Consider the following 101,276-nt stretch of genomic DNA (forward strand, 5'->3'; position numbering starts at 1 on the left):
CGTCGTCGAGGTGGGTAAGCAGATAGCGCATCGGTCACTCCCCCCGCCGGGCTTCGACCGCGGCCAGTACGTCGCCGGCCAGCACCCCGCCGATCACCTTGCCGCCGTCGTCGACGGCGACGCCCACGCCCGACGGCGACGACAGCGCCGCGTCGAGCGCCTGGCTGAGGTTGCCACCGGGACGGAACAACGAGCCGACGCCGCTCATGCTGTCCGACAAGGACGCCCCCGCGCGATGCCGGCGCAGTCCCCCGGCGTCGATCCACCCCATCGGCGCGCCGGCGCCGTCCACCACCACAGCCCAGCCGTCGGCCGGGCCGGCCGCGGACAGGTCGTCCGCAGGGATGCGCTCGACGTCGTGCAGCGGCAGGCCGGCCGCGTCGATGAGTTGCAGCCACCGATACCCGCGGCCGAGGCCGATGAACCTCGCCACGAAGTCGTTGGCCGGCCGCGAGAGCAGCCGGGCGGGCTCGTCGTACTGCTGCAACGCGCCGGCCCGGAACACCGCCACCTGGTCCGCGAGCTTGAGCGCCTCGTCGATGTCGTGGGTGACGAAGACGATCGTCTTACGCAATTCGCTTTGCAGACGCAGGATTTCGTTCTGCAGGTCGAGACGAACCACCGGGTCGACGGCGGAGAACGGCTCGTCCATCAGCAGGATGGGCGGGTCGGCGGCCAGCGCGCGCGCCACGCCGACGCGTTGTTGCTCGCCACCGGACAACTGCGCGGGGTAGCGGGTGGCGAGCCTGGTGTCCAGCCCGACCCGCTCGAGCACCCCGTAGGCGGCGGCGCGGGCCGCCCTGCGCGACTGCCCCTTGAGCACCGGAACCGTTGCGACGTTGTCGATCACCCGCAGGTGCGGCATCAGGCCGGCATGCTGGATGACGTAGCCGATCCCGAGGCGCAGCCGCACCGGGTCGAGGGTGCCTACGTCCACCCCGTCGACGGCGATCGTGCCGGAGGTCGGCTCGATCATTCGATTGATCATCCGCAGCGCCGTGGTCTTGCCGCTGCCCGACGAGCCGACGAAGACGGTCAACTTCCCGGCGGGGACCGACAGGCTCAGCCGGTCCACCGCGTTGGTCCCGTCGGCGAAAGCCTTGCTGACGTCGTCGAAGACGATCATTGTCCCGCCGGATGGTTGAACCCGTTGTCGCGCAGCCAGTTCCGCGCGGCCTGGTCGGGATCGATGCCGGAGTTCCCGGCCACCGCGGCGTTGAGCCCCGCGACCCCTGAGGTGGTCAGCTTCGCCGACACGGCGTCCAGCACCTCCTTGAGCCGGTCCGACTTCTTCTGCGAATTGACCAGCGGCACAATGTTGCCGGCCAGAAAGTTGTGCTGCGGGTCTTCGAGCGCCACCAGGTGGTTCTGCGGGATGGCGGGTGACGTGGTGAAGACGTTGGCGGCGTTGACCCGTCCCTCCAGCAGCGCGCGGACCGTCACGGCGCCGCCACCGTCGTTGATGGCGACGAAGTTGCCCGGCCTGATGTCGAGCCCGTACTTCTGCCGCAGTCCCGGCAGGCCGGCCGGCCGGTTCGCGAACGCCGATGGCGCGCCGAACCGCACGTCCGCCGAATGAGCGGCCAAGTCGGCGATTGTCCTCAGCTTCCAGGAATTAGCGGTCCCGCCCGTCACGGTCACGGTATCGGTGTCACTGGCCGGCGAGGGAGTAAGGATTGCCAGGTCGCCGGGGAGCCTGCGGTCGAGCTCCAGCTCGACCGCGTCGAGCAGGGTCGCCGTCGACTCGGGCGCGAAATAGAGCAGCAGGTTGCCGATGTACTCGGGCACCAGGTCGATGGAATGGTCCTTCAACGCGGGAATGTACGTTTCCCGGCTGCCGATCCCCATTCGACGTCCCACCTCGAAGCCGTTGGCCTGCAAAGCTTGTGCGTAGATCTCGGCGATGATCTGTGACTCCGGGAAATCGCCGGACCCCACGACGATGTTTCTGGGATTGCGGACCTCGGCGCCCAGCGGGTCGGTACTGCTGCACGCCGGCAGCGCGGATATCGCCGTGAGACACACCGCCGCTCGGATGACCGCGCGGCGCGCGCGCGACGGCATCCCCATACCGCCGACACTAACGCCAGAATCACCCGCGCGCGGGGACCGAGCGGGCCGGTTGCGCGGTTTGGTTTCATTCTGTCCCGGATGGGACAAAGATGACCCTATGAGCAGCCACACCCCTGCCTCGCCCAGCCAGCCGCCCCACAAGCCCGACGCGGCCCCCAAGCCGGGCCCTGCGCCCAAGGAACCGGCGATCGGGTTCACCCGCGCCGGGGCGCTGTGGTCGTCCCTGATCGCCGGCTTCCTGATTCTGATTCTGCTGCTGATCTTCATCACCCAGAACACGGCAACGGCGCCGTTTACGTTCTTGGGCTGGCACTGGAGCCTGCCGCTGGGGGTGGCGATCCTGCTGGCGGCGGTGGTCGGCGGCCTGATCACGGTGGCGGTCGGCACCGCGCGGATCCTGCAGCTGCGCCGCGCCGCGAAGAAGCATCACGCGGCCTCGTCGCGCTAGCTGATCGAGTGTGCGTACCGGGCGTCGGCAGTGCGCCCTGGGCGGGATTACGCCCGCATGAGCGCCGTCAGCTCACACGCGAATCCGGGGCCGCACACTCAGCCGGGCAGCTTGGCCAGCTCCGCGAGCCCGCGCGAGATCAGCGGCGCCACGACCTCGGGCATGTGGTCGGAGTCCATCCCGCGGGCCTGGTCCGACATCCGCCTGCGGAAGTCGATGCCCGCGGCGATGATGGCGAGCTTGAAGTAGGCCAGCGCCATGTAGAACTCCCAATGCGCCAGCGGTAAGCCGGCGACCAGCGAATACCGGTCGGCCAGCTCGTCGGCGGTCGGCAGCAGCGGTGAGGTCCAGGCGGCCTGGGCGTTGACGATCAAGTCCAGGGCCGGGTCGCGGTACACGCACATCAGGGCGGCGTCGGACAGCGGGTCGCCGAGGGTGGACAACTCCCAGTCGACGACGGCGCGCACCTTCGTCGGGTCTTCGGCGTCCAGGATGGTGTTGTCGATCCGGTAGTCGCCGTGCACGATCGACGTGCGGCTCTGCTCGGGGATGGCCTCCCGCAGACCGGAATGCAGGCGCTCGACGTCGGCGTCGCGGCGGTCGTCGGGCAGGCGTACCAGCGCCCACTGCGAGCCCCACCGCCGCACCTGCCGCTCCAGGTAACCGCTGGGCCTGCCGAAATCCCCCAGGCCGACGGCCTCGGGGTCGACGGTGTGCAGGTCGACGAGGACGCGGATCAGCGAGTCGACGCAGCCCTCGATGACCGTGTGGCTGAAGGCTTCCAGCTGGGCGCGCCGGCGCACGACCTGGCCGGCGACGAACTCGACGATCTGGAACGGCGCGCCCAGCACCGAGTCGTCCTCGCACAGCGCGATCGCGCGCGCCACCGGAACCGGGGTGTCCCGCAGCGCGGCGACCACCCGGTACTCACGGGCCATGTCGTGCGCCGACGGCGTCAGCCCGTGCAGCGGCGGCCGCCGCACCAGCCAGCTGGTCGCGTCGTCGTAAACCCGGAACGTCAGATTGGACCGACCACCGGAAATGAAGTCCGCGCGCAACTCGCCGTCGCGTCCGATGCCCAGCGAACGCAGGTAGGAGTCCAGCGAGGCCAGGTCCAGCCCTTCGAGTTGGTCAGCTGAAGTCACCGGACTTGTTTACCACCTCTGATTTCGCGGCAGCAGGTCCCACACGTGCTCGACCCCGTTGACCCCCGCCACCGTCGCCTGCCCGGATCGGGAGAACAGCAGCCGGGTGATCGACGCGTAGTCGACCGGGAACGACAACAGCCGGGATGTCCCCAGAATCTGGTGCAGCAGAACGTTGATCACCCCGCCGTGGCTGAACACCGCGACGGTGTCTTCGGGGTCGACCGAGGCGACGAGGTCGTCGACGGCCGCGCGCACCCGGGCGAGGAACGCGTCCTCGTCGACCGCGCTCGGCAGATGCCCCTGGGCCAGCCGCGCCCACTCTTCGGGCCGCTCCTCGCGGATCTGCTCGACGGGGATGTACAGCGGGAGGTCGCGGTCGTATTCCGCGAACCGGTCGTCGATCTCGACGCTGAGCTCCCGGGCCGCCGCGACCGGTTCGGCGGTCTGGATGGCGCGGCGCTGGGGGCTGCTCACCACCCGGGAGATGGGGAACCGGTCCAGGGCCTTGGGCAGTCGCTCGATCTGGGCCAATCCCTCGTCCGACAGGTCCGGGTCGGAGCCCTCGCCGTGTTCGCTGCGCAACGGCAGCGCGTGCCGGACCAGAAGCAGTTGCATGTTGGTTCCCGTCGTCGGATGGTGGGCAGCGCCCAGTTTCTCATCGCGCCCCGCGAAGCCGATCCCGAGGAGGAATGATGACCGAGCCCCATATGGATTGGGACGCCGTGTACCGGCAGGAAACGCCGCCACCGTGGAGCATCGGCCGGCCGCAGCCGGAACTGGCGGCCCTGATCGACGAGGGCAAGATCCGCGGCGACGTGCTGGACGCCGGCTGCGGCCATGCCGCGCTGTCGCTGGCCCTCGCGGCGCGGGGCTACACGGTGGTCGGCCTGGACAGCAGCGCGACCGCGATCGAGGCCGCGGCCCTGGCCGCCGCCGAACAAGGGCTGACGACGGCGACCTTCGCCCAGGCCGACGTCACCAACTTCCGCGGCTATGACGGCCGCTTCGCGACCATCCTGGACAGCGGCCTGTTCCACGCGTTGCCGCCGGAGCGGCGCCAGGACTATCTGCGGTCGATCTCGCGTGCGGCCGCGCCCGGGGCGGCGCTCCACGTGCTGGCCTTCGCGGCCGGGGCGCTGGGTAACGCCGACCACGGGGGCCCGCGCGGCTTCACCGAGGCGGAATTGCGCGACGCCGTCTCGCCGCTCTGGCGGGTCGACGAACTGCGCCCCGCCAAGGTCTACGGGAACGCGCCGGTGTCTTCCGACGGCCCGCTGGCACGCCTGGAACGCGACGCCGAAGGGCACTTCATGGCACCCGGCTTTCTGCTCACGGCCCACAAGCCCGGCTAGCGAAAGACCTTCGCGCGCCGTGGAGAATGCTATTCTCCGGTTCGAGAGCGAGGTGTGCGCGATGGCGACGGTGGGTCAGGCCCAACTGGACGCGGGCGTGCTCGCCCGCTGGCTGGACGCGAACGGCGCGCCGGGAAACGGTGAGGAACCGCGGCTGACGCAGCTGAAGGGCGGTTCGCAGAACACGCTGTATCTGCTCGACCGCGGCGGACAGCGGATGGTGCTGCGCATGCCCGGCGCGCGCGCCGACGCGGCGCGCATCGACGGCTTGCTGCGCGAGATCCGGCTGGTGGGGGCCCTGTCGGGCACCGACGTGCCGCACGCGGCGTTGATCGCGGCCGACGACACCGGCACCGTGCTCGGCATGCCGTTCTACGTCATGCAGGCGATCGACGGGTGGAGCCCGATGGATGGCGGGTGGCAACCGCCGTTCGACACCGACCTGGCCGCCCGGCGCGGGCTGGCCTTCCAGCTCGTCGAGGGCGCCGCCAGGCTGGGCCGGGTGGACTGGCGCGCGCAGGGGCTCGAGGGGTTCGGGCGCCCGGACGGGTTCCACGAGCGGCAGGTCGACCGCTGGCTGACCTTCCTCGACGCCTACCAGGTGCGCGAGCTGCCCGGGCTCGACGAGGCCTCCGCCTGGCTGCGCAACAACCGGCCCGCGCATTACCGCCCGGGCATCATGCACGGCGACTACCAGTTCGCCAACGTGATGTTCGCGCACGGGGAGCCGGCGCGACTGGCCGCGATCGTGGACTGGGAGATGACGACGGTCGGCGACCCGCTGTTGGACCTGGCCTGGTCCCTGCTGGGCTACGACGGCGAAGAGCCGCGCGCCGACGGGTTCTATCTGGACATGACCGGAATGCCCACCCGCAGCGAGTTGCTGCGGCACTACGAGACGGTCAGCGGGCTCTCCACCGAAAACATCGACTACTACCTGGTGCTGGCCAACTGGAAGCTCGGCATCGTGCTGGAAAAGACTTACGCTGCGGGGGTGCGCACCGGCAAAGTGGACCCCAAGATCCAAGACGCATTCGGGCCCATGATCCTGCAGCTGATCGCCAGGGCGGCCGAGCTCGCGCGGTCCTTACCCGCCGGTCCCACCGGGGGCCGCTGAAATGGGTTATGCGGATCAGCTTTTCGATCTCACCGACCGGGTCGTGCTGGTCACCGGCGGCAGCCGGGGGCTGGGGCGTGAGATGGCGTTCGCCGCGGCGCGCTGCGGCGCCGACGTGGTGATCGCCAGCCGCAACATGGACAACTGCGTGACCACCGCCAAGGAGATCGAGGCCGAAACCGGGCGCGCCGCCATGCCGTATCAGGTGCACGTCGGGCGGTGGGATCAACTCGACGGATTGGTCGAGGCGACCTACCAGCGGTTCGGCAGGGTGGACACGCTGATCAACAACGCCGGCATGTCACCGCTGTACGACAAGCTGACCGACGTCACCGAGAAGCTGTTCGACGCGGTGGTCAACCTCAACCTCAAGGGACCGTTCCGATTGTCGGCTCTGGTCGGCGAACGGATGGTGGCGGCCGGCCGCGGGTCCATCATCAACGTCAGCACGGCCGGGTCGCTGCGCCCGACGCCCGACATCATCCCGTACGCCGCCGCCAAGGCCGGGCTCAACGCCATGACCGAGGCGCTGGCGAAGGCGTTCGGTCCGCCGGTGCGGGTGAATACGCTGATGGCCGGGCCGTTCCTCACGGACGTGAGCAAGTCCTGGAACCTCGAGGCGGCCCACGGCAAGCCCTTCGGGCACCTCGCGCTGCAGCGCGCCGGCGATCCGGCCGAAATCGTCGGGGCCACATTGTTTTTGGCGTCCGACGCCTCCAGCTTCACCACCGGTTCGATCCTGCGCGCCGACGGCGGACTTCCCTGACGTGGCGGGTCACCGCCAATGAACACCTAGGAGCATTCGAATGTCTTGGGACTTCTCCACCGAACCGGAATTTCAGCAGAAAATCGACTGGGTCCGCGAGTTCGTCCGCGAGGAGGTGGAACCCCTCGAGGTGCTGTTCCCCGGCTGCGAGTTCCTGCCGCTGAACGACGAACGCCGCCGCATCGTCGACCCCCTCAAACAACGGGTCCGCGACCACGGCCTGTGGGCGCCGCATCTGGGCCCCGAACTGGGCGGCCAGGGCTTCGGCGCGGTCAAGCTGACGCTGATCAACGAGATTCTGGGCCGCAGCCCCTGGGCGCCGATCGTCTTCGGGACGCAGGCGCCCGACACGGGAAACGCGGAGATCATCGCCCGCTTCGGCACGCAGGACCAGAAGGACCGCTACCTCGCCGGGCTGCTGTCCGGGGAGATCTTCTCGTGCTTTTCGATGACGGAGCCACAGGGCGGCGCCGATCCGCGGGTGTTCCGGACGCGCGCCTTCCGCGACGGCTCAGAAAAAAACGGGGACTGGGTGATCACCGGCCGAAAGTACTTCTCCTCCAACGCCTCCGTCGCCTCGTTCTTCATCGTCGTCGCCATCACCGACCCCGACGTGCCGGTGCACCGCGGCGCCTCGACGTTTCTGGTGCCCGCCGGGACCGACGGGCTGACCATCGAGGCCACCCATCACCTGGTCGGTGCGCTGCCGCACGAACCCGGGCACTCGCTGGTGCACTACGAGGGGGTCCGGGTGCCGTCGGACGCACTCCTGGGCGAGCCCGGCCAGGGCTTCATGATCCTGCAGACCCGCCTGGCCGGCGGCCGGCTGCATCACGCGATGCGATCGATCGGGGTGGCCCAACGCGCGGTGGAGATGATGGCCCGCCGCGCGAAAAGCCGCTTCACCCAGGGCAGTTCGTTGGCCGACAAGCAGCTGGTGCAGGCGTTCATCGCCGACTCCTATACCGAGCTGATGCCGTTCCGGCTGGCGGTGCTGCACGCGGCGTGGCTGATCGACACCGCCGGGGAACACGCGGCCCGCGCCGAGATCGGCGCCTGCAAGATCCTGGCGTCACAGGTACTCAAATCGATTGGGCTGCGCGCGATCCAGGTGCACGGCGCACTGGGCACCACCGACCAGTTGCCGCTGGTCAACGTGCTGCTCGGCGGGGTGGCACTCGGGCTGGCCGACGGACCGACCGAGGCCCACAAGGTCAACCTGGCCAAGCTGCTGCTCAAACACTACGAGGCCGAGGACGCCGAGTGGCCCAGTGAGCTGCTGGACATCCGCCGGGAGGCCGCACGCACCAAGTACGGCGACCTGATCGACCGGGTTCCGGCGCTGCCCGATTCGCCGTGAACACCAGGGTGACGGCGGCGGTCGAGCGGGCACTCGACGAACGCCAGCGGGAGGCCACCGAGGAGGTCGAGCGCATCCTGGCCGCGGCGGTCCGCGTCATGGAACGGGTCGCGCCCGAACCCCCGCGGGTGAGCGACATCGTCGCCGAGGCGGGCTCGTCGAACAAGGCGTTTTACCGGTATTTCGCCGGCAAGGACGACCTCATCCTGGCCGTCATGGAGCGCGGCGTGGCCATCGTGGTGTCCTACCTCGAGCACCAGATGGCCAAGGAGCGACACCCGCGTGACCAGGTCGCGCGCTGGATCGAGGGCACGCTGGCTCAGGTGGCCGACCCCCACCTGATCAGCATGAGCCGGGCGGCGGCCGGGCAGATGTCGGCCGGCACGGACTGGCGGGCCGCGGACCGGGAGATGATGCGCCCGTTGCGCGATCTGCTCGTCAAACCCGTTGCGGCGATGGGCAGCAACGACGTCGAGCGGGACGTGGAGGCCGTGTTCAGCTGCACGGCGGCGACGATGCGCCGATACGTGGGGTCGGCCGACCGGCCCCGGTCCGACGACATCGCACACCTGGTGGGGTTCTGCCTGCGCGGTCTGGGGGTCAGTTGATGCGCGCCGTCGTCTGCCGTGCCTATGGCACTCCGGAGGATCTGGTTCTCGAGGACGTCGCCGAGCCGGTCCCGGCCCCCGGGCAGTTGCTGGTGCGCGTCCACGCCGCGGCGGTCAATTTTCCCGACGTCCTGTTCATCGCCGGCAAGTACCAGGTCAAGATTCCGCCCCCGTTCATTCCGGGCAACGAGATCGCCGGCGAGGTGGTAGCCGCCGGTGCGGGCGCGCCGTTCGAGCCGGGACAGCGCGTGTCCGGGACCACCTTTGGTGCGTTCGCCGAGCGGGCCCTGCTGGACGCCGGTCAGGCGGCGCTGGTGCCCGACGACGCCGACTTCGCCTCGGCCGCGGCCTTCGGGGTGACCTACCGCACCGCCTACCACGCGCTGCGGTCGACCGCCGCCGTGGCAGAGGGGGACTGGGTCGTCGTGCTGGGCGCCGCGGGCGGGGTCGGGCTGGCGGCGGTCGACCTGGCCGTCGCCATGGGGGCGCGGGTGCTGGCCGCGGCATCCAGCCCGGAGAAACTCGAGTTGTGCCGGCAACGCGGCGCGGAGGCGACCGTCGACTACGACCGGGAGGACGTGAAGTCGCGCATCCGCGAGCTCACCGGCGACGCCGCCAAAGTGGTCATCGACCCCGTCGGTGGGCCGTACGCTGAGCCGGCGCTGCGCGGGCTGGCGCGCGGCGGCACCTTCGTCACGCTGGGCTACGCCGCCGGGACGATACCTGCCATCCCGCTCAACCTCGTTCTGCTGAAAGACATCTGCGTGCGCGGCATGGAGATCCGGACGTTCATGACCGACCACCCCGACGAGGCCACCCGCGACATGCGGGAGCTGTCGGAGATGTTCGCCGCCGGCACCGTCCGCCCGTACATCGGGGCGCGGTTCCCCCTGTCCGAGACCGCCGCCGCGCTGCGGCACGTGGCCGACCGAAAGGTGTTGGGTAAGGTCGTCATCGACGTGGCGCGCTAGTTTCCGCGAGCAGACGCAAAGTCGCACAGAGCCGATGAGTTTGATGCGATTCTGTGTCTGCTCGCGAGGGTCGACTAGGGGGTGACGATGTTGAAACCCGGGTCGGGCTCATCCAGCACACCCAGGAAGGTCCGCAGCGCTTCCCGATCGCCGGATATCTTCAGTCCGGTCGAGGCGAAGTCGCCCAGCGCCGCCGTCAACAGCCGGGACTTGCTGTCCAACTCGACCGTGACGGTCGCCGTCGCGGGTTCGGCCGCCGCCTTCCGGTACACGAGCACCCCGTTGCGCAGGGTGAGCCGGTAGTTGACGGCCAGATCGGTGAAGGCGAGGTCGATGGTCAGGTCGAGATCCCAACTGCGTGGCCCGTCGACCCGGATGGCCAGGCTGTCGAAGATCTGCTCCGGCGTCAGCTGGGAGAGCATGGTGGGCGAGGTGGCCTGGGTCGCAGTGCCGAAGTTCCCGTCGAGCAACTCGGTTGCGCCGCTGAGGAAGAAGTTGCGCCAGGTCGCGTTCTCGGCGCCGTAGGCCAGCTGCTCGAGCGTGTCGGCGTACAGCGCTCGGGCGCCGGCGTGTCCGCTGTCGGCGAAGATGGCATGATCCAGTAGTGTTGCCGCCCAACGAAAGTCGCCGGCGTCGAACGCCTTCCGGGCCAGCTCGACGACGCGGTCGATTCCGCCCATCGCGTCGACGTAGCGCGGGGCGAGGGCCTCCGGGGGATGCGGCCACAGCCGCGCCGGGTTGCCGTCGAACCAGCCCATGTACCGCTGGTACACGGCCTTGACGTTGTGGCTGACCGACCCGTAGTACCCGTGGGTGTGCCAGGCCCGCTCGAGCGCCGGTGGCATCTGGAACATCTCGGCGATCTCGACCCCGGTGTAACCCCGGTTGAGCAGTCGCAGCGTCTGGTCGTGCAGGTAGGCATACATGTCGCGCTGCAGCGACAGGAACTGGACGATGTTTTCCTCCCCCCAGGTCGGCCAGTGGTGGGAGGCGAACACCACGTCGGCGCGGTCGGCGAAGGTGTCGATCGCCTCGGTGAGGTAGCCGGACCACGCGTGCGGGTCGCGCACCAGGGCACCGCGCAGGGTCAGCAGGTTGTGCAGGTTGTGGGTGGCGTTCTCGGCCATGCACAACGCGCGGAAACGCGGGAAGTAGAAATGCATTTCGGCGGGCGCCTCGGTGCCGGGCGCCATCTGGAACTCAATCTCCACGCCGTCGACAGTGTGCGTCTCGCCGGTCGCGGTGACGTCGATGGTGGGGACGATGATCGCCACCTCGCCGGTGGAGGGGGCCTGGCCCAGCCCGCAGCCCACCTGGCCCTGGGGTCCGCGGGGCAGCAGGGTGCCGTACATGTAGGTCGCCCGGCGCGTCATCGCCGGGCCGGCGTAGACGTTCTCCCGGACCGCGTGCTCGGCGAAACCCTCGGGCGCCAGCACGGCCACGGCGCCCGCGTCCACCTCCGCCTGCGAGGTGACACCCAGCACGCCCCCGAAGTGGTCGACATGGCTGTGGGTGTAGATCACCGCGACCACGGGGCGGTCGCCCCCGCGGTGCTCCCGATACAACGCCAGCGCGGCGGCCGCCACCTCGGTGGACACCAGCGGGTCGATGACGATGATGCCGGTGTCGCCCTCGACGAACGTGACATTGGAGATGTCGAAGCCACGGACCTGGTAGATACCCGGAACCACTTCGTAGAGGCCCTGTTTGGCGACCAGGGTCGACTGCCGCCACAGGCTGGGGTGCACCGACGCCGGCGCGGCTCCGCGGAGGAAGGCGTAGGCGTCGTTGTCCCACACCACGCGTCCGTCGGCCGCCCGGATGACGCACGGGGACAGGGCGGCGATGAACCCGCGGTCGGCGTCGTGGAAGTCGGTGTCGTCATCGAGGGGCAGCGCATGCGCGCGGTGCGCCGCCTCGATGACCGCGGTGGGGGGTTTGTGTTCCACGCCAATACAGTGCCATCGACGGCCCATTCCCGAAGCCATTCCGGACGGATCTTGTCCCGTTGATTAATGAACAGAGAAACAATTTCTGGCGGCCCTAGATTATCGGCCCAGTTAACCCGCATACTGCCCGAACGGCCCTCAATGCCGTGGGTCGCAACTTTCGGGCAAAGGAGAGCACGTGAAGCGTGGACTGATGGTCGCGGCGGCCGGAGCGGCAATTTTGGCCGCCGGTATTTCCGGCTGTTCCAGCAACAAGTCGAGTTCGGGCGGTTCGGGCACCAGCTCCGCGGTGAACACCTCGGCGGGCGCTGCCAGCGGAACCAAGGTCATCATCGACGGTAAGGACCAAAACGTCAGCGGCTCGGTCGTGTGCACCACCGCGGGCGGCAACGTCAACATCGCGATCGGAGGCGCAGCGACCGGGATCGCCGCCGTGCTCACCGACGCCAGCCCGCCCCAGGTGAAGTCCGTCGGGCTGGGCAACGTCAACGGCGTGACGCTCGGCTACACCTCCGGGACCGGCCAGGGCAACGCCTCCGCCGAGAAGAACGGCAACACCTACAAGATCACCGGCACGGCCACCGGCGTCGACATGGCCAACCCGATGCAACCGGTGAACAAGCCGTTCGAAATCGACGTCAACTGCTCTAGCTAGGCGATGGCGCGGGCGGTTGCCACCCGTTGAGTGGCAACCGCACCGTGAACTCGGTGTAGCCGGGTGAGCTGTTCACCGCGATCGTCCCGTTGTGCGCCCTGACGACCGCGGAGACGATCGCCAGTCCCAGGCCGGTGCTGCCGCCCTTGCGGGAACGCGAGGTGTCACCGCGGGCGAATCGCTCGAACACTTCGGACTGAAGCGCCGCCGGGATGCCGGGGCCATTGTCGATCACCTGCAGCACGGTCTGCGTCGGCTCCGCGCTCAACCGGGTGGTCACGACGGTGCCGGCGCCGGTGTGCAGGCGGGCGTTGGCGAGCAGATTGGTCAGGACCTGGTGCAGCCGGGCCGCGTCACCGGTGACGATCACCGGCTCCTCCGGCAGGTCCAGCTCCCACTGATGATCCGGCCCGGCGACGTGCGCGTCGTTGACCGCGTCGACCGCCACCCGCGACAAGTCGACCGGTTCGCGTTCCAGCGGCCGGCCGGAGTCCAACCGGGCCAGCAGCAGCAGGTCTTCGACCAGGCGCGTCATCCGTTCCGTCTCGGAGGCCACCCGGCTCATCGCGTGCGCCACCGCCTCCCGGTCGTCACCCATGCGCTGGGTGAGTTCGGTGTAGCCACGGATCGCGGCAAGGGGCGTGCGCAGTTCGTGGCTGGCGTCGGCGACGAACTGACGGACACGCGTCTCGCTGGCCTGTCGGGCCGAGAGCGCGGCCGCGATGTGGTCGAGCATCCGGTTGAGGGCCGACCCGAGTTGGCCGACCTCGGTGGAGGGGTTGGCATCCGATTCGCGGACCCGCAGCGGAAGCTCGACCTCGCCGCGATCCAACGGCAGGTCGGCGACCCGGCTCGCCGTCTGGGCTACGCGGCGCAGGGGCGCCAGCGCCCGCCGGACGATGATCACCCCGGCGATCGTCGCGGCCGCGAGCGCGATCACGGTGACGATCCCGAAGATGATCATCATCCGGATCAGGGTGGCATCGATGTTGGACATCGAGAGCCCGGTGACGATGATGTCGCCCCCGTTGCGGCTCGGCGCGGCCATCACCCGGTACCGGCCGAGACCCTCCAGGTCCACGGTGACGGGCGCGTGACTGGCCGAGATCTGCTCCAGTTGCGTCTGGGCGGCGGGGGTCAGCGCGGCCCTGGTGCCGCTGCTGGTCAAATAGCCCGCGTCGACCGCCTTGCCGTGGTTGACCACCGCGGCGACCATGCCCGCCGGCTGCCCGGGGGCATCCAGGAACCGCGGGCCGGGTCCGGGCCTGGGAAAGTACGAGTGCTGGTGCCGCCATCCCGGGCGGTTGGGTTCGGGATACATCAGCGCCGAACGGAACGACGTGCCGGCGAGTTGCCCGTCAAGCTGCTTCACCAGGTGGTGGTTCAGCGCCAGTTCGGTCACCGCGGTGATGCCGACGCACACGATGGCGAGTACGACGATCTGGCCGACCAGCAGTCGCAGCCGCAGGGACCAGGCCCGCCGCGCGCTGGCCAATGGTCGCGACCCGCTACGCCCGGCCAATAGTCGCGACCCGCTGCTAGCGGGCCGGCTTGAGGACATAACCCGCGCCACGCAGCGTGTGGATCATGGGGTCGCGGCCGTTGTCGATCTTCTTGCGCAGATAGGAAATGTAGAGCTCGACGATGTTCGACCGGCCGCCGAAGTCGTAGCTCCAAACCCGGTCGAGGATCTGGGCCTTGCTGAGCACCCGCTTCGAGTTGCGCATCATGAACCGCAGCAGCTCGAACTCGGTGGAGGTCAACGAGATCGGCTCGCCGGCGCGCGTCACCTCGTGGCTGTCCTCGTCGAGGACCAGGTCACCGACGACCAGCTGCGCGCCGCTGTCCAACGTCGTCACCCCGGTGCGCCGCAGCAGCGCGCGCAGGCGCAGCACCACCTCTTCGATGCTGAACGGTTTGGTGACATAGTCGTCGCCGCCCGCGGTCAAGCCGGCGATGCGGTCTTCCACCGCGTCCTTGGCCGTCAGCAGGAGCACGGGCAGCTGCGGGTTCTCCTCGCGCAACTTATGCAGGACGTCGAGCCCGCTCATATCGGGCAACATCACGTCGAGGACGACCACGTCGGGACGCTGGCCGCGGGCCGCGGCAATGGCCGACGCGCCGTCGCTGGCGGTGGCGATGTTCCAGCCCTCGTACCGCAGCGCCATCGACACCATTTCGGCCAGGACCGATTCGTCGTCGACGACCAAGACGTTGATCGGATTTCCATCCGCGCGACACATGACCACCCGCTCGACGGAGGCTCGCGATTGTGTCACAGGTTCCAGTATGCGCACCCCGCTGAGGCGCGGCTATGGCCTACCTTTGCGCCCCCTGTGAACGGGATCGCGCGACTGCTGAGCAGTCGCGCGATCCCGTTTTTCCCGGCGAGGTGGTTAATACCAGTAGCGCCGGCCGGCGACCGGGCGGCCGATGGAGCCCATAATCCACAAGACGGCGCCGATGACGAGCACGACGACGCCGATCTCCCACAGCAATGGGACGCTGAATACAAATCCGAGAATAAGCAGAACTACGCCCAAGACAATCATGACGACTCCTTTTAGGTGAGGGGTAGTAGGACACCAGGCATTGAACTGGGCTGCGGAACATGGCAGTCCTTGACTTTCGGGTTGACTCCCCCGTAATTCAAAGGTCCCGCGATGACGGTCAAGGCGATGTTTCCCGCCGTGACGCAACTGGTCGAGTCACCCTTGAAGTAATCGCGTTGCCACGCCGCGAACACCCCGATGAGCAGCCATACCAGGGCAATGGTCCCAATGATTCCGCTGCCACGCATGGTGACCTCCAATGTGATCGAGAAAAATTTCTCGTGGACGATAGTTACCCATTCGACTTGTGCCTAAACATTGCGCCGGGTGAATTCGTCAGTGCCCCAGCGAAGCCCGGCGGGGCCGGCGAGCTGGTTCGACGCGCTAGCTACGCCGCTGCGCGGAAACGTACAGCGTGGGCGGCATCGTGCCCTCGGCGCCCTGCGCAATGCTACGGCCGTAGCGCGCCATCAGCTCGGCGAACGTGGTCGTGGTGACGCCCCAGCCGTGCTCCCGCAACCACCCGTCGACCGGGGTGCGCTCCTCGGCGTACCAGAGGTCGTCGAAGTCGGTGATCTCGGCGTCGACCAGCTTGGCCGCGGCCGCTCGCATGCGCTTCATATCCTCGCGCTGGCGCGTGACGAGCTCGGGATCGGTGAATCCCGCACCCGGTACGTTGGAGGCCAGCCAACTGCCCCTCGCGCTGAGCTTGTGGACGCGCTCGAACAGCAGGTCCTGGGCTTGCGCCGGTAGGTAACGCACCAGGCCCTCGGCCGACCAGGCAGCGGGCTTCGACGCGTCAAATCCGGCCTCTTGCAACGCCTTCGGCCAGTCCTGCCGGAGATCGATCGGCACGTTGACCAGTTTCGCCTTCGGCTGCGCGCCGTGCCGGCGCAGCGTGTCGGATTTGAAGTCCAGGACCTTGGGCTGGTCCAACTCGTAGACGACCGTGCCGTCGGGCCAGGGCAACCGCCAGGTGCGCGCGTCCAGGCCCGCGGCCAGGATGACCACCTGCCGGACACCGGAATCGGCCGCGCCCAGGAAGAACTCGTCGAAAAAGGCCGTCCGGGTGGCCATGAAGTCGATCATCAACTGGATGCGCGAGCGCACGTCGGGCTCCAGCTCCATCGCCTTGGCCAGCAGCTGCGGATCGGCGTAGATGCTCCACATGCCCTCGCCCGCCGCGTCGACGAACACGCGGGCGAACGGGTCGTTGATGAGCGGATTCTCGCTCTCGGTTTCGGCGGCGCGCGCCGCCGCGACACCAAGGGCGGTGGCCCCCACGCTTTGGGTGATGTCCCAGGAATCGTTGTCGGTACGCGGCATCGCCAGTTCCCTTCCACAGCGCGAGAGTCCGTTAGTTCCGCACACTATTGTTCCAGCCTCCGCCGCCCGCCGCCCCGTGCCGCCGGTGCCCTAGGCTTTTTCCCAGATGCCCCACAGGTTTGCAGAGGAGCCCGGCATGAACGAGATCGGTATCGGCTGAACGTGGACTCCGTGAACCTCGACGCCGTCGCCGCCTGGATGTCCGAGCGGGGACTCGGCGAAGGCCCGCTGGAAGAGGTGTCCACGGTCACCGGCGGAACCCAGAACGTCATGCTCCGGTTCAGCCGGGCCGGCCGGCCCTACGTCTTGCGGCGCGGCCCGCGGCACCTTCGTCCGCGCAGCAACACCGTCATCCTGCGGGAAACCAAAGTTCTTGCGGCGCTGGCTGATTCAGACGTGCCACACCCACATTTGATCGCCGCCTGCGACGACCCGGGCGTGCTCGGCGACGCGGTCTTCTACCTGATGGACCCGGTCGACGGATTCAACGCCGGGGAGGAATTGCCGCCGCTGCACGCGGGCGATCCCAGCGTGCGGCACGGCATGGGACTGTCGATGGCCGACGCGCTGGCCAAGCTGGGCGCCGTCGATCACGGCGCTGTGGGTCTCGCCGACTTCGGCAAGCCGGAGGGCTTCCTGGAGCGCCAGGTGCCGCGATGGCTTTCGGAGCTCGACTCCTACAGCGCGTACGACGGCTATCCGGGGCCGGACATCCCCGGCATCGACGAAGTGTCGGCCTGGCTGCAACGCCACCGGCCGGCGAACTGGACTCCCGGCATCATGCACGGCGACTACCACGCCGCCAACGTGATGTTCTCCCGGACCGGGCCGGACGTCGTCGCCATCGTCGACTGGGAGATGTGCACCATCGGCGACCCGCTGCTGGACCTCGGCTGGCTGCTTGCCACCTGGCGCCAGCCCGACGGCTCCAGCGTGTTCAGCCACGCGCTGGGTGGTCAGGACGGGCTGGCCAGCACCGACGAGCTGTTCGAGCGCTACGCGGCCAACACCGTCCGCGACTTGTCGCATATCACCTGGTACACCGTGCTGGCCTGCTTCAAGCTGGGCATCGTCATCGAGGGGACGCTGGCCCGTGCCTGCGCGGGCCAGGCCGAGAAGGCGGTCGGCGACCAATTGCACGCGGCCACGGTGCACCTGTTCGAGCGGGCGCTGGGCCTCATCAAGGGCGACCGCTGATCCGTTAGCACCTCCCCTCGTGCCGCAACCGTCACGGTTTCACCGAGCACGGAAACCTGCGCCGTCACGCAAAACGGGCACCGTCCCCCCCGCACCGCGGACCGTTCGGGGGACGTTAGCGCGCCCTGAACCCGGCGGCCGACCCGAATCACGTTGGCCTGACGAGATTTTCGTCGGACTCTCGAGACCGGTCGCCGAAGCCGGCGCAGGGGCGAACCGCTTACATCAAGGTGCAAGTGGTGACGCCCGCGGTTGTGGTGCAACCACAACCCGACATCATGAAGGCGCTGGAAGCGATCATCAGGGCGGCGAAAATTTTGCTGACACGAGACATGGCACTCAACTCCGATGGTTCGCGCGGAACTGAATTGTTTGCCCGAGGTCCTCAATGTACGCCCGGAGGCGGCCCGTGTGGGCCGAGTTGTCAACCGCGGACGTCGTTGCGTGCGGCATGTCGTTGCACCGCCCGGGCATGGGACGCGTCGCCGTCGTCGCCGGCGCGATGATCGAGATCGGCGATCGCGTCGGTGTGGCCGTAGAGCACCAGCACGTCGCCGCACGCGACCCGGCAGTCCGGGGCCGGATGCGCCGCGTAATGGCCGTCACGTCGGTTGATTCCGAGCACGATCAAGCCCTCGTCGGGCAACCGAAGCTCCTCGAGAGTGCGTCCGGTCACCCAGTCGTCCGCGGCGATGGCCAACTCACTGACCACATAGCCTTCCCCGAGGTCGGCGAGCGTGCCGGAGTCGCGGCCCTGCATGTCGGTAAAGCGGCTCAGCGCTCGACCGATCACGCTGGTCAACCAGCGGTTCACCCGGGGACTTCGGGAGAGAAATACCAACAGGATCAGGCCAGCGGCCAGCTCGAAGACCCTCAGCCAGGACGCCCCGGTGGCGCCGCCTCGAAAGCCGAGGATCAGCGAACTCGCGGCGGCGACGAAGCCGACGTTGCCGACGAGCATCAGCAGCATCACCACCCGGCGGCGCAGCGGATGTGCCACCACGGCCTCGGATTCCGTAGTCGTGAAGCCGGCGCCGGTGAACGCCGACCGGGCCTGGAACCGCGCCGACTCCCCGGACATCCCCGAGGCGGCGAGCACTACGGTCGCGACCCTGGTGACGAGCAGCGAGACCGCCAGCACGGCGAGCAGTGAGGCGATGGCGTACATGCCGTGAGCTTGCCCTGAGCAGGAATTCGGTAAACGCACCGTGCGCCCGGCTGAGCCGAATGTTGGCGCCGGCTGCGCCCGTTGACGGCGCGACAGCTCGAGAAGCGCTCAAAAAGCGCGCCCGAAGGGATTCGAACCCCTAACCTTCTGATCCGTAGTCAGATGCTCTATCCGTTGAGCTACGGGCGCCCGTGTTCAGTTGTCGTGCGTGGTGTTCCGCTAGGACCCAGCGGAGGCGAGAGGATTTGAACCTCCGGTCCCCTTTGAGGGGGACAACTCATTAGCAGTGAGCCCCATTCGGCCGCTCTGGCACGCCTCCCTTGGACTGTTTGAGGGTACCCGACCCCTTTCCGGTCTCGCGGAACCGGCCATAGCGTACACATCGGCGACATAAACTGTCGAAGTGACCGCCCGCTTGCGTCCCGAACTGGCCGGACTGCCAGTGTATGTGCCCGGCAAGAACGTGCCCGGCTCGATCAAACTGGCCAGCAACGAGACGGTGCTCGGCCCGCTGCCCAGCGTGGTCGCGGCGATCGAGCGCGCGGTCGCCGTCGTCAACCGCTACCCGGACAACGCCAGCGTGGACCTCAAGGCGGCGCTGGCCATGCACCTGGGTTCCGACGTCGCCCCCGAGCACATCGCGGTCGGCAGCGGCTCGGTCACCCTGTGCCAGCAGCTGGTGCAGATCACCGCCGCCGCCGGCGACGAGGTGATCATGGGCTGGCGCAGCTTCGAGTGCTACCTGCCCATCGTCCAGGTGTCGGGCGCGACCGCGGTCAAAGTGCCGTTGACCGACCACACGCATGACCTGGACGCGATGCTCGCCGCGATCACCGACCGCACCCGGCTGATCTTCGTCTGCAACCCGAACAATCCGACGTCGACGGTGGTCGAGCCGGAGGCCCTGGCCCGGTTCGTCGACGCGGTGCCGCCGCACATCCTGATCGCCATCGACGAGGCCTACGTCGAATTCGTTCGCGACGGCATGCTGCCCAACAGCCTGGAGCTGGCGCTGTCCCGCAGCAACGTCGTTGTGCTGCGGACCTTTTCGAAGGCCTACGGGCTGGCCGGCTTGCGGGTCGGTTACGGGGTCGGCCACCCCGACCTGATCACCGCGCTGGACAAGGTCGTCATGCCGTTCGCCGTGACCAACGTCGCCCAGGCGGCCGCCATCGCGTCGCTGGAGGCGTCCGACGAGTTGATCGCCCGCACCGACGCACTGGTGGCCGAGCGCACCCGCGTCTGCGCCGGGCTACGCGACGCCGGGTTCACCCTGCCGCCGTCGCAGGCGAATTTCATCTGGCTGCCGCTGGGCGCCCGCACCGCGGACTTCACCGAGCAGGCCGCCGACGCGCGGCTGGTGGTGCGACCGTTCGCGGGCGAGGGGGTGCGCATCACCATCGGTGCGGTGGAGGAGAATGACGCCCTGTTGCACTTCGCCCGCGACTGGATTTCCCGCACCGAACCGTAAGGAGCACTCCGTTGGACTTGGCGCGCAAACAATTCACCGAGTTCAAGGAGCGCGGCGGCGAGATTCCCGATGCCGAGCTCGACGACTTCTGGGGCAGCCTCGAGCCCGCGACCATCGAGGGGATGCTCGGCGAGTGGAAGGGCGGCGAGTTCCGCACCGGCCACCGGATGAACGGTCAGCTGGAGAAGGCCGGCTGGTTCGGCAAGACGTTCTCCTCGGCGCGTGACGTCCAGCCGCTGGTCTGCCTCGACGCCGACGGCAACAAGTTCTCGAACAAGGAGCTGGGCAAGGGCGAGGCCAGCCTGTGGCTCGAGGAGTTCCGCGGGGAGGTCACCGCGACGATGGTCTACGACGGCCAGCCGGTGCACGACCACTTCAAGAAGATCGACGACGCCGCCGTGATGGGCATCATGAACGGCAAGGGCGTCCGGGATAACGGCCGGTATTACTACTTCTACCTCGAACGGGTCTAGCGGCTCGGCGGGCTAGCGGACCGGGTTGCGGCCGGTGAACGCGACCAACTGCTCGAGCGCGCCGGCGTCCCCGGGCACGTCGACCGGGTCGTCGAACCCGTTACCGCCGCGAAACTCCGGCCTGATGACCTGCCGGGCCAGCCCCAGCACGTACTCGGACAGCGGCTCGGGCGCGTTGATCTGGTGTCCCACGGCGGTGGCGTAATCCCAGGCGTGGACCAGGAATTCGATCGACAGGACGGCGCACGCGCCTTTCGCGGGCATCTCCCCCTTGCCGAACGGCACCGAGCCGTCCAGGCCGTGCCGATGCCAGGCGTCCAACGCGGGCCGGGCCGCGGTGACCACCTGCGCTTCCACCGAGTCGCCCGCGTCGCGCTCGGGGATCTGTGCGCCTACCATGCCGCCCAGCGCCGTGATCGACTTCAGCAGATGATCGGTCAACTGCGCGACGTCGAACTCCGCGCACGGCGTCTGCCGGGACAGGTCGTCGGCCGCGATGGTGTGCAGCACCCGCTGCAGCACCCCGAGCGTGTCCTCGGCGCTGTGCAGTTCGTCGGTGGGCGGGGAGTGCGGGCCGGGCCGCAAGTCGGGAGCCATGTTTGCCACGCTACGGTCTCGATATGGCGCAAGCATACGAATCCGTCACGGTGGAGACGAAAGATCACGTCGCGCGGGTGACGCTGATCGGGCCGGGCAAGGGCAACGCGATGGGCCCGGCGTTCTGGTCGGAGATGCCGGAGCTTTTCGCGGCGCTGGACGCCGACCGCGACGTGCGCGCGATCGTCATCACGGGCTCCGGCAGGAACTTCAGCTACGGCCTGGACGTGCCCGCGATGGGCGGCTCGTTCACCCCGCTGCTGTCCGGCGGCGCGCTGGCCCGGCCCCGCGCCGACTTCCACGCCGAGATCAAGCGCATGCAGAACGCCATCACCGCGGTCGCCGACTGCCGCACCCCGACCATCGCGTCCGTGCACGGCTGGTGCATCGGCGGCGGTGTCGACCTGATCTCCGCGGTCGACATTCGCTACGCCAGCGCCGACGCCAAATTCTCGGTGCGCGAGGTCAAACTGGCCATCGTCGCCGACGTCGGCAGCCTGGCGCGGCTGCCGATGATCCTCAACGACGGCCACCTGCGCGAGCTGGCGCTGACCGGCAAGGACATCGACGCGGCCCGGGCCGAGAAGATCGGCCTGGTCAACGACGTGTACGACGACGCGGAGGCCACGCTGGCCGCCGCGCACGCCACCGCTGCCGAGATCGCCGCCAACCCACCGCTGACCGTGCACGGCGTCAAGGACGTCCTCGACCAGCAGCGCGTCGCCGCGGTATCGGAAAGCCTGCGCTACGTGGCCGCCTGGAACGCGGCCTTCCTGCCGTCGAAGGACCTGACCGAGGGCATCGCGGCGACGTTCGAGAAGCGCCCGCCGCAGTTCACCGGCGAGTGATCCGGCGGCACGTACCCTCGCTGGGGTGACGACGACGCGCGCTGGCGACGATGCAGAGCGGAGCGATGGGGAGGAGCGGCGCCAGTGACCCCCGACGGCAAGATCCGCCTCCCGGCCGACTTGGACGCCGTGACCACGATCGGCGAGGAAGACCACTCCGAGATCGACGGCGCCGCCGTCGACCGGATCTGGGACGCCGCCCGGCACTGGTATGGGGCGGGCTTCCACCCCGCGATCCAGCTGTGCCTCCGCCGGAACGGGCGCGTCGTCCTCAACCGGGCGATCGGCCACGGCTGGGGCAACGCCCCTAGCGACCCGCCCGACGCCGAGAAGACCCCCGTCACCCCCGACACGCCGTTCTGCGTCTACTCGGCGGCCAAGGGCATCGCGGCGACGGTGGTGCACATGCTCGTCGAGCGCGGCGTCTTCTCCCTCGACGACCGCGTCTGCGACTACATCCCCACGTTCACCAGTCACGGCAAGGATCGGATCACCATCCGCCACGTGATGACGCACAGCGCCGGGCTGCCCTTCCCCACCGGGGCCAAGCCGGACGTCAAGCGCGCCGACGACCACGAGTACGCACAGCAGAAGCTCGGCGAACTGCGGCCGCTGTACCGCCCGGGGCTGGTGCACATCTATCACGCGCTGACCTGGGGCCCGCTCGTGCGCGAGCTCGTCTACGCGGCCACCGGCAAGGAGATTCGCGAAATCCTGGCCACCGAGATCCTCGACCCGCTCGGGTTCCGGTGGACCAACTTCGGCGTCACCAAAGAGGACCTGGCCCTGGTCGCACCCAGCCATGCGACCGGCCGTCCGCTGCCGCCGGTGATCGCGCAGATCTTCCGCAAGGCGATCGGCGGAACCGTGCACGAGATGATCCCGATCACCAACACCCCGCTGTTTCTCAACACGATCATCCCGTCGTCCAACACGGTCTCGACCGCGCACGAGATGTCGCGGTTCGCCGAAATCTGGCGTCGCGGAGGCACTCTCGACGGCGTGCGGGTGGTCAGCCCCGAGACCATGTACGGCGCGGTCAAGCAATGCCGCCGGCTGCGGCCGGATTTCGCGGTCGGGCTGCAACCGGCCCGGTGGGGCACCGGTTTCATCCTCGGGACGGACCGATGGGGGCCGTTCGGGCGCCACGCGCCGCACGCGTTCGGCAACCTCGGCCTGGTCAACATCGCCATCTGGGCCGACCCGGCGCGCGGCCTGGCGGCCGGCGTGGTCAGCAGCGGCAAACCCGGGCGCGACCCGGAAGCCAAGCGCTACACCGCCCTGATGGACAAGATCACCGCGGAGATCCCCGCGGGTTGAGGGTGCCCCGCGGTGGGAACACTGCCCGGATGGCTACCTATCGAGTGCTCAATCCCAAGGGCGACGTCGTCGCGACCAAGGACATCGACAGCGCCGACAAGGCGCACGCGTGGTTCGCCGACGAGGCGGTCGAAGGCAGCGAACTGGGCTGGCGCATGGAAGTCGAAACCGACGGTGAATGGCGCTTCTTCGACAACAGCGAAGGCGATCGCAGCTACTAGTGTTTGCGGCCCGGCCCGCCGGGCACCCGAAGGCATGGACTCTGAACGCTTCCGCAAGCTGCTAGAGGCCCCCGCGCCATTCGCGTCGGTCTACTTCGACGACTCACACGACACCCACGACGCCGAAGCCCAGCTCGAGCTCAAATGGCGGGCCCTCAAGGAAGACCTGGAAAGCCAGGGCGCCGGTGCGGCGGTGATCGACGAAATCGGGCGCGCTGTGCGGGATCTGCGGCCCCCGATCGGTCGCAGCGGCCGCGGCATCGTGGCCAGCGCCGAGCGGGTGCTGCTCAACGAGCACCTCACCCGGCCCACGGCCGAGACGGTCGTCCGCGTGTCCGAATTGCCCTTTGTCCTCCCGATCGTCGAACTCGGCTTCGAGTACCCCGACTATCTGCTGGCCGTCGTCGACCACACCGGCGCCGACATCACCACGCACATCAACGGCACCCTGCGGACGGAGACTGTCGACGGCGGCGGCTACCCGGTGCACAAGGCCGCGGGCGCCGAGACCGCCGGATACGGCGACCCGCAACTGCGCACCGACGAAGCCGCCCGCAAGAACGTGCGGGCGGTGGCCGACCGGGTCGGCGAACTCGTCGACGACAAGTCGATCGAGATGATCTTCGTCGTCGGCGAGGTGCGCTCGCGCTCGGACCTGCTGTCCGCCCTGCCGGATCGCCTGCGCGACCGGGCGATTGCGCTGCAGGTGGGCGCGCGCCACAGCGGTCACGACGACGAGGAGGTTCAGCGGGGCATCGAAGCCGAATTCGTCAAGCGGCGGTTGAAGGTGATCGACGACGCCGCCGCCCGGTTCACCGCCGAGGTGGGGCGGCAATCGGGGCTGGCCGCCGAGGGGGTCGACGCGGTGTGCTCGGCGCTGCGCCAGGGCGCGGTGGACACGTTGATCGTCGGCGACGTCGGCGACGCCACGGTGGTCTCCGACGAGGGCCTGACGACGGTCGCGCCCAACGAGAACGTGCTCTCGGAGCAGGGCGCGGCGCCCGCCAAGACGCTGCGGGCCGACGAGGCCCTGCCGCTGTTCGCGATCTCCGTCGGGGCGGCGCTGGTGCGCACCGACGAGCGGATCGCCCCGGCCGACGGGGTCGGCGCGCTGCTTCGCTACGCGCCGACGCTGCACCAGAGCGTCGACTGAACACCGGCGGTGGCGGAGGGATTTGAACCCCCGGACGGTGTTAGCCGTCTCTCGCTTTCAAGGCGAGTGCATTAGGCCGCTCTGCCACGCCACCGCTGCTAAGGGTAACGGTGGTCGGTAGCGTGGCTGCCATGCGCGCCATCGTCGCCGAATCCCCCGATCAGCTTTCCTGGCAAGACGTTCCCGACGTGTCCGCCGGGCCCGGCGAGGTGCTGATCAAGGTCGCCGCCGCCGGTGTGAACCGCGCCGACCTGCTGCAGGCCGCCGGCAAGTACCCACCTCCGCCCGGCGCCAGCGAGATCATCGGCATGGAGGTGTCCGGTGTCATCGCCGAAACCGGCGAGGGCGTCACGGATTGGTCTGCCGGACAACAAGTTTGCGCGCTGCTGGCCGGCGGCGGCTACGCCGAGTACGTCGCGGTGCCCGCTGGCCAGGTACTGCCGATTCCCTCTCGTGTGGACCTCGTCGACGCCGCCGGGCTGCCGGAGGTGGCGTGCACGGTGTGGTCGAACCTGGTGATGACCGCCCACCTGGGCAAGGGCCAGCTGCTGCTGGTGCACGGCGGGGCCAGCGGCATCGGGAGCCACGCGATCCAGGTCGCGCGGGCCCTCGGCGTCCGGGTGGCCGTCACGGCCGGCTCGGCGGAGAAGCTCGAATTCTGCCGCCAGCTGGGCGCCGAAATCACGGTCAACTACCGCGACGAGGACTTCGTCGCGCGGCTGCAGGAATGCGGCGGCGCCGACGTGATCCTCGACATCATTGGCGCGGCCTACCTGGACCGCAACATCGACGCGCTGGCCACCGACGGGCAGCTGGTGATCATCGGGATGCAGGGCGGCATCAAGGGCGAGCTCAACATCGCCAAGCTGCTGGGCAAGCGGGCGCGGGTCATCGGCACCACGCTGCGGGCCCGGCCGGTGACCGGGCCCAACAGCAAGACCGAGATCGTGCAGGCGGTGATCCGCTCGGTATGGCCGATGATCGCCGAGGGCCGCGTCCGCCCGATCATCGGCGCCCGCCTGCCCATCCAGCGGGCCGGCGAGGCGCATCAACAGCTGACGTCGAGCGAGGTCACCGGCAAGGTCGTGCTGACGGTCTAGCCGGTTCGGCCCAGCTGCCGAGCCCGGCCCGTCGAGTGTGCGGTGAGGGCTTCGAGCGTGCTGTGTGGGCGTGATTTTCGTGGCATCCGCGCCGTGAGCGCACACCGAAGGCCATGGCTGCGCTCTCGAGCGCTAACCGGAGGCAGGCTCAGCCCAGGGAAGCCAGCGCGCGCACCAGCTGGTCGACCTCGGCCGTCGTCGAGTAATGCGCCAGCCCGACGGTCACCGCGCCGCCGACGTCGTTGACGCCCAGCACCTCGAGGGCTCGGGAGCTCTCGTTGGTGACGGCCAGGACCCCGTTGTCGGCCAACCGCTGCACCACCCGTTCGGCGGGCACGCCGTTGAGGGCGAAGCTGACCACGGGGATGCGCACCTCGGGGCGGCCGATCACCATGACCAACGGCAGCGACCGCAACGACACCATCAGGTAATCGAAGACCCGGTTCAGATACGACGTCGCCGACTGCATCGACACCGCCAGGCGTTCGCGGCGGCTGCCACGGGCCGACTCGTCGAGCGCCGCCAGATACTCGACGCTGGCCACCACCCCGGCCAGCAGGCCGAACTGATGTGCGCCGATCTCGAGACGCGCCGCGCCGGTCGCCTTGGGGTCCGTCGAAATGGAACCGAACGAATTGAGCAGCGCCGGGTCGCGGAACACCACCGCGCCGATCGGCGGACCGCCCCACCCCAGAGCGTTCACCGCCACCACGTCGGCGTCGGTCTCCTTGACGTCGAGCAACCGGTAGGGCGCCGCGGCGGAATGGTCCACCACCACCAGCCCGCCGACGTCGTGCACCAGCTTGGTCATCGCCCGCAGGTCGGTGACCGTGCCCAGCGCAGCGGACGCCGAGGCGACGGCCACCAGCCTGGTCGACTTCCCGATCAGTCCCTCCCACTGCCAGGTCGGCAGCTCGCCGGTCTCGATGTCGATCTCCGCCCACTTGACCTTGGCGCCGTAGCGGTGCGCCGCCCGCAGCCACGGGGCGATGTTCGCCTCGTCGTCGAGGCGGCTGACGATCACCTCGTAGCCCAGACCGGCGCGCGAGGACGACGCCTCGGCCAGCGCCGACAACAGGATGGCGCGGTCGGCGCCGAGGACCACGCCCGCCGGGTCCACGTTGAACAGGTCGGCCACCGCCGCCCGGGCCGCGTCCAGAATGGCGGCGCTGCGCTGGGCGGACGGATGCGCGCCCACCGCGGTGGCGCTGGACCTGCGGAAGGCGGTCGAAACGGTGGTCGCGACGGAATCCGGGATGAGCATCCCGGCCGGCGCGTCGAAGTGCACCCACCCGTCACCCAGCGACGGATGGAGTCCGCGCACCCGGGCGACGTCGTAAACCATGCCAGCCACCTTAGAGCTTGCGCATTTCCGCGAGACTGTGACGGTTGCGGTGCCCGGAGACGCCCGAGACTTTCCGGCCGACCGGTGGCTTCCCGAGGCAGGACACCCGGCCAGCCATACTAGTCCAGTGGGCCTCTGGTTCGGAACGCTGATCGCGTTGTTCTTGCTGATAGCGCCCGGGGCGATCATCGCGCGAATCAGTCAGCTGAGTTGGCCCATCGCCGTCGCCGTGGGCCCGGCGCTGACCTTTGGCGCGATCGCGCTGGCGATCATCCCGTTCGGCGCCGTCGGGATCCCCTGGAACGGCTGGACCGCCCTGGCCACGCTGGTCGCGGTGTGCCTGGTGATGACGGTCCTGCAGCTGGCGCTCGGGCGCTACCGCGACACCGCGGCCGAGGCCCGCGGGATCGGCGGCTGGCCGGCGGCGACGGTGGCGGTCGGGGTGCTGATCGGGGCGCTGCTCATCACGTGGGCGGCCTACCGCGGTCTGGCCGCCCATTGGCAGACCATCCCCAGCACCTGGGACGCCGTCTGGCACGCCAACGAGGTCCGCTTCATCCTGGACACCGGGCAGGCCTCGTCCACCCACATGGGCGAGCTGCGCAACGTCGAGACGCACCAGACGCTGTACTACCCCTCGGTGTTCCACGCCTGGGTGGCGGTGTTCTGCCAGCTCACCGGCGCGGCGCCGACCACCGGCTACACGTTGAGCTCGGTGGCGGCCTCGGTCTGGCTGTTCCCGACCAGCGCCGCGATGCTGACCTGGCGCCTGCTGCGTCCGCACTGGTGCGAATGGCGCACCGCCGGGGCGGCCGCCACCGCCGCCGCGCTGTCGGCGTCGTTCACCGCGCTGCCCTACGTCGAGTTCGGCGTCGCCGCCATGCCCAACCTGGCGGCGTACGGGGTCGCCGTCCCGACGTTCGTGCTGATCGCCTCCACGCTGCGGCACCGCGACCGCATCCCGGCGGCGGTGCTGGCCTTCGTCGGGGTGATGTCGGTCCACCTGACCGGCGGGTTCATCGTCGTCCTGTTCGCCGTCGGGTGGTGGGTGCTGGACGTGTTGTGGCGTCCGGTGCGCGGCCGGGTCGCCGACGCCGTGACGCTCGCCGGCGTGGCGATCGCCACCGGGCTGATCCTGTTGCCGCAGTTCATCAGCGTTCGCCAACAGGAAGACATCATCGCCGGGCACTCGTTCCTCACCCGCCTCAGCATGAAGCGGGGCCTCTACGACGCCATCTTCCAGCACTCGCGGCACCTCAACGACTTCCCCTACCAGTACGGCCTGATGGCGCTGGCCATCCTCGGGGGCGTCATCTTCGCCTACAAGAAGATCTGGTGGCCGCTGGCGGTGTGGCTGTTGCTGGTGGTGGTCGACGTCGACGCGGGAACTCCGCTCGGCGGCCGGTTCGGCGCGCTGGCCGGCGCCTTCGGGGAGTTCTTCTACAAGGATCCGCGCCGGATCTCGGCGGCCATCACCCTGCTGCTGGAACCGATGGCCGGCGTCGCCTTGTTCGTGATCGTCATGGCGGTGGTGGCCGGCGCCAAACGAGTCGCCGGCCGATTCAGACCCCAGCCCGCCCCGGCCTGGGCGGCGGCCACGGCGGTCCTGCTGGTGGCGACGACGGTGTTCGCCGCGCGCCACTACTTTTATCGGCACCTGGTCCTGTTCGGCGACAAGTACGACTCGGTGATGATCGACCAGCGCGACCTGATGGCCATGGCCTACCTGGCCACCCTGCCCGGCGCCCACGACACCGTGATCGGCAACGCCAACACCGACGGCACCGCATGGATGTACGCCGTCGCCGACCTGCACCCGCTGTGGACCCATTACGACTACCCGCAGCAGATGGGCCCCGGCCCCAACCGGTTCATCTTCTGGGCGTACGCCCGCAAGGGCGACTCCGATCCGCGGGTGGTCGAGGCGATTAAAGCGCTCAATATCCGGTACATCTACACCAGCACGCCGACGGTCCGGGGCTTCGCCGTACCCGACGGACTAGTGTCACTGGATAAATCGAAGTCGTGGGCGCTGATCTACGACAACGGTGGAGCCCGAATCTACGAATGGCGCGGAAACGGCGCGGCGCCGCACTCTTAGTCCGCAAAGGATGGTGATGGTTTGAGTACCCGCAACGACGACGATGACATCGAGATCATCGGCGGCGTCGACCCGCGGACCACGGCGGTGGCGGAGGACGACTCCGACGAGCGCTCCCTGACCGATCTGGTTGAGCAGCCCGCCAAGGTCATGCGCATCGGGACGATGATCAAGCAGCTCCTCGAGGAGGTGCGCGCCGCACCGCTCGACGAGGCCAGCCGCAACCGCCTGCGCGAGATCCACGCGACCAGCATCCGCGAGCTCGAAGAGGGCCTGGCGCCCGAGCTGCGGGAAGAGCTCGACCGCCTCACCCTGCCGTTCAACGAGGACACGGCGCCGTCCGACGCCGAATTGCGCATCGCCCAGGCCCAGCTGGTCGGCTGGCTGGAGGGGCTGTTCCACGGCATCCAGACCGCGCTGTTCGCCCAGCAGATGGCCGCCCGCGCGCAGCTGGAGAACATGCGCCAGGGCGCGCTCCCCCCCGGCGTCGGCAAGCCGGGCACCGGATCCGGGCACGGTCAGTACCTGTAAAGCGAAGCACGGTGGCGGGTCCTCACATCGAGACGCACAACGCGTGGGTGGAATTTCCCATTTTCGACGCGAAGTCGCGCTCCCTCAAGAAAGCCTTCCTGGGCAAGGCGGGCGGCACGATCGGCCGCAACAGCTCCAACGTGGTCGTCGTCGAGGCGTTGCGCGACATCACCATGTCGCTCGAGTTGGGCGACCGGGTCGGCCTGGTCGGCCATAACGGGGCCGGGAAATCGACTCTGCTGCGCCTGCTTTCGGGCATCTACGAACCCACGCGGGGCTGGGCGAAGGTCACCGGCCGGGTCGCACCGGTCTTCGATCTGGGCGTCGGCATGGACCCGGAGATCTCGGGCTACGAGAACATCATCATCCGCGGGCTGTTCCTCGGGCAGACCCGCAAGCAGATGCTGGCCAAGGTGGACGAGATCGCCGAGTTCACCGAGCTGGGTGACTACCTGTCGATGCCGCTGCGCACCTACTCCACCGGGATGCGGGTCCGGCTCGCGATGGGCGTCGTCACCAGCATCGACCCGGAGATCCTGCTGCTCGACGAGGGCATCGGCGCGGTGGACGCGGACTTCCTGAAGAAGGCGCAGTCGCGGCTGCAGGGGCTGGTGGAGCGGTCCGGAATCCTGGTGTTCGCCAGCCATTCCAACGAGTTCCTGGCCCGGCTGTGCAAGACCGCGATGTGGATCGAGCACGGAGTCATTCGCATGTCGGGCGGCATCGAAGACGTGGTGCGCGCCTACGAGGGTGAGGATGCGGCCCGGCACGTGCGCGAGGTGCTGGCCGAGACGCGCTCGCCGGCTGACGCCGATCAGCCGCTGGCCCAAAGAGCCTCCGTGGATGAGTGAATCCGTCTTCGCCGTCGTGGTCACCCACCGGCGCCCCGACGAGCTGGCCAAGTCGCTGGGCACCCTGAGCAGCCAGACCCGGCTACCCGACCACCTGATCGTCGTGGACAACGACGGCCCCGCCGACGGCCGGGTCGCAGATCTGGTGGCCGGCCAGCCGATTCCGACCACTTATCTGGCTTCCCGCCGAAACCTCGGCGGCGCAGGTGGTTTCGCGCTCGGCATGTTGCACGCGTTGGCACAGGGCGCCGGCTGGGTGTGGCTGGCCGACGACGACGGACGCCCGCAGGACTCGCACGTGCTCGCCACCCTGCTCGCATGCGCCGAGAAGCACGCGCTGGCCGAGGTGTCGCCGATGGTGTGCAATATGGATGACCCGCAGCGGCTGGCGTTTCCGCTGCGCCGCGGGTTGGTATGGCGCAGGCGCGCAAGCGAATTGCGCACCGAGGCGGGGCAGGACCTACTGCCCGGGATCGCGTCGCTGTTCAACGGCGCGCTGTTCCGGGCGGCCACGCTGGAGGCGATCGGCGTCCCCGACTTGCGACTGTTCATCCGCGGCGACGAGGTCGAGATGCATCGGCGACTGGTGCGGTCCGGGTTGCCGTTCGGCACCTGCCTGGACGCGATCTACCTGCACCCGTGCGGGTCGGCGGAATTCCGGCCGATCCTGGGCGGCCGCATGCACACCCAATACCCAGACGATCCCGCCAAGCGGTTCTACACCTACCGCAACCGCGGATACCTGTTGGCCCAGCCCGGCCTGCGCAAGCTGCAGCTGCAGGAATGGGTCCGGTTCGGCTGGTACTTCCTGATGACCCGGCGCGACCCGAAGGGCCTGGCCGAGTGGATTCGGTTGCGCCGCTTGGGGCGTCGGGAGCAGTTCGGCAAACCGGGAGGCTGCACTTGACATTCATCGACGCCGCCGCCCAGTCGCGGACCTTCACCCGCGCCCGGGGTGACCTGGCCGCCGGTTTCCGCCGCCACGAGCTGTGGCTGCACCTGGGCTGGCAGGACATCAAGCAGCGCTACCGCCGCTCGGTGCTGGGGCCGTTCTGGATCACCATCGCGACCGGCACCACCGCCGTCGCCATGGGCGGCCTGTACTCCAAGCTCTTTCACCTCGAACTCTCGGTGCACCTGCCGTACGTCACGCTCGGACTGATCGTCTGGAACCTCATCAACGCGGCGATCCTGGAGGGCGCCGACGTCTTCGTCGCCAACGAGGGACTGATCAAGCAGTTGCCGACGCCGCTGAGCGTGCACGTCTACCGGCTGGTGTGGCGGCAGATGATCTTGTTCGCGCACAACATCGTCATCTACGTCGTGATCGCGATGATCTATCCCAAGCCGTGGTCGTGGGCGGACCTGTCGGTGATTCCGGCGCTGGGGCTGATCGTGCTCAATTGCATATGGGTGTCACTGTGTTTCGGCATCCTGGCGACGCGCTATCGCGACATCGGGCCGCTGCTGTTCTCGGTCGTGCAGTTGCTGTTCTTCATGACGCCGATCATCTGGAACGACGACACGCTGCGGGCGCAGGGGGCGGGACGCTGGTCGCGCATCGTCGAATTGAATCCGCTGCTGCACTATCTCGACATCGTCCGCGCCCCGCTGCTGGGCGCGCACCAGGAGTTGCGGCACTGGGCCGTGGTGGGGGCGCTGACCGCGGTCGGCTGGGTGCTGGCGGCATTCGCGATGCGGCAATACCGCGCCCGGGTTCCGTACTGGGTCTAGCCCGGCGTGCGGAGCCCGGCAGTCGATCTACCGCTCACATGTTCGGCGGCGGCATGTGCAGCCAATTCAGGGTGCCGCCGGTCTGCCCCTTGTACTGCGGGCAGTAGGCGGACACCGAGAGGCCGACGAAGAAGCCCGCCTGTTTCGCGGTCAGATTGGTGTTCCTCATCGCCTTCATCGCGAGCAGGCTCGCCGGCTGCTTGCTGTCGAATCCGGCGCAGACCGTGTGGGCCATCGAGATGGCGGTGTCGGGGTCGTTGATGACGATTCCGTTGTCCGCGAGGGCCGACAGGAAGGCGTCGTCGGCCGGATCCGCCGCCGCCGGCGCCGCGAGGAGCAGCGCGGCGGCGGCTGCCACGGCGAAAGGGGCTGCGGACCGCTTCGGAGGACCGACGCTCATAACACCCACCATAGGCCGCTTAAGGATTCCGCAAGCCCCGGTTCCGACGCTGTGCCCATGCGTAACAACGTTTTCCCCGATGGGGCCCGCGTGGCCACGATGCACCGCGCCGACGCGCCGCCGGGCCGCACCGCCAGGTTCCACCTGCACAGGGTGTTCGACCACCTGCCCTGCTGCCATCGTTCGTGGGCCAATCAGGGCAAGCAATTCTTCCTGCACGGCTACGAGCGTGCCTTCGACATCGAGTTCGCCTGCGCCGAAACCGAAGCAGGCACCGACGCCGTCGTCGGCGAGGGCACCCTCGACGAGGTCAAGGGGGCGCTGCGCGACCAGTTCGACCACACCACGCTGATCGCCGCCGACGACCCCAGCGCGACCTGTTCGAGTTGCTGGCCGACCGGGGCGTCATCGACCTGCGGATCATGGACGACACCGGGATGGCGGGCGCGACCGCCTGGACGTTCGAGACGGTGGAAGGCATCGTCGGGCCGGCCACCGGCGGCCGCGTCTGGGTGTCGCGCATCAAGGCGCACGAGAGCCGCAACCACGTCGTCACCCTCACGGCCGGGCCCGTTTAGGGGAAACACGGCGCGCGCACTTCCGATGCGGGAGTATGCGTTCGTGAGCGACGCCTCCGCCATCGGCTGTGTGGGAACGCTGACCGTCGCAACCCGCGGCGACGGCGGCGCCGGCGAGGTGCTGGTCACCGTCCGGGGCGCCAAGGAGGCCTTCCTGGCATGGTCCGACCACCCCCTGCCGAAGGGCGCCCAGGTGCTGGTGGTGGAGGTCAGGGGCGCCCGCACGGTGGCCGTCGAGCCCTGGCAGGGCCTCGCCTGACCTGAATTGACGGCCCGGATCGGCCGGGATACAACAGCCAAACCCGCGAAGGAGTCCCATGCTCGGTTACAAGGTGCCCGCCCCCGACGAGGCGATGCTCGTCTCCGGTGCCCGAACCAAAAGCAACGCGCCGTTCCGCGTCGTGACCGGTCACGGCGCCTTCATCATGCCGTTCTTCCGCAAGGTCCGGTTCCTCACGCTGGCCATGTGCGAGGCCGAGGTCGCCGAGAAGTGCGTGACCCAGCAGGGCATCACCCTCAACGTGCGGGCGGTGATCGCCTTCAAGGTCGGCAACGACACCGAGAGCATCATCAGCGCGGCGCAACGATTCCTGTCCGAGCAGGACCAGATGTCGGTGTTGACCGGCCGCATCTTCGCCGGCCACCTGCGCTCGATCATCGGGTCGATGACCGTCGAGGAGATCATCCGGGAGCGCCAGAAGCTGGCCACCGAGGTGCTCGACGGGTCCAAGGAAGAGATGGCGCGCATCGGGCTGACCGTCGACGCGCTGCAGATCCAGTCCATCGACGACGACGGGCTGGGCTACATCGACGCCATGTCGGCGCCGCACAACGCCGCGATCCAGCAACAGGCGCAGATCGCGCAGGCGCAGGCCAACCAGGCGGCCGCCGAGGCCGAACAGGAGTCACAGCGCAAGCAGGCCGAGTTCGCCCGTCAAACCGCCATCGTCAAGGCGCAGTACAAGGCCGAGGTCGACAAGGCCCAGGCGGAGGCCGCGCAGTCCGGGCCACTCGCCGAAGCCGAGGCCCAGCGCGAGGTGCTGCAGATGCGCACCGAACTGGCGGAGCGCGCCGCCGAGCTGCGCCAGCAGGAACTGGTCGCCGAGGTCGTCAAACCCGCCGAGGCCGAGGCCGAGCGTGTCCGGATCCTGGCCGTCGCCGACGCGGAGAAGATGAAGATCCAGGCGGAGGCGGCCGCGTCGCACAACCGGGTGGCGCTCGACAAGGCGCTCATCGACCAACTGCCCGAGATCGTCGAGAAGGCGGCCCGGGGCCTGGCCAACGCGAACGTCACCGTGCTCAACGGGGCCGAGGGACTCACGGAGGTGGCCAGCGGGCTGGTGGCGCAGGGCAGGGCGATCTTCGACGCCCTGCGCGGCACCGTCGAGTACTACGACGACGAAGACGGCGCACCGCCGCTGACCACCAACTCCGACTCCGGCCCGCCCGCCCGCTGAGGAAACTCGCCGCTTGTCCGAAACGGTGGCGGGCGCCTCGCCGTGGTGCAACACTGGAACGCCACCCGAGCAACCTGGGCGAAAGGTCCCCTGACGTGAGCAAAAAGGTCCAATCAGCGGCGGATGCGGCGCGGGCGAACCTCGCCGCCGAGCTGGAGCGGCTACGGCAGCGGCGGGACCGCCTCGAGGTCGAAGTCCGCAACGACCGCGGCATGGTGGGCGATCACGGCGACGCGGCCGAGGCGATCCAGCGCGCCGAGGAGCTGGTCGGGCTCAGCGACCGGATCAACGAGCTGGACCGGCGCCTGCGGACCGGGCCGTCGCAGCCCGACGCATCGGAGACCCTGCCGGGGGGCACCGAGGTGACCCTGCGGTTCTCCGACGGCGAGGTGGTCACGATGCACGTGATCTCGATCGTCGAGGAGACGCCCGTCGGCCGGGAAGGGGAAACGCTGACCGCGCGCAGCCCCCTGGCCCAGGCCCTGGCCGGCCACAAGGCGGGCGACACGGTGACCTACTCGACGCCGCAGGGCGAGGATCAGGTCGAGTTGATCGCGGTCAAGCTGCCCCGCTGAAGCGTCGCGGGGCAGTCCGTGCGGCCCGGTTAGACTCCCCCCAATGGTTGCCCCGCCGCCCGATGCCGCGCCGCCGGGCCCGCAGTTGAGTCTGACGACGCAGGTGACGCGGTTCGTCGTCACCGGTGGCCTGGCGGGGATCGTGGACTTCGGCCTCTACCTGCTGCTGTACCAGGCGGTGGGCGTGCAGGTCGACCTGGCGAAGGCCACGAGCTTCGTCGTCGGCACCATCACCGCCTACCTGATCAACCGGCGGTGGACGTTCCAGGCGGCCCCGAGCACCGCGCGCTTCGTCGCGGTGATGATCCTGTACGGCGTCACCTTCGCCGTACAGGTCGGGCTCAACCACCTGTGCCTGGCGCTTTTGCACTATCGCGGCTGGGCGATACCCGTCGCGTTCGTGATCGCGCAGGGCACCGCGACGGTGATCAACTTCATCGTGCAGCGGGCGGTAATCTTCCGCATCCACTGACCCGACGTTCGCAAGCGGTACCCTCTTTGACGATGTTGAGCACCGACGTTCCGACCACCACCGCCCGGCTGACCGGCTTCGGCCGCACCGCGCCGTCGGTGGCCCAGGTGCTCTCGACCCGCGACCCCGAGGTGATCGCCAAGGCGGTCGCCCGCGTCGCCGAATCCGGCGGCCCGAACGGGCGCGGGGTGATCGCGCGCGGGCTGGGCCGGTCCTACGGCGACAACGCCCAAAACGGCGGCGGCCTGGTGATCGACATGACCGGCCTGAATCGGATCCACTCGATCAGCGCCGACACCCGGCTCGTCGACGTCGACGCCGGCGTCAGCCTGGACCAACTCATGAAGGCGGCGCTCCCGTTCGGGCTGTGGGTCCCGGTGCTGCCCGGCACCCGCCAGGTCACCGTCGGCGGCGCGATCGCCTGCGACATCCACGGCAAGAACCACCACAGCGCGGGCAGCTTCGGCAATCACGTGCGCTCGATGGACCTGCTGATGGCCGACGGCACCGTCCGCGCCCTCTCCCCCGACGGGGACGACGCCGAGCTGTTCTGGGTCACCGTCGGCGGCAACGGCCTGACCGGGATCGTGCTGCGCGCCACCATCGAAATGACGCCGACGGAGACCGCGTACTTCATCGCCGACGGGGTGGCCACCCGGGACCTCGACGAGACGGTCGCCGTTCACCTCGACGGCAGCGAGGCCAACTACACCTACTCCAGCGCCTGGTTCGACCTGATCAGCCCGCCACCCAAACTCGGCCGGGCCGCGGTCAGCCGGGGCAGCCTGGCGAAGCTGGACCAGCTGCCGGCCAAGCTGGCCGAGAATCCGCTGAAATTCGATGCGCCGCAACTGTTGACGGTGCCCAACGTGTTTCCCGTCAGCGCGATGAACAAGCTCTCCTTCATGGCCATCGGCGAGGTGTACTACCGGCTGGGCGGCACCTACACCGGCAAGATCATGAACCTGTCGCAGTTCTACCACATGCTCGATCTGGTCAGCGGCTGGAACAATGCCTACGGCCCAATGGGTTTCGCGCAACATCAGTTCCTGGTGCCGCCGGACGCGATGGACGAATTCAAGGCCATCATCCGCTGGATCCAGACCCGCGGCCACTACTCGGCGCTGAACGTGTTCAAATTGTTCGGCCCGGGCAACCGCGCACCGCTGAGTTTCCCGATGGCCGGGTGGAACGTCGCGATGGACTTTCCCAACAAGCCGGGCATCAACGAGTTCCTCAACGAACTCGACAGGCGCGTACTGGAATTCGGTGGCCGGGTTTACACGGCCAAGGATTCTCGCGCGAGCGCCGAAACCTTCCACGCCATGTACCCACGCATCGACGAGTGGATCGCGGTGCGCCGCAAGGTGGATCCCGCAGGGGTGTTCGCCTCGGACATGGCCCGACGTTTGGAGCTGCTGTAAATGGTGCGCCAATGGTGTTAGACGCCGTGGGGAATCCGCAGGCCATCCTGCTGCTCGGCGGTACCTCCGAGATCGGGCTGGCCATCTGCGAGCGCTACCTGCAGAACGCGCACGCCCGCATCGTGCTGGCCGCCATGCCGAACGACCCGGGCCGCGACGCCGCCGTCGCCCAGATGAAGGCCGCGGGCGCGCGCTCGGTGGAGATGATCGACTTCGAGGCCACCGACCCCGACAGCCACCCGAAGACGGTCGACGCGGCCTTCGCCCACGGTGACGTCGACGTGGCCATCGTCGCCTTCGGCATCCTCGGCGACGCCGAGGAGTTGTGGCAGAACCAGCACAAGGCCGTCTTGGCCGCCGAAATCAACTACACCGCAGCGGTTTCGGTGGGGGTGCTGCTGGCCGAGAAGATGCGCGCCCAGGGTTTCGGCCAGATCATCGCGATGAGCTCGGCCGCCGGTGAGCGGGTGCGGCGGTCCAACTTCGTGTACGGGTCCACCAAGGCGGGACTGGACGGCTTCTATCTGGGCCTGGGCGAGGCGTTGCGCGAGTACGGGGTTCGCGTCCTGGTGATCCGGCCCGGCCAGGTGCGGACGCGGATGAGCGCGCACGTCAAGGAGGCGCCGCTGACCGTCGACAAGGAGTATGTCGCCAACCTCGCGGTGACCGCGGCCGCAAAAGGTAAGGAATTGGTTTGGGCGCCGGCAGCATTCCGTTACGTGATGATGGTGTTGCGACACATTCCGCGGAGCGTCTTCCGCAAGCTGCCAATCTGATCATGCGTAACGCGCTGGCCGCGCTGGGCCAGATGGCTCTGGCGGCCGCGGTGGCCGTCGTCGTCGCGGTCGTGTCGCTGGTCGCCATCTCCCGCGTGCAGTGGCCGGCCTTCCCGTCGTCGAACCAGCTGCACGCGCTGACCACCGTGGGGCAGGTCGGCTGCCTGGCCGGCCTGCTGGCCGCGGGGTGGGCGTGGCGGCGGTATCGGTGGCTCGCCCGGCTGGGCGGGCTGGCGTTCGTGTCCGCGTTCACCGTCGTGACGCTGGGCATGCCGCTGGGCGCGACCAAGCTGTACCTGTTCGGCATCTCGGTCGACCAGCAATTCCGCACCGAGTACCTGACCCGGCTGGCCGACAGCCCCGCCCTGCGCGACATGACCTACCTCGGGCTGCCGCCGTTCTACCCGCCGGGCTGGTTCTGGATCGGCGGGCGGGCCGCGGCGCTGACCGGCACGCCGGCCTGGGAGGTCTACAAGCCGTGGGCCGTCACCTCGATCGCGGTCGCGGTCGCCGTCGCCCTCGTGCTGTGGTGGCGGATGGTCCGCTTCGAGTACGCGCTGATCGTCACCACCGCGACGGCGGCGGCGACGCTCGCCTACGGCTCGCCCGAGCCGTACGCCGCGATGATCACCGTGCTGCTGCCGCCGGTGCTGGTCCTGACGTGGTCGGGCTTGCGCGCCGGCGACCGCGAGCGTCACGCCAGCGTGGCGCCGGACGCCGACGGCCACGCTGGCGTGACGGTCGACGCAAGAAGCGGGTGGGCCGCGGTCGTCGGCGCCGGGCTGTTCCTCGGCTGGACCGCCACCTGGTACACGCTGCTGTTCGCCTTCGGCGCGTTCACGGTCGCGCTGATGGCCCTGTGGCTGGCCGGCCTGCGCTGGCGACAAGGAGGTTTCCGCGCCGCGCTCGACCCGCTGCGCCGGCTGGCCGTCGTCGCGGTCATCGCCGCGGCCATCGCGAGCACCACCTGGCTGCCTTTCCTGTTGCGGGCGGCCCGCAGCCCGGTCAGCAACTCCGGCAGCGCTCAGCACTACCTGCCGGCCGACGGCGCCGTGCTGACCTTCCCGATGCTGCAGTTCTCCCTGCTGGGAGCGGTCTGCCTGCTGGGCGCGCTGTGGCTGGTGGTCCGCGCCCGGTGGTCGGTGCGGGCCGGCGCCCTGGCCATCGGGGTGCTGGCCGTCTACCTGTGGTCGCTGCTGTCGATGCTGACCACTCTGGCGCGCACCACCCTGCTGTCGTTCCGGCTGCAGCCCACCCTCACCGTGCTGCTGGTGGCCGCCGGGGCGTTCGGCTTCGTCGAGGCGGTGCGGGCGCTGTCCGCGCGGGGCCGGGCCGTGCTCCCCGTCGCCGCCGCCGTCGGGCTGGCCGCCGCGATCGCGTTCAGCCAGGACATTCCCGACGTGCTGCGGCCGGATCTCACCGTCGCCTACACCGACACCGACGGCGACGGGCAGCGCGGCGACCGGCGGCCGCCGAGTTCGGAGAAGTTCTACCCCGACATCGACCGCGCGATCACGACCGTGACGGGCCGGCCCCGCGACCAGACCGTCGTGATGACCGCCGACTACAGCTTCCTGTCCTTCTATCCCTATTGGGGATTCCAGGGGTTGACGTCGCACTACGCCAACCCGCTCGCGCAGTTCGACCTGCGGGCCGCCCAGATCAACAAGTGGTCCAAGCTCAAGTCCGCCGGCGAGCTCATCCACGCGCTCGACACCTGCCCGTGGCCACCGCCCACGGTGTTCCTCATGCGCCGCGGCGCGAACGGCAACTACACGCTGCGGCTCGCCGAGGACGTCTATCCCAACCAGCCCAACGTCCGCCGCTACACCGTCGATCTGCGGGCCGCCCTCTTCGACAGCCCGCAGTTCGTCGTCCACAGCGCCGGCCCCTTCGTGCTGGCCATTCGCAAACCGGCGCCGGGGCACCCATGAGCACCGACACCTCGCCCTCACGCGCCGAAGAACTACCATCAACCACCGTGACCGACACGGGAGCGAACCACCGGATCGCTCGGTGGGTAGCTACCGTCGCGGGGCTGCTCGGGGCGCTGCTGGCCATCGCCACGCCCCTGCTGCCGGTCAACCAGACCACGGCCCAGCTGAACTGGCCGCAGAACGGCACGTTCGAAAGCGTCGACGCACCCCTGATCGGGTACGTGGCCACCGACCTGAACGTCACCATCCCGTGCCAGGCCGCCGCCGGGCTGGCCGGCCCGCGGAACGCCGGCAAGACGGTGCTGCTCTCCACCGTGCCCAAGCAGGCGCCCAAGGCCGTCGACCGCGGGCTGCTCATCCAGCGCGCCAACGACTACCTGGTGCTCGTCGTGCGCAACGTCGCGGTGGTCACCGCCCCGCTCAACCAGGTGCTCGGCCCCGCCTGCCAGCGGCTGACCTTCACCGCGCACGCCGACCGCGTCACCGCCGAATTCGTCGGGCTGACCCAGGGCCCCAACGCCGAGCACCCCGGCGCGCCGCTGCGGGGCGAGAAGAGCGGCTATGACTTCCGGCCCCAGATCGTCGGCGTGTTCACCGACCTGAGCGGGCCGGCGCCGCCGGGCCTGAGCTTCTCGGCGACCATCGACACCCGCTACAGCAGCAGCCCCACCCAGCTGAAGATGGCGGCGATGATCCTCGGGTTGGTGCTGACCGCCGCCGCCCTGATCGCCCTGCACGTCCTCGACACCGCCGACGGCACCCGGCACCGGCGCTTCCTGCCGTCGCGCTGGTGGTCGCTCAGCGGGCTGGACGCCCTGGTCATCGCCGTGCTGGTGTGGTGGCAATTCGTCGGCGCCAACACGTCCGACGACGGCTACATCCTGACCATGGCCCGGGTCTCCGAGCACGCCGGCTACATGGCCAACTACTACCGCTGGTTCGGCACGCCGGAGGCGCCCTTCGGCTGGTACTACGACCTGCTGGCGCTGTGGGCCCACGTCAGCACGGCCAGCATCTGGATGCGGTTGCCCACCCTGGCCATGGCGCTGACGTGCTGGTGGGTGATCAGCCGCGAGGTGATGCCGCGCCTGGGGCACGCCGTCAAACAGAACCGCGGCGCGGCGTGGACGGCGGCCGGGATGTTCCTGGCCGTGTGGCTGCCGCTGAACAACGGGCTGCGGCCCGAGCCGATCATCGCGCTGGGCATCCTGCTGACCTGGTGCTCGGTGGAGCGCGCGGTGGCCACCAGCCGGCTGCTGCCGGTGGCGGCCGCCTGCATCATCGGCGCGCTGACGCTGTTCTCCGGGCCGACGGGCATCGCCTCGATCGGCGCCCTGCTGGTCGCGATCGGGCCGCTGCGGACCATCCTGCACCGCCGATCCAAGCTGTTCGGTGCGCTACCACTGGTGGCGCCCCTGCTGGCCGCGGTCACGGTCACCGCCATCCTCATCTTCCGCGACCAGACGCTGGCCGGCGAGATCCAGGCCACCGCTCTCAAGCGCGCCGTCGGGCCCAGCCTGAGCTGGTTCGACGAACACCTTCGCTACGAGCGGTTGTTCATGGCCAGCCCCGACGGGTCGGTCGCCCGCCGCTTCGCGGTGCTGGCGCTGGTGCTCGCGCTCGCGATCACCGTCGCAATGTCGTTGCGCAAGGGCCGGATTCCGGGCACCGCCGCGGGGCCGAGCCGGCGCATCGTCGGGATCACCATCATCTCGTTCGTCGCGATGATGTTCACGCCGACCAAATGGACCCACCACTTCGGGGTGTTCGCCGGGCTGGCCGGATCGCTGGGCGCACTGGCCGCGGTCGCCGTGACCTCGGCGGCGATGCGCTCCCGGCGCAACCGCACCATGTTCGCCGCGGTGGTGCTGTTCCTGGTCGCCCTGTCCTTCGCCAGCGTCAACGGCTGGTGGTATGTATCCAATTTCGGTGTGCCCTGGTCGAATTCGTTCCCGGCGTGGCATTACGCATTCGCCACCGCGCTGCTCGGGCTGACCGTCCTGGTGCTGCTACTGGCGGCGTGGTTCCACTTCGTGTCGCCCGACAACGGCCCGCCCAAGACCCGCTACGGGGCACGCGTGGCACGAATCGTCCAGTCCCCGTTGGCCATAGCCACCTGGGTGCTGGTGGTCTTCGAGGTCGCGTCGCTCACCCTGGCGGTGACAGACCAGTACCCCGCGTGGACGGTGGGCCGGTCCAACCTCGAGGCTGCTTTTGTTTTCAAGACCGGCCACACCTGCGGACTGGCCCAGGACGTGCTGGTGGAGCAGGATCCCAACGCCGGGATGCTCGCGCCGGTGAGCGCCACGGTCGGCGACGCCCTGGGTGCGGGACTGTCGGAAGCCTTCACGCCCAACGGCATTCCCGCCGACGTCCGCGCGGATCCGGTGATGGAACGACCGGGTGACCGCAGCTTCATCAACGACGACAAGCTGGTCACCGGCGCCGAGGCGGGCACCGAGGGCGGCACCACCCCGGCGCCGGGAATCAACGGTTCGGTCGCCAAGCTGCCCTACAACCTGGACCCGGCGCGCACGCCCGTCCTGGGCAGCTGGCGCCCGGGCATCCAGGTCCCCGCGCATCTGCGATCCGGCTGGTACCGGCTGCCCGCCCGCGACAAGGCGGGGCCGCTGCTGGTGGTCAGCGCGGCCGGCCGCTTCGACCCCCGCGAGGTCCAGGTCCAGTGGGCCACAGACGACGAAGCGGCGGGCGGACACCCCGGCGGGTCCTTCCAGTTCTCCGACGTGGGCGCCTCCCCGGCGTGGCGCAACCTGCGGCTGCCGCTGTCGGCCGTCCCCGGCAACGCCACCCAGATCCGGTTGGTCGCCGACGACGAGGACCTGGCGCCGCAGCACTGGATCGCGCTCACACCGCCCCGGATCCCGCACCTGCGCACGCTGCAGGACGTGGTGGGGTCGCGGGACCCGGTGTTCCTGGATTGGCTGGTCGGCCTGGCGTTCCCGTGCCAGCGGCCGTTCGGCCATCAGAACGGCGTCGACGAGACGCCGAGGTGGCGCATCCTGCCGGACCGCTTCGGCGCCGAAGCCAACTCCCCGGTGATGGACAACAACGGCGGCGGTCCGTTGGGGGTCACCGAGCTGCTGCTCAAGGCGACCACCATCGCCACCTACCTGAAGGACGACTGGTCGCGCGACTGGGGCTCGCTGCAACGGCTGACGCCGTACTACCCCGACGCCCAGCCCGCGCGGCTGGAGCTGGGGACGGCCACGCGCAGCGGTCTGTGGAGCCCCGCCCCGCTGCGCAAGAGCTGAACACGGAGGGAGGGCGATGACGGCCACCCTGATGAGCATGGCCCGCGACGAGCGGGCCGAACTGGCGGAGTTCCTGGCCACGCTGACACCGCAACAGTGGGGTGAGCCCAGCCTGTGCTCGGGCTGGACCGTCAAAGACGTTGTCGCGCATATGGTCAGCTACGAAGAGCTCGACACGCTCGGGCTGCTGAAGCGCTTCGCCAAGGGCTGGATCGTCCGCGCCAACCAGGTGGGCGTCGACGAGTTCGCCGGGCTGAGCGCCCAGCAGCTGCTCGACTTCCTGCGTGCCCACCTCCAACCACGCGGCCTGACGGCGGGGTTCGGCGGGATGATCGCGCTCGTCGACGGCACCATCCACCACCAGGACATCCGTCGCGCGCTGGGCCGGCCGCGCCGCGTGCCGGCGGATCGGCTCGTGCGGGTCATGGGCCTGGTGCCGGGCAACCCCAGGATCGGCGCCGGCCGCCGGATCAGGGGGCTGCGCCTGCGCGCCACCGACGTCGACTGGGAACACGGCCGCGGGCCGGAGGTCACCGGGCCCGGCGAGGCACTGCTGATGGCGATGGCCGGCCGCCCCGCCGCACTCGCCGACCTCGACGGCCCGGGCCTGGACACGCTGGCCGCCCGGCTCACCCGCCGGCCGTTGCCCGGCCCCGCGTCCTCAGCGGACTGAATCCGATTGTCCGACCGGTCCGCGGGCCCGCTGCCCGGCCCCGCGTCCTCAGCGGACTAAGGAGCTTCGCTTACGATCGACCCTCGTGCCCCACGACGGTAATCAGCGATCGCAGCGGATCCCACGGTTGGTGGCCGCCATCGCCGGTCTGGTGGGACTGCTCTTGTGCGCACTCGTCCCGCTGCTCCCGGTCAAGCAGACCACCGCGACGGTCCTGTGGCCGCAGGGCACGGTGGACGGGCACGTCACCCAGATCACCGCACCCCTGGTGTCCGGCGCGCCGCGGGCACTGGACATCTCCATCCCGTGCGCGGCGATCGCCACCCTGCCCGCCGGTGGCGGCCTGGTCGTCTCGACCCTGCCCACCGGCGGGATCGACGCCGGCAAGAACGGGTTGTTCGTGCGCGCCGACAAGGACCTGGTGGTCGTCGCGTTCCGCGACACCGTGGCCGCGGCGGCGCCGCGCCCGGCGGTCACCGCCGGGGCCTGCAGCGTGTTGCACGTCTGGGCCGACGCGGGCGCGTCGGGGGCGGAGTTCGTCGGCATCCCCAACGCCGCGGGAACGCTGCCCTCGGAGAAGAAGCCGCAGGTCGGCGGGATATTCACCGACCTGAAGGTGCCCGCCCAGCCCGGTCTGTCGGCCCGCATCGACATCGACACCCGGTTCATCACCGCCCCCACCGCCCTCAAGCAGCTGGCGATGGGCGTGGGCGCGCTGGCCGTCCTGACGGCCATCATCGCGCTCGCCGCGCTGGACCGTCGCAGTCGCGGCGGCGGCGCGCTGGTCAATTGGCAGTCCCCGATCGCGTGGCTCTCCCGGTATCGCCCCCGCGCGAGGTGGACTTCGTGGCGCCGCGTCGGGATCGCCACCTGGATCGCCGACGCCGGAGTGATCGCCACGCTGCTGCTCTGGCACGTCATCGGCGCCACCTCTTCCGACGACGGCTACAACCTGACCATCGCCCGCGTCGCCCCGAAGGCCGGCTACATCGCCAACTACTACCGCTACTTCGGGACGACCGACGCGCCGTTCGACTGGTATCTGGGGCTGCTGTCCAGGCTCGCGTCGGTGAGCACCGCCGGCGTCTGGATGCGGTTGCCCGCCACACTGGCCGGCATCGCGTGCTGGCTGGTGATCAGCCATTGGGTGCTGCGCAGGCTGGGTCCGGGCCGGGGCGGCCTGGCGGCGAACCGGGTGGCGGTGCTCACCGCGGGCGCGGTGTTCGTGGCCGCCTGGCTGCCGTTCAACAACGGGCTGCGGCCCGAGCCGCTGATCGCCCTCGGCGTGCTGGTCACCTGGATACTGGTGGAGCGGGCGATCGCGCTGCAACGCCTCGCCCCTGCCGCGGTCGCGATCTTCGTCGCGATGCTCACCGCGACGCTGGCGCCGCAGGGGCTGATCGCCGTCGCCGCGCTGCTGACCGGGTCGCGGGCCATCGCGCGCACGATCCGGCGACGCCGGGCCACCGACGGACTGCTGGCGCCGCTGGCCGTGCTGGCGGCGTCGCTGTCCCTGATCACCGTCGTGGTGTTCCGCAGCCAGACGCTGGCCACCGTCGCCGAGTCGGCGCGCATCAAGTACAAGGTCGGGCCGACGATCGCCTGGTACCAGGACTGGCTCCGCTACTACTTCCTCACGGTCGAGTCCAACCCCGACGGGTCCATGTCGAGGCGGTTCGCGGTGCTGGTGCTGCTGCTGTGCCTGTTCGGGATGCTGGTCACCCTGCTGCGCCGCGGCCGGATCCCGGGCGTGGCCAGCGGCCCGGCCTGGCGGCTGATCGGCACCACCGCGTTCGGCCTGTTGCTGCTGACGTTCACCCCGACCAAGTGGGCTGTCCAGTTCGGCGCCTTCGCCGGTCTGGCCGGGGCGCTGGGCGCCGTCACCGCCTTCGCCCTCGCCCGGATCGGCCTGCACAACCGCCGCAACCTGACGCTGTACGTGACCGCGCTGCTGTTCGTGCTGGCGGTGGCCACCTCCGGCGTCAACGGCTGGTTCTACGTCGGCAACTACGGGGTGCCGTGGTACGACATCCAGCCGGTCATCGCCAGCCATCCGGTGACGTCGATGTTCTTGACGCTGTCCATCCTCACCGGGTTGCTGGCCGCGTGGCAGCACTTCCGGATGGACTACGCCGGGCACACCGAGGTCGAGGACAACCGGCGCAACCGGGTGCTCGCGTCGACGCCCCTGCTGGTGGTCGCGACCATCATGGTCATCGGCGAAGTCGGCTCGCTGGCCAAGGGCGCGGTCTTCCGCTACCCCCTCTACACCACCGGCAAGGCCAACCTCGCGGCGATCACGTCGGGACTGTCGCCCTCCAGTTGTGCGATGGCCGACGACGTGCTGACCGAACCCGACCCCAACGCGGGCATGCTGCAGCCGGCGCCCGGTCAGACGTTCGGCCCCGACGGGCCGCTCGGCGGCAGCAACCCCGTCGGCTTCAAACCCGACGGCGTGGGCGATGACCTGAGGTCGTACCCGGTGGTGACCAAGCCGGGCGTGGTGAATTCCGATGCCTCGCCCAACAAGCCCAACGCCGCAATGAGCGACTCGGCGGGCACCGCCGGCGGGAAGGGCCCGCTCGGCGTCAACGGCTCGCACGCGGCGCTGCCGTTCGGCCTCGACCCGGCCCGGACCCCGGTGATGGGCAGCTACGGGGAGAACTCGCTGGCCGCCACGGCCACCTCGGCCTGGTACCGGCTGCCGCCCCGCACGCCGGACCGGCCGATCGTCGTGGTGTCGGCGTCCGGGGCGATCTGGTCGTACAAGGAGGACGGCACGTTCACCTACGGGCAGTCGCTGAAACTGCAGTGGGGCATCGCCCGCCCCGACGGCACCACCCAGCCGCTAGCGGAGGTGCAGCCGATCGACATCGGCCCGGAGCCGGCGTGGCGCAATCTGCGGTTCCCGCTCACCTGGGCGCCGCCCGAGGCGAACGTGGCGCGCATCGTCGCCTACGACCCGAACCTGAGCTCGGACCAGTGGTTCGCGTTCACGCCGCCGCGGGTGCCGGTGCTGCAGACCCTGCAGCAGCTGATGGGGTCGCGCACGCCGGTGCTGATGGACATCGCGACCGCCGCGAACTTCCCCTGCCAGCACCCGTTCTCCGAACACCTCGGCGTGGCCGAACTCCCGCAATACCGCATCCTGCCGGATCACAAACAGACGGCGTCGTCGTCGAACGGGTGGCAATCGAGCGAGGCAGGCGGGCCGTTCCTCTTCCTGCAGACCATGCTGCGCACCTCGACGATCTCGACGTACCTGCGCGGCGACTGGTACCGCGACTGGGGATCGGTGGAGCAGTACTTCCGGTTGGTGCCGGCCGATCAGGCGCCGGAGGCCGTAATCGAACAGGGTGTGATGACAGTGCACGGCTGGAGCCGGCAGGGACCGATTCGGGCGCTCCCATGAGCGTCATGACCGTGGACAACCGCGAGGACAAGGCGGCCGCCCGGCAAGACGTGCGCGTGACGCGCTGGGTCGCGACGATCGCCGGGCTGATCGGTTTCGTCCTGTCGATCGCGACGCCGCTGCTGCCGGTCGTCCAAACCACCGCGACGCTCAACTGGCCGCAGAACGGTCAACTCAACAGCGTTACCGCACCGCTGATTTCGCTGACCCCGGTCGACGTGACGGTAACCGTGCCGTGCTCGGTGGTGCGCGCCCTGCCGCCCGAGGGCGGGGTGATCCTGAGCACCGCCCCCAAGAAGGGCAAGGACGCCGCGCTGAACGCGCTGTTCGTGGTCGTCAACGGCAAGCGCGTCGACGTCACCGACCGCAACGTGGTGATCGCCAGCGCGCCGCGGGATCAGGTGGCGGGCTCGCAATGCCAGCGCGTCGAGATCACCTCGACGAAGGCCGGCGCATTCGCCACGTTCGTCGGGCTGAAGGATCCGGCGGGCAGGCCGATCGGCGGCGGGTTCCCCGACCCGAACCTGCGGCCACAGATCGTCGGGGTGTTCACCGATCTCACCGGCCCGGCGCCGCCCGGGCTGCGCTTCTCGGCGACCATCGACACCCGGTTCTCCACGACCCCGACGACGTTGAAGCTGGCCGCGATGGTGCTGGCCATCGTGTCCACCATCGTCGCGCTGGTGGCGTTGTGGCGGCTCGACCAGCTGGACGGCCACCGGATGCGCCGGCTCATCCCCGCGAACTGGCGCACCTTCACCCTGGCCGACGTCACGGTGATCTTCGGCTTCGTGCTCTGGCACGTGATCGGGGCGAATTCGTCCGACGACGGCTACATCCTGGGCATGGCCCGCGTCGCCGACCACGCCGGCTACATGTCGAACTACTTCCGCTGGTTCGGCAGCCCGGAGGACCCCTTCGGCTGGTATTACAACCTGCTGGCGCTGATGACCCATGTCAGCGACGCCAGCCTGTGGATGCGGTTGCCGGACCTGATCGCGGGAATCGTCTGCTGGCTGCTCCTTTCGCGCGAGGTGCTGCCCCGGTTGGGACCCGCGGTGGCCGCCAGCAAGCCGGCGAACTGGGCGGCGGGCATGGTGCTGCTCACCGCCTGGATGCCGTTCGACAACGGCCTGCGGCCCGAGCCGATCATCGCCGTCGGCTCGCTGATCACCTACGTGCTGATCGAGCGCTCGATGCGCTACAGCCGGCTGACGCCAGCGGCGCTGGCGGTCATCACGGCCGCGTTCACCCTGGGCGTCCAGCCCACCGGATTGATCGCGGTGGCCGCGCTGGTCGCCGGTGGCCGTCCCATCCTGCGAATCCTGGTCCGCCGGCACCGGCTGGTCGGCACCTGGCCGTTGGTGGCGCCCATGCTCGCCGCCGGCACGGTCATCCTGACCGTGGTGTTCGCCGATCAGACGCTGTCAACGGTGTTGGAGGCCACCAGGATCCGGACCGCGATCGGGCCCAGCCAGGCCTGGTACACCGAGAACCTGCGCTACTACTACCTCATTCTGCCCACCGTCGACGGCTCGCTCTCGCGCCGCTTCGGCTTTTTGGTCACCGCGCTGTGCCTCTTCACGGCGTTGTTCATCATGTTGCGGCGCAAGCGAATTCCCGGCGTGGCGCGCGGGCCGGCCTGGCGGCTGATGGGCGTCATCTTCGGCACCATGTTCTTTTTGATGTTCACCCCCACCAAGTGGGTGCACCACTTCGGGCTGTTCGCGGCGGTGGGCGCCGCGATGGCGGCGCTGACCACCGTGCTGGTGTCGCCGAAGGTGCTGCGCTGGTCGCGCAACCGGATGGCGTTCCTGGCGGCGCTGATGTTCATCTTGGCGCTGTGCTTCGCCACCACCAACGGCTGGTGGTATGTCTCCAGCTACGGCGTGCCATTCAACAGCAGCATGCCCAAGATCGGCGGAATCTCGATCAGCACGATCTTTTTCGCGCTGTTCGCGGTCACCGCGGTGTACGCGGCCTGGCTGCACTTCGTCGATCCCAGCCACGGCGAGGGCCGGCTGGCGCGAGCGCTGACGGCGGCGCCGATCCCGCTGGCGGCCGGCTTCATGGCGCTGGTGTTCATCGCGTCGATGGTGGCCGGCATCGTTCGCCAGTACCCGACCTACTCCAACGCCTGGGACAACCTGCGCGAGTTCAGCGGCGGCTGCGGCCTGGCCGACGACGTCCTCGTGGAGCCGGACAGCAACGCCGGCTTCATGGCGGCGCTGCCCGACAACTTCGGGCCGTTGGGGCCGCTGGGCGGGGTCAACCCGACGGGCTTCACCCCCAACGGCGTGCCGGACCGCACGCTGGCCGAGTCGGTCAAGGAGACGTCGGTGCCCCAGCCCGGCACCGATTACGACTGGGACGCGCCGCTCAAGCTGACGACCCCGGGCATCAACGGGTCGACGGTGCCGCTGCCGTACGGCCTCAACCCCGATCAGGTCCCGCTGGCCGGCAGCTACGCGACCGGGGCGCAACAGCAGAGCAGATTGACCTCGGCGTGGTACCAACTGCCGAAGGCCGACGCCGGGCACCCGCTGGTCGTGGTGACCGCCGCGGGCACGATCGCCGGCAACAGCATCCTGCACCACCACACCGGCGGGCAGACCGTGGAATTGGAAATCGGCAGGCCCGGTCCCGGCGGCTCCGTGCTGCCGGCCGGACGGCTGGTGCCCTACGACCTGTACGGCGAGCAACCCAAGGTGTGGCGCAACCTTCGCTTCCCACGCTCGCAGATCCCCGCCGACGCGGTGGCGGTGCGAGTGGTCGCCGAGGACCTGTCTTTGACGCCGGACGACTGGGTCGCGCTGACCCCGCCGCGCGTGCCGGAACTGCGCTCGCTGCAGGAGTACGTCGGGTCGACACAGCCGGTGCTGATGGACTGGGCGGTCGGGCTGGCCTTCCCGTGCCAGCAGCCGATGCTGCACGTCAACGGCGTCACCGAGATCCCCAAGTTCCGCATCACGCCGGACTACAACGCCAAGAAGCAGGACACCGACACCTGGCAGGACGGCGTCAACGGCGGCCTGCTGGGCATCACCGACCTGCTGCTGCGTGCGCACGTGATGTCGACCTACCTGTCCCACGACTGGGGTCGCGACTGGGGATCGCTGCGCAAGTTCGACACCATCGCCGATGCGCGTCCCGCGCAGCTCGACCTCGGCACCGCGACCCGCAGCGGGTGGTGGTCCCCGGGCCCGATCCGCATTAAGCCCTAGCGGTTTATAGGGGGTTTCGAACCACAATTCGTCAGCCGCCAAATACCGCTCAAATTGACGAATGAGTAATTGTCGGCAATAGGTTTAATTGGGCCGCGATCGGGTTAATCCGTAAACCGCTGTGATCCAGTTCACACGGGGGAAACGGGTGAGCCGATGTATACGCTTACACGCTTGGGAACATGTGCGGCCGTGGTCACTTCGGTGACCACCGGCATCGCGACATCGGGGGCCGCCACGGCCGGCGCCGAGGGCGGCACCACGGTCGTCCTGGACAACTATTTGCGGCGCTGCGATTTCAGCCGGGTCAGTGTCGCCCCGCAGGTCCCGAGCCCGATGCTCGGCACGGGTTCCGCGACGATCCACACCACCGGGTCAAAAGCGATCGCGGAGGTCCACCTCTACGACGAGCCCGAACCGGGCACCCAGTTCGACGTTGGACTCATCCAGATGCCCAGGACCTCGTCGAGTACCTGCGGACCGGGCGATCCGGGCACCGCGTTCTCCGGCATGCAGACCGATGCCGCCGGCAACGGAGCGGCGACAGTGCAGGACACCATTCGGCCCGGCACCACGGGCGTGTGGGTAATTGTCGAGCGGCGCAACGCGAACTCGCAGAATCCGGCGGAGTTTTACACCTCCGAGTTCGTGGCGCCGGTATAGCCGCGGTCCCGCCGAGGCAGTGCCATAAGTCCCTATCTGGGCGCCCCGGGCAAGTGCTCCCCTAAAGGGGATCGCCGAATGACCGGCGTCGGATGAAAGGCACGGCAATGGACGCTTCACCACAGTCGCAGACCGCGACACGCTTTTTCTCCCGCGTGCTCGGTCCCTTTCTGGTCATTGTCGACGTGACGGCGGTCGCGCGCGCCTCCGACATGCAGTCGCTGCTGTCGCAATTCGAGGCGAATTCGATGTGGACCTTCGTCACCGGCGCCTTCATCTTGCTGGTCGGCCTGACGATTGTTGCCGCGCACCAAAGTTGGCGCGGCACCGCGGCGGTCATCGTGTCCCTGATCGGCTGGCTGATCGTGCTGCGCGGGCTGCTGCTGGTGGCCTTCCCCAGGTTCTTCGCTTCGCTGGCCAACGACATGATCGGCGCGCAAGCCTGGTGGATCGCGCTGTGCGTCGTCTTCGCCGTGGTCGGCCTCTACCTGACCTATGTCGGCTGGGCACCCGCACCGAATCGACCGACATCGCAAGCGGCGGCCGCCAACCCGGATCTGCCGCGAGCCGCGTGAGCGACACGGGGTCGACGCCGCCGAAGCCGACTCAGGGCGAGGGCGTGCAGGAGCGAACCGGCGACATGGGCACCGCGGTAACCGCCGAGTTCGACGCGCCGGCAACCGCCGGCGTGGGGATCGAAAACAGGCCGGCGCTCAGCCCGGGCTCCGCGGTGCTCGTCGTCACCCGCGGGCCCAACACCGGCTCCCGGTTCGCGCTGACCCAGCCCGTCATGTCCGCGGGCCGCCATCCGGACAGCGACATCTACCTCGACGACATCACCGTCAGCCGCCGGCACGCCGAATTCCTCAGCGAGGGTGGTCAATTCCGCATGGTCGACGTGGGCAGCATGAACCACACCTATTTGAACCGGGAGCCGGTCGACGCGGCGGTGCTGGCCGACGGCGACGAGATCCAGATCGGCCGGGTGCGTCTGGTTTTCCTGACGGGCGCGTAGCGTCTCACCCATGAGCGACTACGCCGTGGAGGCGGTGGACCGGCTGCCCTTTTCCACCGAGGAGAAGTCGCGGCGCTATCGAACCGAGAACTACAGCGGAGCGGTCGGCCTGAACTGGTACCGCACCGATCCCACCCTGCAGTTCACCATGGCGTATTACCTGCAGCCCGAGGAATTGGCGGTCGTGGAGCCGCATCTGGTGCGGATGGGCGAGTTGATGGGCGGCCCGGTCGCGAGGTGGGCGGAGGAGACCGATCACAGCCCGCCGCGGCTGGAGCGCTACGACCGCTGGGGGCACGACATCAGCCATGTCGTCATGCCGGCCTCTTTCACGCAATCCAAGCGCGCGGTCCTCGGCGCCCAGCAGGCCCTGCGCGACGACGCTCGCGCCGCCAAGATCAGCTCGGGCCTGAGCCTGTTCGCGTCCAACTATCTGCTGAACCAGGCCGACATCGGGATGGGCTGCGCGCTGGGCACCGGCGGCGGCATGGTCCAGTCATTGGTGGCCGCGTACGCGCCGGCCGACGTGCGAGAGCACGTGCTGGCCAAGTTCGCCTCCGGCGAGTGGGCGGGTGAGACCGCTCAACTGTTGACCGAACGCACCGGCGGCTCGGACCTGGGTGCGCTGGAGGCGACGGCGACACGCGCGGGCGACTCCTGGATCCTCAACGGGTTCAAGTGGTTTGCGTCCAACTGCGCCGGCGAGGCGTTCGTCGTGCTGGCAAAGCCCGAGGGTGCGCCCGACTCGACACGGGGCGTCGCCAATTTCCTGGTGTTGCGCACCCGCCGCGACGGGTCGCGCAACGGGGTGCGGGTGCGCCGGCTGAAGGACAAACTCGGCACCCGCTCGGTGGCCTCCGGCGAGGTGGAATTCGTTGACGCGGAAGCGTTTCTGCTGTCCGGGGAACCCACCGGCGACGCGGGCCCGTCCGACGGCAAGGGGCTCGGCCGCATGATGGAGCTCACCAACGCCGCGCGGCTCGGCATCGCCCTGTTCGGCCTCGGCAACGCGCGCCGCGCGCTGGTCGAGTCGCTGTGTTACGCCCGGCGGCGGCACGCGTTCGGCGGAGCGCTCATCGACAAGCCGCTGATGCGGCGCAAGCTCGCCGAGATGGTCGTCGACGTCGAAGCCGCGCAGGCAATGGTTTTCGACGGCACCGGCGCCACCAACCATCGCCAGCCCCGCGCCATGCGGCAACGCATCGCCGTGCCGGTCACCAAGCTGAAGGCCTGCCGGCTCGGGATCACCGCGGCGTCGGACGCGATCGAGATCCACGGCGGCAACGGCTATATCGAGACGTGGCCGGTGGCCCGGTTGCTGCGCGACGCGCAGGTCAACACGATCTGGGAGGGGCCCGACAACATCCTGTGCCTGGACGTGCGGCGCGGCATCGAGCAGACCCGCGCCCACGAGCCGCTGCTGGCGCGGCTGCGCGACGCGATGGCGGTGTCCGACGACGACGACACCACCCGATTGGTGGCCGGGCGCATCGAGGATCTGGACGCGGCGATCACCGCGTGGTCCAAGCTGGACCGTGACACGGGCGAGGCACGCCTGTTCCCGCTGGCCCAGTTCATGGGCGACGTGTACGCCGCGGCGTTGCTCACCGAGCAGGCCGCGTGGGAACGCGCCACCCGCGGCGCGGAGCGCAAGGCGCTGGTCGCCCGGCTCTACGCGCAGCGTTATCTCGCTGATCGCGGAGCGCTGCGCGGCATCGACGCCGAGTCCGACGAGGCGCTGGAGCGGTTCGACGAGCTACTGGACGGGGCGTTCACCGGTTAGCGCGCTGTCCGCCGACGGCGCTCACCTGGGACATCGCTGAGAGTTTCGTGCGGCGCATCGGCCCAGGGGCGCAGCGGGTACCCGGGATCGCAGACGAGCACCTGATGGTCGGAAGGTTGAGTGATGTCGCCCGTCACCCGAGGCCCCATGGGCAGATTGACGTCCGGACTACGCCTGGTCTCCCGGAAGCAAAGCCACTTCCGCAGCGGCCGGTGGCTGCTGTTGGCCGACGGGGTGCTGCTGATCGTTCTGGGCGCCGCCGGGTTGGTCTCCGCCGCGTTCCATCGTCACGCACCGCCCACCGGGGCCCCGTTGCTCGGGCTCGCGTTGACCCCCTGGCACAGCACACTGCTGCTCGGGCTCGGGCTGCTGGCCGCGGTCGGAGTCGTCGGTCGGCACGCGGCGGTCGCCGCGGCCGGGCTCTGCACGGTGGTTTTCACGGCCCTGGTGATCATCGGCGCGATCGCGGCGGCACATCATGCGCCGGGCCCGCTCGGCTTCGAGCCGCGCGACATCGTGTTGCACGGCGTGCTGGCAGTGACGAGTTTCGCCGTGCTGTATTGGCTCCTCCCGGACGTCCTGGAGGGGCCGGATTGGATACCGCGCCAGGAAGCCGGGACTGATCAAGGCCCTGCGTCGACCACCCCGCCGGCGGGTCAGCCGTCCGACGGGGCCTGAAGCCAGGCACGCTGACGGGCCGGCCCGTATCACTCGCGAGCAGACGCAAAATCGCCCAAACTCGCCGTGAGACATGCGATTTTGCGTCTGCTCGCGGAAGAAAACTAGACCGGGATCAGGCCGTGCTTGCGCGCGGTGCGGAACCACAACTGCTTGTCCCGCAACAGCCTCAGCGACTTGCGCAGCAGCAGCCGCGTCTCGTGCGGGTCGATGACCGCGTCGATGAAGCCGCGTTCGGCCGCGGTCCACGGGATCGCCATGTTGAGGTTGTAGCCCTCGATGAAGTCCTTCTTGATCTGCTGCGCCTCGGGCGTCGTCGGGTCGGGGAACCGCTTCATCAGCAGCTGAGCGGCGCCCTCGGCGCCGATCACCGCGATGCGCGCCGTGGGCCAGGCGAAGTTGAAGTCCGCGGTCAGCTGCCGGGACCCCATCACGGCGTAGGCGCCGCCGTAGGACTTACGCACCGTGATGGTCACCTTGGGGACGTCGGCCTCCACCACGGAGTAGAGGAACCGCCCGCCGCGCTTGATGATGCCCCGCTTCTCCTCCTCGGCGCCCGGCAGGAAGCCCGGCGTGTCCACCACGAAGACCAGCGGAATGTTGAAGGAGTCGCAGAACCGGATGAAGCGCGCCGCCTTGTCGGACGCCTCGTTGTCGATCGCCCCCGACATGTGCATGGGCTGGTTGGCGATCACCCCCACGGGGTGGCCGTCGACGCGCGCGTACCCGGTGATGATGGCCGGCCCGTGCTGCGCGGCGACGTCGAGGAAGTCACCGTCGTCGAAGATGCGCAGCAGGATCTCGTGCATGTCGTAGGCGGCGTTGTCGGAGTCCGGCACGATCGCGTCGAGCTCCAGGTCGGTCGGGGTGATCTCCGGCTCCAGGCCGGGGTTGACGATCGGCGGCTTGCCGAAGGTGCTCGACGGCAGGAACGACAGGAAGTCGCGCACGTAACCGAACGCCTCGGCCTCGGAGTCCACCACCTGGTGGATGTTGCCGTAGCGGGCCTGCGCGTCGGACCCGCCCAGCTCGTCGAGGGTGACCTCCTCGCCGGTGACCTCGCGGATCACGTCCGGGCCGGTGACGAAGAAGTAGCCCTGGTCGCGCACCGACACGAGCAGGTCGTCCTGGATCGGCGAATACACCGCTCCGCCGGCGCATTTGCCGAAGATGAGGGAGATCTGCGGCACCAGTCCGGACAGCGCCTCGTGCCGGCGGCCCAGCTCGGCGTACCACGCCAGCGAGGTGACCGCGTCCTGGATGCGGGCGCCGCCCGAGTCCTGGATGCCGATGATCGGGCAGGCGACCATCGCGCACCACTCCATCAGCCGGGCCACCTTGCGGCCGAACATCTCGCCGACCGTGCCCTGGAACACCGTCTGGTCGTGGGAGAACACCCCGACCGGCCGGCCGTCGATCATGGCGTGGCCGGTGACGCACCCGTCGCCGTAGAGCGCGGTCGGGTCGTTCGGCGTCTTGGCCAGCGCCCCGACCTCCATGAAGGTGCCCGGGTCGACCAGCGCGTGGATGCGGGCGCGAGCGCTGGGGATGCCCTTCTTCTCGCGCTTGGCGACGGCCTTCTCGCCGCCGGGCTCCATGGCCTTTTCCAGCCGCACATGCAGCTCGGCCAGTTTTTCGGCTGTCGTGTGAGCGCGAGAAGGCTCCGCACCGGTCACTAGTTGCCCACCTCACTCGTCCGGCGGTGCCCCGCCTCGATGTTCTCCAGCGCCTCGCTCATGTGTGCGCCGACCTTGGCGATGTAGGGCTCGTCGATGGCCTGAATGTGTTCGCCACCGATCGGCACCACCTCGAGGTCTGACACGTACTCGCCCCACCCGCCGTCCGGCTGCCGGACGGCGTACCGCGGCTCGAACATGATCGCGTCGTCATGGTAGCGATCCGCCATGTAGAGGGTGACGTGCCCGTCGTACGGCTGGATCTCGGCGGTGTCGATGGCCCGGTTGTCCAGGTACGACGTGCGCTGGTGCTCGATGATCCCGGCCGGGATCTGCACACCGCTCTGGCTCACCGCCTCGAGCACGAACCGGATCTGGCCCTCGTCATCGAGCTCCTCGAGCTGCTCGTAGGGGATCTCCGGGATGGTGACGTTGAACGTCTTCTCGGCGAAGCGGGCGTAGCGGTCCCAGCGCTTGCGGATCTCCTCCTTGGTCTGCGGAACCTCCTCGCCCGCGCGGACCGCGTCGATCAGCCCGACCCAGGCGACGTCCTTGCCCAGCCGCTTGAGCCCGATCGCGCACGCGTAGGCGAGCACACCGCCCAGCGACCAGCCGGCCAGGATGTAGGGGCCGTCGCCCTGCATCTCGATCAGCTTCGGAAGGTATTGCGCCGCACGCTCTTCGATCGAGCCTTCGACCCGCTCGAAGCCGTACATCGGGGTGTCCGATGGCAGCCGGTTGAGCAGCGGCTCGTACACCACGGTCGAGCCGCCGGCCGGATGGAACACGAACACCGGCGGCTTCGAGCTGCCTTCGGGCGCACGCAGGGTGCGGACGAACCCGTCGACCACGCCGGCCTCCAGGTACTGCCGCACCTTCTCGGCCAGGGCCTCGATGTTCTCCGACGTCACCACGTCCTCGACGGTGATCGGGCCGTCGGCGCGCTCCGAGAGGCGCTGCGCCATCTTGGCGGCCTGCTCGTCGTCCAACTTGGGCAGCGGGTTGAAGATGCCGCCCGGCGACTTGCCGGTGACGATCGCCCACGTCGCGAACGTCACCCGCTCGGCCGCGTCGCGCGGCGGCACGTCCGAGTTGAGCGCCGCGGCGACCGCCTGCTGGTTGAGGGCGCCGGCGGCGCCGGCCGCCTCGGATTTGGCCTGCGCGGCACCATTGCCGTTCGGCCCCGACGGGTCGGTGGGCGGCGGCGGGACGGGAACATCCGACGGGGGCGGCGCCGACTGCGTCTCCGGCTCCGCCTGCGGGTCGGGCGCCGGCACCGCCGCGGTGACCGGCGTCGCGCCGCTCATCATCTCCGCCTGTATCCGGGCGATTTCCTCGGCGCTTTGCGTCTGCTGGTACTCGTGCAGCTGCTGAACCTCGTCGCGGTGCTCGACCGCGTACTTGATCAGCTCCTCGATGTTGTAGAGGTTGGCGTCCCGCACCGCGGCCAACTGGATCGGCGGCAGGTCGAAGTCGTACTCGACGCGGTTCTTGATCCGCACGGCCATCAGCGAGTCCAGGCCGAGCTCGATCAGCGGCACCTCCCACGGCAGGTCCTCGGGTTCGTAACCCATGGCCGAGCCGACGATCAGTCCCAGGCGCTCCGCGACCGTCTCGCCCGAGTCCGGCGACCACTTGCCCATGCTGGCCGAGAAGTAGCGGTTGGTCAGGCTGTCCGTCAGGGTTTCGGCCTCGGCCTGCTCGACGGGTGCCTCGGTTGCGGCGGCCGCCGTGCCGTTGGACGGAGCCGCGGCCGCGCCCACCGCGGCCGGCAGGGCGACGGCGCCCTCCCCGGCGCGGGTCACCAGCGCGTCGTAGACCAGCGTGAACGACTCGTCGATGCGGGCGTGCACCTGCACCGACGCGCCACCGGGGTGCCGGGTCAGCGTCGTCACCAGCCGGGCGCCCTCGCCCGGGACCGCGCGCTGCTCGGCGGCCGCCAGCTGCGCGTCCGGAAGCACCTCGGCCGCGGCGGCTTTCACCAACGCGGGCAGATCCGTCAGGCCGCGGGGGTTGTACTCCCACACGTGGCGGCCGTCCGGCAGCGCGACGTGGTTGCCCGGCATGAGCACCGAGCTGCTGCCGTGCGCGAAGTGCACGTCCAGCCAGTGCTCCTTGCGCTTGAACCGGGTCGGCGGGATGTTCGCGTAGTCGGCCGGCCCCGCCGCGCGGGTGAATAGCGTCCAGATGTCCAGGTCGTGGCCGTAGACGTAGAGCTGCGCCATGGTCGAGATCATCGACTCGACCTCGTCCTGCTTGCGGGCCAGCGTCGGGATCAGCTGCGCGTCGTGCAGCCCGGCCGCGGCGGTGGTCAGGCCCACCTGCATCAGCGCCACCGGGTTGGGAGCCAGCTCCAGGAACGTGGTGTGGCCGCTGTCGACGGCGTTGCGGACCCCGTGGGTGAAGTAGACGCTGTGCCGCAGCCCCTTCTTCCAGTAGTCGACGTCGTGGATCGGCTCGCCGCCCGGCTTGATGTAGCTGCCCTCGTGCACGGTCGAGTAGATCCCGACCGTCGGGCTCAGCGGCTTGATGCCCTGCAGCTCCGCGGCCAGCTCGCCGAGCAGCGGGTCCATCTGCTGGGTGTGGCTGGCGCCCTTGGTCTGGAACTTGCGGGCGAACTTCCCCTCCGCCTCACAGCGGGCGATGATCGCGTCCACCTGCTCGGGCGGGCCGCCGATGACGGTCTGGGTGGGGGCGGCGTAGACGCACACCTCGAGATCGGGAAAGTCCGGGAAGACGGTTTCGATCTCGTCGGCGGAGTACTCCACCAGCGCCATCAGCCGGATGTACTCGCCGAACAGCATCGCCTCGCCCTCGCCCATCAGGTGCGAGCGCGAGCAGATGGTCCGGGTGGCGTCGCGCAGCGACAGGCCGCCGGCGAAGTACGCGGAGGCCGCCTCGCCCAGCGACTGCCCGACCACCGCGGCGGGCTTGGCGCCGTGGTGCTTGAGCAGCTCGCCCAGCGCGATCTGGATCGCGAAGATGGTGACCTGGGTGGTTTCGATGCCGTAGTCCTGCGAGTCGTCGAGGATCAGCTCGAGCACCGAATAACCCAACTCGTCCTGGACCAGCGCGTCGACCTTCTCGATCCACTCGGCGAAGACCGCGTTGCGCAGGTACAGGCTCTTGCCCATCTTGCGGTGTTGCGCACCGAATCCCGCCAGCACCCACACCGGCCCGTTGGTCACCGGCCCGTCGACGCTGAACACGCCCGGCCGCTGCTTGCCCTCGGCGACCGCGCGCAGGCCCTTGATGGCCTCCTCGTGGTCGTGGGCCAGCACCACCGCGCGCGAGCGGCCGTGGTTGCGCCGCGACAGCGCCCGGCCGATCGATTCCAGCGACGACGCCTGCCCCTCGGGGCTTTCCATCCAGTCCGCCAGTTCGGCGGCCGCGGCCTTCTTGCGCGACGTCAAAAACGCCGACACCGCGAGCGGAATCAGGGGTTTGGTCGGCGCCTCTCCCCCAGAGGCCTCCTGCGCCGCCAGCTCCTCCAGCGCGATCTCCTTGAGCCGCAGCGCCTCGTCGGTGACGCCCGGCAGTTCGGGCTCGTCCTCCTCGGGCGCCTCGGGGTCGGGAATGATGTTGCCGAAGTCGTCGAACCGCAGTGCGTGGGCCTCCATCGTCGGCGCTTCAGCGGCGTCCGTTGCGGCCTTGTGCTCGGGTTCGGGCTCGCGCGCCTCTTTTTCCACGACGTCACGGGGTAAGACCTCGCGCACCACCAGGTGCGCGTTGGCGCCACCGAACCCGAAGCTGGACACCCCGGCCAGCGCGTAGCCGCCGTACCGCGGCCAGTCGGTGGGCTGGTCGATCACCTTCAGGCGCATCGCGTCGAAGTCGATGTAGGGGCTGGGCCCGGCGAAGTTGATCGACGGCGGCAGCTTGTCGTGCTGCAGGGCCAGCACCACCTTGGCCAGGCTGGCCGCACCGGCCGCCGATTCCAGGTGGCCCACATTGGTTTTCACCGCACCCAGCAGCGCCGGGCGGTCGGTGGGCCGGCCCCGGCCCACGACGCGACCCAACGCCTCCGCCTCGATCGGGTCGCCGAGCACCGTCCCGGTGCCGTGCGCCTCGATGTAGTCGACGGTGCGCGGGTCGATGCCGGCGTCCTTGTAGGCCCGGCGCAGCACGTCGGCCTGCGCGTCCTGGTTGGGCGCGATCAGGCCGTTGGACCGGCCGTCGTGGTTGACCGCGCTGCCCGCGATCACGGCGAGGATCTGGTCGCCGTCGCGGCGGGCGTCGTCGACCCGCTTGAGCACCAGCATGCCGCCCCCCTCGGAGCGGGTGTAGCCGTCGGCGTCGGAGGAGAACGATTTGATCCGGCCGTCGGGCGACAGCACCTGGCCGATCTCGTCGAAACCGAGCGTGACGACCGGGGTGACCAGCGCGTTGACGCCACCGGCGACGGCCACGTCGCACTCGCCGTTGCGCAGCGCCTGGACCGCTTGGTGCGCGGCCACCAGGGAACTCGAGCAGGCGGTGTCGACGGCCACCGACGGGCCGCGGAAGTCGTAGAAGTAGGAGACCCGGTTGGCGATGATCGACGTCGCGGTGCCGGTGATCGCGTAGGGGTGCGCGACGGTCGGGTCGGACACCGCCAGGAAGCTGTAGTCGTTGTTGGAGACGCCGACGTACACGCCGACGGACCCGCCGCGCAGGCTCGACGCGGGGATGCGTGCGTACTCGAGCGCCTCCCACGTGAGCTCCAGCGCCATCCGCTGCTGCGGGTCGATGTTGTCGGCCTCGGTCTTGGCCACCGCGAAGAACTCGGAGTCGAACCCCTTGATGTCCTTCAGGTAGCCACCGCGGGTGCGGGCCTTGGCCATCCGTTCGGCCAGCCGCGGCTCCTCCAGGAACTCCTCCCAGCGACCCTCGGGCAGGTCGGTGATGGCGTCGCGGCCCTCCATCAGCGCCTGCCACGTCTCGTCGGGGGTGTTCATGTCGCCGGGCAACCGGGTCGACAGGCCCACGATCGCGATGTCGACGCGCTCGGCCGGGCCGTTACGCGTCCAGTCCGAGACGTCGTCGCCCGACGTGTCGATCTCGGGCTCGCCCTCGACGATCCGCGTGGCGAGCGACTCGATGGTCGGATGCTGGAAGGCCACCGCGACGGACAGGGTGACACCGGTCATGTCTTCGATGTCGGCGGCCATCGCCACGGCGTCGCGCGACGACAGACCCAACTCCACCATGGGCACCGACTCGTCGACGTCGTCCGGTGACTTGCCAACGGCCCGGCCCACCCAGTTGCGCAGCCATTCGCGCATCTCGGGGACCGTCATCTCGGCCTTCTTGGCGGGGACGTCGCCGCCGGTGTTCTCTGGGTTCTCGGAGTGATCAGTGTCAGCCATAGTGTTCGTGAATTCAGTCGGTCGAGCTGGCGAAGGCGGTCGGCGAGCCGACACCGCTGCGCAGGCTGCCGTCGAGGTAGGCGGCCCGGCACGCGCGGCGCCCGATCTTGCCGCTGGAGGTGCGCGGGATCGTGCCCGCCTGCACCAGCAACAGGTCGCGGATGGTGACCCCGTGCCGCACGGCGATGGCCGCGCGGATCTCGTCGGCGATGGGCTGGTAGTCGAGCTTGTGCGTGCCGGGCGCGCGCTCGGCGACGATCACCAACTGCTCGGAGCTGTCCTCGGGGTCGTGCTTGAGGCCGGTGTGCGGGTTGTCGAACACCACCTGGGGCAGCTCGTTGGCCGGGACCGAGAACGCGGCCACGTAGCCGGTGCGCAGCGCCCGGCTGGCCTCCTGCGCCGAGTACTCGAGGTCCTGCGGGTAGTGGTTGCGGCCGTCGATGATGACGAGGTCCTTGATGCGGCCGGCTATATAGAGGTGCCCGTTGTGGTAGGTGCCGTAGTCGCCGGTGCGGACCCACAGCCCGTCATCCTCGGCCCCCTCGGCGTGCGACTGGCTGATGCGGGACTTGAGGATGTTGCGGAAGGTCTCCTGGGTCTCCGCCTCCTTGCCCCAGTAGCCGAGGCCGAGGTTCTTGCCGTGCAGCCAGATCTCGCCGATCTGGTCGTCCGGCAGTTCGGTGGCCGTGTCGGGGTCGACGATGACGGCCCACTCGTCGACACCGATGACGCCCGCGGACACCTGCGCGACGGCGTTCGGCGCGTCGGGGGCCACCTCGACGAAGCGCTGCTTGTTGAGCTCGTCGCGGTCGACGTGGATCACCGTGGGCGCCTCGTCCATCGGCGTGGTGGAGACGAACAGGGTCGCCTCGGCCAGGCCGTAGGACGGCTTGATCGCGGTCTCCCGCAGGCCGTACGGCGCGAACGCCTCGTAGAACTTGCGCATCGACGCCGGGGACACCGGCTCGCTCCCGTTGAGGATCCCCTTGACGTTGCTCAGGTCCAGGGGCGGCTCGCCCTCCTTGGGCACGCCGCGCACGGCGGCGTGCTCGAACGCGAAGTTCGGCGCGACGGTGAAAAGTTCCGAGCCCGGCTCGTCTTCGGGCTTGCGCGCCATCTCGCGGATCCACCGGCCGGGGCGGCGCACGAAGGCGGCCGGCGTCATGAAGGTGAAGTTGTGGCCCAGCACCGGCGACAACAGTGCCGTGATCAGACCCATGTCGTGGAAGAACGGCAGCCAGGACAGGCCGCGGTCACCCTCCTTGCCCTCCAGCCCGTTGAGCACCTGCAGCACGTTGGTCGGCAGGTTCAGGTGGCTGATCATCACGCCGGTCGGGGTGCGCGTGGAGCCGGACGTGTACTGCAGGTAGGCGATGGTGGTCTCGTCGGCGACCGGCTCCACCCAGGTGGAGGCCACCTCGGTCGGCACCGCGTCGACGGCGATCACCCGGGGCCGTTCCTTGGCCGAGCGGGCGCGGATGAACTTGCGGACCCCCTCGGCCGCCTCGGTGGTGGTCAGGATCGTCGAGGGGGTGCAGTCGTCGAGCACCGCGTGCAGGCGGCCGACGTGTCCCGGCTCGCCCGGGTCGAACAACGGCACGGCGATCCGGCCCGCGTACAGCGCGCCGAAGAAGGCGATCAGGTAGTCGAGGTTCTGCGGGCACAGGATGGCGATGCGGTCCCCCGGCTGGGTGACCTGCTGCAGCCGGGCGCCCACCGCACGGTTACGGGCGCTGAAGTCGCGCCAGATGATGTCGCGGTAGACACCGTCCCGTTCGGTGGAATAGTCGATGAACCGGTAGGCCAGCTTGTCGCCGCGAACCCTCGCCCACTTCTCAACGTGCTTGACCAGGTTGGTGTTGTCCGGGAACCTGATCTTTCCATTCACGATGAACGGGTTGTGGTACGGCATTCCGCTCTCCTGTCACACCTGTTTTAGGCCGGCGCTACGCCGACGTGTTGTCCTTCGGTCGGCCAGGCCGACGGTTTCCATTTCTAGCGGGCCAGTCCCTCGCGCGGCGCCGCGGGCGGCGGCCTCCTGTCCATCCCAGGCCGGCTTCCACCAGGATCGGGCCCGCAACAAAGTGTTATAGCTCTTAAATTCCTCTTAATGTTAAGGGGCGGCCCGCAGCACACCAAATCACAAGGTACCGCTGATCTGGACCGGCAACGGGCTCCTGACGGCTGTGTCCCGCGCCCGGTCATCCGTGTTTGGGATGCGGCGCGTTGGCGATCAGCCCTCGAACCCAGTTCAACGTCCAATCGGTGGCCGTCTGCCCGTCGGCGTTCCAGAACTGCGGCGTCGCGTACAGCGCGTGGATGGGCTGCCCGCCGTTACCGGCCAGGGTGTTGAGCGTGTTGGGCAGGTTGGCCACGCTGAACGCCTCCTGCGGCGCGGCGCAGATGAGGTCGCCGGGTGCGCAGATCTCGTTGGTCTTGCCGTCGAGCGCGCCGAACCCGCCCGGCCGCGCACCGGTCATGGTCAGGCCGAGATCGGACAGCACGGGCACTTCGTGCAACGTGATCTCGGCGCCCTGCCCCGGCGGGTTGGGGCCGACGTCGTTGCCCACCCCGGGCTGGCGCCGGCCGTCGGCGATCAACGTCACACCGAGCACCAGGTCGTCGTCGACGGGTCCGCGGCCGTTGCCGATGTCGCTGGCGATGTCACCGGCGATAACCGCGCCCTGCGAGAAGCCCATCAGCACGTAGCTGGTCAGCGGGCACTTGGCGTTCATGTCCGTCATCGCCTGGACGGTCGCGCGGGTGCCCTCGGCCCGGCTTGCGTTGTAGGACATCTGGGTGTCGCCGCTGAGCGGGTTGTGGAACTGCGCGGTGTAGGGCGTGGTGTACTCCTGCACCCGGGAGGCGGGGAACTCCTGGGTGATCGCCGCCGCCACCTTGTGCAGCAGCGCGTTGGGGAATTGCACCGGGTTGGCCGGGTCGTCCTGCGGGGCGGACTCCCAGGTGCCGGGGACGTTGACCAACTGGACGTCCGGACACGACGCGTCTTGGCTGGCGGGCCGGGGCTTGTGCGGGTGGGTGGTCGTGGAGGGCGGCGGCAGCACGCCGGGCGGCACCGCACTGGGCGGCGCCTCGCGGCCGCGCAACAGCATTACCACGGCGACGATGACCAACAACACCACGCCCGCCATCGTGAGGGCGGCGGTCCAGGCGAGGACTCGGTGGCGCTTGCGCCGGGCGTTGGTGGCCATGTTCTCCTGCTAGCAGCGTCGTGGATCGCAGCGAAGCGGTCCTCCCGACCCCCGCCGCATCCCTACACGGTACCGGCTCGCCTGAGTGGTTCGGCCCGGCAACGAACCGCTACCGACCCGTGACGGGAGATGGCGCCGAGCTACCGAATCGCGCCCACGATGTCGCCCGACATCGCCCCCAACTGCCCCGACCACGAGCCCCAGCCGTTGTCGCCGCCGCCCGGGAAGTCGAAATGACCGTTGTGCCCGCCGTTGCTGCGGTACTGCTGGTAGAACATCCGGCTGTTGCCCATCGCCTCGCCGGCCTGGCCGATCATCGCGGCGTCGTCGCCGCCCATGTTCGTCGGGCTGTAGACCCACACGCGGGTGTTGTTCTGCGCCAGCAGCGACGCGTGCACGTAGGGGTCGTGCCACTTCCACCGGCCCAGCTGCGGCGCGCCCCACATCCCGTTGCCGTCCACGCCGCCGTACTGCTGCAGGCCGGCCAGGATCGCGCCGTTCGTCGTGGTGTTCGACGGGTACAGGAACCCGGACAACGATCCGGCGAAGCCGAAGCGGTCGGGGTGGAAGGCGGCCAGGGCCATCGCGGCGTAGCCGCCCTGCGAGGCGCCGACGGCGGCGTGACCGCCGGGCGCCAGGCCCTTGTTGGCGGCCAGCCAGTTGGGCAGCTCACTGGACAGGAAGGTGTCCCACTGCTTGCTGCCGTCCTGCTCCCAGTTGGTGTACATGCTCCACGCCCCGCCGGCCGGCGCCACCACCGAGATCCCCTTGCCGCCCAGGGTGTTCATCGCGTTGCCCGCGGTGACCCAGTTGCTCACGTCCGGCGCCGCGTTGAAGGCGTCCAGCAGGTAGACCGCGTGCGGGCCGCCGCCCAGGAAGGCCACGGGAATGTCGCGGCCCATCGCCGCCGACGGCACCATCAGGCTCTCGTAGCCGGCCGCCCGGGCTTTTCCCGCGGGCCCGCCCGTCACCGTCACACCGATCAAGCCGACGGCCAGCGCGGCAACGGAGAACACCCGAAGAAGCGCTGACATACCCCGCACGACCCTCATGTCCACCCTCCATCGTCTAGTCGATGCCTGCACATTAGCCAGCGCCGTGGGGCCCCCGGCCGCCGGGTAGTGAAACAAATCACACACCAAAACGACCGGCGGCGGAAACCCCGAAAGGTTTCCGCCGCCGGTCGCGTCGTTCGGTGGGCTTAGGTGCCCTGGCCGGTGCCGTTGGAAGCGCCGTTGCCGGCGGCCGCCGCGGCGGTGGCCGGACCCGCGCCCGGGGTGGCGCCCAGCGTCGACTGCAGTTCAGGCTTCATCGCCTGCAGCTGCGCGCCCCAGTAGGGCCAGTCGTGGGTGCCGTTGGCGTCGAAGTTGAAGATCGCGTTGTGGCCACCGGCCGCGTTGTACGCGTCCTGGAACTTCAGGTTGGAAGTCCGCACGAAGCCCTCGAGGAACTTGGCGGGCAGGTTGTCGCCACCGAGGTCGGACGGCTTGCCGTTACCGCAGTAGATCCAGATTCGGGTGTTGTTGGCGACCAGCTTGCCGACCTGCAGCGACGGGTCGTTGCGGGCCCAGGCCGGGTCCTCCTTGGGGCCCCACATGTCGGCGGCCTTGTAGCCACCGGCGTCACCCATGGCCAGCCCGATCAGCGACGGGCCCATCCCCTGGGACGGGTCCAGCAGAGCCGACAACGAACCGGCGTAGATGAACTGCTGCGGGTGGTAGGCGGCGAGGATCAGCGCCGACGATCCGGCCATCGACAGCCCGACCACCGCGCTGCCGGTCGGCTTGACCTGCTTCTGCGACGACAAGTACTCCGGCAGCTCGCTGGTCAGGAAGGTCTCCCACTTGTAGGTGACGCAGCCGGCCTTACCGCAGGCGGGCTTGTACCAGTCCGAGTAGAAGCTCGACTGGCCGCCGACCGGCATGACCGTCGAGATGCCCGACTGGTTGTACCACTCGAACGCCGGCGTGTTGATGTCCCAGCCGTTGAAGTCGTCCTGCGCGCGCATGCCGTCGAGCAGGTACAGCGCGGGCGAGTTGGGGCCACCGCTTTCGAACTGAACCTTGATATCGCGGCCCATCCCCGCGGAGGGAACCTGCAGGTATTCCACCGGCAGACCGGGGCGCGAGAAGGCGCCAGCGGTCGCCGAGCCCCCCACGGCGCCAATCAGGCCCGAGAGCAGGGCCGCGCCAGCGGCCGCCACCCCGAGCCGCCGCGGCATACCGGCCACGGCGCCGCGAAACCTGTCGACAAGCGTCATCCTTGCTTCCTCATCCTTCTCGGCGCGCCCATCATCCTGACGCGTCCATGTTTTGGGTCGTACTGCATGCGATCTCCGCGCAGCAGTGCCGTTGTAGTCAACCACACCTTCAGCCGCCGGGCCGCATCGAGGCGGTCCCGCAAAGCGCCGCTCGGCTCCCATTACCCGGTCATTTCCCGGCCAAACGTTGGCTCCGAAAGCGGCGTTTTCGCATGTGCTTGAGCGTGATTGCCAGCTGGTGAAGGCCCAAATGTGAAGTTGCTGGCAGTTTTTCACGGGGCGCCCGCCGAGATAATTGTGAGATTGGTCGAAAATTCTTCTGCGCGGGGCTTACTCGCGGGGTCGAGGCGGCGGTCCTTCGGGCACCGGCAGCCCACACCGCGCGAGCTCGTAGCGCGGCACCCGATCGATCCGGTACTTGGTGAATTCATAGGAATGCAGCAGGTTGGAGAGGAATCGATGCGGCGTCATCGGCGCGCGCACCGAGCTGAGCACCGCCTCGGTTTCGGGGCATTTCAGGGCCGCCACCGCCTCCGCGACCCATTGCTGGTCCAAGTATCCCGGGATACCGGGATACACCCTCACCCACGGGCCGTCGGCGATCGCCCAATCGGGGAAGAGGTTCTTGTCGTGGCCGATGCGGCCATGCTGTAGCCGTTCCGTGTGCTGCGCAAGCGGATTCGCCAACCCGATCTGGTCGATCACCCGCACATCGAGCCCGACGTTCATGCCCACCATGCCGAGGTTGGTGAAAAACACTGTGTGCTGCGGCTTTTGGGGTGGCTTGTCCGGGCCCGGCTGCGCCTGCGGCACCAGGTCCCACTGGATGTAGTTGCCCGACGGCAGCAGCAACGCGCCGTTCGGGGTGTTGTCGAGCGCGGTCAGAATGGCCGCCATCCGCGGATACCCGAGGTAGTCGGCGGCGGTCAGGGGATGCGCATGCCCGGTGGCCTGCGCATAGAAGCGTCGCTCGTCGACGATCCCGGAGTAGGTGACGTGGGTGGCGTCGTCGCCCATGCCCGGCGAGTTCGCCGCCCACAGCGACCAGCCGGCCACACTCAGCCAGAGCGCACCGGCCGCGCCGGCCACCCAATAGCCCGTCTCGCGCGAATAGTCCTGGCCGTCCGGGATGGCCACCGGGATGACCGCGACCGGGGCCAGCAAGCAAAACAGCGGGGCCAGCAGCACCCGCCCGTGCATGAAGTCGCCCCCCTGCCGGATCCAGTACAGCGCCTGCACCAGCCCGCTCACCAGGACGAAGGCCACGACGGCCGGTGGGCTCTGCACCGCCCGGGCCACCCGGCCGTAGTCGGGCGACAGCGCGGGGCGCAGGAAGGACGGCCGGCGGCGCGCCGCCAGCAGCAGGATGCCCAGCGGGACCAGGAGCACCACCGGCACCCACACCGCGTAGGGCGCGTCGAAGTTCGAGAGGTAGACCAGGCCCTGGGACCACTTGTCGCCGGCGGCGTCCTTGGCCAGGGCGGTCCCGGGCACCAACAGGCCGTAGTAGCCCATCCGGAAGATCTCGTAGCCGACGGGCAGCAATCCCCCCGCCGCCACGACCAGCACCCGGCGCCGCCACGTCCGCGCGGCGATCAGCATCATGATCAGCGCCAGCCCACCCATCAGGGCCAGGTCGGGCCGCACCAGGACGCTGAAGCCGGCCACGAACGCCGACGCGCCGAGGAAGAGCCGGCGATCGGGCCGGTTTCGCACCGGCTGCGCCCAGCAGACCATCATCCACCACAGCAGCCCGAGGTAGGCCAGCGTGAGCCCGCTCTCCAGACCCGAGGTGGCGAAGTCACGCGCGGGCGGCAGGGAGATGTAGACCAGCGCCCCGGCGGGCAGCATGACTGCCCTGCGGCCCCGCAGGCTCGGCGCGTACAACCGGGCGGCCCCCAGCATCAGCAGCGCCACGCCCACCACCGAGAGCGTCAGGGCCAGGGCCAGCGCGACGTATTCCATGCGCATCGGCCCGCCCACCCAGCCACCCAGGTACATCAGGTAGGTCCAGGCCGTCGACGTGTTGGCCTCCACCCGCTCGCCCTCGTTGAAGACGGGGCCGTTGCCGGCGAGCAGGTTGCGCACCGTGCGCAACACGATCAGCCCGTCGTCGGCGATCCAGCGCCGTTGCCAGGCGCCCCAGCCGAACAGGACGGCGACCACCGCCACACTGATCCACAGGCTGACCCGCACCATCGCGGTGTACGGGAAGACGGGCCAGCCCAACCGCCTGACGACCGGCCGGGTGCGCATCATCCGCGCTTTGAGGGCCTGCAGTTCGGAGCTAGCCGAAGGCAACGGCGGCTCCAAGCGTCGCAATCCACGCTAGAAAAAGCAGCTGCAGCACTCGGTCGCGCAGCGCGATGTCCTCGGGCTCGCCGGCCAGCCCGCCGTCGACGTCGACGGCGTAGCGCAGGATCGCGATGGTGAACGGGACCATCGATACCGCGAACCACGATCCCGAATGGCGGTCACGCTCGAACGCCCACAACCCGTAGCAGAGCACCACCGCGGTGGCCGACATGGTCCAGACGAACCGCAGATAGGTGCTGGTGTAGCTCTCCAGGGACTTGCGGATCGCGGCGCCGGTGCGCTCGGCGACCTGCAGCTCCGCGTAGCGCTTGCCGGCCACCATGAACAGCGATGCGAACGCCGCCGAGAGCAGAAACCATTGCGATAGCGGGATGCCGGTGGCGGCGCCGCCGGCGATCGCCCGCAGCAGGTACGCCGACGACACGATGCAGATGTCCATCACCGCCTGGTGTTTGAGACCGAAGCAGTACGCCAGCTGCATGCTGAGGTAGACGGCCATCACCACCGCCAAGTCGGGTGTCAGCCACCAGGCAAGCGCCAGCGAAGCCACCCCGAGGACCACCGCGAGGGTGTAGGCCAGCCATTCGGGCACGACGCCGGCCGCGATCGGCCGGAATCTCTTGGTCGGATGCTCGCGGTCGGCGTTCACGTCACGCACGTCGTTGACCAGGTATATCGACGACGCCGCCAGGCAGAACACCACGAACGCCACAGACACCTTGGTCAGCACGTCGGCGTAGTTGTAGTGCACCGGGCCGCCCAGCGCGGCCAGCGGGGCGGCGAGCACCAGGACGTTCTTCACCCACTGCCGCGGGCGGATCGCCTTGATGACCCCGGTCACCACGTTGCCCGAGGGCCCCGTCACCACGTCCTCACTCATCCGGTCAGACCTTCCGTGCCCGGCCCTCGAGCCGGACGGCGATTCGCGCGACGGTGGCGCCGAGGGCGATGCCGCAGGCCACGTCGCTGGGATAGTGCACGCCCAGCAGCATCCGCGACAGGGCCATCGGGGGAATCAGCAGGGCGGGCAGCGGCAGACCGGTGATCCGTCCCATCAGGATGGCCGCGGCGGTCGTCGAGGTGGCGTGCGCCGACGGGAAACTCAGCTGGCTGGGCGTGCCGACGTTCACGGCGACCGCCGGATCGTGCGGCCGCTTGCGCCGGACCACCCGCTTGACCACCACGGCAGCGGCGTGCGCGGCGAAGGCGCCGGCCCCGGCGACCAGCCAATCCAGGGCCCGCTTCGGCATCAGCAGCGCACCCACCGCCGACACGGCCAGCCAGCCGATGCTGTGCTCGCCGAAGTGGGACAGGCCGCGCGCCACCGTCAGCACCCCCGGGCGGTCGGCCAGGGCCGACTGCACGGCCACCAGCGCGGCCACCTCGCCGCTGGGGGGACTTGAAGCGGGGGCTTCAGGCATGCTCGCGTTCGGCGTGCGCGGGCAACAGCGCCGTCTCCCACTTCTGCTTGCTGGACAGCACCGGTAACGCGTCGCGGTAGGTCTTGCGCATCTCGTCGAACCGGCTCGCCAGCCGGCGCTGCCGGCGCAGCGAGGCGAACAGCAACTGGAACATCTTGCGCCGATCGCGTTGCCGGTACACCACCCCGCACCCGTCGGCCGTCGTGACGGTGACGCCGTCGACCGTGCACAGCCGGAACCAGCGGGCGTCCTGGGTCGGCACGTTGAACTCCGGGCGCTGGTGGGCTTCGGGATCGGCCTTGGTCGCGTTGTGCGCGATGCCCCGGACCAGCCGGTAACCGATCGACAGCGGATTCACCGGCGGCTTCATCGCCTTGGTCTTGTTCGACGGCGGCGGCAGTTCGCTCGCCGCCGGCAGCACCACCGCGTCCGGGTATTCCTTACGCAGCCGATGCACCTCGGGCAGCGCGGATTCCAGGATCGAGAAGATGTGCTCCGGGCCGGCCAAGAAGTCGTCGATGGCCTTGTTTTGTATTGCCACGGTTGAATATTCCAGGCAGGCAAGGTGTTTCAGCGTCGCCTTGAGGTGGCTGCGAACCAGCCCGGTCACGTCGCCGTCCCAGTGCATCGCGGCGACCACCAGCCGGTTGCGCAGATGGAAGTAGGCCTGCCAGTCGATGGCGTCGTCCTTGTCGCTCCAGGCCATGTGCCAGATCGCCGCGCCGGGCAGCGTGACGGTCGGATACCCGTGCTCGCCGGCGCGCAGGCCGTATTCGGCGTCGTCCCACTTGATGAACAGGGGCAGCGGCTGGCCCAGCTCCTCGGCGACCTGCCGGGGGATCATGCACGTCCACCACCCGTTGAAGTCGACGTCGATGCGCCGGTGCAGCAGCGCGCTGCGAGAACTCTTGTCGTTCAACGGGAATTCGGCGAAGTCGTGATCGTACTCGGCGTGCGGCGCCGCGGTCCACATGAAGTTCGACTGGTTGACCACCTCGCCCATGATGTGCAGGTGTGACGGCTCCTGCAGGTTGAGCATCTGACCGCCGATGAGCATCGGCGACTTGGCGAAGCGGTGCAACGCCAGCACCCGCAGGATCGAGTCCGGCTCGATCCGGATGTCGTCGTCCATGAACAGGATCTGTTGGCAGTCCGTGTTTTTCAGCGCCTCGTACATCACCCGGCTGTAGCCGCCCGAGCCACCCAGATTGGGTTGGTCGTGGATGGACAGCCGGTTGCCCAGGCCCGCGGCCGCGGCCGGGAAGTCGGGGTGATCGCGCACCTTGCGGACGCCCTGGTCGGGGACGATCACCGCGCCTATCACCTCGTCCACCAACGGGTCGGCGGTGAGGTCGGCCAGCGCGTTGACGCAGTCGGCGGGCCGGTTGAACGTGGGGATGCCGACAGCGATGTTGGCCGTGCCCGGGGCGGGCTCGGTCGCATACCAGCCGCCGCTCACCAAGGTGACCGCCGTGTCCGTGGTGATGTCGAACCAGATCCACCCGCCGTCCTCGAACGGCTTGAGCGCCACCTCGATCTCGACGATGGCCGGCTGCTCGTCGGTGCCGACGAATTGGCGGCCCTCCACCGAGATTCGCACCCCGGTGGCCTTCGTCCGGTACACGTCGACGCGCCCGGTTCCGGTCAGCTCCACCCGCAGGACCACCGACTGGCAGATCGACCAGCGGCGCCAGTAGCTGGCCGGGAAGGCGTTGAAGTAGGTGGCGAACGAGACCTCGGACTCCTTGCCGATCTCCAGCGAAGTGCGGCTCGCGGCGTGCGCGCGCCGCGCGTTGGTGGTCGATTCCTCCAGGTACAGCTTGCGCACGTCGAGGGGTTCGCCGGGACGCGGCAGGATGATTCTGGAAAGCAGGCTGATAGCGGTCATCCCCCCGCGCCTTCCTCCACTAGGGCTCTGCCCTCGCTCAGGTGCGGCGCGAGGGTGTTGTCGTACATGTTCAACGCGCTGGCTATCGCCATGTGCATATCCAGGTATTGGTAGGTGCCCAGCCGGCCGCCGAAAAGCACTTTCGACGAAGCGGTTTCGGCCTTCGCCCGGGCGCGGTACGCGGCCAGCAGGGCGCGGTCGGCCTCGGTGTTGATCGGATAGTAGGGCTCGTCGTCGTCTTCGGCGAACCGGGAGAACTCGCGCATGATGACCGTCTTGTCGGTCGGGTAGTCCCGCTCGAGGTGGAAGTGGCGGAACTCGTGGATGCGGGTGTACGGGACGTCGAGATCGTTGTAGTTCATCACCGGCGTGCCCTGGAAGTCGCCGGTGGGCAGCACCTCGACCTCGAAATCCAGTGTGCGCCAGCCGAGCCTGCCCTCGGCGTAGCTGAAGTAGCGGTCCAGCGGGCCGGTGTACACGACGGGCGCATCCGGGCTTTCGGCGCGCAGCCGGTCGCGGACGTCGAACCAGTCGGTGTTCAGCCTGACCTCGATGCGGTCGTCGGCGGCCATGTTCTGCAGCCACGCCGTGTACCCGTCGACCGGCAGGCCCTCGTAGGTGTCGCTGAAGTACCGGTTGTCGAAGGTGTAGCGCACCGGCAGCCGGGTGATGTTGGCGGCCGGCAGCTCCTTGGGATCGGTCTGCCACTGCTTGGCGGTGTAGCCCTTGACGAACGCCTCGTACAACGGCCGCCCGATCAGCGAGATCGCCTTCTCCTCCAGGTTCTGCGCGTCCTCGGTGTTGATCTCGGCGGCCTGCTCGGCGATCAGCCGGCGGGCCTCGTCCGGCGTGAAGTATCTGCCGAAGAACTGGGACACCAAGCCGAGGCCCATCGGGAACTGGTAGGCCTGCCCGTTGTGCATCGCGAACACCCGGTGCCGGTAGTCGGTGAACTCGGTGAACTGCCGCACGTAGTCCCAGACCCTCTTGTTGGAGGTGTGGAACAGGTGGGCGCCGTATTTGTGGACCTCGATGCCGGTCTGCGGCTCGGCCTCGGAGTAGGCGTTGCCACCGATGTGCGGGCGGCGTTCCACCACGAGCACGCGCTTCCCGAGTTGGGTAGCCACGCGCTCGGCAATGGTCAGGCCGAAAAATCCGGAGCCGACGACGAGGAGGTCGAAACGAGCGGTCATCGGTTGCTTAGGGTATCCGACGGCGTGGGCCTAACCCATTTGGCGAGGCCAGGGAGTCCGGTTTCGGCCGCGTTCGGGACAGCTCGACCCGGCGATCACAGCCGGGGTCGCAATTGCCTCACGATTCAATATCACCACTCTAGTCACACCAATCTCACTCGTACCATCGACTCTGTGTGGTTCTCGCCAGCCAGGACCGGTAGGCCGCACCGACACAACACAGTTGACGATTGAGTCGTCCAGATTGAGGAGACTTCCGTGCCGAACCGACGCCGACGCAAGCTTTCGACAGCCATGAGCGCGGTCGCCGCCCTGGCAGTGGCGAGTCCTTGCGCATACTTCCTGGTCTACGAGTCGACGGCCGGCACCAAGCCGTCCGAGCACCACGACTTCAAGCAGGCGGCCGTGATGACCGACCTGCCCGGCGAGCTGATGGGCGCGCTGTCCCAGGGGCTCTCGCAGTTCGGGATCAACCTGCCCCCGGTGCCCGCGCTGAGCGGGGGTGCAACCGGCACTCCCGGGCTGACCAGCCCCGGCCTGGGCACGCCGGGACTCGGCACGCCGGGACTCGGCACGCCGGGACTCGGGACGCCGGGACTCACCAGTCCGGGCTTGACGAGCCCGGGCCTGACCAGCCCCGGCCTGACCAGCCCCGGCTTGACCAGCCCCGGCCTGACGAGCCCCGGCCTGACGAGCCCGGGCCTGGCGCCGACGACGCCGGGGCTCACCGCGCCCGGCGCGCTGCCGACCACCCCGGGCGCCGGGGTGGCGACCCCGGGCGCCGGGCTCAACCCGGCGCTGTCCAATCCCGGGCTGACCAGCCCGGCCGGGATCGCCCCCGGACTGGGCAGCCCGACGGCTGGCGGCGAGGTGCCGATCACCGCCCCGGCCAGCCTGGACCCGGGCGCCGACGGGACCTACCCGATCCTGGGCGACCCGTCCTCGTTCGGGCCCGCCTCACCGATCGGTGGCGGCACCGGCCTCGGCGGCGGCAGCGGTAGCTCCGGCGGCGGCGGTCTCGTCAACGACGTGATGCAGGCGGCCAACCAACTGGGCGCCGGGCAGGCCATCGACCTGCTCAAGGGCTTGGTGATGCCCGCGATCACGCAAGGCATGCAGCAGGGCGCCGCGGGTGCTCTGCCGGGCGCCGCCGGTGCCCTGCCCGCCGCCGCGGGTGCCCTCCCGGGCGCGGCCGGTGCCCTGCCGGGTGCCGCGGGCGCTCTGCCGGGCGCGGCCGCGGGTGCCCTGCCGGCCGCCGCGGGAGCAGCCGGTGCGTTGCCGGCGGCCGCCGCGGCACCGGTTTTGCCTCCCGTCTAGACCTACAGGGGAACCCTCCAACCAGACGGCACCGCAGATTCTTCTGCGGTGCCGTCGATTTTGGAGCAGATTTGCGCCGCCCGACCCGTGTCGCCTCATCATTAACAGGAGAAACACACGTAACATCGCCTGGTGTCTCCTAGTCGCGGGCCGACGACATTGCTCACCGCCATCGCGGCGACCGTCGTCATCGTCTCCTGGGTGGCAGGCACGTCCCGCGACCGCGAGGCCGCCGGACCGCCGGCCCCCCACGACACCCAACTGGCCGAACAGCCGCTGGTCGGGCTGGGCGCCGGGGTCACCGTGCGCGAGATCAGCCAGGCCACCCCGTTCTCACTCGTCGCGCTCACCGGCGACCTGGCCGGCACGTCGACCCGGGTGCGGGCGCGGCACGCCGACGGTTCGTGGGGACCGTGGTATCAGACGGAGTACGAAACCGCGGCGCCCGACGGGGCGACCACGACCGGGCCGCTGGAGGGTCCGCGCGGCACCGACCCGGTGTTCGTCGGCACCACCACGACCGTCCAGATCGCGGTCACCCGTCCGATCGATGCGCCGCTGACCCAACCCCCGCCGGCACCGGCGACCGACACCGGCCTGGGCTACAAGCCGGCGTCGCGGGAACAACCCTTCGGGCAGAACATCTCCGCGATCCTGATCTCCCCGCCGCAGGCGCCGGCGAAAGCCCAGTGGACGCCGCCGTCCGGAGTGTTGATGCCGGGCCAGGCGCCGGCCATCATCAGCCGGGCGGAATGGGGCGCCGACGAGTCGCTGCGATGCGGTAGTCCGCAGTACGACAATGGGATTCGCGCGGCCGTCGTGCACCACACCGCGGGCAGCAACGACTATTCGCCGCTGGAATCGGCCGGCATCGTCAAGGCCATCTACACCTACCACAGCAAGACCCTCGGCTGGTGCGACATCGCCTACAACGCCCTGGTCGACAAGTACGGCCAGGTGTTCGAGGGCAGCGCCGGGGGGCTCACCAAGGCGGTCGAGGCCTTCCACACCGGCGGATTCAACCGCAACACCTGGGGTGTGGCGATGATCGGCAACTTCGACGACGTACCGCCGACGCCGCTGCAGCTGCGGACCGTGGGGCGGTTGCTCGGCTGGCGGCTGGGCCTGGACGGCGTCGACCCCAAGGGCATCGTGCAATTGGAGTCGGCCGGCAGCCACTACACCAACTTTCCCGCCGGCGCCGTCGCGACGCTGCCCACCATCTTCACCCACCGCGACGTCGGGAACACCGATTGCCCCGGCAATGCCGCCTACGCGCTCATGGACGAAATTCGTGATGTCGCTTCGCATTTCAACGATCCCCCGGAGGAGCTGCTGCAGGCTCTGCGAGGCGGCGCGATCTATGACCACTGGCTGGCGATCGGTGGCGTGAAAAGCGTGCTGGGCGCGCCGACCTCACCGGAAGGCGACGCCGAAGGTGGCGCGCGCTACGTCACTTTCGCCAAGGGCGCGATGTACTGGTCACCCGAGACCGGCCCCCAGCCCGTCACCGGCGCCATCTACGACGCCTGGGCGTCGCTGAGCTACGAACGCGGTCCGCTGGGGCTGCCCACCAGCGCGGAAATCCAAGAGCCACTGCAGATCACGCAGAACTTCCAGCATGGAACCCTGAACTACGAGCGGCTCACCGGAAACGTCACCGAGGTCGCCGAGGGAATCACGACGCCGCTCGCGACGCAATCGCCGAGCGGCCCGACCGTCCCGCCCGAACACTTCTCGCTGCCGGCCCACCCGTCCGCCACCTAGCCGGGCTCGCGGGTCACAGCCACCAGCGTTCCAGCACCCGTCCGACCCCGTCGTCGTTGTTGGCGGCGGTGACCTCGTCGGCCACGGCGAGGACCTCGGGGTGCGCGTTGCCCATCGCCACGCCGTGGCCGGCCCAGCGCAGCATCGGCAGGTCGTTGGGCATGTCGCCGAACGCCACCACCTCCCCGCTGTCGATCTGCAGGGGCCGGGCGACCTCGTCCACACCGGTGGCCTTGCTGGTGCCCAACGGCACGATTTCGACCAGGCCGTTGTTGGTCGAGTAGGTGATGTCGCCCTCGATGCCCACGTGCTTGGCCAGCTCGGCGGCCATGTCGGCGCTGCGCGCCCCGCTCCGCCGGATCAGCAGCTTGATCGCCGGGGCGCTGAGCAGGTCCTCGATCGACACCTCGGTGTTGTCCGGGTTCAGCCAGGCGTGCTCGTAGCCGGGCGAGCTGATGAACTGCGGGGTCGCGGTGTCGTGGGCGCGTTCGCCGATTCGTTCGACGGCCAGGCCCGCGCCCGGGATGACGCGCGTCGCCAGCTCCGCCAGCTCGGCCAGGGTGTCGACGGGCAGCATGCGCGCCGACACCACGCGGTCGGTTGCGGGGTCGTAGATGACGGCGCCGTTGGCGCACACCGCGGTCGGCGCGAAGCCGAGCGCGTCGACGACGGGACGGATCCAGCGCGGCGGGCGGCCGGTCGCCACGACGAAGGTCACGCCGGCGGCGACGGCGGCGCGCACGGCGTCGCGGGTGCGCGGGGTGATGGTTTCGTTGTCGTCGAACAGGGTGCCGTCGACATCGCAGGCGATGAGCGCGGGCTGAGTCACTGTGCGGTCATCTGGACGGTTCCGGGTTGGCAGCTCGCCGGTGTGATCAATGCACTCCGCTCTGGTTCTGTCCCGGTCGCGTCACGCCGTCGGTGCCGTACTTCTGCATCCGCGCCTGCAATTCCGACAGGCGCATCGCGCGGGAATCTTCCTGGGTGGGTGCGGCGCCGCCGAGCCGCCGCGGCACCCAGAATTCCCCCTCGGGGTGTGGGTACTCCTCCTGCACCCGGTACAGCAACGCATTCATCGCCTCGCGCAGCGCCTCGTTGAGCTGCTCGGGCGTGCCGTGCGGCGGCAGCGGCCGCCCGGCGGCGACGGTGATCGGGACCTTGTTGCGCCATACCTTCTTCGGATGATCCTTCGGCCAGATCCGGTGGGCACCCCAGACGATCATCGGGACGATCGGCACCCCGGCTTCCAGCGCCATGCGGGCCGCGCCGGTCTTGAACGCGCGCAGCTCGAAACTACGGCTGATGGTGGCTTCCGGGTGCATCCCGATCAGCTCGCCCTGCCGCAGCCGCTGCACGGCCGTCTCGAAGGCGTCGTGTCCGGTCCTGCGGTCCACCGGGATCAGCCTGGCGTGGTTGATGACGTAGTTGACCGCCTTCACTTCGGCCATCTCCGCCTTGATCATGAAGTACGCGCGCCGGCCGCGCTCCCGCACGGCCAGCAGCGTCGGCAGCCAGTCCAGGTAGCTGGTGTGGTTCTGGGCCAGCAGGGCGCCGCCCCGCTCGGGGATGTTCTCCAGGCCGAGGTAGGTGAACTTCGTCCCCTGCATCGCGACCATCGGCGGCACGACCCACTCGCACAGCCGGTAAAACCCCTCGGGCACTGCCTCCTCCTTCGCCTACCGCGACGACGGTCCGCCGCGACCGGATTCCCGCGCCGCGGCTTCCTCCGCCTCGATCCGGGCGGCCTCCGCCATGGTCGGTGCCCCGCCGCCCAGCCGGCGCGGCGTCCAGTACGCCCCCGGTTCGTGCGGATAGCGCTGTTGCACCTGGTGCAGCAGCGCGGTCATCGACTCGCGCAGCGCGGCGTCGGTCCGCGCGATGTCTTCGGCCGCCCGCACGGGCGCGCCCACCTGCACTTTAATCGGCACCCCGGCGCGGCCCAGGTTGCGCGGGTGGTCCTTGGTCCAGATTCGGTGCGCGCCCCAGACGATCACCGGGACGATCGGCACCTCGGCTTCGATCGCCATGCGGGCGGCGCCCGTCTTGAAATCCTTGAGCTCGAAGCTGCGGCTGATCGTGGCCTCCGGGTACACGCCGACCAGTTCGCCCTCGCGCAGCCGCTGCACGGCCACCGCGTAGGCGCCGGCCCCGGCGCCGCGGTCCACCGGAATGGTCCGGGTGTGCTTGATCAGGAAATTGACGACCTTCACCTGCTGCATCTCGGCCTTGATCATGAACCTGAGCCGGCGGCGCCGGCGATGCACGGCCAGCGCGGCGGGCAGAAAGTCGACGTAGCTGGTGTGGTTGATCGCGATCACGGCGCCACCGGAGTCGGGGATGTGCTCCTCGCCGCCGTAGGAGATCTGGGCGCCGGTGGCCAGAACCGCCAGCCGAGCCATGACCTCGAGCGTGCGGAAGATCGGCTCCACCATCGATCGCTACTCCGGCGCTCCCGTGGACCGACCCCGGCGCGCCGCGCGAGCGGCCGCATCTTCGGCGTCCATCCGGGCGGCTTCGGCCAGCGACGGGGCGCCGCCGCCCAACCGGCGCGGCACCCAGAACTCACCGGCCGGGTGCGGCCCGTACATTTCCTGCGCCCGCTCCAGCAGGTGTTGCATCCGCGAATGCAGCAGTCCCTTCAGCTCCTCGACGCCCAGCGTCGGTGCGATCGGCTCGCCGACGAGCACGACGATGGGCACCTTCGGGCGAAACAGCTTCTTGGGATGCCCCTTGGTCCAGATGCGCTGCGCGCCCCAGACGATCACCGGAACGATCGGCACGCCGGCCTCGACCGCCATCCGGGCGGCACCCGACTTGAATTCCTTGATCTCGAAGCTGCGGCTGATCGTGGCTTCCGGGTAGACGCCGACCAGTTCGCCGTCCTTGAGGTTCCTGACCGCTTCCTCGTAGGACGCGGCCCCATCCTGCCGGTTCACGGAGATGTGCCGCAGGCTGCGCATGATGGGGCCCGTGATCTTGTGGTCGAACACCTCCTGCTTGGCCATGAACCGCACCTTGCGGCCCAGACGCTGCTGGTAGGCGGGCAGGCCCGCGAACGTGAAATCGAGGTAGCCGGTGTGGTTGATCGCGATGACCGCACCACCGCTTTTCGGCAGGTTTTCGACGCCCGCGACCGTGATCTTGAGACCCTGAACGCGCCAGGCCAACCGGGCAAGTTGGATGACAGTCCCGTATACCGGTTCCACAGCCGCTCAGCCTAGTGCTCCTGGCTGTGAGTCACCCGAAGTGCCGAAAACAGGCAGCACACCAGCCGGTTGCGCCGCGCCGAAGACGCCGCCCCCGCGCTAAGCTCGGGGGCTGAAAAGTCGTTACCCCGGCCGCGGGCCGCGGAGTGCGCATGAGCGGCTCCAGGAAGGTGTTTGTGCAGGTCACGAGCGTAGGTCACGCCGGTTTTCTGATCGAGACCACCGCGGGCAGCATCCTGTGCGACCCCTGGGTCAACCCCGCGTACTTCGGCTCCTGGTTCCCGTTCCCCGACAACAGCGGACTGGACTGGGACCGACTGGGCGACTGCGACTACCTGTACCTGTCGCACCTGCACAAGGATCACTTCGACGCCAAGAACCTGGCCGAACACGTCAACAAGGACGCGGTGGTGCTGCTGCCCGACTTTCCGGTGCCGGACCTGCGAAACGCGTTGCAAGAGCTCGGTTTCTACCGGTTCGTCGAGACCAGCACCTCGGTCAAGCACCGGGTCAGCGGCCCCAAGGGCGACCTCGACGTCATGATCATCGCCCTCCGGGCGCCCGCCGACGGCCCGCTCGGCGACTCGGCGCTCGTGGTTTCCGACGGCGTGACAACGGCTTTCAACATGAACGACGCCCGGCCGGTCGATCTGGACGTGCTGGCCTCGGCCTTCGGCCGCATCGACGTGCACATGCTGCAGTACTCCGGCGCGATCTGGTACCCGATGGTCTACGACATGCCGGCGCGCGCCAAGGAGTCGTTCGGTGTGCAAAAGCGCCAGCGGCAGATGGACCGCGCCCGCCAGTACATCGCCCAGGTCGGCGCGACGTGGGTCATCCCGTCCGCCGGCCCGCCGTGCTTCCTGGACCCCGAGCTGCGCCACCTCAACGACGACCACGGCGATGCGGCCAACATCTTCCCGGACCAGATGGTGTTCCTCGACCAGATGCGCGGCCACGGGCACGACGGCGGACTGTTGATGATCCCCGGCTCGACCGCGGACTTCACCGCCAACGCGCTGAACTCGCTGACTCACCCGCTGCCCGACGATCAGGTCGAGGCCATCTTCACCACGGGGAAGCAGGCCTACATCGCCGACTACGCCGGGCGCATGGCGCCCGTCCTCGCCGCGGAGCGCGCGAACTGGGCCCCCGCAACGGGGGAACCCCTGCTGGAGCCGCTGCGTGCGCTGTTCGAGCCGATCATGTCGGCCAGCGACGAGATCTGCGACGGCATCGGCTATCCCGTCGAACTCGTGATCGGGCCCGAAACCGTCATCCTGGACTTCCCGAAACGCGCGGTGCGCGAACGCATTCCCGACGAGAAGGTCCGCTACGGGTTCGCCATCGCGCCGGAGTTGGTCCGCACCGTGCTGCGCGATCGGGAACCGGACTGGGTCAACACCATCTTCCTGTCCACCCGGTTCAGGGCCTGGCGCGTCGGCGGCTACAACGAATACCTCTACACCTTCTTCAAGTGCCTGACCGACGAACGAATCGCCTACGCCGACGGCTGGTTCGCCGAGACGCACGACGATTCGTCTTCGGTGACGCTGGACGGCTGGGAGATTCAGCGCCGCTGCCCCCACCTGAAGGCCGATCTGTCGAAATTCGGTGTGGTGGAGGGCGATACGTTGACCTGCAACCTGCACGGTTGGCAGTGGCGATTGGACGACGGGCGCTGCCTGACGGCACGGGGCCACCAACTGCGGAGTTCACGGGCATGAGCGACGGCAAGCGTCAGTCCTACGACGACGGCCTGGTTCAGCTCGACCGCGCGGCGATCACTCTGCGCCGCTATCACTTCCCGTCCGGCACGTCCAAAGTCATTGCCCTGGATTCGATCCGCGGATACAAGTCCGAGGGGCTGGGCCTGTTCACCCAGCGATTCCGGATCTGGGGCAGCTCGGACTTCCGCCGCTGGCTGCCGCTGGACATGAGCCGGCCGTTCAAGTCGACCTTGATCACGCTGGACGTGCCCGGCATCCGGCCCAGGCCCGCCTTCACACCGGCGCGCCCCGAAGAGTTCACGGCCTTGCTGGACGAATTGCTAAGTCAGCGCGGTTAGCGGCGCGCGCGAGTGCGCGAGGGCCCGGCGGCCCCCGCCGTCGGCGACCCGCACATACGCCGACCGCACCGCCTGGATGTACCGGCCAACCGATTCGCGGGCGACCGGGTTGTCGGGGAACAGCACGGTCACCTTGGTCTCGTGCTGGAGCCGGATCACCCACAGCGAAACCTGGTGGGAGACCCTGCCTTCGTCGTAGATCCGAAAGTTCAAGTCCGAGTTGGCGACAGACGACAGGGGCGCGATGCTGGCGTCGAGGAACGACATCACGAAGTTGCCGGGACGCGGCCTGCCCAGACCCGCTTCGGGCGGCGCCAACTCCAGCACCCGGTCGAACGGCACGGTCGCCAGCTCGATGCCCGAGTCGAACGACGCCTGCGCCGATCGGGCCGCATCCTCGAAGATCCCCGCGTCGACGCCTACCGCGATCGGGACCAGGCCGGTGAACCAGCCCGTCGTCATCAACTCCGTCGGCGTCGTGCGGGTGTCGGTGGTGGTCACCACCGAAAACGTCTCGGCACCGGTCAATTCGCGGTGGGTGAGCCCCGCACAACCGAACACGCCGCCGCTGAAGCGGGCGCCCGCGTCGACGCAGGCGCGCTCGAATCGCTCCGTCTGCCGCTCGTCGAGCAGCGTCTCGGTGACGAGTTTGCCGGCGTAGGGCACCGAGAGGTCGCCGAGGGGCAGCGGGAAATACGGCAGCGTCCCACCGTTGCCGGCGGCGAACTCGATCCAGGCGCGCACCCCGGGCGAGTCCGCGGTCAGCGCGGCCATGTCCTCGCGCTGCCGCAGGCAGTAGTCGGCGTAGCGGCCCGCCTCCGGAAGTTCGACGGGTGCGTCGCCGCCGATCAGGGCCGCGTACATCATGTGGATCTCGGTGAAGAGGACGCCGACGATCATCGGATCGACGCACAGATGCGCGATGCTCGCGTAGAAGGTGAAATGACCGTCGCTTTGCACTATCCCGAAGAAGAAGCAATCCCATTGCAACGGCTGCGGGGTCGATATGTGCTCACGCAACTCCTGCGCGGTCAGCCGGCCGTGCCGGGTAGGGACGAGTTCGATATCCGCCGGGTTGGCGACGGTGTGCCGGACGATGTCGCCGTCATCCCGGTACTCGAACCAGCTGTGGTAGGTGTCGTGCCGACGAATGTGCGCGTTGATCGCGTAATTCATGGCGCGGACGTCACAGCGGCCGGGGATGTCCCAGGTGAAGATCATCAAGCGCGACATGTCCAGACCCCGCGCCGCGTGGTCGCTGTAGCGCCGAAGGTGTTGCGCTTGCTGGTAACTGGGCGGCACCGGACTCGCGGGCGCCGCCGCCGCCGCGGCCTTCGCCGCGGGTGAAGCGTGCCAGCAGATGACGGTGCCGCCCTGTGGTGTCCAGTCTCGGAGTGTCGTTATGCCAAACACTGAATGCCCTACACCTCCGCGCTGTTCGGCTCGGCATAGCGGCCCGCCAAGCGATGCTTTAGGCGAGCTACCGTCCGCTTTTGCTTCACGGAGCCGAGCCCGCCAGTGCGCCCGCAGCCATCCCAGCGGCCAGACGTGGTCACGCAAATCCACGAAATCCCCAGGGGTACACCCACAATGGCGAGAACCGCACCGACAGGCCCGGTCGTCCCAGGATTTCTCCAGCCGCAAGTGGTGCTGCGGGAATCACCAGCATAGCCGCTTTGCGTGACGGACGCCCCGCGAAACCCCTGGCCGGGTTACGTCCAAATTACGGCTGCCTGAACGGAGAACGCCCAGAACCGGTACCGGCGGGTTCGACCGCACGGGTTGTGCGCGTGCGGTACGGTTGCCCAGCATGTGGATCACCGTGCTGGTGCTGGCCGGCGCGGTGATGTTCGAACCGATACGGCTCGGTTTGGTGGTCCTGTTGCTCAGCAGGCGGCGCCCGCTTGTTCAGCTGCTCGTGTTCCTGGGCGGGGGCTTCGCCATGGGCGTGGGTGCGGGCGTAATAGTGCTCTTCATCCTGCGCGCCGCGCCGGTCGTCGGACACGTCAACGTGGCCGAGGTCCAGATCGCTTCCGGGCTCGTCGCGTTGCTGATCGCGGTCGTGTTGGCCACCAAGGTGTCGCTGCCCAAGCTTGCCCGTCCCGTGCCGGCCGACGCGGCGGCCGGCGGAGGCGGTGGGATCGGCGGCGTCGGCCTGTTGGAAGGGGCGACGCCGAACGGCCGCCGGCCGTTGGCCGAACGCGCGCGCAGATTTTTTCGGGGCGACTCGCTGAGCGTCGCGGCGGTGAGTGGGATGGGGGCCTCGCTGCCATCCGCGAACTACATGGGCTCGATGGCCGCCATCCTCGCCTCGCATGCCGCGCCGGTCACCCAGGTTCAGGCGTTGCTGGCCTTCAACCTGGTGGCGTTCACCGTGGCCGAGATCCCCCTGATCGGTTACCTGGCGGCGCCGCAGAAGACGCGGGCCTTCATGGCCGCGCTGCAAGACTGGCTGCGTTCCCGCGGGCGTCGCGACATCGCCGCGTTGGTGGCGGCCGGCGGTTGCCTGATGCTCGTCCTCGGGGTGACGGGCGCCGGCGCGGGGTAGCATCGCTGCTGTAGCTTCTTGGACAGGCCTGAGGGGAGTTCGTGAACAAACTGCTCGCCGGGGCCGTCGCCGTCGGAATGCTTACGTGGGTAACGGTTTTCGATGACAATGTGGCAGCGGCCGACACGGCTCTGATCGTTCCCGGCACGGCGCCGTCCCCATACGGGCCGCTGAGGTCGCTGTATCACTTCAACCCCGCGATGCAACCTCAGATCGACGCGAACTACTACAGCCCCGCGGCCGTACGGCGCGTCGTGCCCTATCCCGGCAGCTTCTGGCCGGTCACCGGCCTGAATTCGCCGACCGTCAACAGCTCGGTCACCACCGGCGCGGACAATCTCGACGCGGCGATCCGGACCACCGACGGGCCGATCTCCGTGGCCGGGCTGTCTCAGGGCTCGCTGGCGCTCGACCGCGAGCAGGCGCGCCTGGCGCACGATCCCACCGCACCGCCGCCCGGTCAGCTCACATTCATCAAGGCCGGTAACCCAGACAACCTGCTCTACAAGGCGTTCGGGCCCGGGACGCACGTGCCGATCATCGACTACACCGTCCCGCCACCGGTGCAGAGCCAGTACGACACCGTCAACATCGTGGGCCAGTACGACCCGTTCTCCGACCCGCCCAACCACCCCGGCAACCTGCTCGCCGACCTGAACGCGGTTGCCGCGGGAGGGTATTACGGCCACACCGCCACGGCGTTCTCCGACCCCTCCCGCGTGGCTCCCTGGGACGTCACGAGGACGACCAACGGTCTGGGCGGCACCTCCACGACGTATTTCATCCGAAACTCCGAGCTGCCACTGGCCCGGGCGCTGGTCGACGGGGCGGGCATGCCCCCCGAGGCGGTCGGGCCGATCGACGCGGCCCTGCGGCCGCTCGTCGACAGGGCCTACGACCCCGGTCCGGCGCACAACCCGGTCGCGATGATCAACGGCATCGCCCACATCCCCACGATCATCTCCGCCGTCTCGTGGCCCGTCCGCGGCGCCGTCACCGGCGTCAACCTGGCCACCAATTCGCTGGCGGTCGCCAACCTGGCCCGGGCCGTCGCCCCGGGTCCCCGACTCGGCAAGGGCCCGAAAGGGTTGTTGCCGAGGGCCGTCCGCGCGCTGGTCAAGGCCAGGAAGTAGCAACCGCTAGAGCCGCAGCCCGTCGCGCGGCGAAAACCCGATCAACTGTTCGGCCGCCCACACCGGTGTCTTCTGGTCGTCGGGCAGCAGCGGCTTGCGTTTGGCCGGGCGCCGGCGCCGGCGCAGTGGCCACCGGATCGCGGATCCCCAGCCCGACGGCCACCACCAGTTGGCCCGCCCGACCAGCACGGCGATGGCCGGCACGGTCACCGTCCGCAGCAGGAACGTGTCCAGCAGCAGCCCGGTGCCGAGAACGAACCCGCCCTGGATCACCGTGGACAGGCTGGCGAAGACCAGGCCGTACATCGACGCGGCCATGATCAGGCCGGCCGCGGTGATCACGCCACCCGTGGAGGACACCGTCCGGATGACCCCGGAGCGCATTCCCCGCACGGATTCGTCTTTCAGCCGGGAGATGAGCAGCATGTTGTAGTCGGCGCCCACCGCGACCAGGATGACGAACGTCAAACCGGGCACGCTCCAATGCATTTCTTCGCCCAGGAGGAATTGGAACACGATGACGCCGATGCCGAGCGCCGACAGGTACGAGAAGATCACCGTGCCGATCAGGTAGAGCGGTGCGACCACCGCGCGCAGCAGCGCGATCAGAATCAGCAACACCACGCAGATGGTCATCGCGATGATGAACCGCAGGTCGTGATCGGAGTAGTCGCGGGTCTCCTTGAGCACCACGGGCAAACCCACCACCGATACCCTCGCGTCGGCCAGCGTGGTGTTTGGCTGGGCGCCCTGCGCGGCGGCCCTGATGGCGCTCACCTGGTCCATCGCCGCCGTGCTGAACGGATTGCGATCGATCTGGATCAGGTACCGCACGGCATGCCCGTCGGGCGAAACGAAAGCGGCGGCAACCTTTCTCAGCTGGTCGGCGTTCAGCCCGCCGAGCAGGTCCTGCACCCCGCCCGGCAGAGCCGCCGGCTTTCCGCCCTCACCGGTGGCATACGACAACGCTTGGGCGGGAATGTAAAACCCCGACATCGCCGGCGTCGTCGCCTCGTTCTTCATCGACAGCAGGAAGGCGGACGCCTCGCCCAGCCCGAAACCCATCTTCTTGACCTGGTCGACCAAGCGCTGCACGCCGTCGGCCAGTTGGCGGCTGCCGTCCGCGAGGGTGTTGGTCCCCTGCTGCAGGAAATTGATCTTCGCCCGCATGCCGCCCGGGCTGCCCATCCCCAGCGAGCCCATCGCGCCGACGACGGTCGACATCGCCCGGCGCAACCCCGAGACCGTTGCCGCCAGCGTCTGCACCGCCTGCGTCGCCCGCAGCTGGCGCGCCAGCTCCGAGATCTTGCCCAGCGTTCCGTCGTCGCGCGCGGTCACCAGCCGCCGCAGTTCCTCGCGCGCGTTGACGCAGCCGGGCTCGGCGCCGCACATCGGGCTGTTGTCGAGCGCCCCGAGCACCGGGGTGGCCCAATCCGAGTTGTTCGCAACGAAATCGGCGTTCGCCCCGATCGTGTCGCCGAGCGAGCGCATGCCGTTGACCAGGCGCTCGGCGCCATCGAGTTCGGCCAGTGCACGGTTTCCCCCGAAGATGTTCTGCAGCGTCGCCAGGGCGTCGACCAGCCCGCCGACGGCGGACACGGCCTGGTTGACCTGGGTCCGCACGTCACCGAGCTTGCCCGCCATCTGGTTGGCCCCGCCCGCCAAGCGATCGAGGTCGCCGGTGTGGTCGGTGATCTGCTTGGAGCCCGCGTCCAGCTTGTCGCCGACCTCGCCGGCCTGCCACGACGTCTTGGCCTGCTCCAGTGACCGTCCCGTCGGCCGGGTGATGCCCCTGACCATCGCGACGCCCGGCACCTGGCTGACCCGCTGCGCCATCTGCTCGAGGTCGGCGAGGCTCTTCGCCGTGCGCAAGTCCCGCGGCGAGGAGATGAACAGGTACTCCGGGACGATCAGGTTGGTCGAGAAATGCTTGTCCAGGGCGGCGTAGCCCACGGAACTCTCGACGTTGCCGGGCAGGGCCTTTCGATCGTCGTAGTTGTAACGGGCCAGCCCCGCACAGCCGGCCAGAATCACCAGCACGAGCCCGCTGGCCAGCAGATGGGCCTTGGGCCGGCGCACGATGTTGACGCCCGACCGCCGCCAGAAGCGGCGGCTCAGATCGGTGCGTGGCGCGATCCAGCCGCGGCGACCGGCGAGCACGAGCAGGGCCGGCAGCAGGGTGATCGCGGCGAAGAAGACGACGGCCACCGAGATGCCCAGCACCGGTCCGACGGTCCGCAGGATCCCCAGCTGGGTGAAGATCATCCCGAGGAACGTGACCGCCACGGTGGCCGCGGACGCCGCGATCACCTTGCCGATCGAGGCCAGCGCCTTGATGACCGCCTGATCGCTGTCCATGCCCTGCCGCACGTAGTCGTGGTACCGGCTGATCAGGAAGACGGCGTAATCGGTTCCGGCCCCGACCATCATCCCGCTCATGAAGATCACGGTCTGGTTGGCGATGCCCAAGCCGGCCAATCCGACCAGGGCCACCAACCGCTGGGCCACCACCGCGGACATGCCGATCGTCAGCAAGGGCAGCACCATCGTGACCGGGTTCCGGTAGATGACGAGCAGAATGACGAACAACAGCACGACGATGGCGAGCTCGATCCGCGTCCGGTCCCGCTGCCCGGTGATGTTGAGGTCGGAGACGGTGGCGGCGGGCCCGGTCAGGTTCGCCGTCAGCGTGGATCCCGCCACGGTCCGCTTCACCGTGTCGGCCACTTGCGAGTACGCGTGTTTGGACCGGGGCGAGCCGAGATCGCCGGGCAGCCCGATGGGCAGCATCCAGGCCTGGTGATCCTTGCTGGTCATCAGCTCGCGCAGCGGCGGCGTGGTGACGAAATCCTGCACCATCGCCACGTTTCGGGTGTCCCGGCGCAGGGTCTCGACCAGTTTGCGGTAGGTGCCTTCGTCGGCCGGGCTCAACCCGTGGGCGTCGCTGAGCACCACCACCGCGATGCTCTGCAACCCGGCCTCGCCGAACGCGGCGTTCATGTTGCGCGTCGCCACCAACACCGGCGCGTCCGACGGCAGGATGGACACCTGCCGCAGCTGGGAGATCTCTTCCAGCGACGGCGCGGTCAGCGAAAGGGTGCAGGCAAGCGCGACCCAGACGCCGATCACCAGCCACGGCCGTTTCCCGATCAGGCGCCCGAGCCGCGGAAAGAGGCCCACCGCGTCGTCCTGACCAGTGTTCGCTAAGGGCATGGGCACCGCATTCTTTTCAGCGTTGATGCGCCGCCTGCCGGTCGGGGTCGGCGACGGCACGCGCGCGCTCCGCCGCCCCGCCGTCGGCGATGCGGACGCAGACGGATTTTAGGGCACCCAGGTAGCGGTCGACGGAATTTCGGGCAACCGGATGGTCGGGGAACAGCACGCTCGCCGCCGTCTCGTCGAAGCGCCCCACCATCGTGCTCAAGGGATAGGTGACCCTGCCGTCACTGTGCGCACCAACGGTCAGGCCGTCGAACAATTTGGTCATCATCGACAGCGGACTGGCTTGGGCGTCAAAGAAATTCACCAGCCCGAACAAGGGCGGCGGCCTGCGCAGCGACGGCGCCAGTTCCACCACCCGCTCGAAGGGCACCCGCGCCAGGTCCGCCGCCGAATCGAAGGAATTTTGGGCGGTTCGCGCGATGTCGTTGAAGGACAGCCCGGCGACGGGGACGGTGATCGGGATTTGGCCGGTGAACCAGCCCTGCGTCGTCAAGTCCGCCTGCGTGCTGCGGGTGTCCCTCGGGGTGACGCCGAAATACGTTTCCGCGCCGGTCAACTCGTGGACCGCCAGGGCAATGCAGGCGAACATGCCGCCGACGAACCGGGCGTCTGCCCCGACGCACGCGGTTTCGAATCGATGCGTTTGCTCCCCGTCCAGCAGGGTGACGCCCATCAGGTCGCCGGCATGGGGTGCGCTCCGATCGCCCAGTGGCAGGGGGAACGCCGGGAACGTCCCGTCGTTGCGTTCGGCGAAGTCGATCCACGCACGCACCTCCGGCGAGTCGACGGTCAGGGCCGAGGTGTACTCGCGCTGCCGGAGGCAGTAATCGGCATAGCTGCCGGCCGCCGGCAGCTCCAGCGGCGGGTTGCCGCCGATCAGCTCGGCGTACATGGTCTGGAACTCCATGAGTCCCATTCCGACGAACTGCCCGTCGGCGTGCAGGTGATCGATGCTGGCGTAGAAGGTGAAGCCGTCCGGGCGCTGAATCACCCCGAAGCTGAAGCAATCCCACTGCAGCGAGTCGGGCGTGGCCACGATGTGGTCTTGCAACTGTTGGCTGGCCAGTTCGCCGTGGTCGGTCGCGACGAATTCCACGTCCGCCGCGTCGGCCAGGGTGTGCCGCACGATGTGGTCGGCGTCGAAGTACTCGAACCAACTGCGGTAGGTGTCGTGGCGGCGCAGGTGCGCGTTGATGACGTAGGTCATGGCGCGCAGATCGCACCGACCCGGCACCTCGACGGAGGCGATGAGCAGCCGGGAGTGGTCCAGTCCACGGTCGGCCTGTTCGCGCAGGCTCCGCAGGTGCCGGGCCTGGACATAACTGGGTGGCACGGCGCTCGCCGGTGCGGCGAGGGCCTTGGCGCGGGCGGCGGGTGAGGGGTGCCAGGAGTACAACGTGCCGGGTGCCGGCGCCCACTCGTCGACCGTTGAGACGTCCAAGGGCCCGATTCGCACTGCTACCTCCCGTCCTGGGCACCGACGGCGGCGCATGGAAAGGCAGCCGACTGCTCTATCCGGGGGATCCGCCACACACGATGGTGCCGAGGTTCCTGGGTAGCCTAGCCCGCTCCGGAGTGGGCCGCTGGTTTCGGCGTGCCGCCGGGCCGGCGGCCGGAATCGTCAGGCCGTGCGCTCGGCGAGCGCCTGCCGGGCCGCGTTGTAGCCGGGGATGAAGGTGATGCCCGGCCCGCCGTGGCAGCCGGCGCTGCCCAGGTAGAGACCCTCGATCGGAATCGGCTGACCCCGAAACCCCTTGGGGCCGGGCCGGTTCGGACCGATCTGATCGGAGCTCAACAGGCCGTGGCAGTAGTCGCCGCCGGGGGCGCCGAACATCACCCCCATGTGCCTGGGCGTGAACGTGGTGTGCCGGATGATGCTGCGCTCGAAGTTCGGCGCCAGCCGGGTGATCTTGTCGATCACCCGCTGGCCCATCTCGACCTTCGCGTCGCCGTAATCGGCTCCGCCCTCGATCGGGAACCACAGGGCGAACGCGGAGGCGGCGTGCTTGCCCGGGGGCGCCAGGTCCGGGTCGTTTTGCGTGGGGATCTGCAACACGACCGTCGGGTCGGCCGGGACGATTCCGCGCCGAGCGTCCTCCCACTGCCGTTGCACCTCTTCGGGCGTGCAGAACAGGCCGATCGACGCCTGCATCGCGGGGTCGTTGAGCGCCTCGTAGGGCGGGGCGAACTCCGGTGCCTCCTCGAGCGCGAAATGCATCTGCAGGTAGCTGCCGCGGTGGTCGGTCCCGGCGTATCGCTGACGGATGTCGCCGGGCAGCAAGGCGGGGTCGATCAGGTCGTTGAGGGTGACGTCCGGCGCGATGCCGGAGACGACGATCGGGGCGGCCAGCGTGTCGCCGGCCTCCGTGCGCACACCGCGCACCCGCCCGTCGGAGACCAGGATCTCGGTGACCTTGGAACGCAGCCGGACTTCGCCGCCGTGACTTTCCAGCAGCTCGCTCAGGTGCGAGGTGAGGGCGCCGATGCCGCCGCGCAGCTTCTTCATCTGCATGGTGTCCCCGTCGGGGACACCCAGGCCGAAGGCGAGCGCCGCCGCGCTGCCCGGCGTGGCGGGCCCTCGGTAAAGGGTGTTGACGGCCAGCACGGTCATCGAGCCGCGCAGCGCACCGTGCTTCTCGCGGTCCGGGAGGTAGCGGTCCAAGACGTCGGTGACCGAACCGAACAGCATGTCGTCGATGGCCGAGCGTTCGAATTCGTTTGTGGCGCAAGCGTACATCTCGTCGAAAGTCTTGGGCTCCGTGCCCGCCTCGAACCGGCCCAGCGCCCGGGTGGGCGCCTGGCTCCACGCCATCAGCCCCGCCATCCCGTTGACGGCGTCCGCCCCGTGCACCTCGTTGAGGTGGGTGAACAGCTTCATCGGGTCGCTGTACTGGATCAGTGGGTCGTCGCCGACGCCGCGGACCGCCACCGACATCACGTCCAGGTCGATCGTGGGCAGCGTGTCCAGGCCCAGCTCCTCGACCACGACCATCGACGTCGGGAATTGCACCGACCCGGCGATCTCGAACCGGTACCCGTCGAAAAGTTCGACCGTCGAAGCCATCCCGCCGGCGTAGAGCTTGGAATCCAGGCACACCGTCCGCAATCCGGCCTTCTGCAGCAGCACCGCCGCCGCCAGACCGTTGTGCCCGGCACCGATAACTATCGCGTCGTAATCAGACATGTCCTGACCTCCCGCACAGCAGGCTGGCATGCGGCCAAAGTTTTGTCAATTATGACGAAACTGTGGTGACCCAGGTACCGGAGATACCCTCCCTCAGCGATTCCAGCGCGACGTGCGACATCCGCGCCAGCTCACCGAGGGACCGCTCCTCGCCGACCATCCAGGCTTCCATCGCGCCGAACACCGCGGCCGCGATGCAGCGGGCAGTCACGGTAATGCGTAGCCGCGCATCGGGCTTTCGTCGCCCCGCGCAGCTACGCAGCTCCAGTTGCGCTTCGATGGCGTCGGCGAGGTCGGCCTGGACGTCGCGAATGTGGCGATGAATGCGGTCCTGGTCGAGCTCACCACCTCGCATCGCCGCGATTTTCGCCACGGCCTCAACGTCATAGGGGAACGCGAAGATGGCCGACTGAACGGAATCGATGACCGGTTCGTCAGCGGGTCTCGCGCCCAACGCCGCGCGAAACCAGTTCAGTCCGGTGTAGTCGGCAAACAATAGATCGTGCTTGGAGCTGAAATGCCGATAGAAGGTGCGCAGCGAGACTCCGGCGTCGGCCGCGATCTGCTCGGCCGACGTGTCCTCGACCCCCTGGGCCAGGAAGCGCACCATGGCGGCCTGGCGCAACGCCTCACGAGTGCGTTCGCTGCGCGCCGTCTGCGCCGGCCTGACCATGCAAGTAAGTTACCCCAAGCTGCCTTTTGTCACTATTGACAAAACTTTGGCCCGCGGGTCAGACTGCGCGCATGGTCTCGCTTCTTGTGCACGCCGTTCTCGGGCTCAGTGTCATCGGCTGGATTGTCGCCTCGAATTCGAGGGTCTTCGCCCGGCCCCCCGGTGGTCCGCTGTTCTCGCCGCTGGAGTGCGTTTACTACCTCGTCGGCATCGCATCGGTCGCCCTGGGTTGGTACTTCAACATCACCTACGTGGAGCAGTATTCGCACGGCTCCACCAACCCGCTGTGGGGCGAACACGGCAGCTGGGCCGAGTACATCAGGCTGATGTTCACCAACCCGGCCGCCAGTTCCGCCAGCCAGGACTACACGATCGCGAATGTGATTCTGCTGCCGCTGTTTACGATCGTGGACGGCTACCGTCGGGGAATCAGACACCCGTGGCTGTACTTCGTGTCCAGCCTGTTCACCAGCTTCGCGTTCGCGTTCGCCTTCTACTTCGCCACCATGGAGCGCCAGCGCCGGCACGAACAGGCCCGCGAAACGGTGGACGCCTAGGCCCCCGGTTTGGTTGCCCGCCACCGCTGCCGGCCACCGCTGACGTCGGCGCGGACGTCGGTGAATCCGGCGCCCCGGAGCCGCCTCGGCAGATCCTTCGGCGCGACGGGGTTGTAGGTGTCGGCGACGTGGAGCAGCCGGAAGGTCAGGGAGGGGACGCCGTCGCTACCGGCGAAGCTCCCGCCCGGCTGCAGCACCCGGAACGCCTCGGCGAAAAGCCGGTCCTGCAATTCGGCGCTGGGAACGTGGTGCAGCATCGTGAAGCACACCACCGAGCCGAAGTGGTCGGCGGGCAGCCCGGTGACGGTGCCGTCGCCGTGGATGATGCGGGCCCGGTCGCCGTAGCGTCGCTGCAAACGCTCGGCCATCGCGGCATCGACCTCGACAGCGGTGAGCGAATTCGCCCTGTCCAGCAGGGCGCGCGTCGTCGCGCCGTATCCCGGGCCGATTTCCAAAGTGCGAGAGCCCAATTCGACGCCGTCCAACGCCCACGGCAGCAGCTGATCGGCCACCGCCTTCGCCCAGCCCGCCGAGCTGCACCGGCGCCGGTGCAACAGATTCATCGCCATAGCGCCGACGCTATGCCGCCGCTCGCGGTGCGGGCTTCCGATAATCTGCCGGATTATGTCGGAAATCGGCCAGCACCGGCGCGCGACGTCGTCGCAGGCGCTTCCCCCGGGCGCCAAGATCGAGCGGCACCGGCATGCCTTGGACCAGATCGTCTACCCGTCCTCGGGCGCGGTCTCGGTCACCACCGCGGCGGGAACCTGGATCACGCCGGCGAACCGGGCGATCTGGATACCGGCGGGCTGCTGGCACGAACACCGGTTCCACGGGCACACGCAGTTTCACGGTGTCGCCCTGGATCCCGGCCGGTACCGTCGCGCGCCCGCGGCACCGGCCGTGCTCGCGGTCAGCCCGCTGATGCGTGAACTCATCATCGCGTGTTCGCAGAACGCGGGCACCGACTCCGACGAGCACCACCGGATGCTGGCGGTGCTGCACGATCAGCTGCAGGCGACCGGCGCCGGCGAGCCGCTGTGGGTTCCGACGCCCGTCGACGGCCGGCTGCGGGCGGCGTGCGCGCTGATCGCCGGTAACCTGCGCGAGCCGTTGACGTTGCGGCAGCTCGGCGACCGGGTCGGTGTCGGCCAGCGCACGCTGAGCCGGCTGTTTCGCGACGAGCTGGCGATGACGTATCCGCAATGGCGCACGCAGCTGCGGCTGCAACGCGCGCTGGTGCTGCTCGCCGAGCGCCGCGACGTCACGTCGGTGGCCTCCGAATGCGGCTGGGCCACGCCGAGTGCCTTCATCGACACCTACCGGCGGGCCTTCGGGCACACCCCGGGCGCCCGCCGCTTTTAGCCGCCGGGCTCGAGCAGCTCGGTGCCGACGAACGGCACCAGCGCCTCGGGCACCCGCACGCTGCCGTCGGGCTGTTGGTGGTTTTCCAGGATCGCGACCAGCCACCGGGTGGTGCCCAGCGTCCCGTTGAGGGTGGCCGCGGTCTGCGGCTTGCCGCCGTCGTCGCGGTAGCGCGTCGCCAGCCGGCGCGCCTGGAAGGTGGTGCAGTTCGACGTCGACGTCAGCTCGCGGTAGGTGCCCTGCGTGGGAACCCATGCCTCGCAGTCGAACTTGCGGGCGGCCGACGACCCGAGATCGCCGGCGGCGACGTCGATGACCCGGTACGGCACCCCGATGCGGGCCAGCATCTCGCGTTGCCAGCCCAGCAGGCGCTCGTGTTCGGCCTCGGCGTCGGCGGGCTTGCAGTAGACGAAGCCCTCGACCTTGTCGAACTGGTGCACCCGGATGATGCCGCGGGTGTCCTTGCCGTAGCTGCCGGCCTCCCGGCGGAAGCACGACGACCAGCCCGCGTACCGCAGCGGCCCGCCGGACAGATCCAGGATCTCGTCGGCGTGGTAGCCGGCCAGCGGCACCTCGGAGGTGCCGACCAGGTAGAGGTCGTCGGCCTCCACGCGGTAGATCTCGTCGGCGTGGGCGCCGAGGAACCCGGTGCCGGCCATCACCTCCGGGCGCACCAGCACCGGCGGGATCATCGGGATGAAGCCGTTCTCGACGACCAGCCGCAGCGCGAGCTGCAGCAGCCCCAGCTGCAGCAGCGCGCCCCGGCCGGTCAGGAAGTAGAAGCGCGAGCCGGACACCTTGGCGCCGCGCTGCATGTCGATGAGCCCCAGCGACTCCCCCAGCTCGAGGTGGTCCTTCGGGTTCTCCAGCCGGGGGGGTTCGCCCACCACGTCCAGGACGCGGTAGTCGTTTTCCCCGCCGGCGGGGACGCCGTCGATGACGACGTTGGAGATCGCCATGTGTGCGGCGGTGAACGCCGCCTCGGCGGCGGTCTGCTCGCTCTCTGCGGCCTTGACCTGCTCGGCCAATTCCTTAGCGCGCGCCAACCTGGCCGGGCGTTCCTCAGGGGACGCGGCGCCGACGCTCTTGCTGGCGGATTTCTGTTCCGCGCGCAGGGCGTCGGCCGACGAGATCGCCGCCCGGCGCGCGGCATCGGCCGCCAGCAGGGCGTCGACCAGGGCCGGGTCCTCGCCGCGGCTGAGCTGGGAGCGGCGCACGGCGTCCGGGTCTTCCCGTAGCAACTTCAGCTCGATCACGGCCCCGACACTACTTTCACCGGCTCGGCCCGGCGCGCAGAGCATCCCACCACGGCCAGTCGCAGGACTCACATCCGTAACTTTTGTCACGCCGCCCAGGTCCTGCTGTCAGAATGGAGCCGATGTCGCAAGCGCCCGAAACGGACCATCCGGAAGCCCCGGAGGCCGACGCCCCCGCCGCCGAGCCGGAACAGCCGCACGCCGGCTTCCGGTGGCCGCGGAGTCTGCAGGCCCAGGCCACCCGGCGGGCCCTATTGCTCACCGCGTTGGGCGGCCTGCTGATCGCCGGGCTGGTCACCGCGCTGCCGATCGGCGGCACCGGGCCCGGGCGACTGTCCGGCTATCTGGACGGCAACCCCGTTCCCACCACGGGAAGCAAGAGCGACGCCGCCTTCAACAAGGCCGCCGCCGGTGACTGCCTGATGTGGCCCGACACCACCCCCGAATCCGCGAAGACCGTCAACTGCGCCGAGGACCACAAGTTCGAAGTCGCCGAGTCCGTCGACATGCGGACGTTCCCGGGCTCCGAGTACGGGCCCAACGCCGCTCCCCCGTCGCCCGCCCGCATCCAGCAGATCACCCAGGAACAGTGCGAATCCGCGGTGCGCAACTACCTCGGCCCGAAATTCGATCCCAACAGCAAGTTCACCGTCAGCCTGCTGTGGCCCGGCGACCGGGCCTGGCGCCAATCCGGCGAGCGCCGCATGCTCTGTGGCCTGCAACTGCCCGGCATGAACAACCAGCAACAGGCCTTCAAGGGCAAGGTCGCCGACATCGACCAGTCCAAGGTCTGGCCCGCCGGCACCTGCCTGGGCATCGACCCGACGACCAACCAGCCGATCGACGCCCCCGTCGAGTGCGCGGCACCGCACGCGATGGAGGTGACCGGCACGGTCAACCTGGCCGAGAAGTTCCCCGGCGCGCTGCCCGCCGAGCCCGACCAGGACGGCTACATCAAGGATTTGTGCACCAAGATGACGGACGCCTACCTGGCGCCGGTCAAGCTGCGCACCACGACCCTGACGCTGATCTATCCCACCGTTCCGCTGGCCAGCTGGACGGCCGGCAGCCGCGAGGTCGCCTGCAGCATCGGCGCCACGCTGGGCAACGGCGGCTGGGCCACGCTGGTCAACAGCGCCAAGGGCCAACTGCTCATCAACGGGCAGCCGCCGGTGCCGCCCCCCGACATCCCCGAAGAGCGGCTCACCATGCCACCGATACCGCTCCAGGTGCCGGCCCAGGCCCCGCCGAGCCAGGCCAGCGCTCCCCCGGAGATCCCGCCGAACAACCAGCACCTGCCCGGCCAGCAGCCGGTGGTGACGCCGCCGCAGGCGCCCGCATCGGACACCCCGCCCCCGCAGGCGCCGCCCCCCGCGGACGCCGGAGCACCACCGCAGGCGCCACCCCCGCCGGACGGGGGAGCGCCGCCGCCGCCGGCGCCGCCGGAGGCACCGCCCGCGCCGCCGCCGCCCGGGGGCTAGCCGAATGCCCGCGCGGATGGACCCGCAGCGGTTCGACGAGCTGGTGTCCGACGCGCTCGACCTGATCCCGCCCGAGCTGGCGGCGGCGATGGACAACGTCGTCGTCCTGGTCGCCGATCGCCACCCCGAGGACGGCGAACTGCTCGGGCTGTACGAGGGGGTCGCCCTGACCGAGCGCGACTCGGATTACGCCGGATCCCTGCCCGACGCCATCACGATTTATCGTGAGGCGCTGCTGGACGTCTGCGAATCCGACGACGAGGTCGTCGAGGAAGTCGCGATCACGGTGGTCCACGAGATCGCCCACCACTTCGGCATCGACGACGCCCGCCTGGAGGAGCTCGGCTGGGCCTGACGGCCCGTCCGCCATGCCGGGGTCCATGGGCGCGGCATCCCGGATTTGTCCGCGGCCGGTGCTATGAACGGGTTATGAGTGCTGACTGCCGCGACTGCCGGGCAGGCCTAGATCACTGTCACGGCACCATCATCCTGCACGCTCTGCGCCGCTCGGAATGTACGGAGCCGGACTGCTTCAGCCCCGAGCTGTTGCCGCACGCCTTCGTCGTCGACTGCGACGCCGTCGGCTGCGGATGCTGCGAGTCCGTCGCGCTGGCCGTCTGACCGCCCGTCAGCCCATCGGGTCGGTGCTCGAGTGCACCGCGTCCGCGACGGGCTCGGCGCCGGCCTCGGGATAGAACGGCGGTGTCAGGGTCCCCCACCGCACGCAGCTCCAGCGCCCGTCGGTGATCGGCGCCAGCACCACCGATTCGGCGTTGTCGAGGTGGTTGTCCAGCGCGAAGGTGGCTTCCACCCCGGCGAGCACCGCCGCGGCCAGGCGGATGGCCGCGCCGTGGGAGACGACGACGATGTCGCCGCTCCAGTCGTGGTCGTCGAGGTAGCGCAGGCGCAGCTCGGTGAGCACGGGGACGTAGCGGTCCAACACGTCGTTGCCGGTTTCCCCGCCGGGCAGCGGGACGTCGAGGTCGCCGTGATGCCAGCGCTCGTAGATCGCGTTGAATTCGGCGACCGCGTCGTCGTCGCTGCGGTTTTCCAGCCCCCCGACCTGAACCTCGTGGATGCCGGGCATCTCGATCGCGCCCAGCTCGAGCTCGCCGCCGATCACCCCGGCCGTCTGCGACGCGCGGATCGCCACCGAGTGGGCGAGCAGCGCCGGCCGCCCCGCGCGCCGGGCGAAGGCGCGGGCCTGGTCGCGGCCCAGCGGCGTCAGCTCGGCGCCGGGCGGGCGGGTGTCCAGCCTGCGTTCGACGTTGCCGTACGACTGGCCATGCCGCAGGAGCACCAGCCGTCCGGTCATGGCTCGACCTCCCCGGCCGCGGTTTCCGGTTTGCCCTCCCGCAGGCGCGCCAGCCAGCGGGCCGCCTCGTCGGCCGGCGGCGGCAGCACCCCCGCTGGCGAGCCCGTCGGCCAAGATCCCAGGTATCGCACATCCGCACAACGCCGGTGCAGGGCTTTGAGTGCCTCGGCGACGGCGTCGTCGTCGATGTGGCCCACGCAGTCGGCGAAGAAGACGTAGGTGCCCAGCGCGGTCCGGGTCGGCCGGGATTCGATCCGGGTCAGGTCGATGCCGCGGATCCCGAATTCGGTCAGCGCGCCCAGCAGCGCGCCGGGGGCATTGTCGATGCGCAGCACCACCGCCGTCCGGTCGGCTCCGGTGCGGGCCGGCGGCGGCCCCGGCGGGCCGACGAGCAGGAAGCGCGTGCAGGCGTTGGGCTCGTCGACTACGCCGTCGGCCAGGGCGGCCAGCCCCCAGTGGGTGGCGGCCAGCGGCGACGTCACCGCGGCGTCGGCGTGGCCCTCGGCGACCTGGCGCGCCGCGTCGGCGTTGGAGTACGCGGCCCGCAGCTCGGCGTCGGGCAGGTGGACGGCGACCCAGTGCCGCACCTGCGCGGCCGCCACCGAAAACGCCGCCAGCGTGCGCACGTCGGCGGTCGTCCGGCCGGGTTTGACGACGATGCTGAACGCGACGTCCAGGGTGGTTTCGGCGAACACTTGCAGGGGCGAACCGATGGCCAGGCTGTCGAGCGTGGGCGTCACCGACCCGTCGATCGAGTTCTCGATCGGGACGCACGCGTAGTCGGCGCCCCCATCGCGAACGGCGTCCAGCGCCGCGGCGGTGCTGTCGATGGGCAATCGCCGGACCTCGCCGGGACCGCGACCGGGGATCAGACCGGCGGCCGTGATCTGCAGCAGCGCCGCCTCGGTGAACGTCCCTTCCGGACCGAGATAAGCGATGCGGACCACGCCCCAACCCTAGCGGCGAACGGCGCCTTGCGGCTCTTGCGACGTTTCGTCGCCTGAGTTAACTTAGGCTTACCTAATCTAAGGAGCCTCGTGTTACCGCTGACCTGCCCCGCCCCGACGACGGCCGAACGTATCCGGAGCGCGTGTGTCCGCGCCGGCGGCGCGCTCCTGGCACTGGAGACCGTGCACCCGCGCCAGGAGCCGGTCGTCACACCCGTGCACCACCTGCTGCCCGACGGGTCGTTCGCGCTGGCCCTCCCCGCCGACCATGACCCCCGCCCCGCCGACGGGGCGCAGGCGGTGCTCGAGTTGACCGACTATGCCCCGCTCCCGCTGCGGGAGCCGGTCCGCTCGCTGGTGTGGGTGCGCGGACGGCTGCGGGAGTTCCACCCGGCCGAGGTCGCCGGCGCGGTCGACCTGATCGCCGCCGAGTGGCCGCACCCCGCGCTGCTGCAGGTAGACACCCCGCGATGCGCGCCGTCGGACGGGCAGGAACTCCGCTACACGCTGTTCCGGCTGGAGATCGCCTCCGTCGTCGTCACGGACGCCACCGGGGCCGAGCCCGTCAGCGTCGAAGACCTCCTCAGGGCCCGCCCCGACCCGTTCTGCGAGATCGAATCGAACCTGTTGTGGCACTTGGACACCGCGCACAGCGACGTGGTGGCGCGGCTGGTGTCGCGCCTGCCGGCCCCGTTGCGCCGGGGACGGGTACGCCCGCTGGGGCTCGACCGCTACGGCGTGCGGTTCCGCGTCGAGGGCGGGGACCGGGACCACGACGTCCGGCTGCCCTTCCACAAACCGGTGGACGACATGACCGGCCTGCGCCAGGCCATTCGGGTGCTGATGGGTTGCCCGTTCATGAACGGGCTGCGCGCCCGCCCATAGCCGGAGTCGTCGTGCCGGGCCGCCGCGGCCGCGTACGTTAACCGGGTGAACGGCGATCGACCACCGCACCGGCCCGAACCGCGCCCCGAGCCGTCGCAGGTCATTCGCCGCGCGGCTCCGCCCCCGGCACCGGCGGAACAGACGACGCCGCTGCGCCGGCCGACGCCAACGCCGCCACCGCCTCGTCGCGCCGCCAGCCGCGCCGGCGCGCTCCGGGGGCGGTGGGCCGGGGCGGGGGCGGCGACTGCCGGCTTCGCGGTGCGG

The 101,276-nt window shown here is 69.3% G+C and carries 88 protein-coding genes, 3 tRNA genes and 2 pseudogenes (1 of these 93 cut by a window edge); 51 read left to right on the plus strand and 42 right to left on the minus strand.

Features of this window, described 5'->3' with window-relative positions:
* The 3 genes in view from BST44_RS06740 to BST44_RS06750 are tightly spaced (at most 3 nt apart) and all read right to left on the minus strand, a layout consistent with a single transcriptional unit that may run on beyond the window.
* On the minus strand, nucleotides 1-31 hold the 5' end (the start) of the coding sequence (locus BST44_RS06740; RefSeq protein WP_083175963.1) for an ABC transporter permease. 656 nt of this gene lie to the left of the window's left edge; the window shows 31 of its 687 coding nt (coding positions 1-31); the start codon lies at nucleotides 29-31; its stop codon lies off the left edge, out of view.
* A gap of 3 nt (nucleotides 32-34) precedes the next feature.
* The gene (locus tag BST44_RS06745) at nucleotides 35-1,126 is read right to left on the minus strand and encodes an ABC transporter ATP-binding protein (RefSeq protein WP_083175965.1); all 1,092 of its coding nucleotides are present in this window, start codon (nucleotides 1,124-1,126) and stop codon (nucleotides 35-37) included.
* Nucleotides 1,123-2,070 carry an ABC transporter substrate-binding protein gene (locus tag BST44_RS06750; RefSeq protein ID WP_083175967.1) on the minus strand — a complete coding sequence of 316 codons (948 nt, stop codon included), beginning with the start codon at nucleotides 2,068-2,070 and terminating at the stop codon, nucleotides 1,123-1,125. The genes BST44_RS06745 and BST44_RS06750 overlap by 4 nt, the downstream gene beginning before the upstream one ends.
* A gap of 100 nt (nucleotides 2,071-2,170) precedes the next feature.
* On the opposite strand from BST44_RS06750, the gene BST44_RS06755 reads away from it, so the two are divergent.
* Complete coding sequence (locus tag BST44_RS06755; protein WP_083175969.1) at nucleotides 2,171-2,521, plus strand: LapA family protein; 351 nt, start codon at nucleotides 2,171-2,173, stop codon at nucleotides 2,519-2,521.
* A 98-nt stretch (nucleotides 2,522-2,619) separates the two neighbouring features.
* Here the strand turns inward: BST44_RS06755 and BST44_RS06760 are convergent, their stop codons facing one another.
* Entirely contained in the window at nucleotides 2,620-3,666 is a 1,047-nt protein-coding gene (locus BST44_RS06760) for a phosphotransferase family protein (protein ID WP_083175971.1), read from the minus strand.
* Nucleotides 3,667-3,675: 9 nt separating this feature from the next.
* Nucleotides 3,676-4,284, minus strand: coding sequence for a histidine phosphatase family protein (locus tag BST44_RS06765; RefSeq protein WP_083175973.1), 609 nt, complete (start codon nucleotides 4,282-4,284; stop codon nucleotides 3,676-3,678).
* 77 nt (nucleotides 4,285-4,361) lie between these two features.
* Here BST44_RS06765 and BST44_RS06770 point away from each other — a divergent pair, with 77 nt between their 5' ends.
* The 6 genes from BST44_RS06770 (at nucleotide 4,362) to BST44_RS06795 (ending at nucleotide 9,843) form a co-directional block, all read left to right on the plus strand.
* On the plus strand, nucleotides 4,362-5,021 hold the full coding sequence (locus tag BST44_RS06770) for a class I SAM-dependent methyltransferase (protein ID WP_083176138.1): 660 nt from the start codon (nucleotides 4,362-4,364) through the stop codon (nucleotides 5,019-5,021).
* A 61-nt stretch (nucleotides 5,022-5,082) separates the two neighbouring features.
* A complete protein-coding gene (locus tag BST44_RS06775) occupies nucleotides 5,083-6,138 on the plus strand; it encodes a phosphotransferase family protein (RefSeq protein WP_083175975.1) in 1,056 nt (351 codons plus the stop codon).
* 1 nt (nucleotide 6,139) lies between these two features.
* Nucleotides 6,140-6,904 carry an SDR family NAD(P)-dependent oxidoreductase gene (locus BST44_RS06780; RefSeq protein ID WP_083175977.1) on the plus strand — a complete coding sequence of 255 codons (765 nt, stop codon included), beginning with the start codon at nucleotides 6,140-6,142 and terminating at the stop codon, nucleotides 6,902-6,904.
* A gap of 40 nt (nucleotides 6,905-6,944) precedes the next feature.
* Nucleotides 6,945-8,264 carry an acyl-CoA dehydrogenase family protein gene (locus tag BST44_RS06785; RefSeq protein ID WP_083175979.1) on the plus strand — a complete coding sequence of 440 codons (1,320 nt, stop codon included), beginning with the start codon at nucleotides 6,945-6,947 and terminating at the stop codon, nucleotides 8,262-8,264.
* Nucleotides 8,261-8,872: a TetR/AcrR family transcriptional regulator gene (locus BST44_RS06790; RefSeq protein ID WP_083175981.1), complete on the plus strand. Its 612-nt coding sequence runs from the start codon at nucleotides 8,261-8,263 to the stop codon at nucleotides 8,870-8,872. The genes BST44_RS06785 and BST44_RS06790 overlap by 4 nt, the downstream gene beginning before the upstream one ends.
* Nucleotides 8,872-9,843, plus strand: a complete 972-nt coding sequence (locus BST44_RS06795; RefSeq protein ID WP_083175983.1) for an NADPH:quinone oxidoreductase family protein — start codon at nucleotides 8,872-8,874, stop codon at nucleotides 9,841-9,843. Before BST44_RS06790 ends, BST44_RS06795 begins: the two co-directional genes overlap by 1 nt.
* 74 nt (nucleotides 9,844-9,917) lie before the next feature.
* Here BST44_RS06795 and BST44_RS06800 read toward each other — a convergent pair whose 3' ends face one another.
* Nucleotides 9,918-11,798, minus strand: coding sequence for an alkyl/aryl-sulfatase (locus BST44_RS06800; RefSeq protein WP_142274388.1), 1,881 nt, complete (start codon nucleotides 11,796-11,798; stop codon nucleotides 9,918-9,920).
* Nucleotides 11,799-11,970: 172 nt separating this feature from the next.
* Between BST44_RS06800 and BST44_RS06805 the strand changes: the two genes are divergently transcribed.
* Nucleotides 11,971-12,447 (plus strand): lipoprotein LpqH, encoded by a 477-nt coding sequence (locus BST44_RS06805; protein WP_007166777.1) that lies wholly within the window; start codon nucleotides 11,971-11,973, stop codon nucleotides 12,445-12,447.
* Here BST44_RS06805 and BST44_RS06810 read toward each other — a convergent pair.
* From BST44_RS06810 to BST44_RS06825, 5 genes are all read right to left on the minus strand, one after another.
* Nucleotides 12,440-13,942: a sensor histidine kinase gene (locus BST44_RS06810; RefSeq protein ID WP_279628969.1), complete on the minus strand. Its 1,503-nt coding sequence runs from the start codon at nucleotides 13,940-13,942 to the stop codon at nucleotides 12,440-12,442. The two genes, BST44_RS06805 and BST44_RS06810, sit on opposite strands and share 8 nt — an antisense overlap.
* Nucleotides 13,943-13,985: 43 nt before the next feature.
* Nucleotides 13,986-14,690 (minus strand): response regulator transcription factor, encoded by a 705-nt coding sequence (locus BST44_RS06815; RefSeq protein WP_083176140.1) that lies wholly within the window; start codon nucleotides 14,688-14,690, stop codon nucleotides 13,986-13,988.
* Between the two features lie 153 nt (nucleotides 14,691-14,843).
* Complete coding sequence (locus BST44_RS30345) at nucleotides 14,844-14,999, minus strand: DUF6131 family protein (protein WP_090419013.1); 156 nt, start codon at nucleotides 14,997-14,999, stop codon at nucleotides 14,844-14,846.
* 11 nt (nucleotides 15,000-15,010) lie between these two features.
* Complete coding sequence (locus BST44_RS06820; RefSeq protein ID WP_082972912.1) at nucleotides 15,011-15,259, minus strand: hypothetical protein; 249 nt, start codon at nucleotides 15,257-15,259, stop codon at nucleotides 15,011-15,013.
* A gap of 124 nt (nucleotides 15,260-15,383) precedes the next feature.
* Complete coding sequence (locus BST44_RS06825) at nucleotides 15,384-16,325, minus strand: class I SAM-dependent methyltransferase (protein WP_083175987.1); 942 nt, start codon at nucleotides 16,323-16,325, stop codon at nucleotides 15,384-15,386.
* Between the two features lie 198 nt (nucleotides 16,326-16,523).
* On the opposite strand from BST44_RS06825, the gene BST44_RS06830 reads away from it, so the two are divergent.
* The gene (locus BST44_RS06830) at nucleotides 16,524-17,522 is read left to right on the plus strand and encodes a phosphotransferase family protein (protein WP_244184747.1); all 999 of its coding nucleotides are present in this window, start codon (nucleotides 16,524-16,526) and stop codon (nucleotides 17,520-17,522) included.
* A gap of 424 nt (nucleotides 17,523-17,946) precedes the next feature.
* On the opposite strand, the gene BST44_RS06835 is transcribed toward BST44_RS06830, so the two are convergent.
* The 3 genes from BST44_RS06835 to BST44_RS06845 all read right to left on the minus strand — a co-directional run bounded on the left by BST44_RS06835 (nucleotide 17,947) and on the right by BST44_RS06845 (nucleotide 19,009).
* Complete coding sequence (locus BST44_RS06835; protein ID WP_083175991.1) at nucleotides 17,947-18,690, minus strand: TrkA C-terminal domain-containing protein; 744 nt, start codon at nucleotides 18,688-18,690, stop codon at nucleotides 17,947-17,949.
* Between the two features lie 116 nt (nucleotides 18,691-18,806).
* Nucleotides 18,807-18,879: transfer RNA gene (locus BST44_RS06840), tRNA-Arg, on the minus strand.
* Between the two features lie 41 nt (nucleotides 18,880-18,920).
* Nucleotides 18,921-19,009: transfer RNA gene (locus BST44_RS06845), tRNA-Ser, on the minus strand.
* An 84-nt stretch (nucleotides 19,010-19,093) separates the two neighbouring features.
* On the opposite strand from BST44_RS06845, the gene hisC reads away from it, so the two are divergent.
* On the plus strand, nucleotides 19,094-20,161 hold the full coding sequence (hisC, locus tag BST44_RS06850) for a histidinol-phosphate transaminase (protein ID WP_083175993.1): 1,068 nt from the start codon (nucleotides 19,094-19,096) through the stop codon (nucleotides 20,159-20,161).
* Between the two features lie 11 nt (nucleotides 20,162-20,172).
* Nucleotides 20,173-20,634, plus strand: coding sequence for a DUF4334 domain-containing protein (locus BST44_RS06855; protein WP_083175995.1), 462 nt, complete (start codon nucleotides 20,173-20,175; stop codon nucleotides 20,632-20,634).
* A gap of 12 nt (nucleotides 20,635-20,646) precedes the next feature.
* On the opposite strand, the gene BST44_RS06860 is transcribed toward BST44_RS06855, so the two are convergent.
* Complete coding sequence (locus tag BST44_RS06860; RefSeq protein ID WP_208619741.1) at nucleotides 20,647-21,231, minus strand: TIGR03086 family metal-binding protein; 585 nt, start codon at nucleotides 21,229-21,231, stop codon at nucleotides 20,647-20,649.
* Nucleotides 21,232-21,254: 23 nt separating this feature from the next.
* Here BST44_RS06860 and BST44_RS06865 point away from each other — a divergent pair, with 23 nt between their 5' ends.
* From BST44_RS06865 to BST44_RS06880, 4 genes are all read left to right on the plus strand, one after another.
* Nucleotides 21,255-22,079 (plus strand): crotonase/enoyl-CoA hydratase family protein, encoded by an 825-nt coding sequence (locus BST44_RS06865; RefSeq protein ID WP_083175999.1) that lies wholly within the window; start codon nucleotides 21,255-21,257, stop codon nucleotides 22,077-22,079.
* Between the two features lie 84 nt (nucleotides 22,080-22,163).
* A complete protein-coding gene (gene lipE / locus BST44_RS06870; protein ID WP_083176001.1) occupies nucleotides 22,164-23,399 on the plus strand; it encodes a lipase LipE in 1,236 nt (411 codons plus the stop codon).
* A 29-nt stretch (nucleotides 23,400-23,428) separates the two neighbouring features.
* A complete protein-coding gene (locus BST44_RS06875; protein WP_083176003.1) occupies nucleotides 23,429-23,620 on the plus strand; it encodes a hypothetical protein in 192 nt (63 codons plus the stop codon).
* A gap of 34 nt (nucleotides 23,621-23,654) precedes the next feature.
* A complete protein-coding gene (locus BST44_RS06880) occupies nucleotides 23,655-24,773 on the plus strand; it encodes an Rv2629 family ribosome hibernation factor (protein ID WP_083176005.1) in 1,119 nt (372 codons plus the stop codon).
* A 7-nt stretch (nucleotides 24,774-24,780) separates the two neighbouring features.
* Here the strand turns inward: BST44_RS06880 and BST44_RS06885 are convergent.
* Nucleotides 24,781-24,867, minus strand: a tRNA-Ser gene (locus BST44_RS06885).
* 37 nt (nucleotides 24,868-24,904) lie between these two features.
* Here BST44_RS06885 and BST44_RS06890 point away from each other — a divergent pair.
* Complete coding sequence (locus BST44_RS06890) at nucleotides 24,905-25,873, plus strand: NAD(P)H-quinone oxidoreductase (RefSeq protein WP_208619742.1); 969 nt, start codon at nucleotides 24,905-24,907, stop codon at nucleotides 25,871-25,873.
* A gap of 148 nt (nucleotides 25,874-26,021) precedes the next feature.
* Here the strand turns inward: BST44_RS06890 and BST44_RS06895 are convergent, their stop codons facing one another.
* The gene (locus tag BST44_RS06895; RefSeq protein ID WP_083176009.1) at nucleotides 26,022-27,218 is read right to left on the minus strand and encodes a cysteine desulfurase-like protein; all 1,197 of its coding nucleotides are present in this window, start codon (nucleotides 27,216-27,218) and stop codon (nucleotides 26,022-26,024) included.
* A gap of 127 nt (nucleotides 27,219-27,345) precedes the next feature.
* Between BST44_RS06895 and BST44_RS06900 the strand changes: the two genes are divergently transcribed.
* From BST44_RS06900 to wzm, 5 genes are read left to right on the plus strand one after another with little or no spacing between them, the layout of a single operon-like run.
* Complete coding sequence (locus BST44_RS06900; RefSeq protein WP_083176011.1) at nucleotides 27,346-29,319, plus strand: DUF6541 family protein; 1,974 nt, start codon at nucleotides 27,346-27,348, stop codon at nucleotides 29,317-29,319.
* 21 nt (nucleotides 29,320-29,340) lie between these two features.
* Nucleotides 29,341-29,850: a bacterial proteasome activator family protein gene (locus BST44_RS06905; RefSeq protein ID WP_083176013.1), complete on the plus strand. Its 510-nt coding sequence runs from the start codon at nucleotides 29,341-29,343 to the stop codon at nucleotides 29,848-29,850.
* A gap of 11 nt (nucleotides 29,851-29,861) precedes the next feature.
* Complete coding sequence (gene wzt / locus BST44_RS06910) at nucleotides 29,862-30,701, plus strand: galactan export ABC transporter ATP-binding subunit Wzt/RfbE (RefSeq protein WP_083176015.1); 840 nt, start codon at nucleotides 29,862-29,864, stop codon at nucleotides 30,699-30,701.
* On the plus strand, nucleotides 30,694-31,608 hold the full coding sequence (gene glfT1 / locus BST44_RS06915) for a galactofuranosyltransferase GlfT1 (RefSeq protein WP_083176017.1): 915 nt from the start codon (nucleotides 30,694-30,696) through the stop codon (nucleotides 31,606-31,608). The genes wzt and glfT1 overlap by 8 nt, the downstream gene beginning before the upstream one ends.
* Nucleotides 31,605-32,435, plus strand: coding sequence for a galactan export ABC transporter permease subunit Wzm/RfbD (wzm, locus tag BST44_RS06920; protein ID WP_083176019.1), 831 nt, complete (start codon nucleotides 31,605-31,607; stop codon nucleotides 32,433-32,435). Before glfT1 ends, wzm begins: the two co-directional genes overlap by 4 nt.
* Before the next feature lie 34 nt (nucleotides 32,436-32,469).
* Here wzm and BST44_RS30845 read toward each other — a convergent pair whose 3' ends face one another.
* On the minus strand, nucleotides 32,470-33,015 hold the full coding sequence (locus BST44_RS30845; RefSeq protein WP_369332972.1) for a DUF732 domain-containing protein: 546 nt from the start codon (nucleotides 33,013-33,015) through the stop codon (nucleotides 32,470-32,472).
* Between BST44_RS30845 and BST44_RS31515 the strand changes: the two are divergent.
* From BST44_RS31515 to BST44_RS07005, 18 genes and pseudogenes are all read left to right on the plus strand, one after another.
* Nucleotides 32,935-33,150 (plus strand): annotated as a pseudogene (locus BST44_RS31515) (hypothetical protein); the annotation flags it as partial. The gene BST44_RS30845 and the pseudogene BST44_RS31515 overlap by 81 nt on opposite strands.
* A gap of 71 nt (nucleotides 33,151-33,221) precedes the next feature.
* The gene (locus BST44_RS30850; RefSeq protein ID WP_244184744.1) at nucleotides 33,222-33,413 is read left to right on the plus strand and encodes a hypothetical protein; all 192 of its coding nucleotides are present in this window, start codon (nucleotides 33,222-33,224) and stop codon (nucleotides 33,411-33,413) included.
* Nucleotides 33,414-33,456: 43 nt separating this feature from the next.
* Entirely contained in the window at nucleotides 33,457-33,672 is a 216-nt protein-coding gene (locus tag BST44_RS30855) for an NfeD C-terminal domain-containing protein (RefSeq protein ID WP_244184745.1), read from the plus strand.
* A 58-nt stretch (nucleotides 33,673-33,730) separates the two neighbouring features.
* Nucleotides 33,731-34,870 carry an SPFH domain-containing protein gene (locus tag BST44_RS06935; RefSeq protein WP_083176025.1) on the plus strand — a complete coding sequence of 380 codons (1,140 nt, stop codon included), beginning with the start codon at nucleotides 33,731-33,733 and terminating at the stop codon, nucleotides 34,868-34,870.
* A gap of 95 nt (nucleotides 34,871-34,965) precedes the next feature.
* Nucleotides 34,966-35,445: a GreA/GreB family elongation factor gene (locus BST44_RS06940; RefSeq protein ID WP_065440909.1), complete on the plus strand. Its 480-nt coding sequence runs from the start codon at nucleotides 34,966-34,968 to the stop codon at nucleotides 35,443-35,445.
* Nucleotides 35,446-35,488: 43 nt separating this feature from the next.
* Nucleotides 35,489-35,917, plus strand: coding sequence for a GtrA family protein (locus BST44_RS06945; protein WP_083176027.1), 429 nt, complete (start codon nucleotides 35,489-35,491; stop codon nucleotides 35,915-35,917).
* A gap of 32 nt (nucleotides 35,918-35,949) precedes the next feature.
* Complete coding sequence (gene dprE1, locus BST44_RS06950; RefSeq protein WP_083176029.1) at nucleotides 35,950-37,341, plus strand: decaprenylphosphoryl-beta-D-ribose oxidase; 1,392 nt, start codon at nucleotides 35,950-35,952, stop codon at nucleotides 37,339-37,341.
* Nucleotides 37,342-37,352: 11 nt separating this feature from the next.
* The gene (dprE2, locus tag BST44_RS06955; RefSeq protein ID WP_083176031.1) at nucleotides 37,353-38,117 is read left to right on the plus strand and encodes a decaprenylphospho-beta-D-erythro-pentofuranosid-2-ulose 2-reductase; all 765 of its coding nucleotides are present in this window, start codon (nucleotides 37,353-37,355) and stop codon (nucleotides 38,115-38,117) included.
* A gap of 2 nt (nucleotides 38,118-38,119) precedes the next feature.
* The gene (locus tag BST44_RS06960; protein WP_083176032.1) at nucleotides 38,120-40,051 is read left to right on the plus strand and encodes a galactan 5-O-arabinofuranosyltransferase; all 1,932 of its coding nucleotides are present in this window, start codon (nucleotides 38,120-38,122) and stop codon (nucleotides 40,049-40,051) included.
* Nucleotides 40,048-43,326, plus strand: coding sequence for an arabinosyltransferase domain-containing protein (locus tag BST44_RS06965; protein ID WP_083176034.1), 3,279 nt, complete (start codon nucleotides 40,048-40,050; stop codon nucleotides 43,324-43,326). The genes BST44_RS06960 and BST44_RS06965 overlap by 4 nt, the downstream gene beginning before the upstream one ends.
* Before the next feature lie 16 nt (nucleotides 43,327-43,342).
* A complete protein-coding gene (locus BST44_RS06970; RefSeq protein WP_083176036.1) occupies nucleotides 43,343-43,999 on the plus strand; it encodes a maleylpyruvate isomerase family mycothiol-dependent enzyme in 657 nt (218 codons plus the stop codon).
* Between the two features lie 85 nt (nucleotides 44,000-44,084).
* Nucleotides 44,085-47,411: an arabinosyltransferase domain-containing protein gene (locus BST44_RS06975; RefSeq protein WP_083176038.1), complete on the plus strand. Its 3,327-nt coding sequence runs from the start codon at nucleotides 44,085-44,087 to the stop codon at nucleotides 47,409-47,411.
* Nucleotides 47,408-50,635 carry an arabinosyltransferase domain-containing protein gene (locus BST44_RS06980; protein ID WP_439330699.1) on the plus strand — a complete coding sequence of 1,076 codons (3,228 nt, stop codon included), beginning with the start codon at nucleotides 47,408-47,410 and terminating at the stop codon, nucleotides 50,633-50,635. The genes BST44_RS06975 and BST44_RS06980 overlap by 4 nt, the downstream gene beginning before the upstream one ends.
* Before the next feature lie 156 nt (nucleotides 50,636-50,791).
* Nucleotides 50,792-51,298 (plus strand): hypothetical protein, encoded by a 507-nt coding sequence (locus BST44_RS06985; protein ID WP_083176040.1) that lies wholly within the window; start codon nucleotides 50,792-50,794, stop codon nucleotides 51,296-51,298.
* Between the two features lie 107 nt (nucleotides 51,299-51,405).
* Nucleotides 51,406-51,873 carry a hypothetical protein gene (locus BST44_RS06990; RefSeq protein ID WP_083176042.1) on the plus strand — a complete coding sequence of 156 codons (468 nt, stop codon included), beginning with the start codon at nucleotides 51,406-51,408 and terminating at the stop codon, nucleotides 51,871-51,873.
* A 65-nt stretch (nucleotides 51,874-51,938) separates the two neighbouring features.
* Nucleotides 51,939-52,313 carry an FHA domain-containing protein gene (locus tag BST44_RS06995; protein ID WP_244184748.1) on the plus strand — a complete coding sequence of 125 codons (375 nt, stop codon included), beginning with the start codon at nucleotides 51,939-51,941 and terminating at the stop codon, nucleotides 52,311-52,313.
* A gap of 10 nt (nucleotides 52,314-52,323) precedes the next feature.
* Nucleotides 52,324-54,096, plus strand: a complete 1,773-nt coding sequence (locus BST44_RS07000) for an acyl-CoA dehydrogenase family protein (RefSeq protein ID WP_083176046.1) — start codon at nucleotides 52,324-52,326, stop codon at nucleotides 54,094-54,096.
* 123 nt (nucleotides 54,097-54,219) lie between these two features.
* Nucleotides 54,220-54,774: a DUF4383 domain-containing protein gene (locus BST44_RS07005; RefSeq protein ID WP_083176048.1), complete on the plus strand. Its 555-nt coding sequence runs from the start codon at nucleotides 54,220-54,222 to the stop codon at nucleotides 54,772-54,774.
* 104 nt (nucleotides 54,775-54,878) lie between these two features.
* On the opposite strand, the gene BST44_RS07010 is transcribed toward BST44_RS07005, so the two are convergent.
* The 11 genes from BST44_RS07010 to glf all read right to left on the minus strand — a co-directional run bounded on the left by BST44_RS07010 (nucleotide 54,879) and on the right by glf (nucleotide 74,088).
* Nucleotides 54,879-56,372, minus strand: coding sequence for an acyl-CoA carboxylase subunit beta (locus BST44_RS07010; protein WP_244184749.1), 1,494 nt, complete (start codon nucleotides 56,370-56,372; stop codon nucleotides 54,879-54,881).
* A gap of 77 nt (nucleotides 56,373-56,449) precedes the next feature.
* A complete protein-coding gene (gene pks13 / locus BST44_RS07015) occupies nucleotides 56,450-61,798 on the minus strand; it encodes a polyketide synthase Pks13 (protein WP_083176052.1) in 5,349 nt (1,782 codons plus the stop codon).
* 13 nt (nucleotides 61,799-61,811) lie between these two features.
* Nucleotides 61,812-63,710 carry a long-chain-fatty-acid--AMP ligase FadD32 gene (gene fadD32, locus BST44_RS07020; RefSeq protein WP_083176054.1) on the minus strand — a complete coding sequence of 633 codons (1,899 nt, stop codon included), beginning with the start codon at nucleotides 63,708-63,710 and terminating at the stop codon, nucleotides 61,812-61,814.
* 289 nt (nucleotides 63,711-63,999) lie between these two features.
* Entirely contained in the window at nucleotides 64,000-65,010 is a 1,011-nt protein-coding gene (gene culp6 / locus BST44_RS07025; protein ID WP_083176056.1) for a carboxylesterase Culp6, read from the minus strand.
* 140 nt (nucleotides 65,011-65,150) lie between these two features.
* Complete coding sequence (locus BST44_RS07030; RefSeq protein WP_083176146.1) at nucleotides 65,151-66,053, minus strand: esterase family protein; 903 nt, start codon at nucleotides 66,051-66,053, stop codon at nucleotides 65,151-65,153.
* 158 nt (nucleotides 66,054-66,211) lie between these two features.
* A complete protein-coding gene (ag85A, locus tag BST44_RS07035) occupies nucleotides 66,212-67,270 on the minus strand; it encodes a diacylglycerol acyltransferase/mycolyltransferase Ag85A (RefSeq protein ID WP_083176058.1) in 1,059 nt (352 codons plus the stop codon).
* A 330-nt stretch (nucleotides 67,271-67,600) separates the two neighbouring features.
* Nucleotides 67,601-69,571 (minus strand): terminal beta-(1->2)-arabinofuranosyltransferase, encoded by a 1,971-nt coding sequence (gene aftB / locus BST44_RS07040; protein WP_279628970.1) that lies wholly within the window; start codon nucleotides 69,569-69,571, stop codon nucleotides 67,601-67,603.
* Nucleotides 69,558-70,466, minus strand: a complete 909-nt coding sequence (locus BST44_RS07045; RefSeq protein ID WP_083176062.1) for a decaprenyl-phosphate phosphoribosyltransferase — start codon at nucleotides 70,464-70,466, stop codon at nucleotides 69,558-69,560. The genes aftB and BST44_RS07045 overlap by 14 nt, the downstream gene beginning before the upstream one ends.
* Nucleotides 70,467-70,470: 4 nt before the next feature.
* Nucleotides 70,471-71,007, minus strand: coding sequence for a phosphatase PAP2 family protein (locus tag BST44_RS07050; RefSeq protein ID WP_167380164.1), 537 nt, complete (start codon nucleotides 71,005-71,007; stop codon nucleotides 70,471-70,473).
* Nucleotides 71,000-72,895 carry a glycosyltransferase gene (locus tag BST44_RS07055; protein WP_083176066.1) on the minus strand — a complete coding sequence of 632 codons (1,896 nt, stop codon included), beginning with the start codon at nucleotides 72,893-72,895 and terminating at the stop codon, nucleotides 71,000-71,002. The genes BST44_RS07050 and BST44_RS07055 overlap by 8 nt, the downstream gene beginning before the upstream one ends.
* Nucleotides 72,892-74,088, minus strand: a complete 1,197-nt coding sequence (glf, locus tag BST44_RS07060) for a UDP-galactopyranose mutase (protein WP_083176068.1) — start codon at nucleotides 74,086-74,088, stop codon at nucleotides 72,892-72,894. Before glf ends, BST44_RS07055 begins: the two co-directional genes overlap by 4 nt.
* Nucleotides 74,089-74,346: 258 nt before the next feature.
* Between glf and BST44_RS07065 the strand changes: the two genes are divergently transcribed.
* Together BST44_RS07065 and BST44_RS07070 are read left to right on the plus strand one after the other, a co-directional pair.
* Nucleotides 74,347-75,405, plus strand: a complete 1,059-nt coding sequence (locus BST44_RS07065; RefSeq protein WP_208619743.1) for a PirG — start codon at nucleotides 74,347-74,349, stop codon at nucleotides 75,403-75,405.
* Between the two features lie 132 nt (nucleotides 75,406-75,537).
* Complete coding sequence (locus tag BST44_RS07070; RefSeq protein ID WP_439330700.1) at nucleotides 75,538-77,172, plus strand: N-acetylmuramoyl-L-alanine amidase; 1,635 nt, start codon at nucleotides 75,538-75,540, stop codon at nucleotides 77,170-77,172.
* A gap of 13 nt (nucleotides 77,173-77,185) precedes the next feature.
* Here the strand turns inward: BST44_RS07070 and BST44_RS07075 are convergent, their stop codons facing one another.
* Genes BST44_RS07075 through BST44_RS07090 form a run of 4 tightly spaced genes read right to left on the minus strand, consistent with a single transcriptional unit; the run spans nucleotide 77,186 to nucleotide 80,378 of the window.
* Nucleotides 77,186-78,001 carry a Cof-type HAD-IIB family hydrolase gene (locus tag BST44_RS07075; protein ID WP_083176074.1) on the minus strand — a complete coding sequence of 272 codons (816 nt, stop codon included), beginning with the start codon at nucleotides 77,999-78,001 and terminating at the stop codon, nucleotides 77,186-77,188.
* 46 nt (nucleotides 78,002-78,047) lie between these two features.
* Complete coding sequence (locus BST44_RS07080) at nucleotides 78,048-78,833, minus strand: lysophospholipid acyltransferase family protein (protein WP_083176076.1); 786 nt, start codon at nucleotides 78,831-78,833, stop codon at nucleotides 78,048-78,050.
* A gap of 15 nt (nucleotides 78,834-78,848) precedes the next feature.
* Nucleotides 78,849-79,604, minus strand: a complete 756-nt coding sequence (locus BST44_RS07085; RefSeq protein ID WP_083176078.1) for a lysophospholipid acyltransferase family protein — start codon at nucleotides 79,602-79,604, stop codon at nucleotides 78,849-78,851.
* 6 nt (nucleotides 79,605-79,610) lie between these two features.
* Nucleotides 79,611-80,378, minus strand: coding sequence for a lysophospholipid acyltransferase family protein (locus BST44_RS07090; RefSeq protein ID WP_083176080.1), 768 nt, complete (start codon nucleotides 80,376-80,378; stop codon nucleotides 79,611-79,613).
* Between the two features lie 176 nt (nucleotides 80,379-80,554).
* Here BST44_RS07090 and BST44_RS07095 point away from each other — a divergent pair, with 176 nt between their 5' ends.
* Both BST44_RS07095 and BST44_RS07100 read left to right on the plus strand, forming a co-directional pair.
* On the plus strand, nucleotides 80,555-82,105 hold the full coding sequence (locus tag BST44_RS07095; protein WP_083176148.1) for an MBL fold metallo-hydrolase: 1,551 nt from the start codon (nucleotides 80,555-80,557) through the stop codon (nucleotides 82,103-82,105).
* Nucleotides 82,102-82,446 carry a hypothetical protein gene (locus BST44_RS07100; protein ID WP_083176082.1) on the plus strand — a complete coding sequence of 115 codons (345 nt, stop codon included), beginning with the start codon at nucleotides 82,102-82,104 and terminating at the stop codon, nucleotides 82,444-82,446. The genes BST44_RS07095 and BST44_RS07100 overlap by 4 nt, the downstream gene beginning before the upstream one ends.
* On the opposite strand, the gene BST44_RS07105 is transcribed toward BST44_RS07100, so the two are convergent.
* A complete protein-coding gene (locus BST44_RS07105) occupies nucleotides 82,429-83,859 on the minus strand; it encodes a condensation domain-containing protein (RefSeq protein WP_083176084.1) in 1,431 nt (476 codons plus the stop codon). The two genes, BST44_RS07100 and BST44_RS07105, sit on opposite strands and share 18 nt — an antisense overlap.
* 397 nt (nucleotides 83,860-84,256) lie before the next feature.
* Here BST44_RS07105 and BST44_RS07110 point away from each other — a divergent pair, with 397 nt between their 5' ends.
* On the plus strand, nucleotides 84,257-84,994 hold the full coding sequence (locus BST44_RS07110) for a GAP family protein (RefSeq protein ID WP_083176150.1): 738 nt from the start codon (nucleotides 84,257-84,259) through the stop codon (nucleotides 84,992-84,994).
* Between the two features lie 41 nt (nucleotides 84,995-85,035).
* Nucleotides 85,036-86,127: a PE-PPE domain-containing protein gene (locus BST44_RS07115; protein ID WP_083176086.1), complete on the plus strand. Its 1,092-nt coding sequence runs from the start codon at nucleotides 85,036-85,038 to the stop codon at nucleotides 86,125-86,127.
* A 6-nt stretch (nucleotides 86,128-86,133) separates the two neighbouring features.
* Here the strand turns inward: BST44_RS07115 and BST44_RS07120 are convergent, their stop codons facing one another.
* The 4 genes from BST44_RS07120 to BST44_RS07135 form a co-directional block, all read right to left on the minus strand.
* Nucleotides 86,134-89,340, minus strand: a complete 3,207-nt coding sequence (locus tag BST44_RS07120) for an MMPL/RND family transporter (RefSeq protein WP_083176152.1) — start codon at nucleotides 89,338-89,340, stop codon at nucleotides 86,134-86,136.
* A gap of 16 nt (nucleotides 89,341-89,356) precedes the next feature.
* The gene (locus tag BST44_RS07125) at nucleotides 89,357-90,805 is read right to left on the minus strand and encodes a condensation domain-containing protein (RefSeq protein WP_083176088.1); all 1,449 of its coding nucleotides are present in this window, start codon (nucleotides 90,803-90,805) and stop codon (nucleotides 89,357-89,359) included.
* Between the two features lie 165 nt (nucleotides 90,806-90,970).
* Nucleotides 90,971-92,533, minus strand: coding sequence for a phytoene desaturase family protein (locus BST44_RS07130; RefSeq protein WP_083176090.1), 1,563 nt, complete (start codon nucleotides 92,531-92,533; stop codon nucleotides 90,971-90,973).
* Between the two features lie 49 nt (nucleotides 92,534-92,582).
* Nucleotides 92,583-93,206: a TetR/AcrR family transcriptional regulator gene (locus BST44_RS07135; RefSeq protein ID WP_083176092.1), complete on the minus strand. Its 624-nt coding sequence runs from the start codon at nucleotides 93,204-93,206 to the stop codon at nucleotides 92,583-92,585.
* Nucleotides 93,207-93,277: 71 nt separating this feature from the next.
* Between BST44_RS07135 and BST44_RS07140 the strand changes: the two genes are divergently transcribed.
* The gene (locus tag BST44_RS07140) at nucleotides 93,278-93,763 is read left to right on the plus strand and encodes a DUF2834 domain-containing protein (RefSeq protein WP_083176094.1); all 486 of its coding nucleotides are present in this window, start codon (nucleotides 93,278-93,280) and stop codon (nucleotides 93,761-93,763) included.
* On the opposite strand, the gene BST44_RS07145 is transcribed toward BST44_RS07140, so the two are convergent.
* Nucleotides 93,760-94,332, minus strand: coding sequence for a class I SAM-dependent methyltransferase (locus tag BST44_RS07145; RefSeq protein ID WP_083176096.1), 573 nt, complete (start codon nucleotides 94,330-94,332; stop codon nucleotides 93,760-93,762). The genes BST44_RS07140 and BST44_RS07145 overlap by 4 nt on opposite strands.
* Nucleotides 94,333-94,387: 55 nt before the next feature.
* Here BST44_RS07145 and BST44_RS07150 point away from each other — a divergent pair, with 55 nt between their 5' ends.
* A complete protein-coding gene (locus BST44_RS07150; RefSeq protein WP_083176098.1) occupies nucleotides 94,388-95,128 on the plus strand; it encodes an AraC family transcriptional regulator in 741 nt (246 codons plus the stop codon).
* Here BST44_RS07150 and serS read toward each other — a convergent pair.
* On the minus strand, nucleotides 95,125-96,384 hold the full coding sequence (gene serS / locus BST44_RS07155; RefSeq protein WP_083176100.1) for a serine--tRNA ligase: 1,260 nt from the start codon (nucleotides 96,382-96,384) through the stop codon (nucleotides 95,125-95,127). The genes BST44_RS07150 and serS overlap by 4 nt on opposite strands.
* A gap of 113 nt (nucleotides 96,385-96,497) precedes the next feature.
* Here serS and BST44_RS07160 point away from each other — a divergent pair, with 113 nt between their 5' ends.
* The 3 genes and pseudogenes from BST44_RS07160 to BST44_RS07170 all read left to right on the plus strand — a co-directional run bounded on the left by BST44_RS07160 (nucleotide 96,498) and on the right by BST44_RS07170 (nucleotide 98,486).
* Nucleotides 96,498-97,865 (plus strand): septum formation family protein, encoded by a 1,368-nt coding sequence (locus BST44_RS07160; protein WP_083176102.1) that lies wholly within the window; start codon nucleotides 96,498-96,500, stop codon nucleotides 97,863-97,865.
* Between the two features lie 4 nt (nucleotides 97,866-97,869).
* Nucleotides 97,870-98,298, plus strand: a pseudogene (locus tag BST44_RS07165) (metallopeptidase family protein).
* On the plus strand, nucleotides 98,295-98,486 hold the full coding sequence (locus tag BST44_RS07170; protein ID WP_083176106.1) for a hypothetical protein: 192 nt from the start codon (nucleotides 98,295-98,297) through the stop codon (nucleotides 98,484-98,486). The pseudogene BST44_RS07165 and the gene BST44_RS07170 overlap by 4 nt, the downstream one beginning before the upstream one ends.
* A gap of 7 nt (nucleotides 98,487-98,493) precedes the next feature.
* On the opposite strand, the gene BST44_RS07175 is transcribed toward BST44_RS07170, so the two are convergent.
* Together BST44_RS07175 and pheA are read right to left on the minus strand one after the other, a co-directional pair.
* Nucleotides 98,494-99,180, minus strand: coding sequence for a histidine phosphatase family protein (locus BST44_RS07175; protein ID WP_083176108.1), 687 nt, complete (start codon nucleotides 99,178-99,180; stop codon nucleotides 98,494-98,496).
* Complete coding sequence (gene pheA / locus BST44_RS07180; protein ID WP_083176110.1) at nucleotides 99,177-100,127, minus strand: prephenate dehydratase; 951 nt, start codon at nucleotides 100,125-100,127, stop codon at nucleotides 99,177-99,179. The genes BST44_RS07175 and pheA overlap by 4 nt, the downstream gene beginning before the upstream one ends.
* 90 nt (nucleotides 100,128-100,217) lie before the next feature.
* Between pheA and BST44_RS07185 the strand changes: the two genes are divergently transcribed.
* The gene (locus BST44_RS07185; protein ID WP_083176112.1) at nucleotides 100,218-101,012 is read left to right on the plus strand and encodes a DUF2470 domain-containing protein; all 795 of its coding nucleotides are present in this window, start codon (nucleotides 100,218-100,220) and stop codon (nucleotides 101,010-101,012) included.
* Nucleotides 101,013-101,276 lie beyond the last annotated feature (264 nt).

Origin of the sequence: Mycobacterium scrofulaceum (genome assembly GCF_002086735.1) — a bacterium.
Classification (GTDB): Bacteria; Actinomycetota; Actinomycetes; order Mycobacteriales; family Mycobacteriaceae; genus Mycobacterium; species Mycobacterium scrofulaceum.

Bases quoted from the DNA above. Each gene is read 5' to 3' on its own strand.
- BST44_RS06745 (WP_083175965.1), bottom strand. From the start codon at position 1,126: ATGATCGTCTTCGACGACGTCAGCAAGGCTTTCGCCGACGGGACCAAC.
- BST44_RS06750 (WP_083175967.1), bottom strand. From the start codon at position 2,070: ATGGGGATGCCGTCGCGCGCGCGCCGCGCGGTCATCCGAGCGGCGGTG.
- BST44_RS06755 (WP_083175969.1), top strand. From the start codon at position 2,171: ATGAGCAGCCACACCCCTGCCTCGCCCAGCCAGCCGCCCCACAAGCCC.
- BST44_RS06765 (WP_083175973.1), bottom strand. From the start codon at position 4,284: ATGCAACTGCTTCTGGTCCGGCACGCGCTGCCGTTGCGCAGCGAACAC.
- BST44_RS06770 (WP_083176138.1), top strand. From the start codon at position 4,362: ATGACCGAGCCCCATATGGATTGGGACGCCGTGTACCGGCAGGAAACG.
- BST44_RS06775 (WP_083175975.1), top strand. From the start codon at position 5,083: ATGGCGACGGTGGGTCAGGCCCAACTGGACGCGGGCGTGCTCGCCCGC.
- BST44_RS06780 (WP_083175977.1), top strand. From the start codon at position 6,140: ATGGGTTATGCGGATCAGCTTTTCGATCTCACCGACCGGGTCGTGCTG.
- BST44_RS06785 (WP_083175979.1), top strand. From the start codon at position 6,945: ATGTCTTGGGACTTCTCCACCGAACCGGAATTTCAGCAGAAAATCGAC.
- BST44_RS06795 (WP_083175983.1), top strand. From the start codon at position 8,872: ATGCGCGCCGTCGTCTGCCGTGCCTATGGCACTCCGGAGGATCTGGTT.
- BST44_RS06815 (WP_083176140.1), bottom strand. From the start codon at position 14,690: ATGTGTCGCGCGGATGGAAATCCGATCAACGTCTTGGTCGTCGACGAC.
- BST44_RS30345 (WP_090419013.1), bottom strand. From the start codon at position 14,999: ATGATTGTCTTGGGCGTAGTTCTGCTTATTCTCGGATTTGTATTCAGC.
- BST44_RS06825 (WP_083175987.1), bottom strand. From the start codon at position 16,325: ATGCCGCGTACCGACAACGATTCCTGGGACATCACCCAAAGCGTGGGG.
- BST44_RS06830 (WP_244184747.1), top strand. From the start codon at position 16,524: ATGTCCGAGCGGGGACTCGGCGAAGGCCCGCTGGAAGAGGTGTCCACG.
- BST44_RS06835 (WP_083175991.1), bottom strand. From the start codon at position 18,690: ATGTACGCCATCGCCTCACTGCTCGCCGTGCTGGCGGTCTCGCTGCTC.
- BST44_RS06860 (WP_208619741.1), bottom strand. From the start codon at position 21,231: ATGGCTCCCGACTTGCGGCCCGGCCCGCACTCCCCGCCCACCGACGAA.
- BST44_RS06865 (WP_083175999.1), top strand. From the start codon at position 21,255: ATGGCGCAAGCATACGAATCCGTCACGGTGGAGACGAAAGATCACGTC.
- BST44_RS06875 (WP_083176003.1), top strand. From the start codon at position 23,429: ATGGCTACCTATCGAGTGCTCAATCCCAAGGGCGACGTCGTCGCGACC.
- BST44_RS06880 (WP_083176005.1), top strand. From the start codon at position 23,655: ATGGACTCTGAACGCTTCCGCAAGCTGCTAGAGGCCCCCGCGCCATTC.
- BST44_RS06890 (WP_208619742.1), top strand. From the start codon at position 24,905: ATGCGCGCCATCGTCGCCGAATCCCCCGATCAGCTTTCCTGGCAAGAC.
- BST44_RS06895 (WP_083176009.1), bottom strand. From the start codon at position 27,218: ATGGTTTACGACGTCGCCCGGGTGCGCGGACTCCATCCGTCGCTGGGT.
- glfT1 (WP_083176017.1), top strand. From the start codon at position 30,694: ATGAGTGAATCCGTCTTCGCCGTCGTGGTCACCCACCGGCGCCCCGAC.
- BST44_RS30845 (WP_369332972.1), bottom strand. From the start codon at position 33,015: ATGGCAGCAGGGCAGGTGGTCGAACACCCTGTGCAGGTGGAACCTGGC.
- BST44_RS06935 (WP_083176025.1), top strand. From the start codon at position 33,731: ATGCTCGGTTACAAGGTGCCCGCCCCCGACGAGGCGATGCTCGTCTCC.
- BST44_RS06945 (WP_083176027.1), top strand. From the start codon at position 35,489: ATGGTTGCCCCGCCGCCCGATGCCGCGCCGCCGGGCCCGCAGTTGAGT.
- dprE1 (WP_083176029.1), top strand. From the start codon at position 35,950: ATGTTGAGCACCGACGTTCCGACCACCACCGCCCGGCTGACCGGCTTC.
- dprE2 (WP_083176031.1), top strand. From the start codon at position 37,353: ATGGTGTTAGACGCCGTGGGGAATCCGCAGGCCATCCTGCTGCTCGGC.
- BST44_RS06960 (WP_083176032.1), top strand. From the start codon at position 38,120: ATGCGTAACGCGCTGGCCGCGCTGGGCCAGATGGCTCTGGCGGCCGCG.
- BST44_RS06965 (WP_083176034.1), top strand. From the start codon at position 40,048: ATGAGCACCGACACCTCGCCCTCACGCGCCGAAGAACTACCATCAACC.
- BST44_RS06970 (WP_083176036.1), top strand. From the start codon at position 43,343: ATGACGGCCACCCTGATGAGCATGGCCCGCGACGAGCGGGCCGAACTG.
- BST44_RS06980 (WP_439330699.1), top strand. From the start codon at position 47,408: ATGAGCGTCATGACCGTGGACAACCGCGAGGACAAGGCGGCCGCCCGG.
- BST44_RS06985 (WP_083176040.1), top strand. From the start codon at position 50,792: ATGTATACGCTTACACGCTTGGGAACATGTGCGGCCGTGGTCACTTCG.
- BST44_RS06990 (WP_083176042.1), top strand. From the start codon at position 51,406: ATGGACGCTTCACCACAGTCGCAGACCGCGACACGCTTTTTCTCCCGC.
- BST44_RS06995 (WP_244184748.1), top strand. From the start codon at position 51,939: ATGGGCACCGCGGTAACCGCCGAGTTCGACGCGCCGGCAACCGCCGGC.
- BST44_RS07000 (WP_083176046.1), top strand. From the start codon at position 52,324: ATGAGCGACTACGCCGTGGAGGCGGTGGACCGGCTGCCCTTTTCCACC.
- BST44_RS07005 (WP_083176048.1), top strand. From the start codon at position 54,220: ATGTCGCCCGTCACCCGAGGCCCCATGGGCAGATTGACGTCCGGACTA.
- BST44_RS07010 (WP_244184749.1), bottom strand. From the start codon at position 56,372: ATGGAGCCCGGCGGCGAGAAGGCCGTCGCCAAGCGCGAGAAGAAGGGC.
- pks13 (WP_083176052.1), bottom strand. From the start codon at position 61,798: ATGGCTGACACTGATCACTCCGAGAACCCAGAGAACACCGGCGGCGAC.
- fadD32 (WP_083176054.1), bottom strand. From the start codon at position 63,710: ATGCCGTACCACAACCCGTTCATCGTGAATGGAAAGATCAGGTTCCCG.
- culp6 (WP_083176056.1), bottom strand. From the start codon at position 65,010: ATGGCCACCAACGCCCGGCGCAAGCGCCACCGAGTCCTCGCCTGGACC.
- ag85A (WP_083176058.1), bottom strand. From the start codon at position 67,270: ATGACGCTTGTCGACAGGTTTCGCGGCGCCGTGGCCGGTATGCCGCGG.
- BST44_RS07045 (WP_083176062.1), bottom strand. From the start codon at position 70,466: ATGAGTGAGGACGTGGTGACGGGGCCCTCGGGCAACGTGGTGACCGGG.
- BST44_RS07050 (WP_167380164.1), bottom strand. From the start codon at position 71,007: ATGCCTGAAGCCCCCGCTTCAAGTCCCCCCAGCGGCGAGGTGGCCGCG.
- BST44_RS07055 (WP_083176066.1), bottom strand. From the start codon at position 72,895: ATGACCGCTATCAGCCTGCTTTCCAGAATCATCCTGCCGCGTCCCGGC.
- glf (WP_083176068.1), bottom strand. From the start codon at position 74,088: ATGACCGCTCGTTTCGACCTCCTCGTCGTCGGCTCCGGATTTTTCGGC.
- BST44_RS07085 (WP_083176078.1), bottom strand. From the start codon at position 79,604: ATGGTGGAGCCGATCTTCCGCACGCTCGAGGTCATGGCTCGGCTGGCG.
- BST44_RS07100 (WP_083176082.1), top strand. From the start codon at position 82,102: ATGAGCGACGGCAAGCGTCAGTCCTACGACGACGGCCTGGTTCAGCTC.
- BST44_RS07110 (WP_083176150.1), top strand. From the start codon at position 84,257: ATGTGGATCACCGTGCTGGTGCTGGCCGGCGCGGTGATGTTCGAACCG.
- BST44_RS07120 (WP_083176152.1), bottom strand. From the start codon at position 89,340: ATGCCCTTAGCGAACACTGGTCAGGACGACGCGGTGGGCCTCTTTCCG.
- BST44_RS07130 (WP_083176090.1), bottom strand. From the start codon at position 92,533: ATGTCTGATTACGACGCGATAGTTATCGGTGCCGGGCACAACGGTCTG.
- BST44_RS07135 (WP_083176092.1), bottom strand. From the start codon at position 93,206: ATGGTCAGGCCGGCGCAGACGGCGCGCAGCGAACGCACTCGTGAGGCG.
- BST44_RS07140 (WP_083176094.1), top strand. From the start codon at position 93,278: ATGGTCTCGCTTCTTGTGCACGCCGTTCTCGGGCTCAGTGTCATCGGC.
- BST44_RS07145 (WP_083176096.1), bottom strand. From the start codon at position 94,332: ATGGCGATGAATCTGTTGCACCGGCGCCGGTGCAGCTCGGCGGGCTGG.
- BST44_RS07150 (WP_083176098.1), top strand. From the start codon at position 94,388: ATGTCGGAAATCGGCCAGCACCGGCGCGCGACGTCGTCGCAGGCGCTT.
- BST44_RS07160 (WP_083176102.1), top strand. From the start codon at position 96,498: ATGGAGCCGATGTCGCAAGCGCCCGAAACGGACCATCCGGAAGCCCCG.
- BST44_RS07170 (WP_083176106.1), top strand. From the start codon at position 98,295: ATGAGTGCTGACTGCCGCGACTGCCGGGCAGGCCTAGATCACTGTCAC.
- BST44_RS07175 (WP_083176108.1), bottom strand. From the start codon at position 99,180: ATGACCGGACGGCTGGTGCTCCTGCGGCATGGCCAGTCGTACGGCAAC.